General features: G+C 42.3%; 92 protein-coding genes, 2 tRNA genes and 6 pseudogenes (1 of these 100 running past the window's edge). 45 read left to right on the forward strand and 55 right to left on the reverse strand.

The window, feature by feature from the left end; genetic code table 11:
* Nucleotides 1-49: 49 nt before the first annotated feature.
* From V7K49_RS17385 to V7K49_RS17420, 8 genes and pseudogenes are all read right to left on the reverse strand, one after another.
* Nucleotides 50-1,519, reverse strand: coding sequence for a VWA domain-containing protein (locus V7K49_RS17385; RefSeq protein WP_335206582.1), 1,470 nt, complete (start codon nucleotides 1,517-1,519; stop codon nucleotides 50-52).
* Nucleotides 1,520-1,808: 289 nt separating this feature from the next.
* Nucleotides 1,809-1,997 (reverse strand): hypothetical protein, encoded by a 189-nt coding sequence (locus V7K49_RS17390; protein ID WP_334871510.1) that lies wholly within the window; start codon nucleotides 1,995-1,997, stop codon nucleotides 1,809-1,811.
* A gap of 104 nt (nucleotides 1,998-2,101) precedes the next feature.
* A tRNA-Ser gene (locus tag V7K49_RS17395) sits at nucleotides 2,102-2,172 on the reverse strand.
* Between the two features lie 32 nt (nucleotides 2,173-2,204).
* On the reverse strand, nucleotides 2,205-2,930 hold the full coding sequence (locus V7K49_RS17400) for a hypothetical protein (RefSeq protein ID WP_335206583.1): 726 nt from the start codon (nucleotides 2,928-2,930) through the stop codon (nucleotides 2,205-2,207).
* Nucleotides 2,931-3,257: 327 nt separating this feature from the next.
* Nucleotides 3,258-3,458: pseudogene (locus V7K49_RS17405) on the reverse strand (hypothetical protein).
* A gap of 545 nt (nucleotides 3,459-4,003) precedes the next feature.
* On the reverse strand, nucleotides 4,004-5,500 hold the full coding sequence (locus tag V7K49_RS17410; RefSeq protein ID WP_335206585.1) for an aldehyde dehydrogenase family protein: 1,497 nt from the start codon (nucleotides 5,498-5,500) through the stop codon (nucleotides 4,004-4,006).
* Between the two features lie 113 nt (nucleotides 5,501-5,613).
* The gene (locus V7K49_RS17415) at nucleotides 5,614-6,336 is read right to left on the reverse strand and encodes a cyclase family protein (RefSeq protein WP_335206587.1); all 723 of its coding nucleotides are present in this window, start codon (nucleotides 6,334-6,336) and stop codon (nucleotides 5,614-5,616) included.
* Nucleotides 6,337-6,646: 310 nt separating this feature from the next.
* Nucleotides 6,647-9,970 carry a PAS domain S-box protein gene (locus V7K49_RS17420; RefSeq protein WP_335206665.1) on the reverse strand — a complete coding sequence of 1,108 codons (3,324 nt, stop codon included), beginning with the start codon at nucleotides 9,968-9,970 and terminating at the stop codon, nucleotides 6,647-6,649.
* 1,641 nt (nucleotides 9,971-11,611) lie between these two features.
* Between V7K49_RS17420 and V7K49_RS17425 the strand changes: the two genes are divergently transcribed.
* From V7K49_RS17425 to V7K49_RS17440, 4 genes are all read left to right on the forward strand, one after another.
* Nucleotides 11,612-14,164: a proteasome protein gene (locus tag V7K49_RS17425; RefSeq protein ID WP_335206589.1), complete on the forward strand. Its 2,553-nt coding sequence runs from the start codon at nucleotides 11,612-11,614 to the stop codon at nucleotides 14,162-14,164.
* A gap of 77 nt (nucleotides 14,165-14,241) precedes the next feature.
* Nucleotides 14,242-14,454 (forward strand): aspartate aminotransferase, encoded by a 213-nt coding sequence (locus V7K49_RS17430; RefSeq protein ID WP_335206590.1) that lies wholly within the window; start codon nucleotides 14,242-14,244, stop codon nucleotides 14,452-14,454.
* A gap of 229 nt (nucleotides 14,455-14,683) precedes the next feature.
* Nucleotides 14,684-17,659: a molecular chaperone gene (locus V7K49_RS17435; RefSeq protein WP_335206591.1), complete on the forward strand. Its 2,976-nt coding sequence runs from the start codon at nucleotides 14,684-14,686 to the stop codon at nucleotides 17,657-17,659.
* 288 nt (nucleotides 17,660-17,947) lie between these two features.
* Nucleotides 17,948-19,015 carry a hypothetical protein gene (locus V7K49_RS17440; protein WP_335206593.1) on the forward strand — a complete coding sequence of 356 codons (1,068 nt, stop codon included), beginning with the start codon at nucleotides 17,948-17,950 and terminating at the stop codon, nucleotides 19,013-19,015.
* Between the two features lie 85 nt (nucleotides 19,016-19,100).
* On the opposite strand, the gene V7K49_RS17445 is transcribed toward V7K49_RS17440, so the two are convergent.
* Nucleotides 19,101-19,280, reverse strand: a complete 180-nt coding sequence (locus V7K49_RS17445; protein WP_273763134.1) for a high light inducible protein — start codon at nucleotides 19,278-19,280, stop codon at nucleotides 19,101-19,103.
* A 397-nt stretch (nucleotides 19,281-19,677) separates the two neighbouring features.
* On the opposite strand from V7K49_RS17445, the gene V7K49_RS17450 reads away from it, so the two are divergent.
* The 3 genes from V7K49_RS17450 (at nucleotide 19,678) to trpD (ending at nucleotide 22,887) form a co-directional block, all read left to right on the forward strand.
* A complete protein-coding gene (locus V7K49_RS17450; protein ID WP_335206594.1) occupies nucleotides 19,678-20,814 on the forward strand; it encodes a hypothetical protein in 1,137 nt (378 codons plus the stop codon).
* Nucleotides 20,815-20,832: 18 nt separating this feature from the next.
* A complete protein-coding gene (locus V7K49_RS17455; RefSeq protein ID WP_335206595.1) occupies nucleotides 20,833-21,720 on the forward strand; it encodes a DNA adenine methylase in 888 nt (295 codons plus the stop codon).
* Nucleotides 21,721-21,807: 87 nt separating this feature from the next.
* Entirely contained in the window at nucleotides 21,808-22,887 is a 1,080-nt protein-coding gene (gene trpD, locus V7K49_RS17460) for an anthranilate phosphoribosyltransferase (RefSeq protein WP_335206596.1), read from the forward strand.
* Here trpD and V7K49_RS17465 read toward each other — a convergent pair.
* Complete coding sequence (locus V7K49_RS17465; RefSeq protein WP_335206598.1) at nucleotides 22,817-23,866, reverse strand: retropepsin-like aspartic protease family protein; 1,050 nt, start codon at nucleotides 23,864-23,866, stop codon at nucleotides 22,817-22,819. The two genes, trpD and V7K49_RS17465, sit on opposite strands and share 71 nt — an antisense overlap.
* A 274-nt stretch (nucleotides 23,867-24,140) precedes the next feature.
* On the opposite strand from V7K49_RS17465, the gene carA reads away from it, so the two are divergent.
* The 5 genes from carA (at nucleotide 24,141) to V7K49_RS17490 (ending at nucleotide 28,512) form a co-directional block, all read left to right on the forward strand.
* Nucleotides 24,141-25,307 carry a glutamine-hydrolyzing carbamoyl-phosphate synthase small subunit gene (gene carA / locus V7K49_RS17470; RefSeq protein ID WP_335206600.1) on the forward strand — a complete coding sequence of 389 codons (1,167 nt, stop codon included), beginning with the start codon at nucleotides 24,141-24,143 and terminating at the stop codon, nucleotides 25,305-25,307.
* A gap of 159 nt (nucleotides 25,308-25,466) precedes the next feature.
* On the forward strand, nucleotides 25,467-25,838 hold the full coding sequence (locus V7K49_RS17475; protein WP_273769590.1) for an STAS domain-containing protein: 372 nt from the start codon (nucleotides 25,467-25,469) through the stop codon (nucleotides 25,836-25,838).
* A 575-nt stretch (nucleotides 25,839-26,413) separates the two neighbouring features.
* Nucleotides 26,414-26,893, forward strand: coding sequence for a Mini-ribonuclease 3 (locus tag V7K49_RS17480; protein ID WP_334871497.1), 480 nt, complete (start codon nucleotides 26,414-26,416; stop codon nucleotides 26,891-26,893).
* A gap of 92 nt (nucleotides 26,894-26,985) precedes the next feature.
* On the forward strand, nucleotides 26,986-28,116 hold the full coding sequence (gene rlmB, locus V7K49_RS17485; RefSeq protein ID WP_335206602.1) for a 23S rRNA (guanosine(2251)-2'-O)-methyltransferase RlmB: 1,131 nt from the start codon (nucleotides 26,986-26,988) through the stop codon (nucleotides 28,114-28,116).
* Nucleotides 28,117-28,203: 87 nt separating this feature from the next.
* Nucleotides 28,204-28,512, forward strand: coding sequence for a DUF1816 domain-containing protein (locus V7K49_RS17490; RefSeq protein WP_335206604.1), 309 nt, complete (start codon nucleotides 28,204-28,206; stop codon nucleotides 28,510-28,512).
* 163 nt (nucleotides 28,513-28,675) lie between these two features.
* On the opposite strand, the gene V7K49_RS17495 is transcribed toward V7K49_RS17490, so the two are convergent.
* The 3 genes from V7K49_RS17495 to truB all read right to left on the reverse strand — a co-directional run bounded on the left by V7K49_RS17495 (nucleotide 28,676) and on the right by truB (nucleotide 31,204).
* Complete coding sequence (locus tag V7K49_RS17495; protein ID WP_335206606.1) at nucleotides 28,676-29,536, reverse strand: alpha/beta fold hydrolase; 861 nt, start codon at nucleotides 29,534-29,536, stop codon at nucleotides 28,676-28,678.
* The gene (locus V7K49_RS17500; RefSeq protein WP_335206607.1) at nucleotides 29,536-29,925 is read right to left on the reverse strand and encodes a hypothetical protein; all 390 of its coding nucleotides are present in this window, start codon (nucleotides 29,923-29,925) and stop codon (nucleotides 29,536-29,538) included. The genes V7K49_RS17495 and V7K49_RS17500 overlap by 1 nt, the downstream gene beginning before the upstream one ends.
* Before the next feature lie 400 nt (nucleotides 29,926-30,325).
* Nucleotides 30,326-31,204 (reverse strand): tRNA pseudouridine(55) synthase TruB, encoded by an 879-nt coding sequence (truB, locus tag V7K49_RS17505; protein ID WP_334871492.1) that lies wholly within the window; start codon nucleotides 31,202-31,204, stop codon nucleotides 30,326-30,328.
* Nucleotides 31,205-31,877: 673 nt separating this feature from the next.
* Between truB and V7K49_RS17510 the strand changes: the two genes are divergently transcribed.
* Entirely contained in the window at nucleotides 31,878-32,132 is a 255-nt protein-coding gene (locus V7K49_RS17510) for a DUF7219 family protein (RefSeq protein WP_334969291.1), read from the forward strand.
* A 249-nt stretch (nucleotides 32,133-32,381) separates the two neighbouring features.
* On the opposite strand, the gene V7K49_RS17515 is transcribed toward V7K49_RS17510, so the two are convergent.
* Together V7K49_RS17515 and V7K49_RS17520 are read right to left on the reverse strand one after the other, a co-directional pair.
* The gene (locus tag V7K49_RS17515; protein ID WP_335206608.1) at nucleotides 32,382-34,097 is read right to left on the reverse strand and encodes an alpha/beta hydrolase; all 1,716 of its coding nucleotides are present in this window, start codon (nucleotides 34,095-34,097) and stop codon (nucleotides 32,382-32,384) included.
* Nucleotides 34,098-34,527: 430 nt separating this feature from the next.
* The gene (locus V7K49_RS17520; protein WP_335206609.1) at nucleotides 34,528-35,451 is read right to left on the reverse strand and encodes a DMT family transporter; all 924 of its coding nucleotides are present in this window, start codon (nucleotides 35,449-35,451) and stop codon (nucleotides 34,528-34,530) included.
* A 281-nt stretch (nucleotides 35,452-35,732) separates the two neighbouring features.
* On the opposite strand from V7K49_RS17520, the gene V7K49_RS17525 reads away from it, so the two are divergent.
* Entirely contained in the window at nucleotides 35,733-38,003 is a 2,271-nt protein-coding gene (locus V7K49_RS17525; protein ID WP_335206610.1) for a cytochrome-c peroxidase, read from the forward strand.
* A gap of 192 nt (nucleotides 38,004-38,195) precedes the next feature.
* Here V7K49_RS17525 and V7K49_RS17530 read toward each other — a convergent pair whose 3' ends face one another.
* Nucleotides 38,196-39,374, reverse strand: coding sequence for a GNAT family N-acetyltransferase (locus tag V7K49_RS17530; protein WP_335206611.1), 1,179 nt, complete (start codon nucleotides 39,372-39,374; stop codon nucleotides 38,196-38,198).
* 298 nt (nucleotides 39,375-39,672) lie between these two features.
* Nucleotides 39,673-40,083: a hypothetical protein gene (locus V7K49_RS17535; RefSeq protein ID WP_335206612.1), complete on the reverse strand. Its 411-nt coding sequence runs from the start codon at nucleotides 40,081-40,083 to the stop codon at nucleotides 39,673-39,675.
* Nucleotides 40,084-40,589: 506 nt separating this feature from the next.
* Here V7K49_RS17535 and V7K49_RS17540 point away from each other — a divergent pair.
* Both V7K49_RS17540 and ptsP read left to right on the forward strand, forming a co-directional pair.
* Complete coding sequence (locus V7K49_RS17540; RefSeq protein WP_335206613.1) at nucleotides 40,590-41,786, forward strand: hypothetical protein; 1,197 nt, start codon at nucleotides 40,590-40,592, stop codon at nucleotides 41,784-41,786.
* Nucleotides 41,787-41,880: 94 nt separating this feature from the next.
* Nucleotides 41,881-44,397 (forward strand): phosphoenolpyruvate--protein phosphotransferase, encoded by a 2,517-nt coding sequence (gene ptsP, locus V7K49_RS17545; RefSeq protein ID WP_335206666.1) that lies wholly within the window; start codon nucleotides 41,881-41,883, stop codon nucleotides 44,395-44,397.
* 20 nt (nucleotides 44,398-44,417) lie between these two features.
* Here ptsP and V7K49_RS17550 read toward each other — a convergent pair whose 3' ends face one another.
* The 5 genes and pseudogenes from V7K49_RS17550 to V7K49_RS17570 form a co-directional block, all read right to left on the reverse strand.
* The gene (locus V7K49_RS17550) at nucleotides 44,418-44,807 is read right to left on the reverse strand and encodes a hypothetical protein (RefSeq protein ID WP_334871575.1); all 390 of its coding nucleotides are present in this window, start codon (nucleotides 44,805-44,807) and stop codon (nucleotides 44,418-44,420) included.
* 293 nt (nucleotides 44,808-45,100) lie between these two features.
* Nucleotides 45,101-45,397: a hypothetical protein gene (locus tag V7K49_RS17555; protein WP_292771956.1), complete on the reverse strand. Its 297-nt coding sequence runs from the start codon at nucleotides 45,395-45,397 to the stop codon at nucleotides 45,101-45,103.
* A gap of 372 nt (nucleotides 45,398-45,769) precedes the next feature.
* Nucleotides 45,770-46,387 (reverse strand): annotated as a pseudogene (locus tag V7K49_RS17560) (TonB-dependent receptor domain-containing protein); the annotation flags it as partial.
* A complete protein-coding gene (locus V7K49_RS17565) occupies nucleotides 46,371-46,919 on the reverse strand; it encodes a hypothetical protein (RefSeq protein WP_335206614.1) in 549 nt (182 codons plus the stop codon). The pseudogene V7K49_RS17560 and the gene V7K49_RS17565, both read right to left, overlap by 17 nt.
* A 12-nt stretch (nucleotides 46,920-46,931) precedes the next feature.
* On the reverse strand, nucleotides 46,932-47,810 hold the full coding sequence (locus tag V7K49_RS17570) for a hypothetical protein (protein ID WP_335206615.1): 879 nt from the start codon (nucleotides 47,808-47,810) through the stop codon (nucleotides 46,932-46,934).
* A 314-nt stretch (nucleotides 47,811-48,124) separates the two neighbouring features.
* On the opposite strand from V7K49_RS17570, the gene V7K49_RS17575 reads away from it, so the two are divergent.
* Nucleotides 48,125-48,757, forward strand: coding sequence for a Uma2 family endonuclease (locus V7K49_RS17575; RefSeq protein ID WP_335206616.1), 633 nt, complete (start codon nucleotides 48,125-48,127; stop codon nucleotides 48,755-48,757).
* Between the two features lie 446 nt (nucleotides 48,758-49,203).
* On the opposite strand, the gene petJ is transcribed toward V7K49_RS17575, so the two are convergent.
* From petJ to V7K49_RS17590, 3 genes are all read right to left on the reverse strand, one after another.
* Nucleotides 49,204-49,539, reverse strand: coding sequence for a cytochrome c6 PetJ (gene petJ, locus V7K49_RS17580; RefSeq protein WP_334871480.1), 336 nt, complete (start codon nucleotides 49,537-49,539; stop codon nucleotides 49,204-49,206).
* Nucleotides 49,540-50,147: 608 nt separating this feature from the next.
* Entirely contained in the window at nucleotides 50,148-50,639 is a 492-nt protein-coding gene (locus tag V7K49_RS17585; RefSeq protein ID WP_335206617.1) for a GNAT family N-acetyltransferase, read from the reverse strand.
* Nucleotides 50,640-51,053: 414 nt separating this feature from the next.
* Entirely contained in the window at nucleotides 51,054-52,226 is a 1,173-nt protein-coding gene (locus V7K49_RS17590) for an RpoD/SigA family RNA polymerase sigma factor (RefSeq protein ID WP_334871478.1), read from the reverse strand.
* A gap of 801 nt (nucleotides 52,227-53,027) precedes the next feature.
* Between V7K49_RS17590 and priA the strand changes: the two genes are divergently transcribed.
* Nucleotides 53,028-55,673: a primosomal protein N' gene (gene priA, locus V7K49_RS17595; protein WP_335206619.1), complete on the forward strand. Its 2,646-nt coding sequence runs from the start codon at nucleotides 53,028-53,030 to the stop codon at nucleotides 55,671-55,673.
* An 89-nt stretch (nucleotides 55,674-55,762) separates the two neighbouring features.
* Here the strand turns inward: priA and V7K49_RS17600 are convergent, their stop codons facing one another.
* Complete coding sequence (locus tag V7K49_RS17600; protein ID WP_335206620.1) at nucleotides 55,763-56,437, reverse strand: response regulator transcription factor; 675 nt, start codon at nucleotides 56,435-56,437, stop codon at nucleotides 55,763-55,765.
* Between the two features lie 50 nt (nucleotides 56,438-56,487).
* Complete coding sequence (locus tag V7K49_RS17605) at nucleotides 56,488-57,591, reverse strand: sensor histidine kinase (RefSeq protein WP_442948674.1); 1,104 nt, start codon at nucleotides 57,589-57,591, stop codon at nucleotides 56,488-56,490.
* A gap of 477 nt (nucleotides 57,592-58,068) precedes the next feature.
* On the opposite strand from V7K49_RS17605, the gene kdpA reads away from it, so the two are divergent.
* From kdpA to V7K49_RS17625, 4 genes are all read left to right on the forward strand, one after another.
* Nucleotides 58,069-59,754 (forward strand): potassium-transporting ATPase subunit KdpA, encoded by a 1,686-nt coding sequence (gene kdpA / locus V7K49_RS17610; RefSeq protein WP_334871475.1) that lies wholly within the window; start codon nucleotides 58,069-58,071, stop codon nucleotides 59,752-59,754.
* Nucleotides 59,755-60,106: 352 nt separating this feature from the next.
* The gene (gene kdpB / locus V7K49_RS17615) at nucleotides 60,107-62,212 is read left to right on the forward strand and encodes a potassium-transporting ATPase subunit KdpB (RefSeq protein ID WP_335206667.1); all 2,106 of its coding nucleotides are present in this window, start codon (nucleotides 60,107-60,109) and stop codon (nucleotides 62,210-62,212) included.
* Nucleotides 62,213-62,657: 445 nt separating this feature from the next.
* Entirely contained in the window at nucleotides 62,658-63,260 is a 603-nt protein-coding gene (kdpC, locus tag V7K49_RS17620) for a K(+)-transporting ATPase subunit C (protein WP_334871573.1), read from the forward strand.
* Between the two features lie 72 nt (nucleotides 63,261-63,332).
* Entirely contained in the window at nucleotides 63,333-64,490 is a 1,158-nt protein-coding gene (locus V7K49_RS17625) for a universal stress protein (protein WP_334871474.1), read from the forward strand.
* 4 nt (nucleotides 64,491-64,494) lie between these two features.
* Here V7K49_RS17625 and V7K49_RS17630 read toward each other — a convergent pair whose 3' ends face one another.
* Together V7K49_RS17630 and V7K49_RS17635 are read right to left on the reverse strand one after the other, a co-directional pair.
* On the reverse strand, nucleotides 64,495-65,994 hold the full coding sequence (locus V7K49_RS17630; protein WP_335206622.1) for a carotenoid oxygenase family protein: 1,500 nt from the start codon (nucleotides 65,992-65,994) through the stop codon (nucleotides 64,495-64,497).
* 96 nt (nucleotides 65,995-66,090) lie between these two features.
* Nucleotides 66,091-67,506: a folate/biopterin family MFS transporter gene (locus V7K49_RS17635; protein ID WP_335206624.1), complete on the reverse strand. Its 1,416-nt coding sequence runs from the start codon at nucleotides 67,504-67,506 to the stop codon at nucleotides 66,091-66,093.
* A gap of 633 nt (nucleotides 67,507-68,139) precedes the next feature.
* Between V7K49_RS17635 and V7K49_RS17640 the strand changes: the two genes are divergently transcribed.
* Both V7K49_RS17640 and V7K49_RS17645 read left to right on the forward strand, forming a co-directional pair.
* Nucleotides 68,140-68,325, forward strand: coding sequence for a hypothetical protein (locus V7K49_RS17640; RefSeq protein ID WP_335206625.1), 186 nt, complete (start codon nucleotides 68,140-68,142; stop codon nucleotides 68,323-68,325).
* Nucleotides 68,326-68,600: 275 nt separating this feature from the next.
* Nucleotides 68,601-70,145: a group II intron reverse transcriptase/maturase gene (locus V7K49_RS17645; protein ID WP_335206627.1), complete on the forward strand. Its 1,545-nt coding sequence runs from the start codon at nucleotides 68,601-68,603 to the stop codon at nucleotides 70,143-70,145.
* A 208-nt stretch (nucleotides 70,146-70,353) separates the two neighbouring features.
* Here the strand turns inward: V7K49_RS17645 and V7K49_RS17650 are convergent, their stop codons facing one another.
* A complete protein-coding gene (locus V7K49_RS17650) occupies nucleotides 70,354-71,157 on the reverse strand; it encodes an Npun_F0296 family exosortase-dependent surface protein (RefSeq protein WP_334871471.1) in 804 nt (267 codons plus the stop codon).
* A gap of 719 nt (nucleotides 71,158-71,876) precedes the next feature.
* Between V7K49_RS17650 and V7K49_RS17655 the strand changes: the two genes are divergently transcribed.
* From V7K49_RS17655 to V7K49_RS17670, 4 genes are all read left to right on the forward strand, one after another.
* The gene (locus V7K49_RS17655) at nucleotides 71,877-73,121 is read left to right on the forward strand and encodes an anhydro-N-acetylmuramic acid kinase (protein WP_334871572.1); all 1,245 of its coding nucleotides are present in this window, start codon (nucleotides 71,877-71,879) and stop codon (nucleotides 73,119-73,121) included.
* A gap of 120 nt (nucleotides 73,122-73,241) precedes the next feature.
* A complete protein-coding gene (locus tag V7K49_RS17660; RefSeq protein ID WP_273762642.1) occupies nucleotides 73,242-73,688 on the forward strand; it encodes a hypothetical protein in 447 nt (148 codons plus the stop codon).
* A 190-nt stretch (nucleotides 73,689-73,878) separates the two neighbouring features.
* On the forward strand, nucleotides 73,879-74,892 hold the full coding sequence (locus V7K49_RS17665) for a glycosyltransferase family 2 protein (RefSeq protein WP_335068275.1): 1,014 nt from the start codon (nucleotides 73,879-73,881) through the stop codon (nucleotides 74,890-74,892).
* A gap of 1,095 nt (nucleotides 74,893-75,987) precedes the next feature.
* The gene (locus V7K49_RS17670; protein WP_335206629.1) at nucleotides 75,988-77,538 is read left to right on the forward strand and encodes a serine/threonine-protein kinase; all 1,551 of its coding nucleotides are present in this window, start codon (nucleotides 75,988-75,990) and stop codon (nucleotides 77,536-77,538) included.
* 465 nt (nucleotides 77,539-78,003) lie between these two features.
* On the opposite strand, the gene V7K49_RS17675 is transcribed toward V7K49_RS17670, so the two are convergent.
* From V7K49_RS17675 to V7K49_RS17690, 4 genes are all read right to left on the reverse strand, one after another.
* On the reverse strand, nucleotides 78,004-78,201 hold the full coding sequence (locus V7K49_RS17675; protein ID WP_104908243.1) for an NblA/ycf18 family protein: 198 nt from the start codon (nucleotides 78,199-78,201) through the stop codon (nucleotides 78,004-78,006).
* 1,047 nt (nucleotides 78,202-79,248) lie between these two features.
* Nucleotides 79,249-79,974: a Stp1/IreP family PP2C-type Ser/Thr phosphatase gene (locus V7K49_RS17680; RefSeq protein WP_335068277.1), complete on the reverse strand. Its 726-nt coding sequence runs from the start codon at nucleotides 79,972-79,974 to the stop codon at nucleotides 79,249-79,251.
* A gap of 15 nt (nucleotides 79,975-79,989) precedes the next feature.
* Entirely contained in the window at nucleotides 79,990-81,675 is a 1,686-nt protein-coding gene (locus V7K49_RS17685; protein WP_335206668.1) for an ABC1 kinase family protein, read from the reverse strand.
* A gap of 151 nt (nucleotides 81,676-81,826) precedes the next feature.
* Nucleotides 81,827-82,153, reverse strand: coding sequence for a DUF6825 family protein (locus tag V7K49_RS17690; protein ID WP_334871466.1), 327 nt, complete (start codon nucleotides 82,151-82,153; stop codon nucleotides 81,827-81,829).
* Nucleotides 82,154-82,245: 92 nt separating this feature from the next.
* Here V7K49_RS17690 and V7K49_RS17695 point away from each other — a divergent pair, with 92 nt between their 5' ends.
* Entirely contained in the window at nucleotides 82,246-82,455 is a 210-nt protein-coding gene (locus V7K49_RS17695) for a hypothetical protein (protein ID WP_335206630.1), read from the forward strand.
* On the forward strand, nucleotides 82,439-82,687 hold the full coding sequence (locus tag V7K49_RS17700; RefSeq protein WP_335206631.1) for a hypothetical protein: 249 nt from the start codon (nucleotides 82,439-82,441) through the stop codon (nucleotides 82,685-82,687). The genes V7K49_RS17695 and V7K49_RS17700 overlap by 17 nt, the downstream gene beginning before the upstream one ends.
* A gap of 288 nt (nucleotides 82,688-82,975) precedes the next feature.
* Here V7K49_RS17700 and V7K49_RS17705 read toward each other — a convergent pair whose 3' ends face one another.
* On the reverse strand, nucleotides 82,976-85,672 hold the full coding sequence (locus tag V7K49_RS17705; RefSeq protein ID WP_335206632.1) for a CBS domain-containing protein: 2,697 nt from the start codon (nucleotides 85,670-85,672) through the stop codon (nucleotides 82,976-82,978).
* Nucleotides 85,673-86,235: 563 nt separating this feature from the next.
* Here V7K49_RS17705 and psbZ point away from each other — a divergent pair.
* The 7 genes and pseudogenes from psbZ to V7K49_RS17740 all read left to right on the forward strand — a co-directional run bounded on the left by psbZ (nucleotide 86,236) and on the right by V7K49_RS17740 (nucleotide 92,082).
* Nucleotides 86,236-86,424, forward strand: a complete 189-nt coding sequence (gene psbZ / locus V7K49_RS17710) for a photosystem II reaction center protein PsbZ (RefSeq protein ID WP_298905268.1) — start codon at nucleotides 86,236-86,238, stop codon at nucleotides 86,422-86,424.
* Between the two features lie 199 nt (nucleotides 86,425-86,623).
* Entirely contained in the window at nucleotides 86,624-87,202 is a 579-nt protein-coding gene (gene ribH, locus V7K49_RS17715; RefSeq protein ID WP_334871462.1) for a 6,7-dimethyl-8-ribityllumazine synthase, read from the forward strand.
* 404 nt (nucleotides 87,203-87,606) lie between these two features.
* Nucleotides 87,607-87,678: transfer RNA gene (locus V7K49_RS17720), tRNA-Gly, on the forward strand.
* Nucleotides 87,679-88,659: 981 nt separating this feature from the next.
* Nucleotides 88,660-89,067 carry a hypothetical protein gene (locus V7K49_RS17725; protein ID WP_094348002.1) on the forward strand — a complete coding sequence of 136 codons (408 nt, stop codon included), beginning with the start codon at nucleotides 88,660-88,662 and terminating at the stop codon, nucleotides 89,065-89,067.
* A 4-nt stretch (nucleotides 89,068-89,071) separates the two neighbouring features.
* Nucleotides 89,072-90,337: a glutamate-5-semialdehyde dehydrogenase gene (locus V7K49_RS17730; RefSeq protein ID WP_335206633.1), complete on the forward strand. Its 1,266-nt coding sequence runs from the start codon at nucleotides 89,072-89,074 to the stop codon at nucleotides 90,335-90,337.
* Nucleotides 90,338-90,396: 59 nt separating this feature from the next.
* A pseudogene (locus tag V7K49_RS17735) lies at nucleotides 90,397-90,587 on the forward strand (alkaline phosphatase); the annotation flags it as partial.
* Nucleotides 90,588-91,230: 643 nt separating this feature from the next.
* Complete coding sequence (locus tag V7K49_RS17740; protein WP_335206634.1) at nucleotides 91,231-92,082, forward strand: universal stress protein; 852 nt, start codon at nucleotides 91,231-91,233, stop codon at nucleotides 92,080-92,082.
* A 107-nt stretch (nucleotides 92,083-92,189) separates the two neighbouring features.
* Here the strand turns inward: V7K49_RS17740 and psbM are convergent, their stop codons facing one another.
* From psbM to V7K49_RS17765, 5 genes are all read right to left on the reverse strand, one after another.
* Nucleotides 92,190-92,306 carry a photosystem II reaction center protein PsbM gene (psbM, locus tag V7K49_RS17745; protein ID WP_273762658.1) on the reverse strand — a complete coding sequence of 39 codons (117 nt, stop codon included), beginning with the start codon at nucleotides 92,304-92,306 and terminating at the stop codon, nucleotides 92,190-92,192.
* A gap of 174 nt (nucleotides 92,307-92,480) precedes the next feature.
* Nucleotides 92,481-92,777, reverse strand: coding sequence for a 2Fe-2S iron-sulfur cluster-binding protein (locus V7K49_RS17750; protein WP_334723811.1), 297 nt, complete (start codon nucleotides 92,775-92,777; stop codon nucleotides 92,481-92,483).
* Nucleotides 92,778-92,962: 185 nt separating this feature from the next.
* Complete coding sequence (locus V7K49_RS17755; RefSeq protein ID WP_006195022.1) at nucleotides 92,963-93,100, reverse strand: photosystem II reaction center protein K; 138 nt, start codon at nucleotides 93,098-93,100, stop codon at nucleotides 92,963-92,965.
* A 78-nt stretch (nucleotides 93,101-93,178) separates the two neighbouring features.
* Complete coding sequence (tgt, locus tag V7K49_RS17760) at nucleotides 93,179-94,327, reverse strand: tRNA guanosine(34) transglycosylase Tgt (protein WP_335206635.1); 1,149 nt, start codon at nucleotides 94,325-94,327, stop codon at nucleotides 93,179-93,181.
* Nucleotides 94,328-94,456: 129 nt separating this feature from the next.
* Nucleotides 94,457-94,909: a hypothetical protein gene (locus tag V7K49_RS17765; protein WP_334869061.1), complete on the reverse strand. Its 453-nt coding sequence runs from the start codon at nucleotides 94,907-94,909 to the stop codon at nucleotides 94,457-94,459.
* Nucleotides 94,910-95,288: 379 nt separating this feature from the next.
* Between V7K49_RS17765 and cobS the strand changes: the two genes are divergently transcribed.
* The gene (cobS, locus tag V7K49_RS17770) at nucleotides 95,289-96,068 is read left to right on the forward strand and encodes an adenosylcobinamide-GDP ribazoletransferase (RefSeq protein ID WP_335206637.1); all 780 of its coding nucleotides are present in this window, start codon (nucleotides 95,289-95,291) and stop codon (nucleotides 96,066-96,068) included.
* Nucleotides 96,069-96,277: 209 nt separating this feature from the next.
* Here the strand turns inward: cobS and V7K49_RS17775 are convergent, their stop codons facing one another.
* The 5 genes from V7K49_RS17775 to V7K49_RS17795 all read right to left on the reverse strand — a co-directional run bounded on the left by V7K49_RS17775 (nucleotide 96,278) and on the right by V7K49_RS17795 (nucleotide 98,825).
* Nucleotides 96,278-96,733: a PPC domain-containing protein gene (locus tag V7K49_RS17775; RefSeq protein WP_335206639.1), complete on the reverse strand. Its 456-nt coding sequence runs from the start codon at nucleotides 96,731-96,733 to the stop codon at nucleotides 96,278-96,280.
* Nucleotides 96,734-96,820: 87 nt separating this feature from the next.
* Nucleotides 96,821-97,498: a ComF family protein gene (locus V7K49_RS17780; RefSeq protein ID WP_335149342.1), complete on the reverse strand. Its 678-nt coding sequence runs from the start codon at nucleotides 97,496-97,498 to the stop codon at nucleotides 96,821-96,823.
* Between the two features lie 24 nt (nucleotides 97,499-97,522).
* Entirely contained in the window at nucleotides 97,523-98,032 is a 510-nt protein-coding gene (locus V7K49_RS17785) for a GNAT family N-acetyltransferase (RefSeq protein ID WP_334869053.1), read from the reverse strand.
* Between the two features lie 234 nt (nucleotides 98,033-98,266).
* On the reverse strand, nucleotides 98,267-98,548 hold the full coding sequence (locus tag V7K49_RS17790) for a hypothetical protein (protein WP_335206641.1): 282 nt from the start codon (nucleotides 98,546-98,548) through the stop codon (nucleotides 98,267-98,269).
* Between the two features lie 61 nt (nucleotides 98,549-98,609).
* Nucleotides 98,610-98,825, reverse strand: a complete 216-nt coding sequence (locus V7K49_RS17795; RefSeq protein WP_334869051.1) for a hypothetical protein — start codon at nucleotides 98,823-98,825, stop codon at nucleotides 98,610-98,612.
* A 363-nt stretch (nucleotides 98,826-99,188) separates the two neighbouring features.
* On the opposite strand from V7K49_RS17795, the gene V7K49_RS17800 reads away from it, so the two are divergent.
* Both V7K49_RS17800 and V7K49_RS17805 read left to right on the forward strand, forming a co-directional pair.
* Nucleotides 99,189-100,208, forward strand: a complete 1,020-nt coding sequence (locus tag V7K49_RS17800) for a helix-turn-helix transcriptional regulator (protein ID WP_335206642.1) — start codon at nucleotides 99,189-99,191, stop codon at nucleotides 100,206-100,208.
* A gap of 210 nt (nucleotides 100,209-100,418) precedes the next feature.
* Nucleotides 100,419-100,646, forward strand: a pseudogene (locus V7K49_RS17805) (hypothetical protein); the annotation flags it as partial.
* A 127-nt stretch (nucleotides 100,647-100,773) separates the two neighbouring features.
* On the opposite strand, the pseudogene V7K49_RS17810 reads toward V7K49_RS17805, so the two are convergent.
* Nucleotides 100,774-100,887, reverse strand: a pseudogene (locus V7K49_RS17810) (DUF2887 domain-containing protein); the annotation flags it as partial.
* A 141-nt stretch (nucleotides 100,888-101,028) separates the two neighbouring features.
* On the opposite strand from V7K49_RS17810, the gene V7K49_RS17815 reads away from it, so the two are divergent.
* The 3 genes from V7K49_RS17815 to V7K49_RS17825 all read left to right on the forward strand — a co-directional run bounded on the left by V7K49_RS17815 (nucleotide 101,029) and on the right by V7K49_RS17825 (nucleotide 105,026).
* Entirely contained in the window at nucleotides 101,029-101,211 is a 183-nt protein-coding gene (locus V7K49_RS17815; protein ID WP_335206644.1) for a hypothetical protein, read from the forward strand.
* A 494-nt stretch (nucleotides 101,212-101,705) separates the two neighbouring features.
* Nucleotides 101,706-104,333 (forward strand): TonB-dependent siderophore receptor, encoded by a 2,628-nt coding sequence (locus V7K49_RS17820; RefSeq protein WP_335206645.1) that lies wholly within the window; start codon nucleotides 101,706-101,708, stop codon nucleotides 104,331-104,333.
* Nucleotides 104,334-104,672: 339 nt separating this feature from the next.
* Nucleotides 104,673-105,026: a hypothetical protein gene (locus tag V7K49_RS17825; RefSeq protein WP_334820504.1), complete on the forward strand. Its 354-nt coding sequence runs from the start codon at nucleotides 104,673-104,675 to the stop codon at nucleotides 105,024-105,026.
* Between the two features lie 657 nt (nucleotides 105,027-105,683).
* Here the strand turns inward: V7K49_RS17825 and V7K49_RS17830 are convergent.
* The 3 genes from V7K49_RS17830 to V7K49_RS17840 form a co-directional block, all read right to left on the reverse strand.
* On the reverse strand, nucleotides 105,684-105,920 hold the full coding sequence (locus V7K49_RS17830) for a DUF4327 family protein (protein ID WP_273762671.1): 237 nt from the start codon (nucleotides 105,918-105,920) through the stop codon (nucleotides 105,684-105,686).
* Between the two features lie 978 nt (nucleotides 105,921-106,898).
* Entirely contained in the window at nucleotides 106,899-107,318 is a 420-nt protein-coding gene (rbfA, locus tag V7K49_RS17835; RefSeq protein WP_335206646.1) for a 30S ribosome-binding factor RbfA, read from the reverse strand.
* A 123-nt stretch (nucleotides 107,319-107,441) separates the two neighbouring features.
* Nucleotides 107,442-107,648, reverse strand: a complete 207-nt coding sequence (locus V7K49_RS17840) for a DUF751 family protein (protein ID WP_273762674.1) — start codon at nucleotides 107,646-107,648, stop codon at nucleotides 107,442-107,444.
* Between the two features lie 165 nt (nucleotides 107,649-107,813).
* On the opposite strand from V7K49_RS17840, the gene V7K49_RS17845 reads away from it, so the two are divergent.
* A complete protein-coding gene (locus V7K49_RS17845) occupies nucleotides 107,814-108,671 on the forward strand; it encodes a DNA adenine methylase (protein ID WP_335206647.1) in 858 nt (285 codons plus the stop codon).
* Here V7K49_RS17845 and V7K49_RS17850 read toward each other — a convergent pair.
* The 3 genes from V7K49_RS17850 to V7K49_RS17860 all read right to left on the reverse strand — a co-directional run bounded on the left by V7K49_RS17850 (nucleotide 108,643) and on the right by V7K49_RS17860 (nucleotide 111,711).
* Nucleotides 108,643-109,119, reverse strand: coding sequence for a PD-(D/E)XK nuclease superfamily protein (locus V7K49_RS17850; RefSeq protein ID WP_335206669.1), 477 nt, complete (start codon nucleotides 109,117-109,119; stop codon nucleotides 108,643-108,645). The two genes, V7K49_RS17845 and V7K49_RS17850, sit on opposite strands and share 29 nt — an antisense overlap.
* Before the next feature lie 315 nt (nucleotides 109,120-109,434).
* Nucleotides 109,435-110,655, reverse strand: coding sequence for a HetZ-related protein (locus V7K49_RS17855; protein WP_335206649.1), 1,221 nt, complete (start codon nucleotides 110,653-110,655; stop codon nucleotides 109,435-109,437).
* 396 nt (nucleotides 110,656-111,051) lie between these two features.
* A complete protein-coding gene (locus V7K49_RS17860; protein WP_334869034.1) occupies nucleotides 111,052-111,711 on the reverse strand; it encodes an L-threonylcarbamoyladenylate synthase in 660 nt (219 codons plus the stop codon).
* A gap of 58 nt (nucleotides 111,712-111,769) precedes the next feature.
* Between V7K49_RS17860 and larC the strand changes: the two genes are divergently transcribed.
* Nucleotides 111,770-113,041 (forward strand): nickel pincer cofactor biosynthesis protein LarC, encoded by a 1,272-nt coding sequence (gene larC, locus V7K49_RS17865; RefSeq protein ID WP_335206651.1) that lies wholly within the window; start codon nucleotides 111,770-111,772, stop codon nucleotides 113,039-113,041.
* Between the two features lie 55 nt (nucleotides 113,042-113,096).
* Here larC and V7K49_RS17870 read toward each other — a convergent pair whose 3' ends face one another.
* From V7K49_RS17870 to V7K49_RS34700, 3 genes and pseudogenes are all read right to left on the reverse strand, one after another.
* The gene (locus V7K49_RS17870) at nucleotides 113,097-113,630 is read right to left on the reverse strand and encodes an REP-associated tyrosine transposase (RefSeq protein ID WP_335206652.1); all 534 of its coding nucleotides are present in this window, start codon (nucleotides 113,628-113,630) and stop codon (nucleotides 113,097-113,099) included.
* A gap of 74 nt (nucleotides 113,631-113,704) precedes the next feature.
* Complete coding sequence (locus tag V7K49_RS17875; RefSeq protein ID WP_335206653.1) at nucleotides 113,705-115,267, reverse strand: NAD(P)H-hydrate dehydratase; 1,563 nt, start codon at nucleotides 115,265-115,267, stop codon at nucleotides 113,705-113,707.
* A pseudogene (locus V7K49_RS34700) lies at nucleotides 115,203-115,343 on the reverse strand (hypothetical protein) (its annotated part continues 48 nt past the right edge of the window); the annotation flags it as partial. The gene V7K49_RS17875 and the pseudogene V7K49_RS34700, both read right to left, overlap by 65 nt.

The following is a 115,343-nucleotide window of genomic DNA, read 5'->3' on the forward strand; positions in this document are numbered from 1 at the left end:
TCAGTTGCACTCGACTTAATAAATCCTCAACATTTAAGAAACTGGTTTGCTAATTGCTGTTACTGTACCTCATAACAGCCGGAAGTGCTGTATCCTCTCGCACAGGCAACGGCATATCCAAAATCTCCATCAGCAAATCCAGACGAGAGGGGCGCGTCAGGAGTGGAACGAGGTTCGGCAAGCTGTAGTAGTCACCCGCGAAGGTAAACGTATCTACAGGTGCTTGCTGCTGCTTCAGTTGGCTCTCCACCCAGTCGTAATGAGTACCCACACGGACAATCACCACATTGGGCATTATCGCCAACTCCCGGCAGTAAGTCTTGTAGACTTCACCGAAGTAAGGAGCTGCATTTTCGCCTTCATCCGTCACTATGATAATCTGGTCAACCACCTGCTTTTTCCGCCGCATTGCTTCCAATGCACAGCCGATGCTAGTGCTACCGCCTGCCTTGATGTGCTGGAAGGCACGCTCCCAGTCGGTCAACTCCTTGCCCTTTGCCGTAACAGCATAAGGAATGGTGTCGAAGGCGTAGACAAACAGTTCTGCCTGAGTGATACCAGAGATGAGGGCAGCGAGTTGCTTACCGATCGCGATCGCATTTTCCATTGAACCAGACTTGTCCACCAATAAAGCAGTTGGACGAGCGATCGCACCACGCCGCTTTACCTGTTCGTTTGTCACCTTTTCCAGTCGGGTAACGGTGTCTGCGTCAAAATCTGCTGCGTCTGCCGCAATCTGGGCTTTGAATGCTGAGACACGCGTACTCTTAGATGCTTCTTCCAGCTTAGAATCAATCAGCTTCTTGACTTCTGGGTGATCCATTGCACCTCTAGCCTGGAGAGACTTGAGGTTGTTGATCGCTTCTTGAGGAGTCATGCTGTTGATTAACGCCACCAGCACAACTGGTGTAAGTTGCTTGATCGCACCAATTGCGATCGTGTAGGGAATGTTGAACTCCACAATTAGCCGTGCCTGTTCGGCGGCATTTTCTACTTTAGCAAGCTGTTTCAGCATATCTGCTAACGAACCCTCTGGAGGAGTATCGCCAAACAGAATCGCATTTGCCCGCTCATTTGGCTTGATGTGCAGTGAAGCATATAAGTGCTTCATTGCCTTACGACCTCGCAGAGCAGCGCGATCGAACAGAGCCGGATTGCTCTCCCGTATCTTCAAGTAACGCCGTACCGCAGTCCGAGCGGAACGAGGCAGTTTATTCTGCTGCTGCTTCATGAAGTCCACCACACGAGCCACCTGATAGGGCGGAAACTCTTGCAGCATCACAAATCCAGCGTCTCGGTGTTCAGTCAAATTGCTGGTTAGTAAATGAGCTAGGAATACTTCTTTATGGTCGCGGACATCGCCATAACGCTGATACCAGACTGCCAGATGTCCATAGAAAATTGGATCGAGTTCAACAATTAACTGATGAATTTCTGCGACTTGCTCAAGTTTACGGTGAGGAGTTCTGAGCAAACTGTTGAGCATTTCCAGGCGCAGGTCACGTTCTGCGGTTTTCATAAGAACCTCCTCTAAGAATTTTAGATTTTAGACTTCGGCTACGCTCAGTCGAACGATTTTAGATTTGGGATTGCAATCTAAAATCCAAAATGGAAGGAGGCAGATGTTGAACGCGGGGCGATCAAGTCACCGCGCAAGTTGTAGAAGCATTGTCTATAATTTGTGCAAAATTATGTAAGCTTCTGCGATCGGGGCGCGGCAACAACTGCCAGTTTTGATGTAACGTATCGAAATCGTTAGTACTACTCCCTAAAAGTAGTAGCTGCGTAAGCTGCCATCATATCTGCCGCTATTGCGACAGCACTTTTTGAAAGCAGCAACCAGAACCACAAAGACAAAGGTCATTGTTACCAAGCTTTTCTTGTAGTTCCTTGTCGCCATGAACAAGGCGGTCGCCACGTTTAACAGCTTTTTCAGATGGGTAGCCACGACGACGTTTACTCGATGATTCAAAAGCAGAAATCGTCAAATTCGTCAAAGTCTTCAGGCTCGATGTTGAAAGAATTAATCTTTTTCATCGTTCTCACCTTCATATTGAAATGAAATAAGATCACCTCATGCAAGTCGAAAAAGCTGTTGATTCACACACGGGATTTGAACCCGTAGTTGCTTGATCTCAAGTCAAGTGCCTGTTCCAATTCGGCTAGTATGTAAGCTTCTCCAGTTAGGGCACGAAGTGAAAATTTTAGTTTTTAGAAAGTTGATTTAAAATAAATCGAATTTCCTTCTTGTTACATTGCTGTTTCATAACAGCGTAAATTATTCGACCTCTATACATTGCGGCAGAACGAGGAATTATACCTTTGACAACATCTATCACATAATGAGTTGGTGGTGGTGGAAAATCTTCAAAGGTAATTAAATACCAAATCTCGTTTAACTTGTGGTATTGATGATAATTGTCAATGATCACAATATCAGTTTGTTCCTGCTTTTGCTTCTGCTTTCGAGGTATTTTCTTGGCTGCACAAAGAATTCCAGTTTCAGGATGGATATAGAAGCGATCGCGATGGTTTACATCTAGCTGAATTCGATATCCTTGGTAAGGCTTGCTATAAAAACCACCATCAATTATTTCCACGTGCCGTTCAACGTAGTCCCACACATGATCGATAACATGCTGTCCTGCCATTGTGTTTGAATCTAATCTTTGACACAGTTTGCTGTAAACCTCATTCCAAGGCTGTCCAACTTTGGAGCGCAAAAACCGACGCAGGGGACCGAGATGGTCTGAAAGATACTTAGATTTATTTATTGGTTTAATCAGGTAGGAATTCAACAATCCATCCTGACTTGCTTCCTCAGTGATTTTGTGTAATTGCTTCTTAAAGCCTGTGAGCTTTTTGAGACTGATTCTCCTCCCACCGCGAGGACGCTCAATCACAATCTCGCTCAAACGATGTTCGCTCATATCTCACGTTGTTTAAATGCAGTTGTACTAATTGAGTTGTTATTAAACATGAGTTAGCTAACATCATTGAACTCACCTCTGTATTGAGTAAAGGTTATATAAAAATCAGATTTAAATAATTTAAATTCCGCACAAGTTAGCAAAGCAGTTTTCACAGTTGCCTATACCAATTTGGCTACGCTCCAATCAAAGGGAGCGACAGGACTTGAACCTGCATTCCGTTGCCGGAGTGTGTGTAGGCTTCACAAGTTAGGGCGCGGAATAAAATTATGCGGTTAGAAATGAAGCAAAGGTTTATGTTTTAAACTTTCTTCCCTCCTACCTCCTTTAACCATAGACAGCTTCAGGACGGATAATCAAATCACCACTGGGACGGCGATCAATTACGTAAACAGAAAGGCGATCGCTATTCACATCTAAATGCCGAGCAACGCGCTCTTTCACTGCCACATCATTCATCCCTGCTGCAATTCCCAATTGTGTTTTTGGGACATCAACGGAACGTCCTTAAAATCGAATATGAACCATTGCAATCACCTCTGATTTTAATTACGAATTGATATTAGTGGATCTGATCGGGATTGAACCGATACCCTCCCTGTGAGAGTTACACTCACACCTCGTGCAAGTTGAAAAAGCTGTGGTAACACCGCAGGAATTGAACCTGCACTTATCGTTTTAAATGCGATCGCTCTACCTTTGAGCAAGTATGTAAGCTTTTTCTGTCAGGCCACAAGTGACATCTGGGAACTCTACCGTTAGAGCTACAGACCCAAGGCAGGCATAATTGTGATGCTCTGCTAATCCCCGGCATCTATGCAATTGTCAAGCTTCCAACAGGTTTTAGTTTTGCCTTTTGAGGAGGCTTTTATCTTTATACTACAAATGTAGTATTTTCTCTCCATAATGTCAAGGCGATACTACAAATTTCGCATTCCAATGGGAAATTTAGATTCTGTCTTCTTTTAAAAGAGAGGCTTCGAGGCTTACTCCCCTTCCCTTGTAGGGAAGGGGCTGGGGGGTTAGGTCTTTTTTTATAGTCTACTCAGCTGAAAATCGCGCTTATTGCGAAATTAACTGCGGTTATCTATCTGAGCGCGTTGCAAACTTCCAGAAAAGTCAACATAAACACTTTTCCATTCTGTGAAAACATCTAAAGCAGTAGTTCCAGCCTCGCGGTGTCCGTTACCGGTTTGTTTCACACCACCAAAGGGCAAGTGTACCTCTGCACCAATCGTGGGGCCGTTAATATAGGTGATACCTGCTTCGATGTCGCGCATGGCAGTAAAAGCCCGGTTGATATCGCGGGTGTAAACTGAAGAAGAAAGACCATAATTGCTATCGTTGAGAATTGCGATCGCTTCCTCAAAGGAGCTAACCTCAATTAATACCACCACTGGCCCAAAAATCTCTTCACGAGCGACGCGCATCTCAGGAGTTACATCATCCAAAATAGTTGGTTGAAAGAAATAACCGTTTTTCAATTCGCCTTCACTGGCAATTTCTCCACCAATTAAAACCTTTGCTCCTTCCTCACGGGCGATATCCAAATACTTGCTCACCTGTTGGAGTTGCTTTTCATTGACAATTGGCCCAATATCTGTATTGGGGTCAGTGCCAGCACCCAAGCGTAACTTACTGGTACGCTCATAAAGCATAGCGGTAAATTTTTCTTTAATATCACGATGCAAAATCAGGCGACTAGTAGCCGTACACCGTTGACCAGTTGTCCCAAAAGCACCCCACACTGCACCATCTAAGGCAAGTTCTAAATCTGCATCTTCCATCACCACTTGGGCATTTTTACCACCCATTTCCAGACAGACACGCTTGTGAGTGCGTCCGCAAGTAGCGCCAACAAAGGCACCCGTTTCTGAAGAACCAGTAAACGATACTAAATCTACATTGGGATGCTCAACTAAAGCTTTCCCCGCCTCTTCTCCTACACCATGCACCAAGTTAATCACTCCTGGTGGTAAACCTGCTTGTTGGAAAATTTCAATCAATTTAGTTGCACAGGCGGAGGTATCCTCGGCAGGTTTTAGGATGACTGTATTGCCACATACCAAAGCTGGCATAGCTTTCCAGCAAGGAATTGCCACTGGGAAATTCCAGGGAGTAATTAAGGCACAAACTCCTATGGGCATTCGCACAGTCATGGCAAATTTATCGGACATTTCCGAGGGTGTGGTTTGCCCGAATAGTCGCCGTCCTTCGCCAGCAGTGTAAAAGGCACAGTCAATACCTTCTTGCACATCTCCTCTGGCTTCTGTCAGAGGTTTACCCATTTCCCGACTGATTAACTGGGCAAGTTCTTCTTTATGCTGGAGTAATATTTCCCCGACGCGAAAGATGTATTCTGCCCTAGCTGGGGCCGGGACTTTACGCCAACTGTGGTAGGCTTTCCGGGCGGCGGCTACCGCTGTATCTACATGATTAACTTGGGAACGGGGGAATGTGGCAACGACTTCAGTTTTGTCAGCAGGGTTGCGACTTTCTAAAGTTGCTTCCCCTACAGCACTCAACCATTGACCGTCTATGTAATTGCGGCAAGATAGCGGAGTTGTCATCTTGAAAATCTCCGGCTGATGATCCACTGGAACTTGTGTATTAAGTTTGCTTGCTTTCTAGGTTATCCCCTAGTCTGAAAAATTGGTGTGAGATAGAAATATCGATATAAAAATTAAGGCACTAACGCCAACACACCCACAGGAGAACCAGAACCACCACGCAACCTCAGAATCCCGATCGCTAGAGTAGTACCTTTCGGTGGCAACTGATCCAAATTGGTGAGATTCTCCAACACAATCCGCGGTTGTTCTAAAACCAGGCGATTAGTAGCAAAACTATTCTCTTGTCCAGGATCTACACCATGAGTATCAATTCCTACTCCAGCAATTTGGCGTTCATTCAGTAAGAATTGAGTCGCATCACTGCCAAAGCCTGGAAAGTGGGCAATTCCTTGAGCATCCTGATTTAGGAATGCACTTTTATCCGACCACTTTTTTTGCCAACCAGTATTCAGTATAACTACGCAACCAGGAGGAATTTCACCGTATTGTTCTTCCCAAGCCACAACATCAGCAATAGTCAAGGCATAATCAGAATTAACCGCTGTGGCTTGGCGAATATCTATGACTACCGCAGGTACAACCAAAGATTGGGCGGGGTATTGGTCAATTCCCATACTATAGCTATGAAAGCTGTTAGGGGCGTTGATATGGGTAGCGCTATGTTCTCCCAAGGCGAAACGCCGCAGGTAATAGCCATCATTATTCAGTTCAGCTACAGTTTCAAATTCTACTGTGGGGTCGCCAGACCATTGGGGTATATCTATGTCAATTACATGACTTAGGTGGATAACGCGTGTGTAGGTGATACTATTTTGACTTTGGGGTTGTATCATCCCAGCCTTCTATTTTATTTATACTCAGGGATTTTTTTAAAGGTGAGAGGCCGCACAGCCCGTCGTAGACATCGCCTGGGTTGGGCTATTCGGCGTCGCAAAGATAGCACTACCATTACAACGTTTTTGAATCAATTGAACTGCAATATTTTTACTCTTAATTCCCTATACTATGATAAATAATCCCCCCAATTCCTGTAAATTTTAGGTTACTGGGGGGGTTCAAATGTTGCAGCAAAAAGTGAATTAATCCTAGTTAACAACCATTAGGTTAATTTCTGATTAAGCTTAGGTTAAAGTTGCGTAATATCTACGTTGAGGGTTGCTCCTCTAGTGGAATTGCAATGACAAACTCGGCACCTTCTCCTGGTGCTGAAATACACTGGATTTGCCCACCGTGTTTTTTAACAACAATTTGATAGCCAATTGATAACCCCATGCCCGTACCTTTACCGACGGGTTTCGTAGTGAAGAACGGGTCAAATAGGCGTTTGCGTACTTCCTCAGTCATGCCTGGGCCATTGTCAGCAATGCTAATGATTACACGGTCTTCTTGGATGAGGGTGTGAATGCGAATTGTGGGCATTGGGCACTTGTACAGAGCATCTCGGCTTCGCTCGATGGAGTCGGCGTCGTTGGCGCAGCCTCTCCAAGAGTTGTATTGGGTATTCTCCTCCTGCCTCCCCTGTGCCCCTAGTCTCCACTCCCCACTCCCCACTCCCTCTTCTAAAGCATCGATTGCATTTGTCAACAGATTCATAAACACCTGATTCATCTGTCCAGCGTGACACACTATCAGTGGTAGGTTGCCGTAGTCTCGGATTACTTGGATTTCGGAATGTCCTGGTTTGGGCTTCAGGCGATTTTGCAACAGCAGTAACGTGCTATCAATACCTTCATGAATATCTACTGGTTTTGTGCCGTCTTCATCAAGGCGAGAGAAATTGCGTAAAGATAGGACAATCTGCCGAATGCGTTCGGCTCCCATCTTCATAGAATCCAGGATTTTGGGCAAATCTTGCTTGAGAAAGTCTAAATCAATGGCGTAGATTTCCTGTTTGATCTCTGGTGTTGGTGGGCAGTAGCTTTGTTGATAAAGTTCTACCAAATGCAACAAATCCTTGGTATATTCACGAACGTAGCTAATATTGCCGTAGATGAAATTGACGGGATTATTGATTTCGTGGGCAATACCTGCAACCAACTGTCCCAAACTGGACATTTTTTCAGTTTGAATCAGCTGCGCTTGGGTTTGTTGAAGTTCTAGCAGCGCCGCTTCTAGTTGCTGGGCTTTGTCTTGGGCAGTTTGGGCAGCGATGCGACTTTGGGTGTAAAGTTTGGCTTGGTCAATGGCGATCGCTAGTTGAACTGTAACTGCTTGTAGTAATTCTACTTCATTGTCCAGCCAAGGTCGAAAGCCACTACAAGAACCACAGCTAAATGCACCTATTTCGCCAGATTGGGTGTGTACGGGGAGCGACATAAAGGCAGTGAAACCGAAATCCTGAAAAAACAACTGTGCAGTGCAATCGCCCACAGTCTTAACATCATCAATGCGGATGATTTCTCTATTTAAGGTTTTAGCTGCGATTAGTTCGATTTCTGCATTAGTTGCTTGGTCGTCAATCAGACAGGGTAAAGAGGAACTTTTCGCCTCATATACACTCTCCCAGTAGGGAACCTCAGCGTTTTGCCGATACCAAAAGAAGGCGCAGCGATCAATCTGGAATAAGTTGCGAATCTCCTGCACTGCGGTTTCCACAATGTAATTGAGATCCAGGGAGGCTCGAATCTGGTTAGAAAGACGATTGAGTAGGGCTTCCCGTTGGGCGCTTTCTCTAAGTGCAACTTCTGCTTGTTTGCGTTTGATGCCAATGGCAATTTCCTGGGCAGCAAATTCTAGTGCTTTAAAAGTTGATTCTGTCACCGTTTGGCGGGTAAACATGGCTATCACCCCTACAGTTTCATCTTCAACAATCAGGGGATAGCCAGCGAAGGCAACCATCCCCTCTCGCTGCGCCCACTCTTTGTTACCCACGCGGGGATCTGTCTGCACAGAGTTAGTGAGGTGGGGTTTACCCTCTTCGGCAATTAAACCAATTTTGAATTGACCAACTGGCACACATTTATGGGGCCCATTAATGTGGGTATACATCCCAGAACTAACTTGCAACTCCAATACGTTGTCTTTTTTGTTCAGCGTCCAGATGCGAGCAAAGGCTGCATCAAGATGTTCAACCAAAGCGTCAGTGCAGCGGCGCATCATGTTCTGTAAGCTGTCACTCTGGGTAAGGGCCGCGTCTACATCGGCACGAAAATTTGCTAAACGCGCTCGCTCTGCTAGAGCTTCTTCTGCTTGTTTACGCTCAGTGGTGTCATAGCAAATACCAACGAAGTTTAAAACATTACCATTGGCATCTCTAATAGCAGATGAGTTGCTTGTATGCCATCGCCAACTGCCATTTTTGTGTTTTATTCGATATTCAATTGCATCTTGTTTTTGCGTTGTTGTCGCAATTGTTTGGAAATAATCTGCACAAATATGCACATCCTCAGGATGTATGAAGGGAATAAAGGATTTGCCTTCAACTTCTGCAACCTCATGCCCAAAAATTTCAGTCCAGTTAGGAGAAACGTAGGAAAATATTCCCTCAAGGGTCAGCGCAAAAATAATGTTATTGGCGTTTTCGACAATGCTGCGAAACTTGGCATCGCTTTCTCTGAATGCTGCTGGTACTTTGTCGCTGATGTCGCGGACAAGAACTATGATTTGCTGGTCTGGTAATAGTAATAACCTAGCTTCAAAATTATTATTTTCTTGTGGTAGCGGTAAGGTATATTCAAAAGTGACTGAAGATTGAGTTTCAAGTACTTGAGTTATTGCTTGCTGGAAGCGATCGCCTACAGCAGTTGGTACGTATTCTCGCAAACTCTTGCCCTGACAATCTCCTGTTGGAATATACGGATTATCCATCAATCCTTGCTTATAATCCAGAATACTTCCATCAGCATCGAGACGAAAGTACAAATCAGGAAGCACTTGCAAAATCGCTGCAAATTCTGATGTTTTTTGACGTAACTGTACTTCAGCTGCTTGGCGTTTTGCAGTTTCGGCTTGTAGTTGCTCTAGTGCTTTTGTTAATTCTGCCGCCTGTTTTTGTTCTGTAATTTTATGCAGACAATAAGAGGAATTTGTAGATGTCGAGCAGCTTTCTCTCATGGTAGATCGCACTTCTGTTATATCCACACAATAACCGATGTAACCGACAAAGCTAGCATCTGCTGAGAATCGTGGCGTGGCTGTATCTAAAATCCAGCGATATTCGCCATCAGCCCGACGCAGACGATATTGTCTCTGGAAGGAATCATGCGTTGTCAATGCTGTTAAGTATATATTTTTACATTGCTGACTATCTTCTGGATGAACGCTACAAGCCCAGATATTGTCTATCTCATCTTCTCGCGCCGATGCAGACGCGCTTGTTGTTAAATGTGTTCCAGTAAATTCCAGCCAATTTGAATTGAAGTAACAATAAAGTGCATTGCATCCAGCCATCCAAATCATCAGAGGAGCAGTACCTACCTGCTGGTAAAATACTTTTTCATCCTGTTGTATTTCTGATGGGGCGACCATGATTTGGTTAATGTAGCTTTGCACCTTTTTAGAAAACACTTTTGCCTGCCTGCTCTGCCTAAATTATTAAGGTAATAGTCTGAAAATAGGATTTGTTATATAGATGGATCTAATCTTCTTCATGCCAACCTGCTATTTATTTTAATACTTTATTTATTTTTATATCTATAAAATTTACTCTTTTACTGTGAATAAATTGAAAAAATGCTGAAGTTATCATTAAGATTAACTTCAGCATTTTTGGTGAAAATTAAACTATCCATGTGGCAGGGAAGTTGTTTAACTTTGTTTATTATTAAAATTACTTATAAATTCATATTAGCTATGTAATTGGATTACTCAAAAACCTGATTTAGCTTTACGAAAACTAGATGATTCTCTGTGAAGCACTTAGCTCGACTTTATCCATTTTTTGGCAAAGCTCAAGCTGACGCTGAAAGCTTTGTGGGACGCTAGTTTTACTTTTTCGTTTTCACCGAGAATCAGTGATATGGAAAAAGTTTTTGCCAAAAAGCTAGGGTTTTGCCGATACAAGAGAACCAAGTTCTTAATTTTGGATAAAGTCGAGCTTAAAGGATGTTTGAAAAGTATCGTTATTAACATCAAAATCCTCGAAACCTAACCCCCCTTCCCTATGTTAGCGTTGGCGAACGCAAAAGCGTCTCTAAGAGTTGCGGCACGAAGTGTGATCCCATTTCACTTTAATAATGATACAAATACGTTGGTAGGGGCATAGCATTGCCCATTGGTGTCAACTTAAGCTATAAACCTCGTAAAATCTCGTTTCCAGTCTCTGGCTGGAAATGCATACCCTGGCGGCTCTGCCGCCAAGAGAGGGAGGCGGAGCCTCCGAACCGGTATTCCCAGTCTGAGACTGGGAACGAGGCAACGAGGTAATGTCTCAAAACATTCTTGCTTACATAGCTTTCACGTTAAGTTGACACGTATGGGCATTGCCATGCCCCTACAAGAAATCTATCTGTATCAGGGTTTTCGTGAATTGGTATGAGAATGGGGGTTTCAAAGCCTCTCAAGAGCAGGAGAGAGGAATGGAAGTGAGGTTTCGAGTATACTTGTTGACTTTCCAAACATCCGCTTACGTCTTTATAATAAATTCACAATAATCAAGAATTTCATATCAAATAAATATTGATTTTTTATCAAGAAGAATTCAGCATGAATTAGAGTCCGTTAATCGATGTAGCTTGCCTAAAAGAAGGGGTATATAGCGATTCTCATTTGAATGAGGTATACAGGTAGGGACACAGCAATGCCGTGTGCTACCTTGTATCTGTGTTCATCTGTGGTTAATTGTTTTTTCTCTACCTTACCCATGCAAGAAGCGCTAAAAAAGGGTTTAATACCCACATATATACTAAGCAGTATTCAGTAAATCTGTAGTATAAAAACCGACTTTTTTATTTAAAATCCTGCATTCTGACAAATGTATTGTTTTTTATTTTTTCCAGTGAAACTCGATTTTTCAAAATTGTCTTTACCGTTCAAAACGCCTCATCCCAAAATCGCAAATTAAATGAGAGAAATGCTAAATGTGATATCAAGACATTGCAACAATGGCTGGCGATCGCGTTTTATATGTTATAAAGCTCACAGAAATTAATGTTAGGCGGAAACTACTCTATGGAACCAGACAAACTGGGCCGTTTTAAGGAGTACGGCGAATTCATCGTCCGAAAGATAGATTCTGTGCCCCAACACCCTTCAAAACAAGAAGATTGGGTTCCAGCTAGTCTTGATGACTGTCTCCTGCGTCTGCGGTCAGCTGCCCAGAAAACTGTAGACCTTGCAACTTCACCTGTCAAAATTGGGGTGATGGGGGAATTCAGTAGTGGGAAAACCTTACTTTTAGGCAGTCTAATTGGATATGCAGATGCTTTGCCAGTCAGTGAAAATCCTACTACAGGTAATGTTACTGCCATACATATCATCCCGCAAGACGAGTTTGCAACTACTCAAGTAAGTAATTTTACCGTAGAGTATCTTTCTCATGAAGGAGTACACGAGTGTCTACGCTTCATGTTAGGGGAAGCCAATAAACGGACAACAGCAGCAGGGCTTCCTCCTATACCAGTATCGAAACTCAACTCTGGCAAAGATATTATTAGCTGGTGTGAAGAAGGATGGAATAGTAGTAACAATTTGGAGCTACGTTATTTACTCCGGGAGTTGGTGTTATTCCTGCGGGCTTATCAAGCCTATGGGGAAGTTATGTGTGGTGGCCGCTACCAAATTGATGCTATCACCGCCCGTGAGGGGCTACAGCTGGTCGAACAGCCAATGGCAATCCAAACTCTGAACTTTGAGGATCTACCTCCAGCGCATATCCGATTACCGAGTCCACCTCAAAGGCTACCAACAAAGTTATTGCAAAACAGTTTCCCACTTATCCGCCGCGTAAATATCGATGTAAAAATCTCACGGGAAATTTGGGATTTTGCAGACGCAGCCAAATTTATTCTCATCGACTTTCCGGGATTGGGGGCTGCTAATTCGGGGGCTAGGGATACCTTTTTGTCACTGCGGGAATTGGCAGAAGTACAGACAATTTTAGTACTGCTAAATGGTAAATCTCCCGGTAGCGATCGCGCCAATAAAATCTTTACGATGATGCAGCAGCAGCGACCGGGACAAGACCTGAAAGATTTAATTCTCGTAGGTGTGGGTCGCTTCGATCAACTGCCTTTAGACAGTGAGGGTGGCGAAAGAGAACTTGACCAACTGATTGAAGATAGCGCAGCCAATAGCCATTTACAAGAAGAAACCGTTTTCCAAAAACTCAAAGTTCTGCAAACTACCATTGACGGTGCAGAAGCGTTTACAACCCAAAAAGACCGGATCGTTTTACTATCGCCACTGTTGGGACTAGCTGAATTAGCAAAACGTTCTAGTACAGTCAAAGCAGGCTCAACAGACTTTTTGGCTAACTTGGACTATCCTGATTACCTAGATCGGTCTAAACGGCTACAAGACAAATGGGAAGACTTAAGTGAACGGCTGTTAGACTCTGATCCCCGCAGTTATTTAGGCAGACAGCTAGGTTACTTTAGTCAAGATGGGGGTCTTGGTAAGCTGCGGGAATTGATTCAAACCCACGTAGCAACTCATGGTCTGAAGCAACTGTATGAAGATACTAAAAGAGCTGTTGATGTGGTGAGTCAGCAACAAGATCACTTGAAGGACATCATAGATGAAATTCACGAGCAAGGTATTCCTACAGGAGACAGTCCCGCATTTATCGAGTTGCGCTTTGTGGTCGAAAGCTTGGATAAAATCTACAGGAATTTTCAAAAAGATTTAGGGAAAGAACCACTCAAAGACCGACGTGGTGTTGTTGTCAGCGATGTAGTGAAAGACGAACTCACCTTTAGAATCCTCAATTGGAACCAGTGGACTTTACTCTTCAACAAAGCCAACAATGGAGCGATCGCTCTGGCAGAATCTAAAGGTGCAGCCGGGAAATTATTTGACCGAGGAAACCGTGTAAATAGTTCCCTTCCAACCAAGAGCGATGATTTTTATCCAGTATTTGAAAAAACCGTTAAGGAAGTAGAAGATTTTGCCCGCGATCGCATTCATCAAGCAGTGGTAGATTTGTTGAACCAATTGTCAAATTATGTAGCCCCAGAACGCGAACAATTGCAGGCAATTTTCCATCCAAAAATGGAGCAAGAAATCGAAGAACAATTTGGTTTTGAAGATGCTGATCTCTTTTACAAATTATTACTAGGATGCGATCCTAACGAATGGAAAGAAGCAATCATCTCCGAAATCAGTAGCAAAGACAAAACCGTTGCACCCGAAATCATTTTTCCTCTAGCGCGTCAAGACGACAAACACAACGTTGGTCAAATCTTTGACTGGGCACCAGAGAAAAGTCAAGGTTTACCCAGATCGAGCAATCACCAACTTTTAGTACTGCGGCTGCGAGATGAAATCACTGCTAGCGCTAGCCTTCATCTTGTGCAGTATGTTAGCGAAGTTAATCAGCAAATTAATTCCGAACTAGAAGGCATTTTGGATCAAATTATTCCTAGTCTGCAAAACCTTTCCAAAAAAGAAACTTTGCTGAGATATTTGGCAGCTGGAGAATTGCCATCTGAGATAAAAATTCCTATTTGGTTGGAGATTATTTCAGAACTCGCCGCTGTTTCTCATTCAGATGATTTGAGATGAGCTAACTCAGAAAATGACTGATTGCGATCGCATACGGATCTGAGGATGTATTTGTCAGACGTGATCCTATCGGTTTGATGCAGTTGACTATTGCCTCCGAGAGTCAAATGGTGCAAAAAGCGAAACGTTTAATTGAGCGGGTGCAACAAGAACAGATAACTGTCTTAGCGAAGAAGGAGATAATAGATGGATTCTTAGCTTATGGTATTTCAATAGAAGAGGTTGCTCAGTTACTTGATTTAACCATCCAACAAGTAAGACTTGCAAGCGGTCAAAAATCTTCAACATGAACTTAGTAACTGCCGCAATTTTCATAGCGATGCTTAGATTGGGCTACGCCCTTTTATATAAAAGCGTAGGCATCGCGCCAAATAAAAAAGCCAGTGTTAAAGAGAATCAGTGGCACAAGATCAACGATTAAAAGTCTTTACGACAAAGATTCTCTGAATTTGCCATTTGATGATACAACCTCACTGTTTTTAGCTAGCTATAAAACAAACAACAGAAAGTTATACTCTAATGAACCCTTTCCAATTGAACAACTATACTGATCAACAACCAAGCCAGAAACAACAAAAAAGATTTCCAGGATGGTTTGCCTTAGATTTTGGCACGTCGAATTCTACAGTTACACTTTTCGATCCCATTGAAGTGCCGATCGCAGAAATTCTACCAAAAGAACAAGAAGTGCGGTTGCGCGATCGCTTATCACAATGGCTAAGTTCTCCCGCCTCAGTGGCTTTACCAGATGTCAGCGATGATGATTGGGCAAAGTTTATCACAGAAATTAGCAAAAACCTGGAGATAGATCCAACAAAGTTGAGTGAAGTATTTGAAAGTGATAATAAAGAGCGATTTTTGGAAGCAATTCGCCAAATTGAACTTTCTTTAGGAAACAGCGAGAGATTCCGTCGGGCTGTCAGCAAAAAACTTTACCAAATCTATCATGAGGTGTTCCGCGTTCCTACCCTAGAGTCGCAAAATCTGATCCCAGTTGTGCTGGATATTGATCGCCGCGATACAGAAATTCCCAGTGAGTCGGAAATTTCGCAGTTAGGGGACTTAAAATTGCAGATGGGTAGGGAAGCTAGAGATAACCGCAAAAAAGCGATCGCCCAAGGTACAAGCAGTTCTTTAAAGGAAATTATCAGCAGGTTTCACCATTCACCCAAACGCTACTTTGGTCAGGAGCGATCGTTTTCAGTTATTTTGGATGGTGAAGAAGAAATAATTACTGCTAATCAACTAATCCAATCTGCTTGGGCGCATTTAATCGAGTTAACTGAAGATTACCGCCAACGCGCACAACGCAGATTTTCAGAAGGGACTTTTTTGACAGCAGTTGTCACTTACCCCACTGTCGCCCCACCAGTTGTTCGCAAGGAAGTTAAGGAATTAGTTGAGCAATTGGGGATCGATGATGTCCAAACTGCTTATGATGAAGCCGTTTCTGTGGCAATATTCTTTTTGTGGCGAGAATTTGGCGGTAATCTCAACATTGGGATTGAATCATTTAAAACTCGTTGTCATCAAGTAGGAAACAAATGGTCACAAAATGTTCTCGTCTTGGATATCGGCGGGGGAACCACAGACTTAGCTTTAATTGAACTGACTTTAGAAGATAAAACTCCGACTTTTGCTAATTATGAAGACCGAGGTTTAGGAGGACGTTACTATAAACTCACTCCCAAACTATTAGGTTCATCCGGTCATTTACAGTTAGGTGGTGAATTAATTACACTGCGAATTTTTAGATTATTAAAAGTTGCGATCGCAGACTTTTTATTGGCAGCAGTAACAACAGGTGATCTTGAAAGCGAAAAGCTAGAAGATTTAATTAACTCTGAGTTAAACGAGCGCTTCTTAGAACAAGGCAAATTCAAAACTGGCAGTATTTTAAAATGTCTAGATAGAGAGAATCCAGAAGGTGATCTTGCTTACAAAGATGCCCTAGATACTGCCGAGAAAGTATTACCCACCCGTTGGCAACAAGCACCCCAACGTCTACAATCCTTTTATCTTCTCTGGGATCATGCAGAAACAGCTAAACTTAAACTTGGGCAAAAACCACTAACAGATAATTCTCTATTAACCTTCACACTTTCTGAACAACAAATTTCTGAACTGCTTACCCAAAGCGCCGTTAAATTGCAAGTAAATGATCCAAATAACATCTGCATCACCCTAGATAACCAACAATTTGAACGAGCCGCCACTTCCGGAATTAAAGAAGCGATCGGTATTGCCAAAGGATTAATGGAAAGTCGCTTACGTCCCGATGATATCACCAAAGATTCTTGGAATTTCCAAAAAGTTGATTGGTTAATTCTGTCTGGAAAAACTTGTAATTTAGACATAGTGCAGCGCCAAATCTACCAAGAATTTAGTAAGTCTCCATATTTTGTGTGGAATCCAGAGCGAATTACCTTTGTGCTGGAATTTACCAAATTAGCCACCTCCGCTGGTGCTTGCTATGCCGAGAAGTTGCGAAGATTAAGGTTCGATCCAGAAGAGTCCAAAAGCTTGCTGTGTAAGGGAGCCAACCAACTAGAAATCGATGTCAAAAACCTGTTTTATTATTTGCCCTGCAACTTCAAACGCAAAACCCAAAGTAACGATTTGCTCACCATATTTAAGGCTGGACAAGAACTCTATCAACTTGCACCTTGGGAAACTGTCGCCAAGGTTCGTACTGCATGGCAGGGAATCCAATTAACTAACATCATCTACCGTCAAGACTACGAGGATGGAGATTTACGACTATGGGGTAGCTTCGACGGCAAAAACCTCATGAATAAACTGGGAATACAAGAAGCAGAGTTTCTAAAAAAAATTAAAATCCAGTTTGAAATTGACCAAACCCTTGAATTTAGGGTATTGCTTTGTCAGGGAAATCCCCATTATTTAATTGATATTCCTGGCATTAATTTGGAATCGGTAATTTCAGAAACTTCGCCGCTATTTGCTGATGGAAAATTGAACTGGAATCTGGCTGTCCAACGTTTCAATAAAGATTTAAATGATGGTGATATTGCCGTCAATGTTATTGAGTCAGCAACTGTTGATCAACCAGATGCCTATCATCTTGTATTTGAAGTAGGAAATGATGGTAGTAAATTGTTCCAAAAATTTCACTATCTGCGCGATGGTGTGACGCAACCAGGAATTGGGTTAATTAGTAATCCCTTACCTCCCTTCCCACAAACTGGCCAGCACACTTTCTATGTTTATCAAACAGACGCCCAAACCAACAGCAAAAAATGGATACGAATTGGCGCACTCAGCAAACCAGATGTGACAACAGATTATCCTTGCCAATATCGTGTAACTCTCGATGATCAAGGCATTCTGCGGATGCACGCCGGTGAAGTGCCTTACTGGACATCAAAAAGTCAGGAATGCCTAAAGGAAGAAGGATGTGTTTATCTTGCTGAATTAGAATTGCAGCCCAATGAAGTTGATAAAGAACGCGATCCATTTTGCGGTATACATTAGGGACTTCAAAATAATACAAATATCCCAAAACTGGGACAAAAATCCTCTCTGTGTTATCTGCGGAATTTGTAGTTAAATAAATTACTTTTTAACCACAGAGGCACAGAGAGCGCAGAGAGAAAAAAGAGATTTTTGGAGTCACCTTGAAAGGGCTAGTAATGATAGCCTCATGCAAATGCATTAAACTTCTATGCTCCTCTGCGTTGAAAAATTAATGTTTTTCAAGGCAAAGGAATGCAGAGGTTTGCCAAATTTAATTCAATATAAAAATATTTGGAGGTGATATTCATGCAGCACTTGCGTCAATTCTTAGAGATAGAAAACTCAGAATTAGCCCAGTTACTGCGGTTTAGTTTGTATGGACTAGAGGCTAGTTTAAATCAGGCCCGCACAGAATTTCCGCTAGATCCAGGATCTAAAATATGCGATGAAGTGCTGCAAGAACTTCATCGCCTCTTGCAACCTACACCCCCAAAATCAGATGATTTGAAACTAAGTCACCTCCGCGAAGCTTTCGATTCTGACTCAGAACTTAGTTATTATCTGGGTAATTCCCAACTGCAAAGCACAACGGACTCTGATTTGTGGAATGAAATTCAACGCAAGCTGCTGCGAGTCCCAGAGGATTTGGCTGCAACTTGGCGACAACGAACCTTAGATTTAGCTCAAAAAGTTGGTGCGATCGCAGATAATTCTAATCTCTATCAACTTCCCTTTATCCGCGATGAAATTATCTACCCTGGACTTAGTGGTACTGTTCAGACTCAGGGATTAGGCTTATCTCAACAAATATTTTTAAACTCTAAAATTACCCAAGGGAATGCATCTGATTTACCAGCGGCATTCCTATTTTTATATATGAATTTTATCGAAATCGACCCCGATTTACACCATGCTTTAAAGAGCGTTTTTAGCTTCGATGTCATTTCCTTACACTCCAAACCAGAACAGTGCCATCAATATATTGATGCTTTAAGCGATCGCTTCCAACGCACCCAAAAAGCAGAGGAAAACACTGATCCCCTGTCAATTCTCCGTACTTGGATTGACATGGACGAGGCGATACATTCCCTAGTATTTGTACCTCCGGCTGAACGCTATTCTTGGTGGGGAAAGCTACAACATGAATCACGACGCATCTTAAAGAAAGTCGCTGATAAAACAATTAAAGCAGGTTATGAAGTGCGGATTCGCCAATTATCGGGACTTTATGCGGATATCTGTGCTTCATCCAAGGATGACTTACAACTAGACTGTGGCGGTATTCCTGGGGAAGTATTAACTTGTCTTCGAGTATATGCGCGAATTAATCAGGAAGAATCCCCAGGTCGTGTAATATTTCGCTCATCACGGTAACAGAATTCTCTCATAAAGCAAAGGCAGACGATTTTACGAATCCCTGCCTTGCCTCATTATTTAATGAAGGTAAAAACGTTTAAATCTATAGAATGCCCCAGAAGTGTAAAATCCCTTGACCAGAAAACACTTCAAGTAAAACGGCAGATAAAAAACCAATCATTGCAAAACGGCCGTTCCAGTTTTCGCTTTGAGGAGTGAAGCCCCAGCGCAAAGCATTAGGATCTTCTGAAACCGAAGGCGTAGTCTTCTTAACGTTTGCCATAAATAACACCCTGAGCGTTTATGTTGTAACAGTTATAACTGCATGTAAAGTAATGTAACATAATTTTACGTAATTGCAACATAAACTCAATAAAAACTTCAGTAAGCAAGTCTATATTACGGGTACGTAGTTTTATCATAACAGGTTTGCGATCGCGCAACAGGGAATTACCTGTGACTTACTACCAGACAAAAATACGGGGAAGACAAACGCTGCCAGAATTCTACATAGCAGAATCATCTCAATAATTAGTAGGGAAAAATTGTTGTGAATAAGATTATTTATCCGTGATAACTAAAATTCCACTCACGCCATGAATAATTCGGATTTCTATGCTTTAATAACCAAAGTTAAGTTAAACTCTGGCAAAGACAAATATTAATAAAAGTTTGAAGACATGACAGGTGTTCTACATTTTACAGGATTTATCAAGGGAGTGACCTATAAAACTTACTTGGATGATAATTTAAAGAGGATTAGTTTAGATGTATTTGATGTCAATCAAGAAAGGGGTTATGGATTAATCAAGTCACCTACAACTGAAATTGCTTATTCAAAATGGGTATCACCTAAGAGAACGAGAAGTTATCCATTTGCCAGAATTTATAATATATATAATTCATCGAAAGTTATAACTATTATCCCAGTGATTAAAGATGAGGGCAAAGATGGCGATATAGATAAAATTCAATACTCTACAATTTCTTGGATGAATTTGCTTAATATCTATATAGTACTTGCTTATTACGAAACAGCAAAAAAAAGCACAAAAAAAGCGCAAATTAACAAGAATAAGTTAAGTCATCAGAAATTTGCTAATGATTTTGTAAAAATTCAAATCAATGAAATATTCGCATATCACCAAAGCGCACTCCATTGGAACAAAAATCTCTTTGAAGAAAGATTTACACAAACTTTTGAAAAAGCTCTAGATTCTTATGATTATATTTTTAATCAAACTGGAGTGATAATTCACTCACGAGATGGACAAGATAAATATTTATCTAAAATTATAGAAGAGTTTGAGGAATTTAAGAATATTTCTCTTAAAGGTTCTCAAAGTGCTAGTAAAAGAGAAGCGCTGACTTCTCATAAGCTAGAATATTTAGTGGATGGATTAAAAGCAACTTTTAGTATTGAAAACTATCTTGGCGGAATTTACTATTTGACTCCTGATGAGATATTATTCGAGAATAATATGTATACTATACAAGAGTCAAAAAATACTTCAACAGCATCTTTGCCAAAGCTTCCTGATATTCAAGATGGTTTATTCAAGCTAATTTTATTTTCTAATTTAGATTCTTTAATGTTGAATGGTCAAAAAGTATTATTTGTTACAAAGTTAAAGCTTACAGGTAACAATGTTGTTGGTTCTATTGTCTTTCCAGATGCATCATTAGAAGAACTAGAATATTTTTTAGAAGTTAATATTAAAATTTTTAATACAAATCAAAGAGCAATTATCAAAAAATTGGCTTTAGAAGCTCAAAATAATCAGAGACTTAAAATAGAAGTATCCAGTAATTTTTAGACATTATAATTTTTAATTATGCTCAAAAGCCCACTCCGTTATCCTGGCGGTAAGTCAAAAGCAATAAATCAAATAGTTGAATACTTGCCAGAGAGCTTTTCGGAATTTCGAGAACCTTTTGTGGGTGGTGGTTCTGTATTCATTTATTTAAGACAAAAGTTTCCTCATATCAAGATTTGGATTAACGATTTAAACCGCGAACTCTTCTTATTCTGGAAGTTTGCTCAATCTGATTTAGCTCAATTAGTTAAAGAAATTAGACATATTAAAGTCAAATATACAGATGGCAAATTACTATTTTCAGAATTTACTAAGGTAGATGTCAATAATTTATCTGATTTAGAAAGAGCCGTTCGCTTTTTCATCCTTAATAGAATTACTTTTTCAGGAACTGTAGAATCAGGTGGCTTTTCCCAGGAAGCTTTTCATAAAAGATTTACTGATTCTTCAATAGAACGATTAGAAAAATTAGAATATATTTTATCAGAAAATGTCCAAATTACTAATTTTGATTACAGCCACCTATTAAAACCAGAGGGAGAAGATGTATTTTTATTTTTAGATCCACCATATTTTAGTGCTACTAAGTCAAAGCTATATGGTAAAGATGGTGACTTGCACACCTCTTTTGAGCATCAGAGATTTGCTGAAATTTTGCAACAATGCCATCATCGCTGGCTAATTACCTACGACGACTCACTACAAATTCGAGAGAATTTTCAATGGGCTAATATCTCAGCATGGGAATTGCAGTATGGAATGAATAACTATAAGCAGAGTGGTGCAGCTAAAGGAAAAGAGTTATTTATTACTAATTACGAAGTAAAACTTGATTTGGATAAAAAAGCAAAAAATCAGAAGCTTGTTAATCCAGCTTTGCAGTTGAGCCTTGATATTTCAACCTAACTTTGATAGATAGCGGCCAATTTTCCGGTAGGATAGCTCCCATGCCCTTCAACGTAGCTACACCCTACAACACCACAAACCTTAGCGATGACAACCTCCGCAATCCCTGCTCAAGAATCCTCTGTTAGCTGGTATATCCTGCTGCAACAATTAATAGATGGCCAATCCTTGTCCCGTACTCAAGCTGCTGAATTGATGCAAGGTTGGCTCAATGAAGCGGTTCCCCCAGAGTTATCAGGGGCTATTTTAACAGCGCTGAACTTTAGAGGCATTTCTGCCGACGAGTTGACCGGCATGGCTGAAGTATTACAATCTCAGTGTTCCCCACTCAACACTCAGCACTTACCACAGGCTAAACACCCCGCTACTGTAATAGATACCTGTGGCACTGGTGGAGATGGTTCATCAACCTTTAATATTTCCACAGCGGTTGCTTTTGTTGCTGCTGCCTATGGCGTACCAGTCGCTAAACACGGCAATCGTTCAGCTTCAAGTCTCACGGGGAGTGCCGATGTCTTGGAAGCTTTGGGTGTAAACTTGAGTGCCTCTAGTGAAAAAGTGCAAGCAGCACTACAAGAGGTGGGGATCACTTTCTTGTTTGCCCCTGGTTGGCATCCAGCCCTCAAGGCGGTTGCCTCATTACGGCGGACTTTGAAAGTGCGAACAGTTTTTAATTTGCTTGGGCCCTTAGTAAATCCCTTGCGTCCAACTGGGCAAGTGGTAGGGTTATTTACTCCCAAACTTTTGGCAACCGTTGCTGAAGCTTTACAGAATTTGGGCAAGGAAAAGGCGATTGTGCTGCATGGGCGAGAAAAACTCGATGAGGCTGGATTAGGAGATGAAACTGACTTGGCGGTGTTATCAGATGGAGAAGTGCAGGTAACTACAATTAATCCCCTGAATTTGGATCTAACGCCTGCTACCATAGGTATGCTTCGGGGTGGGGATGTCCAAGAGAATGCGGTGATTCTCAAGGCGGTACTTCAAGGTAAGGGAACTCAGGCGCAACAAGATGTAGTTGCCTTAAATGCGTCGTTGGCCCTGCAAGTAGCGGGTGCGATCGCATTGCTGGATCACGCCCAAGGGATTAAAGTAGCTAAGGATATCCTACAAAGTGGGGCGGCTTGGACAAAGTTGGAGCAGTTAGTTGAGTTTCTGGGGAATTGATTTGCGATCGCAATTGCGGGCGAAATTCTACCACATTACGTTTAATGGTGACATCGTAGTTGCCAAAAAAGTCATGTCCTAGAAGTCCAGTTTCTAGTTCTGCCCCTGCGATCGCTACTGCTACTTTATTCACTATTACCCCGCCAACTGCCATCGAATTAACGTAGCCCACAGGAAATTCTACAGCTCTAGAACTAGCGGTGTTTGCCTTCGCTCTCCCTACTGGCACTATACCTAAAGCATTGGCCATCTCTTGGGTGATCACAGTGCCACTGGCTCCTGTATCCACAATCATCTCAAATTGTCGCTGGCCATTGAAGGTGACTTCGACAATTGGCGTTCCACCAATTCGCCTTTTAATCGGGGCTGTAAATACTGCTTGATCTGGAATCAGCACTACTGATGAGGGTAAACGTGGCTCTGGTGGTAACGGTTTAGTTTCTTGTAGAGGTGATAGAGGTGAGGTATACTTTGGTGTGGTTGCTGTGTGGGGAACAAGAACTACTATCCTCTTCGGTTCGGCAACGCGCACAGGGCGAGGATTAGCTTGCTGTTTGGCATATTTTATTTGGCGTCGATATTCAGTAATCTTGGTTTGAGCGATCGTAAATTCTGGGCTTTGTCGCCGCACTCTTTGCATCAGCGCGATCGCATCCTGGTACTGATTCGCCACCAAAGTCCAATCACCTGGAGATTGAGCAGATTGGCTGATACTCCAAGCGCCAACGGCTTTGTCTAGCCCCATCTCAAAAAGACTTGGTTCACTTTCAGACGGCTCTAGCGGCTGTGCTTCTGGGGTAGCTGTTGGTGTTGCTGGTTCGACGGCAGGCTGTATTGATGGCAGATCCCCAATTGGCGCGGGTTGCTCATTGCCACCAGTCGCAATGTTCCGTTTGTCTTCACTACAGGCAACACACAAAACCGCTAGAGCGCTTGATAGAAAAATTAGGGTTGCACGGGATAAAAAGGACTGAAGCATAATTAATTTTAACTGCCCAAGCTTTGCCAAAGCCACTCCCGCTACTTTAATTCCCTTTTAATTTTAATTAACTATTCTAAAAAATCCCAATTGCCCAACTCATGGGATAATTAACAATCGCAGTATTGGGGAATGAGGGATGAGAGAGATGAAAGAGCAGGGGGAACAATTGATTAATGCCCCATGCCCCATGCCCAATGACGCCACTTGCTCCACTTGGGGAAACCCCAAGAGCGCAGTGGCTCCCCCATGCCCAATCCATAATCTATAGCCTATGCCCCTGACTGACACAATACCTGCTTTACTTGTCCTGGCAGATGGAACCACTTATCGCGGTTGGTCTTTCGGTGCGACGGGAACCGCGATCGGAGAAGTGGTGTTCAACACTGGCATGACTGGCTACCAAGAAGTACTGACCGACCCTAGTTACTGCGGTCAGATTGTCATTTTTACCTATCCTGAATTAGGGAATACTGGCGTCAATCCTGAAGATGAGGAATCAGATGGCCCCCAAGTGCGGGGTGCGATCGCGCGCAATATTTGTCACAAACCAAGTAACTGGCGATCGACACAATCCTTACCTGACTACCTTAAACAAAACCAAGTACCAGGGATATACGGCATCGATACCCGCGCCCTCACCCGCAAAATTCGGATGTTTGGAGCGATGAACGGTGGCATTTCCACAGCTATTCTTGATGAGGGGGAATTACTAGAGCAGGTACAGGCGGTTCCCAACATGGCGGGATTGAATCTGGTTAGTGAAGTCACCACCCCAACGGCTTATGAATGGTCAGATCCCACAATTCCAGCTTGGGAATTCAACTCTGAGGCTGCGGAAAATCTTGGGGAACCCTTTACTGTTGTTGCCCTTGACTTTGGCGTAAAACGCAATATTTTGCGTCGCTTAGTAAGTTACGGTTGTCGGGTGATTGTTGTGCCTGCTGATACGCCACCAGAGGAAATCCTCAACTACAATCCAGATGGTGTGTTTCTTTCTAATGGGCCTGGTGACCCTGCTGCTGTCACTGAAGGGATTGCAACTGCCAAAGCGCTCCTGTTAAGTCAAAAACCCATCTTTGGGATTTGTATGGGACACCAAATTTTAGGTCATGCACTAGGGGCAGAAACCTATAAACTCAAATTTGGTCACCGTGGTTTAAATCAGCCTGCTGGCTCACAACAACGGGTAGAAATTACCAGCCAAAACCACAGTTTTGCTATTGACCCAGATTCTTTACCTACGGCAGTCGTGGAAATCAGCCACCTGAACTTAAATGATCGCACCATTGCCGGGGTACGTCACAAATCTCTGCCTGTATTCTCCGTACAGTATCACCCAGAAGCCAGTCCTGGCCCTCACGATGCTGATTACTTGTTTGAGCAATTTGTTCAAGTAATGCGAACAGCACGTCAAGCCGTTGCAGCCGAGGTGAGGTAAAAATAGGGAATGGGGCATGGAGCATGGGGCATAGGGCATAGGGACTAGAAAAGAATTTTCCAATGCCCAATCCCCAATGCCCAATGCCCCAGAAGATTGTAGACAACTTGCTCAAAAACCATCTATACTTGAGCGTTCACTTTAACTCATGAGGAGGGAATTATTGCTGAACCACTGAATCTAACCGTTAGCCTGAGGGGCACTCGTGAAGTCCGGGATAACTGCCAGCTATTCCGCCTCACAGGTTTGTTAGATGCCTTTTCTGAACCAACATTTCGCAAAGTACTTGGCAGCAAGATTGACGAGGGCCCTAAGCACATTATTTTGGATCTCTCACAAATCGACTTTATTGATAGCTCTGGCTTGGGTGCTCTGGTGCAGCTAGCCAAGCAGGCTCAAACTGCTGAAGGCACTTTGCAAATTGTCACGAATGCCCGCGTAACTCAAACGGTCAAGCTTGTTCGCCTAGAGAAGTTTCTCTCCCTGCAAAAATCAGTTGAAGACGCTCTAGAAAACGTTAAGCAATCTTGATTGCTTGAACCGAGAGATCAATTCAGCTATCCAGATTCAACATTGGATAGCTTAATTTTTAAAACTTCTGGCAAAAAACCTCTCTCCTTGTGGGGGAGGCACAAAGCCAGTTAAGTTATTATGTTTAAAGTTGAGTAATAACTAAAGATATAGACACACAGATATTGGATATGTAATCGTTGGCTAGAATATTCGGATAAACAATCAAGTCTGAAAAAGTTCTAGCAAAATACAAAGCCAGCAGATTTGTCTATATATAAACTTGACTTGATACTGTATAGTTAGAAATTGTCGCTTACTAAGTAAGCCTGGCAATGTGATCAAGTAAAAGGGTGAATTTGATGTCCAAATTTTACTCTATCTTAGGCATAGACCACAAGAAGTAGGCGAAATTTGGTTTATAGGCGTTGACATTAGGGTGATTTAAAATGCCAACTCTCAAGCAAAAAGATGAAATTAGGAAGTAATTTTGATAGTATTGATTATGCTAAGTATACTATCATGGCATACTTCAGAAAAATCAGTCTTTGCGAAGAATGCCTGCCAAATCTAGCCCGTCAAGGAATGATTTATTTGTGAAGTCACAGGAGGAAGAGCTATTAGATGGACAAGATGAAACTCCCAAACAGAGTTTATCTTGGACTCAAGCACTCTTGGCAACCACAGGGCCATTCCAACAGATTTCCCTTTCACAAGTGCAACAAATTTCTCCTACTGCTTTAGCATATTTGGGGGATGCAATTTATGAGTTGTATGTTAGAATGTTCTATCTGCTGCCATTGCAGCGGTCAGGAATTTACCATAGTCTGGTAGTGGAGCAGGTAAGAGCGGAAACACAAGCCCTACATTTGCGATCGCTGATTCCTCATCTAAGAGACACTGAATTAGAAATTGTCCGACGGGGTAGAAACGCCGCTACAGGACGCCCAAAGCGACTTAATCCCGAAATTTATCAACAGGCAACTAGTCTAGAAACCTTAATTGGCTACTTATATCTCACCGATTACCAGCGTCTAACCGAACTGTTGCAAATACTTCATGTAGAAAAAGAGTGAAAACTCAATTTCACAGTAGCTACAGCAGTAGATTAGGCTCAAAAAATTGAGGGAATCGGGATGACCAACTATACGCTATATCCATAACTCAAATGCAGAATAAACCAAGAAAAGTCAAGACTTCTAGCGAACCAAATCGTGGACAACCCGTAAAAATTCAGGGTAAGCGTGTTGTTACTAATCCGACTCGTAATCCCAGAAAAATAGATAGCAATCCCATCTCTGTTACTAATCCGACTCGCAATCCCAGGAAAATAGATAGCAATCCCATTTCTGTCGCTAATCCGACTCGCAATCCCAGGAAAATAGATAGCAACCCCATTTCTGTTGCTGAGCCGACTCGCAATCCCAGGAAAATAGATAGCAACCCCGTTTCTAGCAACTCCCGACAACGAAATAGTAACTTCTCCCAGATGTCTGTATCTTCTACACCGACAGAAGAAGATAGCGATCTCATCTACGGTCGTCATCCAGTATTGAGTGCGTTGCAAAATCAGCGCAATCTCAATCGCCTCTGGATTACTACCCGTCTGCGCTACGATCCCAGCTTTCACCATTTTCTCTTGCAAGCGAAGGAAAATGGCACAGTTATTGATGAGGTTGAACCCAAGCGCTTAGACCATCTCACCAACGGGGCTAATCATCAAGGTGTGGCGGCACAAATTGCTCCCTACGCCTACATCGAATTGCCGGATCTAATTGAACAGACAAAAGCTGTAACCGATCCTGTAATTGTCGTGGCTGATGGGATTACTGATCCCCACAACTTGGGAGCAATTATTCGCACCGCCGAAGCAATAGGCGCTCAAGGATTGGTGATTCCCCAGAGAAGGGCATCTGGGATCACTTCCACTGTCATGAAAGTGGCAGCAGGTGCTTTAGAAAATTTTGCTGTAGCTAGAGTTGTCAACCTCAGCCGCGCCTTAGAAGAATTAAAAGAAGCTGGCTTTTGGATTTACGGCACTGCTGCAAGTGGGAGCGAACCCGTGCATACAGTCAATTTCACTGGCCCAATAGTTTTAGTAATTGGCTCAGAAGGCGAAGGTCTGAGTATGTTAACTCAACGCTCCTGTGATTTTTTAGTATCGATTCCTCTACAGGGTAAGACTCCCAGCCTCAATGCTTCTGTAGCAGCGGGTATGGCGCTTTATGAAATTTATCGGCAGCGATCGCTAAGTACACTGCACTTAGATAAATTACAAAAATTTTCTTTGAAAAAATAATAGTAAGAGAGTATAAAGAAATGTAAAAGATAATCAAGTAGTATATCGTTTAATACCCTGTAGCACGTTTATAAATCCGCGAAAATTATGAAAACCATTTGGCATAACCTCAAGGAAGTGTTGATTAACACATTCGACTACCTCGGCTTGGCTTGGTGGGTAGAGATTGTGACGCAGAATCCCCGCTGCACGTACTACTTCGGACCATTTCTGAATTCTTCTGATGCAAAATTGTCAAGTACCGGATATATAGAAGATTTGAAAGTCGAAGGAGCGCAGGGAATTGCTGTGCATGTCAAGCGCTGCAAACCTAATACTTTAACAATCGCTGACGACTTGGGGGAAAAGATTGACCGCAAAGTACAGCCTGCCTTTGGCGGTCAAATTTTAAGTTAGGCCAGAGAATGAACACAATTCGTAATTCGTAATTTGTAATTTCGGGTTCTAATTACGAATTATTTTTTCAATAGTCAAAAACCCTTGGACTTTTGACTATTGACGGGGTGGTTGGTACACACGTTTGAAAGTCTATATTGACTTTTCAAGAATTTCCCCTACCTTAGACGTGAGCAGTATCAATACCAATTACCTGCGGATGTTCTTCCAGCCAATGGTCAATGTCATTCAGCACCTGCTGGGGAATTTCCCACGGGAAAAGATGGGCGGTGTTGGGATAGCACTGCCACTGAGAATTTTGCAGGTGTTGAGCAGTTTCTAAGCTGGAATCAGATGTGATGTGGCGGTCTTGGTCACCAGCAAGTACTAAACCAGGACATTGTATTTGTTGCAGATCTAGAAGTCGGTTGTATCCCGATTGAATTGCACTATAGAGGGCGCGAGTAGCAGCAGGAGAGGTTTGCAAATAAGCTGGTACTGCTTCGGTGGCGATATAGTTGTAAGTGGTAGGTGTATGTTGTTGGATTAAGTAGCGGAAAAGCGATCGCTTGCCAAAAGTTTCAATATTCCATGGCCAACTCGGTTTTATATAGTTTAGTAGTCCAGCAACACCAGTATATAAATTATCTTGCCAAGTGATGGTCGGATGACTGCCACGCGGTTTTGCGGCTGTCGCCACCAAAATCAGCCCTGTAACGCGCTCTGGCAAACGTAATGCCAATTCCATTGCCAGAATGCCCCCAAGTGACCATCCCAATACTAGGCACTTTTCAATCTCAAAACGGTCTAGCAGCGCTTCTAAATCGGTCAAATGGTCATTCATATCAAAATTGCCGTTGCAGCGACTTTTGCCGTATCCACGTAAATCAGGGGCAAAAGTTTTGTAGCGTTTTGATAAATGATTGGTAAAGACAGAAAGACTACGACCAGAACCAGGATGACCGTGTAAGCCCAAAATGGGGAATCCTTGACCTTGGATGTAGACATTAAGACGTGCAGCAGTGGTGGTATGGCGATCGCTCATTACTCGCCCTTCTCCTGTCTACCGAATAAATGTTCTAAAATGGGTTGACTTTCAGTTCTCAACCCTCTAATATCCGAGCTGATTTCTCTAAGTTCGGTGACAATTCCTTCAAAATGGTTGAGCTGATGGATTTCAACTACCTGCACCAAGGAATTTACGGTTGAGCGTAGTTGGGCACAGACGCGTTGGCGCACTTGTGCTGAGCGTAGCCGAAGTAGCCTCTCGTAGAGAAGCGGCTTGTCGCCAGACATCGCAACTCTATTCGCTTCTATGGGTACTCTATTACCATCTATAGCTACTGCGTTTGCTTCTATAGCTGTCGTATTCGCTTCAGCGCTTTGTGCTGTCCGTTCTAGGATTGCCTCAATCCGATCTAGCCTTTGTGTCATAGCAGTTCCTTATATTATTCTTCTAATTGTGTCACACGGCTAGTGGTGAAGCATTCCAGTGTTTAGGTGATTTCTGACAAAGAATATACCCAGGTTGACGAGTTTCGACACAACGACCGACTCAGTGCATCGCTTCGCTCAACTCTCGATTTCCTAGTTGGTTGAGCGAAGTCGAAACCAACGGCGGCGGTAAATTTATTAACGGAAATTGCCTTAGTTAGGTCATATTTGCTCGCTTGCAAACGAAACTAGCAAATCACTCGTTGTTTGATATGTGATATCAGATTGAATATCTGCCCAATTATTGGGTAAAGCTCCCATTTAGTTTACTATTGGTGATAATTTTACAGATTGTGCCCAAACTCTGTGTTCAAATTAAAACCTTCAATTTACCAGACTTTCAAGAAATAGGTTCAAAAACCATTTGGGGAATTAACACTTCGTCTTCTAATTGCCCAATACCTAAAAAGCGAGTCTCTTGATCATAAACTCTCACTATTCCAGAAACATCGAAAGTTAGAGAAATTCGCTGACCTTGACACCATTTTTGAGCAGATGTTGCTGGTAAAGTTACAGATGACAAATGTTTCAAGGCAGCATCAGGTACAAAAGGTTGAAATGTCTGGGTTTGCAGTTTAGTTTCTAAGTCTGTGAAAGTGAGACTATCTGTTAAATCGAAACCACTGCTTTGGGTGCGGATCAAAGCCGCAAGAGTGCCACCAGTTTCTAAAATTGCACCTAAGTCACGAGCGATCGCTCTAATATATGTACCAGAACCACAGGCGATCGCAACATCCAATTCAGGAAAATCTCCTTCTCTCCAGTCCAAAATATCTATCTGAAAAACTTCCACTGTTCGCACTGGAACTTCCACCGTTTTACCTTGGCGTGCTAAGTCGTAGAGACGTTTACCATCCACTTGGATTGCACTGTAAATAGGTGGTATTTGCTCAATCTTGCCTTCAAATTGTGCCAGTGCAGTTTTCACCTCTGCTAAACTCAATCCAGCACAAGGTTGAGAAGTGATGATTTCACCTTGTAAATCATCGGTTGTAGTCCGCACACCCAGCCGAATGGTGGCTTTGTAAGCTTTGTTGTCTGGCAGATATTGTAATAATCTTGTGGCTTTACCAAGGGCGATTGGTAATACCCCGGTAGCTGCTGGGTCTAAGGTTCCCGCATGTCCCACACGTTTGAGGCGCAATAATTTTCGCACCCGCGCTACGCAGTCGTGGGAAGTCCAGTCAAATGGTTTGTTTAAGTTGAGAAAACCTTGCACGGTGAAATTTTATAGTTTTTCGTTATTTGGCGACTACTTCTGTTTAGGGAAAACGCCTACCCTTTCAAAAGGCAGCAAACAAAGATTATTCCCCTACTCGTAATAGTAGGCTCACTTGCGCCTGTAGTCCACGATAAAGTCATGTTCTTTGCTACAATCGCCCGCTTTTAAGCGTGTGTTACCTTCTGCTTTGATGAATACAACCAAGCGACATGAAGATATGTGAGAGCCAATGCTGTTAAGCTTTCTTGCGTAAACGGGGTTATTCCAAAACCAAGTATCATCAGTCACAGCTAAATGAATGCTTTTGGATAAAAGGTATAGTTTTGCTATACCTACTAAAAATGGTTTTAAATCTATCTTAAGAAAGATTTCGGAGTTTATTAAAAGCAAACATGATGTTGTTATACTGTCGATAACAGATTATTAAGTGAAAGAAAAAGCTGTCTCAGCAGCCCCTCTCAGTTCTAATGTTGATATAAGCGATAGTCTCTATTCAATAGATTTGGGATGTGGAAATGCTACTTTAATCGAAAACACAAGAGTGTTTCTCGAAGTTTTCGCTACTGAATCAGATTAGAAAGTTAAAGGAAAATATGTTGTAACGACTGTCACACCACTTTTTGAGTTGGTTGGCTATCATGAATAAAAATTATACATAGGAGCCTAGCTAATGGTACAATCCAACCAACCAGACAAAAACGGTTTTTTTTACCCGCGCAGTCGTTACTACGGTCAAATTCGGCCAGAGTGTCTGGTATTTAATGCCAATCTCCAAGAATTTGCTCAAAAAGTTAGCTTCATCTCCATTTTAGAAACATCGGGAAAGCTTGACCCTCAAGAAGCTTACAAGCAGATTAAGCAACTTTGGAAAGAGTTAAAGCACAGCAAAAAGGAACTGGGAATTGGTAATGAACCTGACCAATGAGCTTTTCTTTCTACCTTTGCGTTTAAGAAAGTGGGAACGCCTGACGCCGAATGTATGAGCTTTTTATGTGATGATTTAGCAACGCTGAAAATAGATTTTTCTCAGTCTAATTGCTTTTATATTTATTTGCATTTTCATGCAAATAAACTGCACATACATACATAATTAATTAAATTTATACAAGTCAAATAAAAATCATTACATGCAGCAATGCAACACCAATATCCAACATCCAAAATCCGAAGCTGACTATGGTGTTGGGAACTTTTTTTTTAAAGGTTTTGCTCCTTCAAAATCTAGCAATTGTGCCAATTCTGTTGTATTCAATGACTTGACAAGATTCAAACCAAGAGACTGACTAGAAATGCTTTGAGTGTAGGCGGCGTTAAGGTAGGGAGTGTATTGTGACCTTCCTGAAACATAGGTTTGGAAGAAAGGTAAACTTAAAACATTCATGTAACGACGCGCTTGGGAAGCATCACCAATCATATCAGCAGGTAATGCTACTTGTTGATTTGCAGGGTTACCGTTGCCAATGGTGGAAAAGTGGGTGCCACCTACAAGCATGACGAGATACTTTTGTGAATTAGTGAACCAGGAGAAAGGTAGAATTTGTTCGGATAAAGCTGGTGCAACTGTATCATCACTACTGCTGACAATCATCACTGGAGTTCTAATTTGACTTAAGCCAGCTTTCCCGAAAATAGAACTAGTAATGGGATTAACTGCGATCGCAGCTTTTACTCTCTGATCCCGCAGGTTATAATCCTTGGCAGATTTACTGATGTTCAATTCTAAAGCACGACACTGGAGCAGTAAAGACATGTTCCAGGTATTTTGCAGCGCTGCTGGTTGACAGTCTTGTTTTAGCTGCTCAAAGTTGATTTTAGCGCCTGCCAGGGCCAAGGCTGTATAGCCTCCCAAAGATTGACCAAATACTCCAACTTGTTGCAGATTTAACCGACCTTTAAATCGTGAATCAGATTGGTTACCTTTTTCCAATTGATTCAATATATATGTTACATCCAAAGGTCGGTCTTTAAATTCACTTGGTTCTGCTACATCATTGGCGCGTCCATTCAACAGAGAATGTAATTGTTTAGCATCACTACCAGGATGATTGGGAACGGCGACGGCAAATCCGTAGGAAGCTAGGTGAGTGGCTAAATATTGAAAGTTGCTGCTGTCTAAACCCAAGCCGTGAGAAATCACAATTACAGGTGCAGCATTCTGGACATTGGGAATATAAACATCAGTTAATAAAGGCCGATTGCGGGTTGAGTCGAAAAACTTCAGGGTATATTTTTGCGACTTAAACTTTCCCGGAACCTGTAAATCAGCCAATTGCGAGAAAATTGGTTGTTTTATAGTAGCAGCTTCAATCTTAGACTCTTGGGAAACTGCTGCGATCGCTCGATGGGTTTTATTAACAAGTTTCTCCAATTCTGTAGCTATTTCCAAAGTCTGCACTACATCAAGGTTAATCCTGTTGGTGGGATATTTACGCAACACATTCAAAAGTGTCAAGCCTCCTGATTCAGCAGAGGCTAAAATTACCGCCGAACGCAAAGTATGAAATTCTGGTTCTGGTTGAGGAGATTTGGTTTTAATCACTTGCGCCAACCGATGCAGCAAAAATTCTCCTTGCGGTGTGTACAGAAATTGCGAAAGTACTACCGGACTAACTTTCACCCGATTAAGTAAAATCTGCCGCAATTCTTGAAGCTGTTGAAGAGGCAGATATTGCTGATAGGCTGCCAACTCGTCGTCAATTACACCTGTTTTGGCGTAGTTTTCTAAAGTAGTGACTGAAATCGAAAGCTCTAAAGCTGAATAAGATGCATAAATCCGCTCTGCTGCCAAGACAGAATTACTAATTCCAAATGTTGGCAGCATCATTGAAAGAACCAGCAACAGGAAATTTTTTCTCAGGGTGCTGGCCCAATTACCAAACAAACTATTCATCGCTCAACTGTTTCGGTGGTCTGGTTTTATTCGGTGTTGGCTTTGGTAGTTATTCGGACACCCTGCTTGGTCTACTTAAATTATTAGCCTCAATTTTATCAAAACAGAATTTAGGAGTCAGTCGTTATAATTCAGGATGAATTGTGTATGACTGGCGAATAGAAAAAGCTTTACCTGACTCCTGAATTCTGATTTTTGAATTCTTATTCAAGAATTTTTCTCTTGGCTATCAAGTCAAAAATCAGATACTACGGAGTCATACAGATGAGTAAAATATCCATCTTACAAGAGGCTGACTCCAGTAGTTTGCCTTCACCATCAAATCATAACAAATAAAAAATATTCTGCCTCAGTATTTATGTTGTAGCTTTGAATATGGCACGAATTCACTAAATGAAAAACCCAGTAAAAATCCAGAAAATCCTTTTTATTAATCAGTTTTTACCAAAGCGATCGCTACTGAGCCTATGACTACTAAAGCTGCTCCTAATATTGCGATGATAGTGAAGTGTTCTGCTGGTATCCAATAAGGTGCAATAACTGATACAACTCCGACTGATATTAATGTCACAATGGGAGCTAAAGCTAATACTGCGCTCACTCGTGATGCTTCCCAATGTTCTAATGATTCGGCAAAAGCACTGTAAGCGATTAAAGTATTCAAAGCACAAAAAATCAATATTCCTAAGTGTAAAGTATCAAGTATAAAAAGCGATTTTACTCTGGCTAGAGGAGTGAATAATAAAGCACAGCCCCCGTAAATAATCAGCATGATACTAGAAGAAGATAAAGATTGTAATAACTGCTTTTGTGCTAATGCATAAATAGCCCATGCTGCGGCTCCTAGCACAATCAAAACACTACCTAGTATATATGTGCCATGCGCTGTAATTAAATTCCTTAGTTGTTCACCAAAAAATAAAAGGTAACCGCAAGTTAGTACACTCATACCAATCCATTGATATAGCCGATAACGTTCTTTAAAAATTACTAACCCTCCTAAACCTAATAAAAGGGTAGATAATTGAATGAGAACTTCAGCGTTAGCAGGCGATGTTAGTGCTAAACCTTGCATGAAGAAAAAGTAATTAATCCCTAAAAAGATTGTAGCGATCGCTAATAATTTCCCAGAAGCACAAAACAATTGTTCTAACTTTGGTAATTTACCGCGTATTCCTAAATACATAGCAAGTAGGAAAAAAGATACCAAAAAACGAAACCAAATGACGGTATATACATCAAGTACTTGCAAAGTTACCGTCAGAGCAATAGGTAAAATTCCCCACAATAAGACCGTCAATAGCGATAGCGCTAGCCCTAAGCGCCACCGACCAGAACTTTGATGTAGTAACATTCAAATATCCTACTCAAAGTAGGGCTAATAACAAGCTAAAAGGCATCTATTTTGCATATCTATATTTTATCAAACTCCTGTGGAGAAAGGATGTCAGCAGTCTAGTTAATGTAAATTAAAGTAGAACAGCTTACCTCTCCTACTCAATTTCTTGGTAGTCATATGGCGTTTTTTGTTCACATAAAATTCGTAAATTTATGTAGTTACTTTACATGAATATTAAATTTAGAACTTTCGCGTAAGTATATAATTTATCCGTTGTTATTTTATTACAAAAAACTATGGGGTTTATACCCTTCATAGGCTTAGTAGTCTTTATTACAGGCTTATCAATTTACTTGCTACTGACTTCAAAAGGTCGATTTTTGCTCAAATCTTTGGTGACAAAAATAAAGCCCCAAGAGTGGAGATTCAGATATGGCAAGATTAACTACCTGAGATCAAGATTTTTAAGGACTATAACAATTGCTGCGATTATTCTGGCAGCAGTAATAGCTGGAAATACTGTATCAGCGCAGGTTACGCCGCCTCTCGCTTCACTCAAGAGCGTATCGGTTCCAGAACCTGACAATCTTGGAGACTTTGTAAAAGACAAAGTAGCCGCGATCAAATTAGGAAAGACTCTTTTTTGGGATATACAGGTTGGGAGCGACGGACTGAGTTCCTGTGCTAGTTGTCACTTTCATGCTGGAGCCGACAATAGATCCAAAAATCAGATTTCTCCTGGGCTTTTGCGGATTAACGCTGATCATACACCGAATCCGGATACAGTTTTTGATGTAGGTGGTGCGCCAAACTACCAGCTAAGAAAAGAAGATTTTCCCTTCCACAAGCTGTCAAACCCGAATGATCCCAAGACCGTTGTGTCTGACCGTAACGATGTCAGTTCCTCTCAGGGGGTCTTCGATACGAAATTTGTTAATGTTAAACCTGGTAGCGCGGAAGACGAAGTAAAAACCGAGCCAGATCCTGTGTTTAACGTGGGAGGTACGAATGTGCGCCGCGTCCAGGCGCGTAACACGCCAAGCGTAATTAATGCAGCATTCAACTTCCGCAACTTCTGGGATGGAAGGGCGCAGCGGATCTTTAATGGGGTGAATCCCTTCGGTTTAAGAGACCCTAACGCTTCTGTAGTGAAAGCAGAAAACCCAAATCAACTCAAATTTGTCAAAGTCAGCCTGAATAATTCGTCTTTGGCTTCCCAGGCACTAGGTCCACCACTCAATTCCTTCGAGACGTCTGCTGATGGTCGCACTTTTCGAGAAATTGGTGATAAGTTTGGGCGAATTGACAACAGAACATCTTTCAACGGACCGCTGCAAGATGATATTCAGGTCGGCTCGCTACTCAGTTCTATTGAAGGAATTGGTGATAACCTCAAGCAAATTGACAACAGAAAATCTCTCAGCGGACTGCTGCAAAATATTCTGTCAATTAGGGGTACAAAGCTCCCTCGAGTCCTGGCGCAAAAGTTAACTCGCCTCAGACCGCTAGGCAAACAGGTTGTGCATCCACAAGACAGCGTTTTAGGTGCAGACAGTAGATGGCCTAAACCCGGACTGAAGGATAGAACCTACGAGCAGTTGGTTAAAGATGCCTTTAGGCCGGAGTGGTGGAAGTCTAATCGACTCATCCAAGTTGATGCTCAAGGTACACGGACTTTTGTCAACAGGGCTGATAACTCTTCCCAAACCAATGAGTACACACTGTTGGAGTATAACTTCTCGCTATTCTTTGGGCTTGCAGTTCAGTTGTACGAGTCTACACTCATTGCCAATGATACGCCTTTTGATCGCTTCTTGGAAGGAAAGACCACAGCCCTAACCAAGCAGCAGCAACTAGGTAAACAACTGTTTGAAGGCAAAGGTCTGTGCATTGGTTGTCATGTTGGATCAGAATTAACAGCTGCTTCAGTGAGCAACGTGGCTAAAAACGGCCGAATCAAACGTGCGCCCTTCCCTCCAAACAGCCCTGAAGACAATGGCTTCTTCAATATCGGCGTCAGACCTGTTACGGACGACCCCGGTTTGGGTGGTAATGACGGTTTGTCTGGTAACGGCCAAGGTAATCCGCTTTCAGAGGCACGATTGGCTCAGTTAGGGAAATTTCAGGCTCTCCTCGGCGAAAACCCCCCCATTCTCAGTCCACCGTTGAGTCCTAATGAAACTGTGTTTGCAGACGGAGCCTTCAAAGCACCTGGACTTCGCAATGTGGAACTCACTGCTCCCTACTTTCACAATGGAGGTCAGGCGACTTTAGAGCAAGTGGTTGATTTTTACAATCGGGGTGGTGACTTTGGAGTTCTTCCGCCGCTGAATTTCTCACCAGAAGAAAAACAGCAATTGGTCGCCTTTTTAAAGGGACTGACTGATGAGCGAGTTCGGTATGAGAAAGCGCCCTTTGACCACCCGCAATTGTTCGTTCCGAATGGACATCCGGGTAACTCTACCTCTGTTACCAATGACGGTACTGGCAAAGCCACGGATAGCCTACTAGAAATTCCTGCTGTTGGTAGGTATGGTGGAACTGGCACTGGAAATTTCCTGAACTAACTAGCAATTTCAGTTAGTAACTCAGGTGTGGGAGTAGGGGAGCAGGGGAAGCAGCGGGAAAACTTTTAACTCCTAACTCCCCACTCCCCTTAAGGGACTGACAAAAAATAAATTATCCAAAATTATTTGTACATTTCTAGAGGATCTTGGCCTTGTGCCCCTACGATGGGATGTTTTTTTAACTGGAAGTCCCTAAAAGTGATCAGCCATCCAAGGCGACGCACCTGCAAATATTTGCGTAGCTGCTAAGATAGCGGTTTCTGTCCCATTCAGTTTTCTGGCTTGTTGCAAATAGTAGGGGGTGAACAAACTTGTATACAATGGTGCCAATTCTCGGATATCTAGCTGCAACTCACCTCTTCCACCTCTGGTAACTTCACCACGTCCGTTGGCGACAGAAAGAATGAATTTACCATTATTTCCAGTTAGCAAATTATCTTGAATTTCTAAGTGCAGTTCAGCCTGGATTCCTGATGGATAACCCCGTGCCTCCAACGCATTGACTACATGTACTACCCGCAACATCCAACGGATCGTATGCCTGATCTTGGCAGTCTGCTCTGGTAGCAGCAATGTTAGGGAATCAATCACAGAACTCCTCCATCGCACCCGCTCAATTTGAGAGCGATGATTGGCAAGAAAAGACCAAAAACTTTGTGCAGCAGTATCTGTGAGTATTACCCAATCTTTGATCCGCAGAATTGCGCCATCCTCTGCTTGATGTTGGCTGAAGAGGATGTAGCCTTGGGGTTTCTCTTTGGGACCGATAAAATATGCGTAAAATGTTTCCTTCTCATCTGGTTGGATTAAGCGCTCCCAGATTGCTGGATATCGGTCTAAATATCCATGCGTTTGTCTCGCCTGCTGCTGATATAGCTGATGAAAGATTTCATGATTGATGGTCACTATTGGTTCCAAAGGTAGGGGTTGCTCCCGCACCTGGATACTGTTAGCAGCAACTTCCCAATCACACAAGTGACCCCCCTGCTCATACCCGACTTTTCGGTACAAGCCTTGAATAGACGGATAAAGAGCGGAGAGCGGTATACCCCTAGCATAAAGTTCTTTGAGGGTGTGCTGCATTAGAGCGATCGCAGCTCCCGAACCGCGATCCTCTGGAGCAATGCCCACTGCCGCAATTCCTGTCATGGGTACACGTTGACCACCCCACCACTGACCCATATCCAAAGTTGCCAATCCACCAATTACTTGCTGCAATTTACGGATAATCCGGAAATTTTCTACGCCAATGAGATTGATGTAAACTTCCTCGCCACCAAATGCGCTGATATAACACTGCTCAAAGATATACCCCAGTTGCTGAATATCCTGTGGATGGGCGAGAGTGCTGTATTCAAATTGAGCCGTCATCTCTTATACCATTAGTAGGATAAAACCACAATCATACTACAGCAGGCGTTGCCTCAATGCTTCACCAACTGACTGGAAAATAGGGACTGGGGAAGAAAGATTTTCATGTGTTCTGTGTAGGCGGTTCATAATGGCTATATATAGCAGTTTGCAGTTGAGTGCAATATAGAACCCATTTGACTACTTACAGCAGTTTTCTATCTATTTGAACCACATCTGTCGTAGGGGCGCAAGGCCTTGCGCCCCTACCGGGTGGTCTATTTACCTGAAAATAGCTGTAAGAAGAAGGTAGTAGCAACTACTCTACGCTAGCTCTTCCGCAATGGTCGGAAGAACTCTCGCAAGTCGGCCGCCAGCAGCCCCGGCTCCTCCAGCGCCGCGAAGTGCCCGCCACGCGGCATCTCGGCCCAGTGCCGCACGTTGAAAAACCGCTCGGCAAACTGGCAGGGCGCATCGGCTTGGGGCTTCCTCCTTCTTGGTCAGCTTTTTGTACAGGGTCAATCTCATTAGAGGTAAATCTTTGGATTGAGGTGATGGAGGAATAACCATTTCGGCGCAAAATATTAAGTGCGATGACATTGGATGGCAGTGGATATCGCAATGTCATGTCCGCCAGAATACTGGACAAAATCGCTTTATCTTGAGTTTCATTCAACCCATGATCACCAACTATTAACCAAAGAGCGCAGGCGTAGCCTGTCGTAGACATCGCTCTCATTCAAACACAAGTTGTCAAAATTTAAACGTTTGCAGCTAATGTTAGATCATTCATAAGGTATGTTTAAGCATTTGTAGGTTAGCTATAAGCAATTGCTCAAAATACTTCATCTTTTGCAACAAATACTATTACATGTATAAGCAATGCTTAAGTCATTGCCAGAAATGTATAAATGAGTCCTGCAAACGCTTTAACATTTGCAGCTAATGCTGGTTGATTTATAAGCAACGCTTAAATCATTGCAATTAACTTATAGCGGTTATCGATTGGATAAGAACACCAAAGTCCTTGCTGTCAAATCATTTCAGCAAAATTTTTGTATTTCACTCAACTGCACACCGCTATATAAATTTATTTACTACCTGAAATTCAAAACTTCCCTAAGTTAAATTAACTAAAGTTTTGTGGATGCGATGTCTACGACGGGTTACGCCTACGCGACTTATTAGCCTTAAAGTGGTAACGACAACTTCTTGTGCAATTGCGGTTAAGAGACGATGAATGCTGTAATCAATTTATTGCTTTTTTTGCTGCCGATTCTAAGTAGCCTTTTGATTGCCCAAACTTTCAACCCTCTGTCTTCTTATCAGCCTCTCCAGGCTATAGACAGGGCAGCTTTATATAAAAAACAATTAACAAATGGTAACGAAGCATATTTACAAGTTATTAATCTGGGCCAAATGCACATAGACCAAATTACTGGAGAGGTAGATAATATGGGTCTAAATGAAGGTAAATATTATAAAGGAGAAGGTAAATATTACAGCCCTTTTTTCAAAACCAAGTTGTTTTCTGAAGTTGCAGACGAATATAAGAAACTTTACGCAAATAATGTTTTTTCTCTGATTAACTGTTCTTTTTTTGAGCAATACCAATCTAGTTCTCAATTATCCTTTCCAATTAAACTGAATGGTGTAGTCATCAGTGGTGGCACTAGCCCTTATGGCCCAATCAAGCAACCAAAAGAGAAATACTATACTAATATTCACCTCAAAGCCCTAGTCTGGAATAGTAAGCAGGCATACATTACCGATTACGACCAAGTTAGTGGTGCGCCTCTGAACCAAAAAGCAGTGAACAATGCCATTGTCACTTACCTATACAGGGATCATCCGGCAAAAGTATTAGCCCAAAACCAAGCGAATAAGTATCAAATCATCGGTACTCTGGACAAAGATGGTGTTAAGGGTGACGAGCTTTTGTTGATTATGACGGTGAACCAAGCAACTCTGGACGAAGCAGCCGATTTATTACGTAAATTAGGAGTCAAAGGCGATATCATTACCGTTGACGGCGGCAGATCAACTTATTTGTTCAATTCCCAGAACGGAAATATTATTGTTCCACAACTGTCTAATCCGCAAGAAAATCCGGCTTTCCGACACCTACCTCATTATCTGGGATTCCGTAAGAAAATCAAAAATCAGGTTGCGCCAAAAATCTTGATCACTCAGCCAGTGAAGAAAGTACTTTCAAAGAAGGATCAGCCTTATTTAATATTGTGGCGGGATAATTTTGACGGTGATGTCTCGATTAAGTTGTACGATGGAAACAAACTTATCCAAAACATTTCTTCCCGTACTGCTAGCGATGGAGTTTATGAGTGGACACCACGTATTTCTGTAAAAGAAGGCTATTTTGTTCGCATTTATAGCTGGAAAGACCGGAATATTTTCGGGCAGTTGCAATTGTAATAAAGATCAGCGCTGTTTTTAGCGGTGCGGAATGGGAAAATGAAATGGATAACTAGCTAAACACAAACCTCTCAACAAGGTTGGCGGTGTGGCAGTGATCGGAATTGTCATCGTTTCTCACAGTAAACAACTAGCTCTGGGTGTGCGGGAACTCGCCGCGCAAATGGCTCACGGCCAAGTCCCTATAGCTGTTGCAGCAGGGATTGAAGATCCGGAAAACCCATTGGGTACAGATCCCATCCAGGTTTATGAAGCGATCGCTTCTGTTTTCTCTGATGATGGTGTTTTGGTGTTAATGGATTTGGGTAGTGCTTTGCTGAGTGCAGAAATGGCAATAGAGTTTCTCCCAGAAGCACAGCAGCAAAAAGTGTATCTGTGTGAAGCACCTCTAGTAGAAGGTGCGATCGCTGCTGTTGTTGCTGCTGCTGCTGGTAGGGACATTCACCAAGTGATGGCGGAAGCCCGCGGCGCCCTCCTAGCAAAAGCAACTCAATTAGGTGTAGTGAGTAGTCCGTTGTCAGTTGTCAGTAGCAACACCCCAACAACAAATGGAGAATCACCAACGCAAGAAATCCGGTTGATTGTGAGCAATCGCTTAGGATTACACGCCCGTCCCGCAGCACAGTTTGTAGCAACCGCAGCCCGGTTTCAATCCCAAATTCTGGTGCAGAATTTAACCAGAAATACTGAGCTAGTCAGGGGTGACAGTATTAACCAAGTCACAACTTTAGGGGTACGTCAAGGACACGAACTAGTGATTACTGCTACTGGTTCTGATGCAGATGAGGCGCTGGCGGCATTACAGGCATTATTCGCAAATAACTTTGGTGAAGATAATGTTGCCTTGAATTCTCCACCAGCATTTCACCATAAAGTTACTCCAGCAACTCACGGCGAACTTTCCGGAATTGCAGCTTCTGCTGGAATAGCGATCGCACCTATTGTTCATTATCAACCCACCCACATTTCGATTAGGGAATACCACGTAGATGATCCTGAGGCAGAGTGGCAACGAGTACAAGCAGCAATTCACACTGCCCGACAGGAAATCCAAGCAGTTTTTTCACAAGCATCTATTCAAATTGGTGATGCTGAAGCTGCCATCTTTGACGCCCAACTACTATTTTTAGAAGATCCAGTATTGTTGGAAGCAGCTAAAGAACGCATCTTAGAACACCATCTAAATGCTGAAGCCGCTTGGCAAGCTGTAGTAGATGAAGTAGCGACTTCCTACCACACACTTGAAGATTCTTACCTGCAAGAGCGAGTTGACGATGTTGTGGATGTTGGGCAAAGAGTGCTGCGATTACTAGCTGGGAATGCCCCTGCAAAAGTGCATCTTGATGAACCGGCGATTTTGGTAGCGACTGATTTAACTCCCTCAGATACCGCTAGACTAGATCCGACAAAGGTATTGGGTATTTGTACTACTTCAGGTAGCGCCACCTCCCACAGCGCCATTATCGCCCGGACACTGGGTATTCCCGCAGTTCTGGGAGTGGATGCCCAGGTGTTGCACTTGGCGGATGGTACAGTTATGGCACTTGATGGTGAAAGTGGCAGAGCTTGGGTAGAACCAGAATCACATATCCTAGATTTACTGGCAGCAAAGCAGTCAGCTTGGCAAACTGCCCAACAGCAAGCACGAGCTACGGCACACCAGCCAGCAATTACTCGTGATCGTCGACAAGTTAGCGTCTTCGCAAATATTGGTAGTATAAGTGATGTCCAAGTTGCTGTGGCTAGCGGTGCAGAAGGCGTAGGGCTACTCCGCACTGAGTTTTTTTATCTCGAACGGACAAACGCCCCCACTGAAGAAGAACAACTAGAAGTGTATCAGGCGATCGCCCAAGTTTTAGATAATCGTCCGTTGATTATTCGTACCTTAGATGTAGGTGGTGATAAGCCACTCCCCTATCTGAGAGTAGGGTTAAGAGAAGCTAACCCTTTCTTAGGTTCGCGGGGAATTCGTTTCTGTTTGGATAATTTAGATTTGTTTAAAACTCAGTTACGGGCAATTTTGAGAGCCAGTGTGGGACACCAAATTAAGATCATGTTGCCGATGATTGCTACTGTAACGGAGGTACGTGCAGCTAAAACAATCTTGGGTGAAGTGCAGGCGGAACTAAATCAAGCTGGTATACCCTTCGATGCAGCGATGAAAGTAGGAATTATGGTGGAGGTACCCTCAGCAGTGGCGATCGCAGATCAGTTAGCCGCTGAAGTAGACTTCTTTAGTATAGGCACTAATGATCTGAGTCAGTACGTCATGGCTAGCGATCGCACTAATCCCCGCGTGGCAAATTTGGTTGATGCGCTACACCCAGCAGTGTTAAGAATGGTGCAGCAAGCTATCCAAGCTGCCAATGCGGCAGGGATTTCGGTGGGATTATGTGGAGAATTAGCAGCTGATACTTTAGCAACACCAATTTTACTAGGTTTAGGGCTGGATGAATTGAGCGTGAATCCTCAAAGTATAGCTGGAGTCAAGCAAGCGATCGCTCGGTTAAGTATAGTTGAATGTGAAGCGATCGTGGCATCAGCATTACAACAAGATTCCGCAGTTCATGTCAGAGAACTAATCTCAACTTCAGTTACTCCGCCTGCATAATACTAATTCATAATTAATCGTTAAAATCTTATTCCCAGTTGCCCGTTAAAGCCACGAATAGAATTGTAACCAGCACCTACAAAAACGTTATTAGTAGCACCTACCTGAACACCACCTGAAACTGCAACACCTTTATCCTCTGAATAAAGTCCAACTCCTACATAGGGTGAAATCACAGGCAAACTGATAAATTTCAAAACATCTACTCCCGTAGCACCATCAGGGCCAGTTCCTAGCTCAACCCCAAAATTCAAAGCTCTAGCTCCTACAGCATAGGTTATATCACCATCTTTTCCACCGACTGAAACCCAAGGTTGTGGTATAAGTTGAGCCGATGCTTGACTTGGGGCAAATAAAGCTAACAAAGCTATGGATGTAATTAATGTTTTAGCAATAATCGCTATTTTCACGTTGTTCTTTTCCACAAACTGTTGCATCTTAATTGTTTTCTCACAACTACCCTTGCTTCAGGACTACTGTTAACTAGGTTTATCATGATGGCTAATCGTGACGGATTGAACCTCATCTGAGTGCCCAATGAGTGCAAGCATTATTTTGGTCATGTAATATTAATTACAGCATTATTCATGTATTTGAACCACATCATTAAAGGTTTGTAGTAAGCAAGAAAGCTTTGAGAGATTACCTCGTTCCCAGTCGGAGACTGGGAATGCCTACTTTGAGGCTCCGCCTCCCTTACTCACTACTCAAAAGTGGACACATCTCGCAGCACATTAGGAATTTCCCCTTGAGAAAAAGGAAACTCCAGCAAGGTTTCTCTAAGACCCAAATACCCAGATTCAGCAAACGACAAAAGCATTCGTGAAAGCGCTAACCAAACCTCCGGTTCGTATTCCCAATCACGATAACGGGAAGCTTGACCAGCAATTGAACGTAGCGCCCAAAAATAAGAGTTCCGCACCACCGAACCACCCTTCTTAAACTCTGGCAAATCTTCATGGTGGATAAAAAGTATTTTATTTTCGATTCTGGCTCTCATAGCAATTTTGAATTTTAGATTTTAGATTTTGGATTAACAGTCCATCTTAAGTAGGGTGCGTTACGGCTTCAGCCTAACGCACCATATTGTATTGCGGTGCGTCAGGCACTCGTGTCATATTTTGCTTACAAATTATATCGAAATATACGCCTAACAAACAGCAGCTATGAGCTAGGGAAGCCTCATTTACTCCTGCCTTCCCTACAGAAACTTTATTTTTACTTTATAAATTGTTTCTTATATTTTGGATTAAAAGTTTTTACCAAAAGACTGTTTCAATAATCTCAAACAATACTATTTATTCCAACAATAATGTATAGATTTTGCACTGACAAAATCTATACATTTAACCAAGAGCCTCTTTTTCAATACCTAAAAATTGGCGCTTAAACCCACACGTAAAGTAAATCCAGGGCTATATATGCGATTAACTCGCTCATATTGCTCACCGAGTAAATTCTCTAAGTAAACTGTTAGTCCTAAATTGCTAGTTAAAGGTATACGACTACTCAAATCTAAATTTACAAAAAATGGTGCAAAGTCTGTAGTCTTGTCACCAGGGTTAGTAAAGAAGGCTCTACGAGCGCCACTATTGTAAGTAACATACAAGTTAGCCTGCCAACCTGAATTTTGATAACCCACACCAGTTTGAAGTACAGAGTAGGGAATCAAACCTAATTGCAAACCTCTCTCTGATCCTGTTTTTATTTGGGAATCTGTATAAGTATAGTTGAAAAAAGTTGACTAGCCAGCCGCAATTGTTAATTGCAAAGCAGCCTCTAAACCATTGGTATCTACCAATCCAATGTTTGCCCATTTTCCATCTATTACTCCCAAGCGATCGCCTATACTACTACCAAAGTAAGTAAACTGTCCAATCAGATTTTCCGAAAAATTGACATCTACTCCTGCACTCCAACTAGAGCCAGTTTCTGGGTTTAAATCAGGATTAGGTTCCCAACCATGAACCGTATCATAAACATACAACTCTAATTAAAAAACGCAGACCTTCATTTACTGCTTCCGAATTGGGAAACATTTCTGCAACATCAGGTTCTAAAAAAACTTTTAATTTTTCAATCCTCTTGTGATTAACTTCACCTTTTATCACATGATTGTCTGTCAAAGTATGATTGGATTGAGGTTTATTCTGTATTATGGTTGTTTGGGAAGATGCAGCATTTAATTTATTAACTAATGATTCCCAACTACTAACTTTCAGGTTAAAGTGAGCTTTTGCATCCCGTAATGTTTTAAACTGTTGCTTGAGAATATCAATAGTATAAATATACTTTTGAGATACCTGTTTTTCTAGATTAAGGTCTGACTCAACCATATCAACTACTTCACTAATAAGTTGATCATGATTTTCGGCAATTTGAGCAGCAGCCCCTAAAATCCGAGAAGTTGTTTTTATTTGTACATCAGTCTCTTGTTTAAGGCGATCAGCAATACTGCGAATTTGATCTCCCAGCCTTGCTTTACCTTGTTTTCGCGTCGTTGGGAGTGATTTTTTGCTCATGAGTATGCTTATTTATTCAGAAAGTATATCTTTAATAGCCAGCCAGATACGTTTAAACTTTTGTACCAAACCCATAGGATTGTTAGTTGTTTCTTCTTCTACCGAATCAACTAGAGATTGAATCCGATCCATACGCTCTGCTACAACGTAAAGACTATTTACTGCTTCATCTTTACTTTCTAAGGATTCACGCAGTAGCACAACCATCTGGGCAATTTCGTGTTTTAGTCGTTCATTCTCAGCTTTACGGCGAGTTTCCCATCCCTTAATACCAGCTTTAGAACGTCGCTCATGCTTGAGTTCTGCTTTAGCCTCATTGTATAAAGTTAAATACATTTCTCGTTCAGAGTTTACTGCATCATATTTAGTAAGCAATTCAGTCGCTCTCACTTTTTCTGCGTTGTAGAGGCAGAGGGTTTGTTTATGACTTTGTTGTTCATCAATATAGAACTGGTAATTTTGAGTGACTCGCTCTTTTAACTCATTAGCTTCGAGTTGGCAAGTTTGGATCTCTCGCTGATAAATATGAACTAGCTGAGATATTTTCGTTTTTTCTTCGTTGTAAAGGTAGAGCGTCTTTTGATGATTTTCTTGCTCATCAATATAAAAGCGATAATTTTGAGAAACACGCTCTTTTAGCTCATTAGCCTCGATTTGGTAAGTTTGAATCTCTTGCTGAACATGAACTAGTTGGGATGCAGCTTCCTGGTATTCTTTTGCACGTTCTTGCCACTCATCACGTTGAGATACAGTTTCCTGAAGATTGGCACGGACAGTCATCAATGAAAGTCTTAACTCATAAGGAGGAGTTGGTTCTTTCTGCCGTGAGTGAGGATTATTAACAGCGTTGTCATGATTAGAATCTTTGCGATCCGCTCTTTTCATTGCCATAATTTCAGTTCCTACGTGAGCATTTGTTATAGTAAAATGTTTAGTTTAGCCAAGATGAACTTATTGAAGTGTGATCTCGGTTCTACTGGTAATATGATCTGACTCTGAGTTGAGATATCTTTTATTCTTTCTCAGGCGCTCAAATTCCCAGAGTGCGATCTCCAAGGGCTAGAAATATTGCGCTTCATAAGCAATCAAGGCTCTAAAAGGCTAAGGGCAATAAGCCTCAAAACTTCTTTCCCTGTAGCAATTACGAATTACGTTAGCATTGAGAAAACTGGAAGCTTTGCAAACACTATAGAAGGCAATAATTTATGATTCAAGTCTTACGCAAACTAGTTACATTTGATGAATTCGTTGCTAGATATCCCGATAACACAGGAAAACGTTATGAATTGCATGATGGAGTAATAGTCGAAATGTCCCAACCAACAGGCGACCATGAAGAGATTATCGTATTTTTAGTCCAGAAATTCATTCTGGAATATAGTCGCATCAGCCTACCCTATGGCATCCCAAAAACAGTACTAGTAAAACCGCTTGAAAGTGAATCGGCTTACTCACCAGATGTACTGATATTAAATCTCCCTAATTTGGTAAATGAACCTCTGTGGAAAAAAGAATCTACTGTAAGCCAAGCGGAATCAATACCCTTAGCAGTTGAGGTAGTGAGTAGCAATTGGCGTGATGATTATTTAAAAAAAGCTGCTGACTATGAAGCTGTAGGCATCCCAGAATACTGGATTGTAGACTATGCGGCTTTAGGCGGTAGGCGATTTATTGGCAACCCTAAACAACCAACTGTCTCGCTTTACACCTTAATTGAGGGAGAATACCAAGTCAGCCAGTTTCGAGGTAGCGATCGCATCGTCTCACCTACTTTAAGAGAGTTAAATTTAACCCCCGAACAAATTTTTCAAGCTGGTGGATACCCTGTACAACCCTGATAGTGCTAGAAAAGAGCGATTTCCGTTACAGACGAAATTTGTTGTCGCAAACTCTTCAGTAAATCAAAAGTTTTTTTTAGGCTTCTCTCTTTCCTTGGTTTTAAAAGTACTTAGATGCTTTTTGTAAATCAGCGATCGCTATCAGCCACAGCAAAATATTTCTGAATTTCAATCGCCTGATTGAAATTCTCTATTGCTACCTGGTAATTACCACGCCCCATCTTATCTCCACCAAATTCTCAGAAATCACCCGCTGTAATTTGTGTGATAGATATGGGTGATGAATGTGCGGATGGAGTCAAACAAATCAAAGATAAAGCAATAATTACACTGATAAATAATCACCATAAATCAGTCATAAACATCCTATCTGACAACTTCGGATATCCTAAAATTAGCGGGACAAAAAGCCCCACTAATTGTTAATCCTTGAAGTTAGATTTTATCTACTTCCAGTCTTTATCTGCTTGTGAAAGCACATAAGCAGTTACATCTTCAATCTGGTTAGGTTTCAAACGTTTGCCGAAAGCAGGCATAGCATTTTTCCCTTTTGTAACTTGGGCGATAATCGCCTCCGCTGAGTACATACCATACTTTTCCAAAGCATCTTTCTTCAGGTTTTTTTGCGCTTGAACCAGATTCTTACCTCCCGCGTGACAAGAGGCACAATTGGCACTAAATACTTTAGCTCCACTAACAGCATCTGCTGCCAATGCTGGACTACTGAAGGTAAAGGTAAAGATTGCTATGCCTAAAAGCATTACTGTAATAACTTTTTTCATTTGGTGTTCTCTCTGTCTGGAATAATGGCTTATTCAGTGCAATATCCTCCATAATTGTCAGTTGAGCCGCTGCTATAGTCAAATGACAATCTGTCAAACTTCCTTTGAAAGTTTTTGGATTTTGAATATTCCTGGTTTTAGATTCAGAGGTGTTAGTGCAGAGCGATGTCTGATGATGAAAATGCAAGTTTATATAAATTTAAATACTTTATAACCAACAAATGATACTTGTTTAAGGATGAAATATTCAAGATAAAAATTGTCCGGCTTCATCCTTTGTTCTTTAGTTTACAGCCCCTAACTGATACCAATTACCTGTCAATCAATTTTGGATTTTGGATAATAGAATTTAACTTGACCCCAGCAATCAAGTCAGGTGATGCACTGAGCGTAGCCGAAGTGGGCAAGGCATAAAATGTTTGGATAATGGAAAAATAGAATTATTCTCGTGTTTAAATTCGCAAGTCTCAAAAGTTTTAAATAATGGAACGCAAGAATATTCAATTCCAAAATCCAAAATTTAAAATTTAAAATCTAAAATTCGGTGAGGTTGCTCCAGAACTTGGAGATTTTGCCCCAAGTCTGACCAAGCTTTATTTTGTGCAGTTTCACAAAGAATTAATATGAGGAAGCATATCTTCTGTCACACGGCAAATTTGCCAATCATTTAATATAGATGCTCCCATATTACGGTAGAATGCTTTAGCTGATTCGTTCCAATCCAATACACTCCACTCTAACCGGCCACAATCACGTTCTACAGCTATCTGGGCTACTTTAGTAATCAGAGCCTTACCAATACCTTGCCTGCGATATTCTGGTAAAACAAATAAGTCTTCCAGATAAATTCCTGGCTTGGTCAAAAATGTTGAATAATTATGAAAAAATAGGGTAAAACCAACAGCTTGACCCCCAGATTCTGCTAAAATCGCTTCTATATACTTGTGTGAACCAAATAAATGCTCCTTAAGTGCCAGAGCATTGCCAGTGACAGCGTGAGATAATTTTTCATACTCAGCAAGCCCCTGAATTAATTTAAACAGTACGCTGTAATCAGCTGGTTCAGCAAAACGCACAATCAAATTGCTACACGAAGTCATTAGTCTATAGTCCATAGTTCATAGTCCATAGTCTATAGGCAAGTGTGCAAATTTTTTTAGTCATCACTAAAAAAAAGCCTAAAAAACCTACAAAACGCCTGGTTTTTGCGAATTGGAGTAGGCGAAGCTGAAGAATATAATATACAGATACAAGCTCTCTAAATTTCTTAGGAACGTGGATTTAATCAAGAGCAAGTTTTGTCCGATGTGTTATCGCCGAGAGGACAGCAGCATCAGGAATTTTAGGTGCATTAAGACAAATTTCCATAACACAACGCCAGTTGCTACAACGGAGAGAACCTCCGCAACGCACTGGGTCCCCGACGAAATTTCAAGTTTTGCACTTTATTTTATCCATGTTCGTTAGTGGAGTTAATTAGGTCAGATATTGCATCTCTATCTTCATGAATGTAATTAAATCAACCAACCTTTTAAGCGTTTGGCTATATGGGGACGTCGCAATTTTCGCATAGCTTTGCTTTGAATTTGTCGGACTCGCTCACGAGAAAGATTAAACATATTGCCAACTTCTTCTAAGGTACAGGGTTCGCTGGTCGTTAAACCATAGCGTAGAGAAATCACATCTTTCTCTCGTGGAGTTAACACGTCACCCAAGACTTCCCAAATCTCCTGACGCATCATGTTTTCATTCATTTTTGCTTCTGGAGACAGATTATCTTCATCTTCTAGCAAATCCATCAATTCCGTGTCTTCTTCTTTACCGACGCGGTGGTTGAGAGAAAGTGCTTGACGCCGTAGTTGTTGTAGTTGGCGTAGTTGTTGCACACTAATTTCCAAAGCTTCTGCCATTTCGCCTTCAGTAGGATTGCGACAGAATTTTTGTTTGAGTTCCCGTTGGGCTTTTTTCAGCTTGTTAAGCTTTTCAACAATATGAATAGGTAGCCGGATTGTCCGCGCATCGTTAGCTATAGCCCTGGTAATTGCTTGTCTAATCCACCAGTAGGCGTAAGTAGAAAATTTATATCCTTTATCAGGATCAAACTTTTCTGTAGCGCGATTTAAACCCATTGCTCCTTCCTGAATTAAATCCAGAAAAGGCACTCCCCGATTCAGATATCGCTTGGCAATAGAAACTACTAATCTCAAGTTCGAGCGAATCATTTTACGTTTCGCTACTCTACCTTGATACAAGCGACTTTCTAATTGCTTTTCCGTCATTTCTAGCTCGGAAGCTACTTCTAGCTTGGTAGGTTCCTGTCCCAGTTTTAAGTGTAAGGCAGCTTGTAATTCCCTAATTTCTTCTAGAAACCTAACTCGCCGCGCTAACTCCACCTCTTCATCAGCTTTTAGGAGCGGATAACGCGCCATCTCTTTAAAAAACGCGCCTACGGCATCATCATGCTCGGTTTTATTGTATCCCGAAGGACGAGCCGCCGCCATCTCATCCCCGTCGCGTTCGTCTGATTCCAGATTTTCTATTACAATTGGAGGTTCTTCATCTGCCACTGCATCTAAACTATCGAGTGATGGTTCTTCAATATCAGCAGTGTTCTCCAGTATTTCCATTTTTCCTAATTCAACAATATTCATAGTTTTCTTTAGGGATTGTTGCTTTATTTGGTACATAATTTAGTTACAGCTACTCGTTTGAGGCTTGGTAGTTTTCCCTAAGGGACGAATGCACCCGTTTATATAGCGAAATACAGGCTTATGCTAATTTATCTTCAGGAATAAAAATCGGCATCTACCTACCACTTATGGGTTACGGTTAGATACAACCTATAACGAAACTGGCCTTCGCACTCAGCAAAACTTTATTCTCAGGCTCTTACAGATTATATTCTTCATTTTTTTCTTAATTACCAAATATGTCAAACCCCCTCAAACTTTCTCAACCTTAACAAACATAAAATTCTCAGCTAACTATCCAAATTCCTTAAACTTTCATATATTTTTCTAAATATTTATTTTTAATTTTGAGGTGTTGGAAGTCACTGGATAAATCAAAAACCTGGTGCTGGGGTTATGTATTCCCGATTAAAGTTACCCAGATGATATAAATTACAATAATGGCAGCTTATTTTCGGGATGTTCTTACTTGTATAAAAGCATCTCATATACAGAAAGGCTTGAATATCTATCGATAGGCGGAAAAACGCTACTCCCCATTTAGTAGTTGGAGTAACTTTTGTAGACTTAGCCGAGATGCTTTTATTTGTAGAGTAGGCACCAAATATTTATTGCACGTATAGAAGAGACAAAATTGTCTAGTAGATTACATAAGAGGAAACTTATCAAGTATTATGAAGAATAACAGTATTGAGAAATACAATTAATGTCTAATAAAGCAAAAAAATAAAGTTGAATGAGCTAGGTTAATTGTGAACAGCTATGTGAGTAAAATATCTAACTATAAAGTCAGAAACTATGTATATTAATGACATAAATTTATCTCCTGTGATGGTGGCTGAACCTGGGGAATCGTATCAGTTAAGTGCAACTGTTAATAGGTGGGTTGAAGTACTGGTAGACTGTCCAGGAAGTACAGGACTATTGACTTATCGATTACCAGCCCAGTTAGAAATAAAACCAGGGGATATTTTGAGCGTGCCATTGAACGGGCAACAAATGGGAGGGGTAGCCATTCGGTTACTGGGAAAACTCCCAGCAAATTTACAACTCAAAAAAATCCTGGATGTGGAAGATATTATCCAAAGAGATTTCTTGTGCGATCGCTACTGGACTCTAATGGAACGGGTATCAGAGTATTACTACACACAACTAATTCAGGTAATCCGTATGGCGTTGCCACCTGGGTTATTGGGGCGATCGCAGCGTCGCATCCGCTTAACTGTAGCTGGTGCAGCAGTATCTATAAATACTAATCCTAATGCTTGGTTAAATACACCTTTGATGCGTGCCGTTCACCAGCCTTATTCTCACTTAATTAAGTTTTATTTACTCAACACAATTGAAAATAATTATTTAATTAAAACCCTGGTTTTGTTAAGCTTCCAAAGTTTAGTGGCGAAAATTAACAATACAGATGCTAATAAAATTCTGCAACTCCTGCAACAACAATCAGACGGCGATTATAGCTTTTGGCACTTACAGGGTCAAGTTCAACGAGCCTACCAGGCAGTCCGCGAACTGTTACGACAAGGTTTAGTAGAAAGCTACTTCGAACCGCCAAGACTGACTAAACCGAAGTTTCAAAAAGCAGTGACGCTAGTGGGGAGTACATTTGACTACGATTTAACTACTCGCCAACGAGAGATTTTGGAAGTGCTGCGGCGGCGTGGTGGGGAGTTGTGGCTAAATGAGTTCCTCCAGATTTGTAAAACAACTACCTCTACCCTAAAAGGGCTGGAGCAAAAAGGCTGTATCGTCATCGAAGAACGGGAAGTATTGCGAAGCGAACAGGGCCCAGCATTAGTAGGCGATGAGGCTAAATCCTTAACTTCTGCCCAAGCTAGCGCCTTAGCAACAATCCAGACGCTAGATGGGTTTGCTCAAGTTTTGTTGCATGGAGTGACAGGTTCAGGAAAAACGGAAGTATATTTGCAAGCGATCGCACCCCTCCTCAACCAAGGCAAATCCGCGCTTGTCTTAGTCCCAGAAATTGGACTTACACCCCAGCTAACTGACCGTTTTCGCGCCCGCTTTGGCAATAAAGTCAGCGTTTATCACAGCGCCCTTTCCGACGGTGAACGTTACGACACTTGGCGACAAATGCTCACTGGAGAACCCCAAGTTGTGATTGGTACTCGCAGCGCCGTTTTTGCCCCTTTGCCCAACTTGGGTTTAATTATTTTAGACGAAGAACACGACAGCAGCTTTAAGCAAGACTCTCCCATACCCACCTACCACGCTCGCACCGTCGCCCAGTGGCGAGCAGAGTTAGAAAATTGTCCCTTGGTGTTAGGTTCTGCTACCCCTTCGTTAGAAAGTTGGGTAAGTATGAGGAGCCAGGAAGAAGGAGCTAAGAGTTATTACTTAAGTTTGCCCGAACGCATAAACTCCCGCCCTCTACCGCCAGTGGAAATAGTCGATATGCGGCAAGAGTTGCAGCAGGGAAATCGTTCTATATTTAGTAGATCATTGCAAGAAGCTTTGCAACAGTTACAAGAAAGAAAACAACAGGGGATTTTATTTATCCATCGCCGGGGACACAGCACTTTTGTATCGTGCCGCAGTTGTGGATATGTGTTGGAATGTCCCTACTGTGATGTGTCGCTGGCGTATCACCACACCGAAGAAAAAGCGCCGGAATTATTGCGCTGTCATTACTGTAACTATGCGCGATCGCATCCCAAATACTGCCCCGATTGCAGCTCCCCTTACCTAAAATTCTTCGGTAGCGGTACTCAACGAGTAACGCAGGAATTAGCGCGACAGTTCCCAGAGTTGCGCTTGATTCGTTTTGATAGCGATACCACTCGCAACAAAGGTTCACACCGAACCCTACTTACCCAGTTTGCCAACGGCGAAGCAGATTTATTAGTAGGAACGCAAATGCTCACCAAAGGTTTGGATTTACCCCAGGTGACACTTGTGGGCGTTGTCGCCGCCGATGGATTACTAAATTTATCAGACTATCGCGCCAGTGAACGGGCATTTCAAACCCTAACTCAGGTAGCTGGACGTGCTGGTAGAGGTGATGATCCAGGTAGGGTAATTGTGCAAACTTATACTACAGAGCATCAGGTAATTGCAGCAGTGCGATCGCACGATTATCACTCTTTCTCTGAAGCTGAATTAGAACAACGGCAAGCACTCAATTATCCGCCATACGGGCGGTTAATTTTGTTGCGCTTAAGTAGTCTCGATCCGATTCAAGTGCAAAATACCGCGCAAATTATCGCCACAGCCTTGAGTACAGAAGAAGAATTCGAGATATTGGGTCCAGCACCAGCAAGTATTTTACGGGTAGCTAATCGTTATCGCTGGCAGATATTGATTAAATTTGCCCCCGATGCATTGCCACAATTGCCAGATTGGGAAGAAGTGCGAGATATCTGTCCCCAATCTGTTAGCTTAACGATAGATGTAGACCCATTAAATATTATGTAATTTTATTGGGTTAAAAATTTGATAAATCAGGTTTATCTAGATCAGCACTGACGCAAAAAGGTAGTGAAAGCAAAGTTTGAATGTTTAATCTAATTAATCAAAAATTCTGCTGCTACCAATCCTTTCTGGATAGCTAAAACTGCGGCTTGAGTGCGATCGCGTACTTCTAGTTTCTGCAAAATAGCATGGACATGCACCCGCACTGTACCAGGGGCAATGTAGAGAATCTCGGCAATTTCTTGATTGCTTTTACCAGCTGCCACCAGTGCCAAAATTTCTTGTTCCCGCTTCGTTAAGGGATTTTCTATGGATTCCTCAGTTTTTGCGGGCTGCACCGCCATAAAATTGCCCTCAAAAGCAGCTCTAATTTCTGTTGTTGCCGTTTGATCCCACCAAGACGCTCCTGCTGCGACCGATCGCACTGCCAATATCAGAGACTCAGCAGGAATACCTTTAAGGCAGTAACCTTGCGCTCCAGCCGCAATTAAGCGCGAAATCAAAGGTTTTTCAGAACGAGAAGTTAAAACGAGAATTGGTAAAGTTGGGTGCTTCTGCTTGATTTGGCGACAAGCCTCAATCCCGCCAATTCCCGGTAAACCTATATCCAACAAGACCAAATCCAGGGGATAGCGATTTGCAAATTCTACAGCTTGTTCTCCATCTTCTGCTTCTGCGACAATCTCCAAACTGGTTTCTTGTTGCAACCGCATCCGCAGACCAAGCCGAAATAATTCATCATCTTCAACGAGTAGGATTTTTGTCATTTGTTATTTGTCATTGGTTATTTCTCTCCTACTTCCCCTGCCCCCACTCCTCATCTCCCCGGTGGTGGACAAGCTGGGAGTCGGAAACCAAACAGTGCGCCTCGTGGTGAGCGATTCTCTGCCCAAATTGTACCCCCATGAGCGGTAATAATTTGCCTGGTCAAATAAAGCCCTAGTCCAGATCCAAAGACGTGGCGATCGCTATGTCCTTGATAAAATCTCTCAAATAAGTGGGGTAACTCTTCTTCGGTAATGCCGGAACCAGTATCGAGTATTTTTACCACTTGATCGCTAGAATAACCTTCAAATACTACTTCTACTTTACCGCCACGAGGAGTATGGTTAATGCCATTACTCAGGAGATTTGTAAAGACTCGCCCTAGTTGTAAAGGATCACCATTTACCCAAAGAAAACTCCGAAAATCTGATTCCCCATAGTGCAGAGAAATATAAACCTGACGTGTTCTCGCTAGTTCAGTCAAGTTAGCGATGATCTCCTCCGCCACTGTTACCAAGTTAACAGGTGATATTTGTAGTTTCAGACCTTCGGCATCATTGCGATACACATCTAAAAGCGTTTGGACTAATTGCAGTGTACTTTGATGACTACGAGCCATTGTTTGTAGGACTTTTGCTTGCATTGGTGTAACTTCACCAAATTGCTCATTTTGAAAATATTTCAGCGTTTCAATTGCTCCTAATAGGGGTGTTTTCAAATCATGCGTTAGGGTAGAAATAAAATCTTCACGCATGGTAGCTAATTGTTCTTGAGAGCGTAATTGTGCTTGCGTATAAGCGATCGCTTCTTCATTGCGGTGGTTGCGATCGCTTAACCAACCCGTTACCAGCAATGCCAATACTGCAATCAACCTATTTGCCAACGTTGGGGGATTAATCATTTCTCCTCCTGGGACAAATAAATTCAATAATGTTAATCCTGTCGCTGCAAGAGTGATCCCCAATACTGCTGCCCGATTCAATCGAGAATCTGCTAACAAAATTGTCCCTGTGTAGAGGTAGCCAAATACGTACTCAGGTGGTGTCAAATATTCTAAGCCTATTACTATAGCAAAGGCGATCGCTATTAGCCCATATGTCTCCCTCCGCTTATTTATAGCTTCTTTCATAGTCAATAATCGCCTTAATATTGTCATTTATGATTTACTAAAAAATCGTGATTATACAATCTGCATAACTATTGAATTTACCAATTATGATTTATCTGCAATCTATATCTGCAAATGCCAAGTTGAGAATTAATCCTAAAATTAGGATTATCCAGATGCAAGAAAGGGGATTGGTGACTGGGGACTAGGTAGTTAGCCACAAGGAGCCGGGTATGTACCCCAATCTTGCCAATCCCTAATCCCATTAATAAAAGCCAAGATAATTTTATATTCTTTGAAAGTAGCAAACTTGGAAAATGTATTGTATAAACAAATAGTCCTAATGAGTGAGATAGATGAATTAACCGGAAAATTTAAATAATCTTAACAAAAAGTTTAACAAGTATCTGGAAAAGAGTAAGAACCGAAAATAGTAAATCCCTCAAAATGAAATACCCCAACAGTTAATCTTTTATTTCTAAGAATTGGCTTGCTAGCACTTAAATTTAATTTAGCGCGAAATATATGGGACAAGGTTTTTTGCAAATTGGCTTGACGCTGTGTATCGTCATCGCAATCACTCCGCTATTCGGTAGATACATAGCGCGTGTCTTTTTGGGAGAAAGAACACTGCTTGATTTTTTAATGAACCCGATAGAGCGAAGTATGTTTGTACTAGCGGGTGTCCGCAGGAAAGATGACATGACAGGTTGGCAGTATATCCGGGCTGTACTGTGCAGCAACCTGATTATGGGTATTTCAGTGTATTTGCTGATATATTTTCAGAGACTCTTGCCCTGGAATCCTAATGGCTTCGGTGCGCCCAATTGGGATATATTATTGCACACAACAATTTCCTTTGTGACGAATACCGACCAGCAACACTATGCTGGTGAGACAACCTTAAGTTATTTTAGCCAGGTAGCGGCTTTAGGCTTTTTGATGTTCACCTCCGCAGCCACTGGTTTATCTGTGGGAATTGCCTTTATTCGCGGGTTGACGGGTAGAAGACTGGGGAACTTTTACGTCGATCTCGTCCGTGGAATTACGCGAATATTGCTGCCGATTTCGATTATTGGAGCGATCGCCTTGCTTGTAGTAGGTGTACCACAAACATTAGCTGGGACTCTGGATGTGAGAACCTTAGAAGGCGGGACGCAATATCTTGCCAGAGGCCCGGTGGCATCCTTTGAAATGATCAAACTTTTGGGCGACAACGGCGGTGGCTTTTTTGGCGTCAACTCAGCCCATCCCTTTGAAAATCCCAATGGCGCTTCTAACTTGATAGAAATGATCGCGATGATTTCTATACCAGCAGCCTTGATTTACACCTACGGTATATTTGCCAACAACATCAAACAAGCTTGGCTACTTTTTTGGATGGTGTTTGTGATTTTTGTCGTTATGGTGGGAGTGACAGCCGTCGGAGAACTACAAGGTAATCCCCTTGTTAATAATGCTTTTGGATTAGAACAGCCCAATTTAGAGGGGAAAGAAGTTCGGTTTGGCTGGGCACAAACGGCATTCTGGGCAGTTATGACTACAGCTACTATGTCTGGTGCTGTGAACGGGATGCACGATTCTTTAATGCCGCAAGGAATATTTTCGATTCTCTTCAACTTGTTTATTCAGGTTATCTGGGGTGGTCAGGGAACTGGAACGGCTTACCTATTCATTTACTTAATTCTCACAGTGTTTCTAACTGGACTAATGGCAGGACGCACCCCAGAGTTTTTAGGACGCAAAATTGAAAAGCCAGAAATCGTCCTCGCCAGCGTGGTGCTGTTGATTCACCCAATTATAGTTTTGATTCCCAGTGCGATCGCCTTGGCTTATCCCATCTCCCTGTCTGGAATTAGCAATACTGGTTATCACGGCATTTCTCAAGTAGTTTATGAATACGCCTCAGCAGCAGCAAATAATGGCTCCGGCTTAGAGGGGTTGAGAGATAACACCCTGTGGTGGAATTTGAGTACTTTAGTTAGCTTAATAGGAGGACGCTATATTCCGATGATTGCCATCTTGCTGTTAGCTGACGGGATGTCTCGCAAACAACAAGTACAAGAAACCCCTGCTACCCTAAGAACTGATTCTCTAGTATTTACTGGGATCACTGCTGGAGTGACATTGGTTTTGGGAGTGTTGACTTTCTTTCCCGTTCTGGCTTTAGGCCCCATAGCTGAGGGTTTGAAACTAGCATCTGGCAGTTAGAAGATTTATGAGTTATAAGTTTGGAATTAAGAGAATACCAAAAAATAAATAAATTATCTGATTTCGTAGGGGAGCCAGTGCGTTGCGGTGAGTCCAGCACTGTAGGCGACTGAGGAACCCGAAGGAGGTTCCCGACGCTCGATAGCATAGCATTAGCGACTGGGCGTAGCGTCTGATTCGGTTTAGCTCCGCTATGCGTTGCAGGAACTGGCGTTGTGTTAGCGATCGCCTAACGCACCTTACAGGTTGGATCTGTTTTTTATTGAATAATTCTTAATAACTTTTAACTCCTGTACAGACGCAATTAATCGCGTCTCTCCTAACTCTTAACTCTTAACTCCTAACTTTATTTATAAATCAAGTGGCAACTAACTTCAAAGCTAGACGCCCAAATTCCCGTGCTGGCGATCGCCGCCAAGCACGTAAAAAGGCGAAGACAAGTACTAAGTGGCTGTACTTAAGGGCAATTAAAGATGCTTTTGTCAAGCTCAACCCTAAGTATGCAATCAAAAACCCAGTGATGTTTGTGGTTTGGGTGGGGACAATCATCACCCTATTGCTAACAATTGATCCCAACCTATTTGGCCCAGCCCTCCAAAAAAACCCGCAACTTTTCAACGGCTTGTTGTCGGGGATTTTATTCTTTACAGTTTGGTTTGCCAATTTTGCCGAAGCCGTGGCCCAAGGACGGGGTAAAGCCCAAGCCGATGCTTTGCGATCGACGAAATCAGAGACGATCGCGAAAAAACTCGCTCCCGACGGCACACTTAGTGAATTTCCATCCACCAGCCTGAAACAGGGCGATACCATCTACGTCGTTGCTGGCGATATCATTCCCGCTGATGGCGAAGTAATCATGGGTGTTGCCTCTGTGGATGAATCAGCAATTACTGGGGAATCGGCACCAGTATTGAAAGAATCAGGCTCCGACGTAACTAGTTCCGTTACTGGTGGGACGCGGATTATCTCAGATGAACTAATTATCCGCATCACATCTGACCCAGGCAAAGGCTTTATTGACCGGATGATTGCCTTGGTGGAAGGGGCAGAACGCAGCAAAACACCCAATGAAATTGCCCTGACAGTATTGCTGGCAGTTCTGAGCCTAGTATTTTTGTTAGTCGTGGTAACCTTGCCCGCACTTGCTTACTATGTCAACAGTCCAGTCAGCGTGCCAATTTTGATTGCCCTGTTAGTAGCATTAATTCCGACAACGATTGGCGGCTTACTAACTACCATCGGCATTGCTGGTATGGATCGAGTTGCCCAATTTAACGTCATTGCCACTTCCGGACGAGCAGTCGAAGCCTGTGGAGATGTCACCACTTTAGTGCTGGATAAGACAGGTACAATTACCCTCGGCAACCGTTTGGCGGAAGAGTTTATCCCAATTAACGGTTATTCAATGTCGGAAATTGCTAATGTTGCGTGGGCGGCTAGTGTCTTTGACAATACACCAGAAGGTAAATCGATTGTTCGATTGGCAGAAAAGTTAGGGGCACGGTTTGATTTTGATTCCAGTCAAGCAGAAGGAGTTGATTTTTCTGCCAAAACCCGCATGAGTGGCACCAACTTGCCTGGAGGGCATGAGGCCAGGAAGGGAGCAGTAGAAGCCATTAAAGGATTTGTCCGTTTCCACAACGAACGCGATAGCGCAGAACTGGATGCTACCTACGAACGAGTTTCTCGCCTGGGAGGTACACCCCTAGCAGTCAGCCTAGATAACGAAATCTATGGGGTTATTTATCTCAAAGATATAGTTAAACCTGGTATCCGCGATCGCTTTGAACAACTGCGACGGATGGGAGTGCGTACCATCATGCTAACTGGAGACAACCGAATTACAGCTTCTGTGATTGCCAAAGAAGCTGGGGTAGATGACTTCATCGCCGAAGCCACACCAGAAGACAAAATCAGCGTCATTAAAAAGGAGCAAGCAGCAGGCAAACTGGTTGCCATGACGGGAGATGGCACTAACGATGCTCCAGCATTAGCCCAAGCTAACGTTGGTGTTGCGATGAATACAGGAACACAAGCTGCAAAAGAAGCCGCCAACATGGTCGATTTGGACTCCGATCCCACAAAGCTGCTCGATGTCATTAGCATTGGTAAACAATTGCTGATTACTCGCGGGGCATTGACTACATTTTCTATCGCTAATGATATTGCTAAATACTTTGCGATTATCCCAATGATATTTGTCGCTGCTAACCTGCAAAGCCTGAATATTATGAATTTGACTAGCCCTAAGTCTGCTGTACTATCAGCGCTGATTTACAACGCTTTGATTATTCCAGCTTTGATTCCCTTGGCATTGCAGGGTGTGCGGTTTAGACCTCTAACAGCTAATCAACTAGTGCAACGTAATATCTTAATTTATGGCTTAGGTGGGGTGATTGCGCCGTTTATCGCCATTAAGTTGATAGATATACTGATTACAATTGTGGGCTTGGCTTAAGGACAACAGAAGTAGAGATGCTGACAAACAAGCGCATCTTACTAAGATAAGATAATAAACATTTGACCTTTTTTATTTTTACTTTTACCTATTGAGAAGGGGAACAAAAAGAATATGAATAAACAGGTCGATGTTTGGGAGAAGTTTCTGCCCATGAATCTGATACAGGCGATGTCCTTTGTTTGGTCGCAATGGCATAAACAACACTTACCAAAGAAGACGCAAAGAGTGGGGGATGCACTGATGCGGTGCTATAGGCTGGTTAACCATGTCTGTTTGTCTGCGTGTCTTTTCAACACTCGCTATTTTTATCCTGCTGTGCTTGAATGTGGTAATTGCCCCAGTTGTTTACGCTGTTGCTGACAGCACCTTGGAACGTCCTTCTGCTTGGGTAAAAGAATTAAAAATTAAAAATAAAATATTAGCAGCAATTGGAAAACTTTTTATGGCTATTATTCGAGAAACTATCAGAGCAATTTTCATCACTCTAATGCTTTGGTTGTTGACTGCAATCATCTATCCTTTGGTAATCCTTGTAGTGGGTCAAGTTTTTTTGCCATATCAAGCGAATGGCAGCATCATGCGGAATCTAAATAATCAACCAATTGGTTCGGCTTTGATTGGTCAAGTCTTCACATCTGAGCGATATTTCCATCCTCGTCCCAGTACTGTTAGATATAGCCAAGGTAAAAAAGCCAAGCCAACTGGCATATCTGGAGCCAGCAATCTCGCTGCAAGCAATCCAGAGCTACTGAAGCGGATTCTAGAACAGGCAAATCAATTGCGAGACGAAAATCTTCAACCAATTGCTGATATAATTTATACGTCTGCTTCTGGTTTAGATCCGCATATTTCCTTAAAAGCAGCCCGGCAACAATTAACGCGGGTTGCTGGTGCGCGGGGAGTAAAAGAAGATGAGATCCTCCGTTTAATTAATAAGTATAGTGATGACAGATTTTTATGGATTTTTGGGGAACCGGGAGTCAATGTTCTCCGATTGAATTATGCTCTTGACTTGCAAGATATTAATCGTCAGCAAAATCAATAAACGGGTCATTGGGCATTGGAAAAGCGCCGTTTTCTGATCAAATAGGATTGCCATACAGATACTAAGAATGAAATGTCAGATAATAGTAATACTGCTTCGGCTGGCACAGCACCTTTAAATTCTGCAAGTAACTCTCTTTATCCGGCACGACGGCGGGGTAAGCATAAAATTTTTATTGGCATGGCTCCTGGGGTAGGCAAAACCTACCGGATGTTGGAAGAGGGACACGCACTCAAACAGGAAGGAATTGATGTTGTCGTTGGGCTTTTGGAAACCCACGGACGCAAGGAGACAGCTGAGAAGGCAGAGGGACTGGAAATTATAGCCCGCAAGCAATATCCTCGGGGTGAGTTGACACTAACGGACATGGATACAGATGCTATTTTAAAGCGATCGCCCCAATTAGTCTTAATCGATGAATTTGCCCATACCAATGTCCCTGATTCTCCACGCGAAAAACGCTACGAAGATGTAGAAGTAGTTTTAGCAGTAGGTATTGATGTCTACTCCACAATGAATGTGCAACATTTAGAAAGTCTCAATGACTTAGTAGCCCGAATTACAGGGGTGGTAGTCCGTGAGCGGGTTCCTGACAGAATTTTAGATGAAGCAGATGAAGTTGTGTTAGTAGATGTCACACCGGAAACCCTGCAAGAACGGTTATTAGAAGGGAAGATTTACGCACCGCAAAAAATCCAACAATCCCTCGATAACTTTTTCCAACGTCGTAACCTGATTGCTTTGCGGGAGTTGGCTTTGCGGGAAGTAGCAGACAACGTGGAAGAAAATGCGATCGCTACTACCCCCAACGGGCAATTTTGTAATATTCACGAGCGGGTTTTGGTGTGTGTATCCACGTATCCCAACTCAGTACAACTGTTACGCCGGGGTGCGAGGCTAGCTAACTATATGAACGCGCCGCTTTATACCTTGTTTGTGGCTGATTCTGAGCGCTTCCTTACTAAAGAGGAAAGCTTACACATCCACACTTGTGAGAAACTTTGTAAAGAATTTGAAGGTACTTTTCTTCGTGTTACCAACAGTAATGTAGCTAATGCGATCGCCCAAGTTGCCGAGAAATATCGGATCACCCAAATTGTAATTGGAGAGAGTCAGCGATCGCGCTGGCAAATGCTCCTCAAAGGATCTTTGACGCAAAAATTGGTGCGCTTGCTCAAAAATATAGATTTGCATATCATTGCCAGCGAAAAAATGGTTTCACCCAAATAAAGGATCAAATTTCCCCAAAAATCTCAGAAGTAAAGCTTCCATGTAAACCATAGGGGATATGATGCTTGAGATGTAGCCGAGCAATTACTCCTTTATCGAAATCACTGGCATCTAAAATCACTACATCTGAGCGGTGATGAGTAGCATCATAAACTAAAGCTAATATCCAACCATCATCTTCCTTTTCAGAATCTGGGCGTGGGACAAAAATCGGTTCACCTACAAAACCACGGGGTGCAGCACTCCAAAATTGTCTTTCTCCTGACTCTAAATCAATTTTCAGCAATGCTTGTAAGGGAGCATTACCAGTCTCTGCATGAGCCACACCTATATATAGATATCGATAAGGACGTCCCACATTCGCCGGATGTATGCTGGGAAATTCACAACAGCGGCCATCAATCAATTCCCGCCGGACTGTCCCATTCTTTAGATTCAGATAAAATCGCCAAAGTTGCCCAGGTGAAAGTGCCTCAATATCAACTTGTCGAAAATCGCTTTCGGGTTCTACTTCTGGGAAAGATTGGTAGCAAATGGAGTCAATCAAAACTTCGTCTCCTACTTCAAAAGCATTAATGTGGTGGAAGACGAAACCCGACTGAGTTTCCAGAATTTTTATCTTTTCTTGCCCTTCTTGGGGGAAGCGGGGAATAATTAAAATTTGAGTTGGCTGATTTGGCTGAAATTTGATACATTCTCCCGCCGCACGTATTCCCAAGGCGAAAGGTATGGGATTGAAGGTGACAGGATTTTGAAAGAAGATGCAGTAATTGGGAGTAATGACAAAATCGTGGATGAAACAAAAACCTGGAACACTATGAGCGTGCTGTCTGACAATTTTACCCGCTAAGTTTAGCTCGAAAATAGTAATTGTGGTAGATAATCCCGGCTTAATCGAGAAATTTACCAGGCAAGGTGCGCCCCCATCTTGGTCGCAATTATTTTCCAAGCGGGGATGTGCAGCGAAAGCTTCACCTGCTGACAAAACACCATTAAAATATTCATTGCCCAAGGTTTCAAGAGTATAAGGATCGAGGCGATGTGCTTCACCCCCTTCCCACAGCGCTAGTAGTTTACCACCCCAATAAATAACATTTGTATTAGCGATATTTTTGAGTTTGAAGTCAAAGATATTAGCTAGCCAACCGCCGGGTTTTTGAGTACCAAAAATACCGCGATAGAGAATTTTTCCCGCCTTTTGCTCTGCCAAATAGCCAGTTGTGCGGACAAAGCGGTTGCGAAAATGAGCGCGACCGTTGGTAAAGGTAATTTTGCTAATCATCCCATCCCCATCAAATGGGTGATGAAGAGGTTGCCCATTCACATCCAGCAAACCAGAGCCATTTCTAAACAGCGTCCCTTGTAACTCTCTGGGAATTTGTCCTTCTATATCATCAATCCAATAATCAAACTCTTGGGTGAGAGATTGATATCCTCCTTGCCAGTCTGCACGAGTATAGGATTTTTCTGTAACTGGGCTTTCTTGACTTTTAAAAGTTTGCATGGACTTTATTTTTATTGTTACTTTGCACGAAAATATGTAGCCGCTAAAAATAATTTTTTTGCGACTTTACTACGCCAGTGCGTGAGATTTATTACACTATTCCACTATTTCCGACTCTGGTTCTGTCAGTATCAACTCAGACATCAAATCTGGCAAAAACGGTTTTTCCCCATCTTTGGGTGTCTCAGTTTGATCTTCAGCAGCAGGTAGCCAGTTGATAAATGGTAGGGGTAATAGCGTGCTGAGGTTAGTAATTAACACCAACAGCCAAAGTGACTCAAAGTTCGTTGCGGTGATCCCCAGCCAATACGTGATTAATGCCCCAAATGCCCGAGAAACCGTTCCAGCAGAATTAAACACCGACATTAACAAGGCAAATAACGTCGCTTCCACACCTGAGGGACAAAGCCTTGCTGCTAGAACCATCACTTGCATAAAGGCAATTTGACCCATCACAGAAAGAACAACACTATCACCCAAACTAAACCAGTGGTCATCTATACCCAACCGCCTGTTTGTGTGAGTCACTAACAATAGCATCGTCATCCCTAAAATTGACGAAAGGACGGTACTCCAAGCAAAAATCACGCGAAAAGGGATGCTTTTGAGGAAACGTTGAAAAATCCAAACACCAGCTAGAGAAGCGAAACTTGTTACCAAGTGTACCCGCCCCAAAAATTCTGGTTCAAAGTGTAATTCGTTGGTAGAGAAGTAGAAAAAGGCTGAGTCAGCACTTGGCGTAGCTTGCCAGACGAAGATAAACGCCGTTGGTAGCCAAATTGTTTTTTGGCTAATGGCTTGGCGTAGCTGCTTCAGTTGATGTTTGATTGGTAAAGAGTTGGTGTGATTATTATCTTGAGAATCTTTGCTAACGGGGGACTCAGCAATTAACCAAGCTACCCCTGAAACGATGAGAGGAAACAAGGCGGTAATTCCAAAGACAGTACGGGTAGTAAAGTATTGGAGCAGCAGACCGCTAAAGTATGCTGTTATCAAACCCCCGATCGCAGAAGCACCCCAGCACACAGATTGTAGTGAACCGGCTTTCGCTTGCGATTCGCCTCTAGCTCTTTCAACAACCAGTGAGTCAACTATGACATCACTCATGGCGACAGAGAGAGAACTAAGAGCGATCGCTAACGTAGCTGCCCAGGTAGTATGAACTATTGTGGCCAGACTTACCCAGGAAGCAGTTCCCAGTATCCCGGATAAAATCAAGTAAGGACGCCTACGATAGCCAAATATAGGCAAGCCATCAGAGATAAAACCAAACACTGGCTTGATCATCCAAGGTAGCAAGACAATTCCGAATAGCGCCGAAACCTGGACTGGACTCAGCAGCAGTTCATCTTTGAGGAAAAAGCTAACGGCTAGACGCGATAGCCCTAAAATTCCTTGGACAAAGTAAACGGTGAGAATTGCAATTAACTCCGCATTGGGTTCATTACCCAAGAAGATTTTTTGTGTTAATGAGTCTTTGACTTTGGACAAGCCAGATGATTGAAGCACCATTCGATAAATATTTTTTAATTTTTATCTACTTTTCTATCATATCGATATCTTAAGACCTGGGCTTTAGGATCAGTTCTTAAGCCTCTGGACTGGGTAATGCCGACATCTTCAAGCTAAAGCAGTAAGCAATCCAGGCATTGTCCAACTTTCTCCAAGTGTTATAGAGCGGCTGATGATAAAATAAATGACAAAAGAATTAGGGCGAAGTTACCTAAGTAAGCTTGCCCTAACTTGTATTTAATGTTGACTTTTCACTGAAACTTTTGAAATCCTGCCTACGGCACACTACGCGAACATGGAGTCTGGAAGTAGACTATAGAGAAAATCAGGCAAATCTTACTGAGTTAGAATTAGTATCTTTTAAGAAATTGCTTTTCACTTTGCAACTTCTCGTTATTACGCTTGCAGAGAAACTTGATGATCCAATGCCGGAAGGGCCAAGACTTAGACCAGCACCGCATAAGTCCAGAATCTCTGTAACACTTTCCCCAAAAACGACTGCGGTTAGTACACTAATTGCAAAGACAAACGGCGGTGCGATTCGTTGATTAGTGAATCACGGTATTCAGTCCGTAAATAACTAATCCAGCCCGACAGCAGATTACTGTCACGAAAGGCTGAACTCTCGGTCAGATGCAAGTGCAAGTCTTGCCATTCAGACTCAGAATTGACTCCTTACCTGCCCACACCGAGCAAGCTCGATTCTTGCAGAGTGAAGCTGGGAACAGGGTGCAATCAGACAGCCGTTACGGGCTGACACTGGCGCTAATAGGGAGTTCCTACGGTGAAACAGGGTCTAAAAAAGCAACTCAGTCTTAAGCAGGGCGTAACATAAAAACCCTGACTTCACTGGAGAATTAATTCCCGCCGTCATTCGTCGTTAAAACGGTAAGAGTCCTGGGAATCCAGTAGTTGAAATGACCACACCTAAAGGAACAATCAATCTTTCCGAGGGAACGAATAAAAACTAATTGTGGGTCTTGGGACAGTCGAACCCCAGGTAGACCAGACGAGCGGAGGAATCCCCACAGTTAGGGTAGGACGCAACGTAATTGTTGCGAGGTGTTCAGAGTACACTAACCAGAGAAGAGAAAATGATTAGACACAGTTACAAAACTAGTGAATCTTGGAAAGCTCTACCGTGGAAGAAATTCCGCCGAAATCTTTTCCGCCTTCAAAAGCGCGTGTATAAAGCTGTTCAAGTTGGAAACAAGCGGAAAGCTAGGTCACTCCAAAAGCTTATTCTAAAATCAACCTCGGCTCGATTTCTTGCAATAAGACAAGTATCTCAGCTAAATGCTGGCAAAAAGACGGCTGGCATCGATGGTAAGAAATCCCTCTCATTCGAGGAACGCTTCAATTTAGAAGAACTACTCAAAGTGAATAGTGGAAATTGGAAGCATCAAGGACTACGGGAAATCCCCATTCCTAAGAAGGACGGGACTACCAGAATACTTAAGATACCGACCATCGCAGATAGAGCTTGGCAATGCCTAGCGAAATATGCACTAGAAGCAGCACACGAAGCCACTTTCCACGCTAGGAGCTATGGGTTTAGAACTGGGCGCTCTGCCCATGATGCACAAAAGTATATCTTTCAAAATTTACGCTCCCAAAGTAAAGGAATAGAAAAACGAGTAATCGAACTCGATATCGAAAAGTGCTTCGACAAGATTAATCACTCAGCAATTATGGACGAACTCATTGCCCCCAAAGGCTTAAAACTCGGTATCTTCCGATGCCTCAAGGCAGGAGTTAACCCAGAATTTCCTGAGCAAGGGACTCCACAAGGGGGAGTGGTCAGCCCACTATTAGCGAACATCGCACTCAACGGAATCGAGAGTATCCACAGATACAGAGATGCAGCGAACGCATGTAAAGAGCCATCAATCCGGTACGCGGATGACATGGTTATTATACTTCGACCCGAAGATAACGCGATAGAGATACTTGAAAGAATCAGCGAGTTCCTCCGCAATCGCGGAATGCAAGTAAGCCAAAAGAAAACCAAAATTACCGCTGCGACAGATGGGTTTGATTTCCTCGGCTGGCATCTCAAAGTCCAGAAAAACGGAAAGTTCAAAAGCACTCCCTCAGTGGAGAACTTCAAAGCGTTCCGTAAGAAAGTAAAACGCATCGTCAACAACTCGAATTATGGTGCTACCACAAAGGCTGAGAAATTAGCCCCGGTAGTTAGAGGCTGGAGAAATTACCATAAGTTCTGTAAGATGGACGGGTCTAGAAACTCGTTATACCACATCGAAACAAGAGCTTATGCGGTATTCAACAAGGAAACCAAGAAAAACCGCCACTCTAGCAAGAAATTACTAGACAAGGCATTCCCAGCAGTTCCCTTCTCCGAAAATAAACACGTCATGGTTAAAGGAATAAAATCCCCCTATGACGGAGATATTCGTTACTGGAGTGAACGCAACAGTAAGCTCTATGACGGCGAAACCTCTAAAGCCCTTAAGAAGCAAAACCATAGATGTGCTTCCTGTGGTCTGAAATTCATTGATATGGAAGTTATTAATTTACACCACATCGACGGAAATCATGCCAACTGGAAAAAGAATAATTTAGAGGCAATTCATGAGAGTTGTCACGATTATATCCACATGGGCAAAAGCGCAAGCTAAGAACATCGGGAGCCAGATGCACGGAAACGGGCATGTCTGGATCTAATCGAGAGGTGCGGGAGATAATACCCCCCATCGACTCAACCTAAAGACTGGAACAAAAAAACTGTGCTATTAACGTTGTGAGTGACATTCCCTTAATTATGATCAGAAGTGCAGAAGACCCTTAATGTGAGCCAGAAATTGTCTTATTTGCAAATTGCAACAGTTATGACAATTGCAAAACTGACTTTTTATTGACTCGACGAGTCAGAACTGAAGTAGCACCCACAAAACCAATTACAAGAACTCCTAATACAGAAGAAGACTCAGGAACTGCTGCTGTAACGACGCTACCAGTGATACTCTTGTAGCTAGTGGCGACTGTATGATTATCTGATTCAAAACCAGTTCCGCCAACATTGGTGAATTGAACCTGATCAAAAGTTCCGCCAACATCGTAGAAGTTGATAAACGCAAAAGGTTCTCCAGAATCCTGATTTTGGAATGTCGAATTAGGATTACCGTAGTAGCTGGCTTTATTTGGTAGCTTTGCGATATAACTAACCACATCAGCGGTAGTCATACTTTGTACAACCTGACCTTGTGAAAGAAATGTAATTACGTTGTTACTATCTCCCGCAGACCACCAAAGTCCAAAGTAACTTTGTGCGGTTGTCAAATTTAGGGTAGAAACCGTTTGACCATTACCTGATCTACCGTTATCTACATCAAAATATTTGCCTGTTCCACCAGCACCACCATATTGATCTGCATTCACGATCAGAGTCTTCTGATAGCTACCAATATTTGTTGTTCCATCATTCCATTGAAAGCCTGTTGCACTGTAACCTTGTGTTTGTGCATCAAAATTTTGTATATGAGCATTAACAAGATTTGATAATTGTGCATTTTGTACGCCTGGGTTTTCTATTGATACCGCAAAAGACGCAGCCATTACAGGACGGGTAACAGTGGCTAAGGACAAAACAACACCAGAAGCGATCGCGGACTTAATTAAAAGACTTTTCATAATTCAATCCTTTTCATTTTTTTATCTTTCGTGTTCATAGCCTCATTGTGCGATGTGCCTTTAGATTCCAACATCAGAAGGATTACTACTTTTTCGATTTGATTATACTTAGATAAAAATGTAAAATATTGGACTTTATTTAGAGGAGGAACACTGATATTCTGTTATGTGATGTCTATCACTTTATGTAAAAAGCGCGAAGTTCTCAGTGCAAAATTGTAAAGAAGCTTTATTTATAAAACGTACTATTTTGTGATTTACAGGCAGTTTATATTTTTTAGGTTCTAGATCAAGAAGGCATGAGGCATTGGACTATACCAATCCCTTGAAAACCTGTGTTTCTCCCTTGGCTGAATAGTTTTTCAATTTCATGATCAAGATTACCTTGGTTATTCTTTAAGGTAATTACATAATCTGCATAATGCTAGAGTGATTAACTTCCCAATCTCTTTGTGACAACTGATTGCATAAATTTTCACAATATATCTAGATAGTTGTAATACCTTTAATAACTCTGGAATTGTTGTAATTTTAAACGTAATTATTTTTTCTGCTTCAAGGGAATACCACGTTCTTTGACAGGTAGCCGTCGGCTGCCTCTAACTCCTTGTCTCACAATTCGTCTTTCTCCAGTCAACTATGCCACCTTAGTTTTTTTTTGACATGGGTAATAACATGAATTAAACTATTTCTTGCAATTAACAAAAGAATCTTTATCAATGCATCCGACTGAAGAAGCTGCTGTCCCTACTCGCGTTATAGGTTTAATTAGTGGCACATCCGTAGATGGCATAGACACTGCGTTGGTAGAGATTTCCGGTACAGAATTAGATATCAAAATTGAGTTGCTAGCTGGGGCAACATATCCTTATCCAGCCGAACTCAGAGAAAGAATATTGGCAGTTGGTGCAGGCGTTGCCATCTCAATGGCAGAATTGGCAGAAATAGATGATGCGATCGCTCAAGTCTTTGCCCAAGCCGCCCAAAATATTCAAATTGGTCATCAGCCAGCCACTCTCATTGGCTCCCACGGTCAGACGGTTTATCATCGACCACCTGGGGGAGCAGGGGAGCAGGGGAGGAGAGAAATCTTAATTTCTGACTTAGCAGTGGCTAAACAACAGCTATCCGCTAACAGCACTCCCTTGGGTTACAGTCTGCAACTAGGGCGCGGTGCATTAATTGCCAATCTTACGGGCATTACAACTGTGAGCAACTTCCGCGTTGCTGATATCGCTATTGGTGGTCATGGTGCGCCTCTCGTGCCCAGAGTAGATGCCTATTTGCTCAGTCATCCTGAAGAAGGGCGTTGTATTCAAAACATTGGTGGTATTGGTAATGTTGCTTATATTCCGCCTCAGCATGGCGACTGGCTCTCAAAAATTCGCGCTTGGGATACTGGGCCAGGAAATAGTCTGTTGGATCTGGGGGTGGAGCATTTAAGCGCTGGTGCTAAAACTTACGATGAAGATGGCAATTGGGCAGCGAGTGGTACTCCTTGTGATCCGTTGGTAGAACAATGGCTCAATCAAGACTATTTTCATCTGCCGCCACCCAAATCTACTGGTCGAGAGTTATTTGGTGTGACTTACCTACATCAGTGTTTAAAAGATGCCCAAGCATACCAACTCAATGCTGCCGACGTACTGGCAACTCTCACGGAACTTACAGTTGCTTCAATTGTTCAGAGTTACCGCACTTTTTTACCGGAAATGCCACAACGGGTACTATTATGTGGGGGTGGTAGTCGCAACCTCTATTTGAAACAAAGATTACAGTTATTGTTGACATCAATACCAGTCTGGACTACAGATGAAGTCGGTTTGAGTGCAGATTTTAAAGAAGCGATCGCCTTTGCGATTTTAGCCTACTGGCGAAATTTGGGTATTCCTGGCAACCTACCTACTGCCACTGGGGCACCTCAAGAAGTGCTTTTGGGAGAAATTCACAAAGGTCAGTCCTGAGTTCTGAGATAGGAACAATAAATAAGATAAAAAAATTTCTTCATTCATTCAGCACTCGCAACTCAGCACTGCTATAACTGTAGTCTTGGCGGCACTCGATCAAGGCAGGGAATATAGAATGTGGCTCATACTTTTTTATTGGAACCAGGACGCTGGGCAATGCAAGGAAATTGGCTGGAACGTAATGGTATGCCAATCAGCGTCAAGGGTATGACCTTGGTAGCTTGGAATCGAGATAACTGGTTCACTATGGCTACAAAGCTGATATTCCCAGGTAGTGATCGCTCCGAAATCTCTCTGCAATACAAGGGGCGGCTGCATGATGGAGAGCGTCAGTATACTTTTTTACTACAACATAATATTTTGGGGCAGGTTGAAGGTGAAGGCTGGATTGGTCTAGATACTATTGTGCAGCGTTACTGGGTACTAGGCGATCGTCAGCGTCGTAGTGGCTTTGAAACCCTCCACCGGATTTCGGAAGATACATATTACCTCAGTAGTGGCATCTTGGCTGGTCATTTTTTGACTAACACAATGGAAGCTAGCCTAGAGCGTCAGTCAACTTAAGCGCTGTATGTTTAGGCTGGAAGCCGACTGCTCAAACAACTCTAGCAACGTTCAATGTCTCATATCTGACCTTAAGGAGTCATCGTTTATTTTCACCAACCTACTGAGTTGTATACTAAAAAAGTAGTTATCAAATTATCGTCAGGATTTTAGCATTTTTACCGAACCGTGTAGTCTGGAGTTGAGTTTCGTGAATCCTAAAGTATCTGTAATTATCCCTGCTTACAATACTGAAGCTTATATTGCCAAGGCAATAGAGTCAGCCTTAGAGCAAACGCTCACTGATATTGAAGTTATCGTGGTCGATGATGGTTCAAGTGATAAAACTGTAGAAGTCGTTAAAAGTTTTACTGACCAACGTCTCAAAGTAATAGTTAATCAACAAAACCTTGGGGTTTCTGCTGCGCGTAATCGTGCTCTCAGAGCAGCCCAAGGAGAATGGATTGCTGTTCTTGATTCAGATGACTGGTATGCTCCCGAAAGATTAGAAAAACTTGTGTTACTGGCAGAGCAAACAAATGCAGACATGATTGCTGACGATCCTTATTTAATCAAAGATGGTGCAACATCTCCTTGGAGTACATTGATTCAAGAAAGTGGAGAACATATAGATAAAATTATTCAAATTGATCTCATTTATTTTGTGGAAACTGATATATATGGAAAAGCAGGGTTGCGTCTTGGTTTAAGCAAGCCTATATTCAAACGAGAATTTCTGGTTAAGCACGGCATTGAGTACGATGAAACCGTCAGCATAGCTGAGGACTTTTGGCTTGATCTGAAATGTTTAATCAATGGCGCTCGCTTTTTTATTGTGCCAGAACCCTATTATTTCTATCGCTCACGCTCTATTTCTCTTGTACGTCAAAGCATATTGTTACGTCTAAATCAATACATAAGTGCTACTAATTCTTTCATGCAACAAGAAGTTGTGAAAAAAAATCCAGCTTTAATGCGTGCTCTGTCTTATAATCTTGCAGTTTATCAGAAAAATCTAGCTTACTTTCAAGTTGTAGTGCCTATAAAGCAAGGAAAATGGTTAATAGCATTAAGAAAAATGGGAGAAAACCCCTACTTTTTCCCTGATTTTCTTTCCCGATTTAACACTATTATCGAACGTCGAATTCAATACTATGTGAAGGGTAATAAATCAGTTTATGACATGTCTTATAACCTAAAGAAAAAACGAAAAGCTACCAATTAGTATTGTTACAGTTTTATCAAGAAATAATACATCCTTAGAGGATGCTTTCAAAGGGTCTTTTGCTCTCCTAGTCAGGACAGCAAACTATCTCAGTATATGGTTAAAACTTTGATTTATCGTCGAAGTGAACCCAAGTGAGAACAGCAAAATTATACCTATTGGGACTTTTAAAACATTCTCTTACATAATCAGAATCACCCTTAAGGTTAAAAACCTGGTCAGGCAATAAGTATTTGTCATTATCCCTACTTACAAAACAAAGGCAGATGACAGTCTTGCTGAAGGTAGAAGGAAAGTACTAATCAAGCAAAACTTTAGTTGTGGATCATTGCTTACTAAAATAACAGTTATAAATCCTAATAGACTAGAGCATTGTTTACAAGACATCAGGGCTTGGATCTGATAAAATCTGCCCAGCAGGGCTGCATGTCATCCCCTCAGGCTTTATTTATATTCAAAACTCCGCACTCATTACTCAGTTATCAGAACTCTGTGGTGAGTGTGGTGCTCCCTAATTAAGCTTTTTGGCAGATACTATAGTTATCTATTGAGTCAATATTGGGCAAACTAAAATTACACCACAATGAAAGTGCAAAATGGTACAAAGCGTCATTATAAGTAAGTAGGCACGAATCAACCTAACTATGTAACAAAATGTAAAACCGTCACAGTCCTTGTGATTGCAACTCTTGGAGACGCTACGCGTAGCTTGCTTTTCCGTAGGAGTACGTTGCACTCCGTTTCACTAGAAATGACATACTTATAAATTTTTCCCCCCACCTACTTAAATCTACCCTTTCTACTTGTTTGATCTGGCATGTTGCACTAGTTGTAATAACCGTCTCGATTGCAAACTGCCAGTTCATGGTTTCAATGTTCTAAAAAAGGACTGAAAAAAGCTAGTACAGCACCGCGTAAATAGACCAACGATTGAAAATAGCCCAAAAGTCTAGCCTATATTTTGACTTTTGACTTCCATTTCTGCTTTGTGGTACGAGCCTAGAAAGTCATTTCTGGGCGCAATAATTCAAATCTCAGTTTGAATGCACTTTTCCTCCCAAACACTTACAACCTGCTTTTGGATTCAAATTCTCTATGTCAGACCCCAACATTGGTCGCTTACTCAGCAAACGCTACCAACTCCAGGAGTTAATCGGTACTGGAGCAATGGGTCGAGTTTATCGTGCTAAAGATACTTTGTTGGGAGGTGTACCTGTTGCAGTTAAGTTTCTGGCGCTATCAATCCAAAATGAAAAGATGCGATTGCAAGACCGCTTTGAGCGAGAAGCAAAAACCTGTGCTTTACTAGGGCAAAAAAGCATCCACATTGTCCGAGTTATGGACTATGGCGTAGACGACAATAACACCCCGTTCTACGTCATGGAATACCTACAAGGACAAAGCCTGAACAATATTATTCGCAAGCAACGACTGCCTTTACCAAGATTCCTGAGTATGGCGCGTCAACTCAGCCTGGGGTTGCAGTGCGCTCATGATGGCATCCTAGTTGAGGGTACTATTTGCCCAATTATCCATCGGGATGTCAAGCCAAGCAATATGCTGGTGATTCAAGATGCCAGTTTCGGAGAATTGGTCAAAATTCTAGATTTTGGGATTGCAAAGTTATTACAGTCAGATGGCGACCATACAAAATTCTATTTGGGGACATTGGCTTATTCTTCTCCCGAACAGATGGAGGGTAAAGAATTAGACAACCGTGCTGATATTTATAGTTTGGGAATTATGATGTTTGAGATGCTCACAGGCAAAATGCCACTGGTGGTCCCATCTCATTCTTTTGGAGCATGGTATAAAACACATCACTATCAAAAACCACGTTCTTTTGCTGAGGTTGCGCCTGGATTAGAACTACCAAAAGAAATCGAAAATTTGGTGATGATCTGTCTAGCTAAAGTAGCACGCGATCGCCCCCAAAGTATCACTGAAATCCTAAAAGTTTTAGCGTCTCTAGAAAAGCCTGAGCATACACGCGAAATTAAGCAAGATCAGGCGCTAGTTCCTGCTACTACAGTCAGCACTGAACTTGAACAAAATACAAAAGCCGATTTACAGGTATCCTGGTCAAACGATGAAATCGCTCGTGCCATTTCCTGGCCTCAAAATAAACCAATTGCCGATATTGTCTTTCCCCAGGCCATTCATACCAATGGAGAGATTTTACCAGCCCTGTGGGTAATGCTACCGCAAGAAGAAATTCAAAAGCGCTTAGTGTGTACCCGCTATAACCAATTTCTGTTCATCTCTATTCCCCATCCGATGCTGCTATGGATTACTGTCATCTACAACCACAAACATAGTGCTAAATGGTTACCTTATTACCTTGATCTCAAAACCACCCTTGGTCAAGAAATTGCTCGATTACTACAGCACACTGGTTATTACCGCCTGTTATTCTTTGCACGAGAAACACCAAATAGCTGTACCCATATCTTACTTTCTAGCGTCGCTTCTGCCCAGCGCCAACGACTGCAAGAGTGGGTCGCAATGAGCAATACAATGATGTCCTCTGCCGACCCGCAAATTAGTAAAAGCTTACTCAAAAGCGAGTACGAAAAGATTAAGCCTCAAATTCTAGCAAAACTGGAAAGTATTGATACAGATTCTGCATACGAGTTTTCCAGCTAAAAATAATTTCTTAATGTTACATCTTTTAGATGGAACTAAGGGGTGCTCACTCAGCGAATGTAAACTTTTATAAACAAAATATATATAAAGATGTAAGTTCTAGTTATATGTATAAAGAGTGAAAACACTAGCTGCCAAATCACGGCTATCTAAATTCTCTGTCAATCTTCCTATATACATCATTCCGGGGGATTGTAAATTTACGCAGGTTAATCAGCACACTAGACGAACCAAAAGGAAGTCTGGCTCAAGCAAACAGTAGATTTGTCCGACAAAATTAAAGTAAGTCTAGACTTTAGCAGATGTGTCGTCGAAAAATTTACTCATTGTTAGTTTTTTGAATTTAATTTTTGTCGAACCTTTGCGGAATTAGTTATCGAAGTTGACGCCCCGACATCCCCAGCTCTTTTCCTCCTTGGAACCAAGCAAGAGAAGGAGGTCGCCCACTGCGACAGTAGAACGACTCTATGCCATAGTGGAACCGGAATCTAAGCCCCACTGGTGCTTAAGAAGTTCTTGATAAGTTGCCTCGCGCACGACCATTTGCTCATATAGCTTGACTAAAAAATCTTTAGCTTGATCGTGGCTCATATTTTGCACCTGAGTAGAAAATGAGCAAATGCTGAATTGCTGTTCCAAGGATAGTTTCATTGGTTGATTCATAAGTTAACTCCGAAAAAACAACGCGTAAAAGATGATATCGCTCACAGAAGTCCAAATGGGATAATATTTGGACTTATAACTGTCCAACATTTGTTCCTCCGTATTAAGAAAGATAACAATTGTTTGACACATTGCCCACATCCTAAATGTGGACTTTTTCTGCTTTGATATCTTGCACCTAATCCTACTGATATACCACCCAAGTCAGCCGAGACATATTCCGGAAAATAGGCTCCGTTTGAACTCAGATAAGTATAACTACCTCCCTAACTCCTAACTGCTTTGCATAACTCTCGTTTGCAAAGAAGTTCAGATGTTATCCTTAACCCTCGATAGTTTTTCTGTTTAAGAAAAACTAAGATGCTGTCTCTCCCACTATGGAGGAAGTTTTGAAGGGTAGGGATTTTAAGGAGGTTGGGGAATGAATGGTAATAAGCGTGAATTATAGTCGCTTTACCTTATTACGTGCAAGATGTCAATTTACCAATTTATACAAATTCAGCCTCCTTAAATCACTTTGGAGGCTAAAAATATTTGTATCAAATTGTAAAAAGGAAAAATGCTCACGCTGAACAAATTGCTGAGTATATCTACCAAATAGGAGTCAGGAGTCAGGAGTCAGGAGTAAAAACTCATAACTTTGCTAATTCGGAATTTTAGATTTTAGATTTTTCCTTCAATCCCTGACGCTAGGGTAGCGCAGCGTAAAGCCTGCGGCATGGCAACTCTTAGAGAGGCTGCGCCAACCACTCGTTAGCGAGTCCGTGAGCATCTGACTCGCTAACGAGCGAACGCGAAAAGCGTCTCCCCTTATCACATTGCCAGAGGCTAACGCCTGCCGTAGGATGCCCAAACGCAAGAGCGTCTCCTGTCTTGAGAAGGGCTGTAAGCAGAATACTCGCTAACGGCAGTCGCTTCTCCTAGGGAGACGCTGCGCGTAGCTTGCTTCCCCGTAAGGGTACAAGTCGGGAAACCCGCTGTTAGCACCTGACTCATCACCCTGCTTCACCAAAATTCAAAATCTAAAATTGAATGACTCATAACTTTTTAGTCAAGTGAGACGATGACAACTGTGATGTTATCGTGCCCTCCATGCTCCTTAGCAGCCTCAACTAGAGAAATGGCGACCTTATCAAGCCAAGGACTGTCTTGGAGGCAGCTAGCAATCTTCTGTTCGACAAGTTCTTCGGTGAGACCATCACTACATAACAGCAAGCGATCGCCAACTTTTACATCTAGTGGTTGCACATCAATCTGATGCAAGTCTTCACGCCCTAAACAGCGCGATAATACATGACGAAAAGGATGTAATCGTGCTTCATCTAAGGTGATGTCACCTATTTTGATTGCCCGTGCTACCCAAGTGTGGTCTTCTGTTATCTGTTCTAATTGCGACTCTCGGAAGCGATACAGCCGCGAATCGCCAACATGAGCGCACCAAGGCGACTCTGGGGAGCGAAAAATTACCGCTACAACCGTTGTACCCATGTCGCCGCGTTCAGGATGATTTTGCTGATCCTGCAAAATCGCTTCATTGGCACGCCACAAAGCTTGCTCTAGCAATTCTTGAGAAGATTTAGAAGATTGCCAATTTGCCAGCAAATACGCTTGAATTTCTCCAGTGGCGATCCGACTTGCTTCCTCACCTCCGGCATGACCACCCATACCATCGGCAACAACGAAAAACCGTCCCTCTGGGTCGATATGGTAATTATCCTGATTATTAGAACGAATAAGTCCCGGATCGGTAAAACCCGTGAAATTAAGTTTCATAAATTTTTGCAACAATTAATACATCCGATCGTAACGGTCTAGGCGTAAAAGTAGTCGGATCAGGATCACTGAAAGCCCTGCTGCAATTAAACCAGGCACTAGTGCCCACCATAGATAATTGTTAACCACCAAGATCGTAGCTGAAAGTGTGAAACCACTGATTAACAGAGCATAGCTTATTGAGAGCTGAATACTGCTCTGCCGCCGCAACAGCCGTTCAGTTTCTATAGACCGAACGCGCAGGCGCATGTCTCCCCGTTCTAGCTTCTCTAAGGTCTCCTCTAACCTACGGGGTAGACCGAACGCAGTACTACTTACCTGAGCTGCTTGACGACTTAATTCGTTAAGAAAGCTATTCCCCTCAGAACCATTCATATCGGTCATAAGCTGCATTGCATATGGTTTGGCAACTTCCATAAAGTTAAACTCTGGATCTAAACCTTTGCCTACCCCTTCTAAGGTAGAAAAGGCTCGCATCACAAAAGTGAAGGTTGCTGGAAATCTAAATGGCTGATTATAAGCTATTTCGTAAAGGTCGTCACTGATTGCCGCGACCGATTGATTTTCAAAGGGCTTATCCATGAAATGATCCAGCATATACTGGACGGAACGCCGCACTGGGCCCATGTCATCCGTTGGGGCGATCGCGCCTAAATCGATTAGAGACTGAACAACGCGATCGCCATCTTTTTGGGCAATACCAAAAAGTGTTTGCATCAGTCCTTCGCGCACGTTGGATTTAATCCGCCCCATCATGCCGAAATCGTAGAATATCAAAGCACCACTTGCACTAATGGCAATATTGCCTGGGTGAGGGTCGGCGTGGAAAAAGCCACTATTGAGTAACTGTAGTAAGTAGGCTTGAGCACCTTGACGAGCGATCGCCTTTCGATCCAAACCCGCTGCTTCTAAAGCTTCATACTGGCTAATTTTAATTCCAGGGAGATATTCTAAAGTTAGCACTCTGGAAGTAGCATAACGCCAATATATTCTTGGGACATTCACCCAATCGTAGCCGCGAAAATTCCGGCGAAAAGTATCGGCGTTACGACCTTCGTTAAGATAATCAATTTCTTCCCAAAGAATGCGACAACATTCTTCATAAATACCCAACCAATCTCGCCCCCGTCCCCATTTGGGATGGTTTTGAAAGTAGCGGGTAATTCCCTTGAGAATTTGTAAATCTATTTCAAATAACTTCTTCAATCCAGGACGTTGCACTTTAACTACAACCGATTCCCCAGTATGCAGCACAGCTTTGTGTACTTGCCCCAAGCTAGCAGCAGCTAAGGGAATAGGTTCAAAATTATGGAAGAGTTCAGGAATTTTCTTGCCTAGTTCTTTCTCAATGGTCGCTTCTACTTGCTCATAGCTAAATGCCGGTACTTTGTCTTGTAATTTGGCTAGTTCTTCTACATATTCACCAGGGAATATATCAGCACGGGTAGAAAACAGTTGCCCAACTTTGATAAAGGTTGGCCCTAAATCCAGCAGGGTATTGCGAATCCAGACTGCTTGGGTTTTGCGTCTTGCAGCTTGCTTTGTGTCAGTCACACCACCTGGATAACTCCAAGATTTGTTGTATAGCCAAAGTTTGAACAATAAGGTCAAGACAAAAGACCAAATGTCCACAAAACGCCGTCTGCTAGAGTATTTTTCCCGATTCCAACGGTATGCCTTATCTGAATAACCTTGTTCCATATGCTGTGTGTACCGTTGGTTTGCAACCGAATCACTTAGAAGAAAAGACACTCTGATTCCTAAACTGTTTTTGATAAAGTGCCATTTGTGTTTTGTCCTTTGTCATTTGTGCATAATTTTTGGACTAATGACTAATGACCAATGCCCAAATTTATGCAGAAGTTCGGCGATAATGTTGCAATTCTGTTCGTAACAGGGCAATTTCTGCTCGTAATTCATCAATATCTGCTTGCAAGTCACCTGAATCAGAACTGGGTTGCCCACTACCTGTGGTAGGTTGACCAGCATTAGCAACTTCTGCTGACCGATTTGCCCGCTCTAGGACTTCTTCTGTAAACTGGCGCAACTGCTCTCTAGCTTCGGCATCAAATTTGCCCAGATCACTCAAAGCATCGGTCAAGGCGACCTCTAAACGCTCATTAACTACTTCAGCTACCGCTCTGCCTACGAAAAAGGCTTGTACAAGGGGGTTACTCATAAATTTTTGTTACGTTGATCCGCAAGAGAATTATAACTTGCCTGTATGCTTTACGGCTTCTGCTAGGGAGTTAGAGATTTACGTGACGCGATATGCGACTTCAGCCTTTGCGAATTCTATTCGCAAAGTTTAGGGGCACACAAACGATAGCTTACCTGGAAATACAGGAAGTTAAGCAAATTACTGTCAAAGCCTTAGAAATTCTTGGGTACCTGCAATTTCTCAATCCTCCGGTAATTCATCAGGATATTAAGCCGGAAAACATCTTGGTAGATGAAGAACTCAATGTCTATATTAATTGACTTTGGTTTTGCTCGTATTGGTAGCCAAGAAGTGGCGGGGAGTAGCGTATTTAAAGGTACTCCGGGTTTTATTCCGCCAGAGCAAATGTTTGAGCCGACGAAAGCCACTGACTTATATGCTGTGGGTGTGGCTGTGGGGCGTATTGTGGAGGTTGTGGATTGGGCTGTGAGTTGGGCTGTGAGTGTGTGGTTGTGTTTGGGGCTATGGGTGGGGCTATGGATTGGGTTATAGATTTGGCTAAAGACTCATTTACAATTGTACTAATACTACTAATATTAGGGTTTGGGGCTAGTGTAGGAACTGGGATAATAGCAGGCTTTCTCAATCCATTAGTTTTGTTAGCACTAACGGTAAGCAGTTTACCCGCACTTTCCATGCTGCTTTATTCTTCCCTAAAAAAGTGCGATTTATCTTTCAATAAGAATGTTAATCGCATCCTCTAGTTGTAAATATTCCTCTGGAGTGGAGTATTTTTTTGGTGTTTGTGTTTGCATAAAAACCAGATATGGTAAATATAAATTACTGAGGATAATGGTTGGCTAAAAACTCTTCAGCCTCAGTCTTATCTTTAATCACTCCATCCAAAGTAGCAGCAACTACATCATCTAATATTTGCCGATACTGGGGCCCTGGTTTGTAACCAAGTTTCTTTAAATCATTGCCATTCAATAGTGGCTGCATATTTGCCCAAACAGTGAAATATTCCCAAATCTGATGTCTAATCTCTCGTGGACTTTGCACGGCGATTAAAATCAGCATTGGTAAATCGTACTGTCGCAGCAACTGCACTACTTGACTGGGGGGTTGAAAAGTGGGTAATAATGTCATCACCTCAGTTTGAAATTGAGCTAAGTTCTTCAGCCTAGCAATGCTATCCTCTGGCAATTGCAGATTTTTTGCTACTTTCGCCCGATATTGTGATGTTAGGTGGGCGATTAACGTTTCTAAGCGCATTTCCCAATGGATAAGGGTTGGTTGCGGGTCAAATCGCCGCAAGCAGCGTTCTAGCAAGCGTAATTGTCGCAGAAGTTCTGCGTCTAGCTTCAGGGTAGGATGGATACATTGCAATGCCCCTAAGTTATCGAGTAACTGCAAAGCCGATTTCCAGTAGGGGGCTTCGAGAATGTATTTTAATTCTGTTTTCAGTCTAGTTTGCAGGGCTGGAGTTCTGCTATTCTCTTGAGCAGTGCGATCGTAAACGCCACTGTTGATGGCATAGCGGATAAACTCTTCAGTTTGCGGTTCTATCTGAAATCCAAAGCGCACGGCAAAGCGTACACCACGATAAATGCGGGTGGGGTCTTCGATAAAGCTGTTGGCATGTAAAACCCGAATTTGCTTGGCTTCTAAATCCAGTAAACCGCCAAAGAAGTCAAGTAATTCACCTGAACGAGGGGTAGTAAGCCGCAAGGCGATCGCATTGATGGTAAAATCTCGACGATACAAGTCTTGACGAATAGAACTCGCCTCAACTTCTGGATTCGCCGCTGGGTAAGGATAAAATTCTGTCCTAGCCGTAGCAATATCTACCCATAGAGAATCTAATTCCGGGTCTTTGTGCCACAACAAAGCAGCAGTTTGAAAAGCCCCGTGGATTTCTAAGCGAGCCGCAGGGTAAAGTTGTTGGAGTGCTTTTGCTAGTTCCACACCAGCACCAACATCTGCTGATTTATGAAAGCCATCAACTACGAGGTCAATATCTTTAATCATCAAGCTACCTGCTGCGTCAGCTAACAGCAAATCCCGCACTGCACCCCCGACAAGATAAAGATGCCAACCCCGTTTTTCTGCTTCTTGCGATGCTGTGGTGAGTAATTGCCATAACTGAGGAGCAAGTTTATTTTGCAATTGAGGGAGATTAATATTACTTTTCCCCCTCTTTGCCTTTCCCCTTCCTCGGTCTTCATCCCTTTGCTGATGTAATTCCCGCAAAACATCAGTACGAGTGACGATACCAACTAACTGCCCATTTTCCAATACTGGTAAGCGTCCGATATCGTAGGTTACCATCACTGACTCAATTTGTGGCAATGTCGTATCTGGTGTAATCGTTTTCAGATTCGTAGTCATGTAACCCTTGACTGGTGCATGACTAAATCCGTGATGCAAGGCGATATCGATATCCCGCCGCGAAATAATACCTACCAGTTGCCCTTGAGCATCGACTACAGATAAACCAGACTGTCCATAGCGTAATAAAATGCGCTGTGCTTCGGCAATTGTAGTTTCAGGCAGAATAGTGCGGACAGGAGAGGACATCAAATCCCTAGCGGTGGGGGGATGGGGAATTTGCGCTTTTACCCCGTCCAAGAGTTGTTTTAATATTGCCTGCGAATCAACCCCCCTTAGGTTTAGCGATGCAGCTTGTGAATGACCGCCGCCACCTAGAGGTTGGAATAATTGGTTAAGATTCGTTTTGGGAATTTGCGATCGCCCAATTACTGTTAAGCGGGAATCACTTTCACTCAAAGGATATTCATTGGCTAATAGTATGCCATCAATTTCGGTTAATTCCACGAGTTCTGAAGCCAAACTCGATAGCCCCGGCACAAAACCATCTGTTTTCAGAGTTACCCAAGCAACCGTATATCCATGTAGACAAAGATATTCTAAATTTTCCAGTGATTCAGTTAATAGCTGCTGCAATTGCAAAGACAAGCCAGGGTCACGGTAAGTAGAAATTACTGATAAACTGGCATCTTGTTGCATCAACCAAGCCAAAGCCAAGGCATCTCGTGGTGTGGATTGGTCAAAGGTCAAGGAGCCAGTGTCAACATGGATACCCAAAGCCATCACAGTTGCTTCGGGAGGAGTTAGAGAAATTTGCTGTTGTTGCAATAGCTCCACAATTAAAGTTGTAGTGGCTCCTACTGAGGAAATATGCGATCGCCTGGCGGGAATATCTGATTCTTGTCCTAAGTGATGGTCATAAACTATAATCTCTGTTACATGCGGTAAATCTAACCACTCAGCAGCTTTACCCAAGCAATCGCGCTGTTGCGTATCCACCACAGTCAGAGAACGAATTTTTTCTGGATTCACCGAACGGCGTTCAATCAGCGGATATTCATCCCGATGCAATGCTAAAAAATCCCGTACAGTAGGGTCAGAACCGCCAGTCAAGACAATCTTACTTCCCGGTATTAGCCGCGTTAACCCTACTGCTGCTCCTAGTGCGTCAAAATCTGCTGTTGTGTGGCAAAGAATTAAATCCATAGTTAAGAGTCATTAGTCATTGGTCATAGGTACTTATACAAAGAACAAACGACTAAAATGTTGCAATTTTTGGTAACTTAACAACAAGAAAAAAGTGTCAGTGTCGCCCTTTAGCTAAAATGAGCAGAAGCCTCACTCTTTACCCCTCAGAGTCAGCACCCTAATTGTCAAATATTCTGAAATAGATGATCAGGGCGTTGTATGATTTAATTGGTTACTCGCCGCCACGGTCGTTGATACACCTCGCTTATTGCCCTCTGGGAAACCTATGTCAAAGGTTGGACAACGGGAAACGAGTAGACTTCCTTTCAAACAATGCAAATTTACCATTGGTTGACACATCAGTGCAAAAGTCATAAGCAATTCATCCTGTGTCGTAAAATTTGTGGGTTACGAAAGGAAGAAAAAATCAAACTGTTGGCCGTGGGGCATCAGGAGGACATAAAACCAGAGCTTCTGGAAATGTCCTATGCAATAGCAGGAGTCATACTCGTTGCCTACACTGTACAGCTTACTGTTAGTGTAGGACATATCACTATTTCGCTGTATTGGGAGAAGCAAAAATGACCATAATATTCCAGTTTGCCTTGATAGGTCTAGTCGTGTTGTCTTTTGTCCTGGTTGTGGGCGTCCCCGTTGCTTACGCCACTCCCCAAAATTGGGTTGAATCTAAAAAACTGCTTTGGCTTGGTTCTGGCGTCTGGATTGGTTTGGTATTTTTAGTTGGTTTGTTAAACTTTTTTGTCGTGTAGGCGACGGCTTCACTCTGGCGCAGGCACATAATATAAGAACTAGAGGGGCAGAAAAGCCAAGGTCAAAGATTAAAGGAAAAAAGGAGAGATTTTTCGATTTTTCCTGTTTCCTTTCTCCTGACCGTGCTTTCCTGCTCCTCTACATTTAAATAAGAAATGTATATTGACCCGAAGAAGTATAGTTGATTAAGAGGCAGTCATGGCAGTTTTCGAGGGAACTTTTACTCAAACGGAGCCTTTGCGGTTTGCAGTGGTGATTGGTCGATTCAATGACCTTGTTACCGGAAAGCTGCTAGAGGGATGTCAAGATTGCTTGAAACGCCACGGTGTAGACCCTAACCCCCACGGTAGTCAGGTGGACTATGTTTGGGTGCCAGGAAGTTTTGAGGTACCTTTAGTAGCTCGCCAACTAGCACTTTCCCATCGTTATGATGCTGTAATTTGTTTAGGTGCAGTCATTCGAGGGCAAACACCCCATTTTGATTACGTATCCTCAGAAGTTTCTAAAGGTATTGCTGCCGCTAGCTTTCAAACTGGGGTGCCAGTAATTTTTGGCATTTTGACAGTAGACACTATGCAGCAAGCTTTAGAACGGGCAGGGATAAAAGGTAATCATGGCTGGGATTATGCCCTGAATGCCCTAGAAATGGCAAGCCTGATGCGGCAATTGCGTTCTAATCTGGCAGAGCCATATTCTCGTAATAGCCAGTCTTTGCCGGCCTCTTTTCAAAGTGCCAGTGTCGGCAATTTAACTGTGGAGTCAGAAGAACTGAGCTAATTGACACTCTCAGGTATAAACACAGGCTCGATTCTCCAAGCCAAGCAGGAAAGGGATAGTCAAATATCCCTCTAGACGCTCAAAACAACTATTAGGACGAGAAATAATGTAATTACTTGCTCTTTTTGTGTTACGCCTCAATGTGCGTACTAAGTAGCCGAGATTTCTCCGGACTAGGATGCTTCCAAACGTAGATAGTTATTCTTAAACTGACTGCGACTAGAAGAGCAGGTGGCGTTCGCACGAGTCATTTCCCTCTCAGCACTATTAAGTGAGTGAGTTTCTCAATTACTGCCTAATCGGATGAGTGCTGAGTTATGAGTTAAAAAACTCGGCGCTCAAAACTAAATTAAGGGGTTGACAATTAGGGATAAATCTGAGAGACTAATATTTGGTTATTGATTGCGGGTATAGCTCAGTGGTAGAGCGTCACCTTGCCAAGGTGAATGTCGCGCGTTCGAATCGCGTTACCCGCTTCCAAGTAAAACCTCTTGGAGCTAAAAATTTCAAGAGGTTTTGTATTTTTAGGGTGCGTTGAAGTGTTCGTCGATTCGCGCTGCATCTGTGTGAAATGATCCGAATGTGGACAGATAGAACAAAGAAATCATCTACTATCCGAATTTGAATATCGTCCACTAAAATCATTCCTAAGAAATATAAAACCCAGCTTTAGACTAATCTAGATATGGATTAGCTTGGATACAATCTTTATAGGTGTAATCAATTCAGTTTCTGTAAGTAAGTCAGTGAGAATAACTCAAACTATATTAACTACTGTAAAAAATAGTGAAATTAGTTTGTAGTCAGGGCTTTAGCCCTCAAAGTAGGGCTAAAGCCCTGACTACAAATCTTTGATTATTTACGCCGACTTACTTAGGGTGTATTACACTGGACTAAAGGTGGCTGGTTAAATAATAGTGTTGTCAAGTGCAAAGGGTCTTTTAGCAGTGAAGTTAGCCACAATGTATTTGGGCAAAGAGTTACACAGACGCTCTGGATGTTTTGGCAATTCCCGCTCTTGAAATGCTTGTGAACTAATCCCGATGTAACCTTGATAACTGGATAGTAATATATAGTGACCCAAAGGAAAATCTAGGGTTTATTAGTGTCTTTTGTTTATGAACGTAGCCTTCCCAAACGATTTATTTTAGGAGTGCTCACCACGTAGGCTTAAAATTGTACCAGGTGTGTCAGCACAATAAATCCAAAAATGCAACCATATTACCTTGAAAGCGATAAATGAAGAGAAGGAAATTTTTAAATAAGATTGCCAGTTCGGGAAAAGACTACAAACAGAAAACCCCGTATTCATATGGCAATTAGAATATTTAGAGTCTGCTGCATCTACTGTTTGCATCGCCTGTCCATCTTCATAAAGAGAAAAGCCTCTAAGGCATTTATTAAGGGATCATATTCTCGCAGTTTGTATAAAACACGCTCAAGTTATTAGAACGCTTGTGCAATCTCAAAAACCCGAAAAAATAGACTTCAATACCGAATACCCCTGTCCCTGTCGTCGCCGGGGTCAGTTAATTCCGATTACGCTGACAGAAGCATTTGGTTGCGATCGCTGTCAGCAAATCTTTGTAGTAGAAGATAATGGTCATGTGCTAGAACAGCTTTCTACCACCTATCCCTACAAGCGGGCTTGGCGTTGGATGGGAAATAGTTGGCATGTTGTTCATCCCCGCTTGGGAGAAAGCTATTTGCCTATAGCACTTGGCATTATTTTCGTGCTAGTGATTATATGGCTACCATTAGCACTGCGATTGGCAAATGGTTCCAGCATTATTGCTTGGGCAATGGTGGCGGTGCTATTGGCTATTCTGCCAGCATTAATGGTCTGGCTTACCTACAGACGTTAACTCAATGACTGTTGAAGTTTTGGATGATCACCCCGAACCGATTACTAGTGCCCAACGAGCCTATCAAGCCTCCCTAAAGTTGGGGATCACAAAGGGAGCAGACCGGAGTCGTGCAGTACTGGCGATGGCACAAGCCCTTGAGCGCTCATTTGACGACATTCTAGAAGCCAACACCTTGGATTTAGAAGCCAGTCGGGAAATGGCAGTGTCAGAGTTGATATTGGACTGGCTGAAGCTGACTCCCACAAGGCTAGAGATGACAGTAGACATTTTACAACGGTTGGGGGAATTATCAGATCCGCTGCGGCGCGTCAGAACTGCTGATTATCAACTGGAAGATTCCCAGAGTTACACCCAGTTAATGCCCTTGGGAGTGATTGGATTTATTTATGAGGCGTTCCCGGATTTAGGGGCGATCGCAGCGGGTTTTTGTATCAAAACTGGCAATTGTCTAATTCTCAAAGGCAGTACTGAAGCTAGCCATTCTAACGCGGTGATCGCTGAGGTACTGCAAAATGCGATCGCCGAAGTTGGTCTACCTCCAGGGTGTCTAGAACTGATCACAGCAGAACATGGTGCTTCAATTCGGGATTTAGTTACCCAAGATCAGTACCTGAATTTAGCGATTCCCTACGGACGTTCCGGCTTGATACAGCAGGTAGTAAGACAGTCAACTTGCCCAGTCTTAAAATCAGCGATGGGTAATTGTTACCTCTACTGGTCACTCAATAGCAACTTAGAAATGGTGCGCTGGATGATTCTTGATAGCCATCAAAGCGAACCAGACCAAGTTAATGCCATTGAAAAGGTACTAATTCATCGCCAAGCTTTGCGGTCTTCAATAGCCGTTCTGTGGAACAGTTTGAAGGAAAAAGGCTTTGAAATTAAAGGAGATGCAGAACTAGTAGAAGCCTTTCCCCAATTGCAGCTGGTGAAAGAAGGCGAATGGGGAAATCCTTATTTAACTAGGACAGTAGCTTTTAAACTGGTGGATAGCTTAGAGCCTGCGATCGCCTGGATTAATGAATACAGCAGTGGTCATGCCGACTGCATCGTTACTGAATCCTACCAGGAAAGTCGGCAGTTTGCTTTAGGAGTTAACAGTGCCTCTACCTACATCAACACTTCGCCGCGTTTTTCCCGCAACCCCTCGCGAGGAGATTCAGTATTTCTCGGCATGTCTAACCAAAAAGGTCATCGTCGGGGATTTATCAGCCTGGAAACCTTGACCACTGTCAAGCACATTGTTCAGGGGAATGGCAGGTTTTAAATAATTCGTAATTTATCCAGTAAGTATAATTCCGAATTCAGAAGTAAAACAGAGATTAAGCTGCTCTACGTAATAATCCTCGTACTAAGTTTTTTGACGGTGCTGGGGAGACGTCCGCTGCAAACTTACCCCAGAACGCTGGCAAAGTGACTACCGCGTTGTATCAAGCATTGTTGACTTGAATGCCTCTGTCAAAACCCTAGCTTCGTTTGTAGTCCAAAACGGACAACCAGGAGCACATCTAAGTTAAACAAATCTCACAAGTAATCAACCAAACCCCCCAAATATAATCTGGGGGGTTTCAATATAGGATGAAATATGACTTCAACTATTAGAACATCAGAATTCGGACGCTATTATCTCACATTCTTCTGGTGTTCGGATATAGCAATCCTATCTGATTTACCAAAACTGCAATAAAGTTCAAAAAAGGCGGAGAATAGGGAAAATTCAGGAATAGTGTAGACTATTCAAGCCGGAAGCGTAGGCATAGCCCGTCGTAGACATCGCCTGCTAAAGGCTACAGTAAATAAATTTTCCTGAAGAGTTATTTTGGCATTTCTTTGCAATACTTAACTAACTTTTAATTAAAAAAAGTGAACATAGATTAAAAATGATAACTAGCATCATAATTTATTAAGTTCTTCAGGCTAAGTTGAGAGTATGCTTAATAATTGAAGTCTAGTTGAGAATTTTAAGTAACTACGTGCAAAGAAACTTAAACATTTGTTGAGTTTTTTCTACTTTGACATTTGTTTGAGGATTAAATATTAAAAAACAAAGTTTATTTGTGCCAATTTACTAACTAGGTTGTCAAGCAAGGTAGGAAAAATCTGACCATAGCCAAGTACTAACAGCGAAAACAAAAGTAAACTTCACAAAAATTACGTAAGATGATCAGAAGAATTTTGCTGGCTGTATCGGGATTGGGACACGCAGAAGAAATGCTCAAAACCCTGAAAGAAATCCCTTCAATTCAATCTGCAAAAGTTACAATTTTGCATGTTGTTCCTGCACAAAGTACTGCTACTACCATGACAGCTAAATGGGAAAATGGTGGTAAAATTCTGGCGAATGCAATTCAAACTTTGAACTTAGATCCTAGTCAGGTTTCTTCAATTTTGCGTGAAGGCGAACCCAAAGATGTAGTTTGCCAAGTAGCTGATGAAATCGACGCTGACTTGATTATTATGGGTTCACGCGGACTTAAACGCCTGCAATCGATTTTATCGAACTCAGTCAGTCAGTATGTTTTCCAACTATCTTCTCGCCCCATGTTGCTGGTAAAAGATGACATTTATGTCAAAAGAATTAAGCGCATTATGGTGGCAATAAACAACTCTGATTCCGCAAAAAACTGCTTGAAATTAGCACTGTTTTTACTGCGAGATATTCAGGGCGGCCAGTTAATCTTGGCAAATATTGCTACAGATTTAGGCGGAAAAAGATCGGAAATAACCGAGGTTAACTCAGATAAAAATCCAGTTTTAGCAGCCGCAGTTGCAGAAGCTCAAAAACAGGGCATTCAATCTCGTTCTTATATCAGCAGTGGCAAACCTGGTGAAGAAATTTGTCGGTTGGCAGAGGAGTTGAATGTAGACTTATTATTACTCGGTTCCCCAGATCGTCGTCCATCCATTGCTAAGAGTTTTGTTGATATAGACCGACTCATCGGTTCTTCCTTGTCTGACTATGTTCGAGTCAATGCCAGTTGTCCAGTACTGTTGGCGCGAACAATTGCTTAAGCTCAAGGGTGCTGAGTACTTTTTATTTAACTCAGCACTCAGTTAGCATGATAAATAAAAACCCCTACATTACTAGTGCAGGGGTTATTTATTTTATACACAAACTCTTAACTATCTTTTCCACCTTGTCGGCTAGCAGTTTGGATGTACAGAATTAATAAAAACACAGCGGGAACCAGTACGAACAAAATGCTCGCTATGAACCCCAGGTCATTAACTTGCATGGCAAGAAAGCCTCTCTTAATTTTCCAGTCAACAAGATTAGGATAGCATCATAGATGACAGAGTTATACCAATTCAAAATTCAAAATTCAAAATTCAAAATCAGGAAACTCAATTTTGGTAAGTATTTTGACTAGTGACCGGATAAAAATTGAAGCAATGGCAGATTTGAGAATTTAAGGTTTGGTGACTACACTGACTGAGCCATTCACTAAAGTTTGACAGGCAAGACGGTAATTTTCTGGCTTTTTTTTGAATTTTCGGTTCTCTACATCTGTGCGGGGGGAAAGATTTTCTAGTCCTTCGACTATCTCGACAACGCAAGTGCCACACTGTCCATTACCACCGCAATTCGTCATCTTGCCAATCAATTTATATATATCAATACCATTTTGCATCGCTTTTAGCCGGAGATTAGCTCCATCCGCCACCACTACTTCCTTATTTTCTTTAACGAATTTGATATTACCCATAACTGAATTCCTCCTTGACTCTAAGCTTGGCTTTCAAGGCTTCATATTGACATGGCTTGATTCAAATCTTATTTATTATATTAATTCATTACAAAATATTAATAAATATTAACTTTAGAAAACATGATGCCACAAAAAAATAGGACAGGTGTACCATCTGTCCTATAAATTGAAAATAGATTAACTTACCTAAATCCCACGGCTGCTTGCCAAACGAAAGCAAGCAACAAAAAGAATACGGGAATAACTGGGAGAACGTCCACCAAGGGATCGAAGATTTGGTAAGCTTCAGGCAGTTTTGCTAATAAAAGTGCTGCTTCCATGTTTGTTTAAATCCACCTATCCAACACAGCTTTCATAATTGAGAAGTATCTTAACATGGTTTGGGTCTTGGTCATTGGTCAATAGTTATTTGTCATTTCTTCCTCATCTGGTACTGATTCAGATGAGTTGAGCCAGTGACCAAATTCTGTGGTGAAGCGATCGCTCAATATTGCTTCTCTGATATGTTGGGTAAAGCGAATTAGTTCGGTAATGTTGTGAATGCTCAATAAGGTGTAAGCTAAAATCTCCTGCGATCGCACTAAATGAGACACGTAAGCACGGCTAAAATTTTGACAAGTGTAGCAGGGGCAAGTTTCATCTAATGGCGTAAAATCTTCACGAAACTTAGCATTTTTTAAATTCCAGCGTCCGCCCTGGACTATTGCTGTACCATGTCTAGCCCAACGGGTGGGAATTACGCAATCAAATAAATCTACACCAGATGCGATCGCGATCGCCATTTCCCGATAAGTACCCACACCCATCAAATAACGCGGCTTTTCCGGGGGTAGAAGCGGTGCTGTGACTTTTACAATCTCAGCCATCAATTTTGGTGGTTCTCCTACACTGACGCCACCAATGGCATATCCAGGCAAATCCAACTTAGCCAAAGCCTCAGCCGCACGGCAACGCAAATCCAAATATACGCCCCCTTGCACAATCCCAAACAAAGCCTGCTCACTGCTTTGATGAGCCGTTATGCAGCGTTCTAACCAGCGGTAAGTGCGCTCCGTTGCAGTTTCTACCTCTTGGCGAGTAGCTGGGTAGGGCGGACACTCATCAAAGGCCATAATCACATCTGCCCCCAAAGTATTTTGAATTTCAATGGAGCGCTCTGGTGTTAAGTTAATAATTTGTCCATCATGGGGCGAGCGAAAGGTGACCCCTTCTTCAGTAATTTTTCGCATCTCGCTTAAGCTGAATACCTGAAACCCACCCGAATCTGTGAGCATTGGGCCGTTCCAACCCATAAATTTGTGCAACCCACCACCTCCAGCCACGATCGCTTCCCCTGGTTGTAGGTGAAGATGATAAGTATTGGATAAAATCATTTGCGCCCCAGTATCTCGTAGCTGAGATGGGGTGAGAGTTTTGACATTCGCCAGCGTTCCCACTGGCATAAATCTGGGGGTTTCTACAATACCGTGAGGAGTGAAAAACACTCCTGCTCTAGCTTTTGTCTGACTACAGCAAGCAAGACATTCAAAGGAAAAATTCGCACTCATGCCATTTTAGATTTTTGAAAATGCGCCTATAGGACTTAGGCAAAACATCCGAATGTAGGGGCAATTCATAAATTGCCTCTACATAAATAAAGCGCAGCCTCAGATAAAATTGCTATAGTAGTCGCTATTTTAGAAAGAATCAGAACAGTCATCGTCAATTTCTGCATCCCATCTGGCTGAGAGGACTTGCTCCATCATCGCTTCTATGGCGCTGACATTGAAGTTTCGCTCTCGTCGCTCTTGTAAAGGGGTTGAGCGGGGAATCAACCGCAGACACACTCCTTCTTGGATCAAATCGAAGTGGGTTTCTTGTTGGGGTGACTGTTTGAGTTCCAAGTAATCAAAACTACAAACATTCAAATATAGCGCATGGTTAGCCACTAAGGTAGACCTTTGTGGATTAGCAAAAACTTCCATCACATCCCCTTCACCCTCGCTCAGTACCTTATCTTCTTGGGTGTAGATGTAGTGGACTCGACCTAAATCTGCCAGCAATCGCCGGATGTCGAGTTTATTTACAATGATGCCCGTGTTAATAATGCACGGAGCTGGTATCCTGGTGTCGGGTAGATGGTGACTCATAGGAAAATAACGATTGAGCTAAGGAGAGCGACAACATAGCTAAACTGTCATAATTGAATAGCTTGTTTACTCCCTACATTTAAAAAAATATCAATTTTGTGGGGCAATCGTCTAAATAATTTGGAGTAAGTTTTTAGTTAACGAATACAAAATACAAATTTTGATTGCTGATGGAATTTTAATTTCCGGAATCTTTATGTTTTTTGTATAAACAATACTCAATATTATTTAATTACTACTTAGACCAGGATAACAAAATTTTCAGTAATAATCTTCAATAGAAGTAAATCTTATTTAAAGCTTTAAAGTCTACTGATGTCGAATTGTACTAAAATTATCACTCTTATCTAGCAATTAACCAAATATTAATGTAACTAAGATGACAAAACAGCAACAGTGGTGGAAAAAGCTGCTGTTAAAGCTGGCAGCTAGTATAATATTTTACAGTGCTATTCCTCTACCGGATTTGAACGGATTGGACTTTCGGGGAGTGGCACGGCTTGCTTCGCTTGTAGGGTTGATAATTGGGGGAATTTTAGGGTTACTGGATACGGGGATGGATTATATTGGTATGCCCGTGCTAACTCGTAGTACTTTGGTAGTAAGTGTTTGGATTGCGATTACTGGAGGACTACACTTAGATGGGGCAATGGATACTGCTGATGGTTTGGCAGTAGGCGACCCAGATCGGCGACTGGAGGTAATGGCAGATAGTGCCACAGGTGCTTTTGGAGGAATGGCAGCGATCGCCTTGGTGATCCTGAAAATAACAGCCTTAACAGATATGCCAGAAAACCGTTGGTTACTGTTGATGGCTGCTTGTGGGTGGGGACGTTGGGGACAACAGGTGGCGATCGCGCGATATCCTTACCTGAAACCAACTGGCAAAGGTGCCTTTCACAAACAAGCCATTCGTTCTTACAAAGATTTGTTACCCGGATTATTTTTGTTGTTTTGTTTAAGTGGTTTACTTGTGCTGATAAATAAACAGCAGCTATTTCTCGCACTGACAATGATCATTGCTGGAAGTGCGATCGCCACTTTAACTGGTGCGTGGTTCAACCACAAATTAGGCGGACACACTGGAGATACCTACGGCGCAGTTGTCGAGTGGACTGAAGCCTTATTTCTCTGCGTGCTGACCACTGTAGGAAGTTAGGAGTGAGGAATGAAAAGTTAGGAGTTAAATAATCCAAACTCCAAACTCTGTCAATTTTAGATTTTGAATTTTGGAAAATGGAATTGAAGAAAAAATCTAAAATCTAAAATCGTTCGACTGAGCGACTTGCCTTGAGCGTTCGCGCAGCGTCTCGTAGAGAAGCCGAAAGGAGCCGAAGTCTAAAATCCAAAATTGAATGACTCCTAACTTTATTTAATCGGTTGCAGCTTTGTCACCTTGAGTTTAAAAACCCCAACCCCAGTTTCCCCAAAAGACCGGACACGAATAACATAATTCCCTGTCTCTACGATGCGGGAAAATAGTAGGGAATTGCTACTACCATCAGGGCCATCATCATTTTCTGCCAGAGTCGATCCATCAGGTGCCAGCAGTGTGATGATGCTGTCAAAGTTTTCAGATGACAGGTCAACTGCTAAATTATCGCCCTTCTGTAACTTGACTGTGTAATCACGAGCAAATCCACCTTGACCTGTGGGAATGTCTTTATCTGAGAGGCTATCAGTAATTTCAGTACTGTTAGGTAAAGGAATTGGACTATACAACTTATTTTGAGCAAAAGCTGCACTTGTACTTATGCCTATTGCCAGCAATGTGGCAGGAATGATGATCAGTTGTTTTAAATCCGCTGCAAAAACTTTATTCATACATTTCAAGCAATTTTTTCCACAAAAATAGGGTAATTCAGTCAATTTATGCACTTATATGTCAAAGCTTGCCCATTAATTCTGGATTTATCCGTCTTTGACGGTAGTGGCTACTGCTACTAATCCTAAGACCACAATTCCATACTGACGAAGTGTTTGCACAGCAGACCTGGCAGTAGCACCAGTAGTATAAATGTCGTCCACTAACAGCACTGGGACATTTGGGGGACGATGGCGAAATTCTTGGCTAACAGCAAAAGCTTGAGCTAAGTTTTTTTCCCGTTTAGATACCGATAAACCAAATTGCGCTTCAGTTTCTCGCACTCTTGCTAAACCGTTTAGTTTCAATTTTAATCCAGTTATTTCGCAGAAGCTTTGTGCGATCAGTGCGGCTTGATTGTATTTACGTTGCTTTTGCTTGCTAGGGTGCAGTGGAATGGGAACTACCACAGGTTGGCTATCTCGCCTCGGGGAATTTAACAACCATGCTTCTCCTAACCATTGACCAAAGGGACGAGCTATTTGGGGTTGATTTTCGTATTTCATCGCCGCGATCGCTCGTTTTACCGGGCCACCATATTCCCCCCAGCCAAATACTGGTATTGGTTCTTGCCACAGAGAAATCGGGTCTTTTCGTTGACATTTTTGCAGTTGTCTGGTGCAGTTTTGACAGAATTCTTCCGAGGTTGCACGTTGGCACAGAGGGCAATGAGATTGGAGAAAAAGATTGAGTAAGCCTGTGAGATTTTTAGTCCAAGTGTGCATTTTAAGAATTAGGAGTTAACTCCTTTAACTGTTGTGCAGTAACTTAACATACACGCGATGCCTGCGGCTGGCAATGCCAACATAGCCTATTGTTTCCACACCTGTTGCTGGAGTGTAGCCGTTGCTTTCATACAGCTTGACTGCTTCCACCAAAATGCTGGTGGTTTCAATCCAAATTTGCCCAAAACCACGATCTGCGATCGCTGCTTCTAGCTGTTGTAACAAATATTTCCCCAATCCCAAACCCCTGATGCTGGGCAAAAGATACATTTTGCGGATTTCTACAGCTTTTTCGCCACGATCTATTGGGTAGTATGCCCCAGTACCCACTAACTGGCTTTGGTGTTCAATTACCCAAAACTCTCCCCCAGTGGCTAAATAATATTCCTCTACTCGCAGCACATCTCGGTCAGCACCGTTTGGTTCCCAACCCAGACCGTATTCTGATAATACATAACTGATGACTTCGGCGGCTCTAGTGCGATCGCTTTCCACCCAATCACGAATTAAAAAATCTTGATAATAGTTTTTCATTACCATTTGCTGGTCAAGTTTACACAGAAAATTTTTCCGCATCTATATCCCAATTTACCCAGCAAATAGCAATTCTTGCAGAGTCCATTTCAGGCGCTACTATCAAGGCGTGAATTGTGCCAGTGTTGATAAAAGTCATCTTTAACAAATAAATTGGCTCTACATCTATATCATCAACGTAGAATTTATTGTGATCGCCATGTCACAAGATCCCCCTACCTGGGCAGGGCTGTTTCATTTCACAAGGATAAGAAGTTTGTCAATATCATTAGAGAGAAATCTCTGAGCAATTGTGATGGAAGTATGACCATTTCGGCGGAGTATATTGAGAGCGATCGCTCTCAATATCGAGAGATTTGCTGGAGCGTTGCCCAGACGGATTGTCGAATCATCTTCCTTGAGAACTACATCTTTAACCCAATGGAGGCAATTTTTAATACTCCAATGACCGCGAATACCACAGGTAAATTCTTTTGCTATGCGGATCAGGCTACTAGATATAATAGACAATCTCATGATATTGTTTACCCCCTCGTGTTCCGACTCTTTCCACTCGAATCAAAGACTTAATTCCAGTTCATTGCGGGTCAATTCCATCCAAATCATCAAAAACTTCAACGCTACGTGTTGTGAGTCTATCCCTAGTTTTTTCGGTTTGTATATAACGACTCGTTGGTTTTGTAAATGCTGCAAGGCGTTGAATATAACGATGTAGTTTTGGTTGATTGTTTTTCACGGCAATTACGTAATCGTTGCCACTGTCTATAAAAAACTTGCAAGTTTTTTTTGGCAATGTAGGGAATCAAAGCTGAATACAGCACCTTTGATCTCGAAAGCGGCAATTAGTGGATGTCTTCTACCATCAGTCGTTCTAAAGTCTTCTATTTACCGCAGTTGTTCAATCAGATTTGCACCCATAATTTTTTATCCCCTCAACACTTGCAATTTTAACCGTTTTAGGGAATGAAACAGCCCTGCCTCACCCCTGAGCGTCTACGCTCAATAGAAATGTCACAGCCACGCCGTAATTAACTGACAAAGGACTAGGATTTAGAACTACGACAAGCGACTTGATATACACTCATTTTTTTCATAGTCAACTTCATGCAACAATTAAGAATATTTATTATTTGATGATAAATATTATCATTAAACCATGACAAAAATTTTTACAACTACAGATTGGGATGAACTTTGGCAAGAAAGTGAGGAAAATAGCAAAGTTTCCAGTCAATCAAAGGGTTTTGAAACTATCGAGTCTGCGAAGATTCCAGATGTGTGTAATTTATATGACTACTGGGCAGTTTTACGCAATAGCTTATCTCTTTATATACACCAAGAAGAGTTGATTGATGATCTTGTATTGATTAGAGATAACTTGGATGATTCTCGATTTGGGTTGAGCTTTTTTATCTCAGGAAAAGTTAAAATGGAACGCCACGGTTTAACTGACGAGACTGACGAATCAGTAGGAAAATACTATTCAGAATGTAACTGCGATCTCAAAGAAACTGAGTGGTGGAAAGCTGGAGAGAAGTATTTACGAATTTATCTTGAAATCGAACCGCAGGAATTTTTTCAAAGTTTTGGCGAAGAAGAGTTAGAACAGATACCAATTTACCTGCGCCAAGCTGTGATTGATGGTAAGGTACAGCCTTACTACCAGCAAGGGGAAATCACACAGCAAATGTGGACGGTGTTATCTAAAATTCTACAATGTCCCTATCAAGGCTTGATGAAGCGAATGTATCTGGAAAGTCAGGCAATGGAATTGATTACGCTTCATTTCCAGCAATTTCAGGAGCAGGATATACATTATCATAGCTTTCCAGGCAAGAATTTGAGCGATGTTGACAGAATTTACCAAGCTAAGGAAATTTTGCTGTGTAATCTAGAAAATCCACCCAGTCTGATAGAGTTAGCACGAGAAGTAGGGCTAAATGAATTTAAATTGAAGCGTGGGTTTCGTCAAGTTTTTGGGACACCTGCATTTAAATATTTGCACGACTATCGACTGGAAAAAGCAAGACAACTTCTAGCATTAGGAGAAATGAAGGTTGAAGAAGTGGCATCGAGCGTAGGTTTTGATAGTCGCAGTTACTTTGCCTTAGCTTTTCGCAAAAAATTCGGCTTGAATCCCAAACAGTACTTTCAGAATTGCCAAAAATCCCTCTAGCGTTCAAAAAAAATCCCTCTAGCGTTCAAATTAAAAATAGAAATCCCCTATTATGCATACACTACCAGTTTAGTTAAGAAATTTTCTTAATACTGTCAAGCGGTGTGAGGGAGTGTAGGTGGATAAATGAATTTAGATAAATTTTTTCAAAGTTTGGTGCTGACAAGTACAGTTGTTATTTTGATCAGCACTCCTGCAAAAGGTGGGGAAGTGGTAAAGGATGTTCGAGAAGCCAACAAAAATATTCCCCAACTGAGCGAAATTGAACTTCCCGCAACTAGCGCAATTATGTTGGTACAGTCACCAACACCAAACTCAACACCTGCAACCCAAGTTGTACCAATCACGGGAGTTAAAGCAAATCCCACCTCTAAAGGTGTGGAGGTGATTTTAGAAACGCCTCTTGGAACTCAATTGCAAGTCACAAATCGCAGTACAGCGCCAGCCAGGATAATTCAAGACTATATGTTCAAAGAGGTGCGCCCTTGGCAATAATTGGTTCTATCAGTTGGGAATTTTGACTCGCAGCATGATGTTGGTTATTGGTTCAGCATCATGCCAAAAACGCGACTGAATCAAAACGATAACTATCTGCATTTATTGGAGGATTTGTCAACAGTCCAAATAGCAAAGTGGAAGACTGTTGAAAAAGTTTGTGAAATATCGAATCTCGTTGCATGAAAAAATTCTACTGATTTTTGTGTTTATGGTTAATAGTCTCTAGTAATTTAAACGCTTTTTGAGGCAAATTCATAGACTTATTTTAGTCTTACCAAAAATTATTCAACTTATTGGCTGCTAATTCAGTTTAGCGTATAGGTTGCTGAATGTTATTGTGCGTGAGATTTTGCCAGGGCTGAAGGCGATCGCGTCCTATGCTTATACTAATGCAGAAGTAACTGAAGATAACGTTCTTCTTATAGAACCCATTTGGGATCTATTTTTCCGTCTGCAAGTCTTGTGCAAAGCCGGATTTCATACTTTTGCAGCAATTGCTCTATGATTTCCCACCCCCTGGTTACTAGGTTGTTTAAAACAGCCTTCTTGTAACCCTTATATGTTTAGAAAAGATCCCAAATGGGTTCTATAGGCGATAGATTGAGTAATGTGCCTTATAATCAAGCGAGTCTCTGGACAACTTATTCCTTTCAATCTGAAATTTTGAAAGGACTAGAGCTTGGCTTGGGACTATTTTATATCAGCTAGATCAGCGATGCCTACGGCAACCCTTGATCGGGAACGCCTAATCATCAAACGCTTTGAGTAGTGCGATCGCTCCATTCTGTTTGCATAATCTGCGAGCATTCTTCTGTCTAAGGCTAGCTATCGCTCCTGGCGGCTCCCCAAACCCTTGCATTGCTCAAACGTTATCCAATTCTCATCAGAGCTTGCGCTAGTTACTGTAAAATTATTGCTAATTATTAACATTAAAATTACTATCAATCGCCAGCAATGCTATTACCATGAAAGCGCAGCAACAAGGGCTTAGAAGCTGAAATGAACAACCTGCAAAACCCAGAACCTGATGAGTTTATTCATCAAGTGCATAGCTGGGAGGCTAAAGGATATGAGCGAGAGATTGAAGTACATCCCAATCTTTGGCTTTCAATTTATGATACAGAAAATTACTATGACTCTTTAGAAAAAACTTCTGAATGGGATCATCCCGTGCAATTCCAAGTTCTCCTAGCAGGCAAAGGGTTTGAAGAGTTAGGAGGGCAGATTGGGGAAGGATACACCCTTATCTCTGGTAGCGGCGTGCAACGAGCCATGTTGATGGGGAGTCCGAAAGGTCGCTACATGGGTGTGGACATCCATATGCCTCCTGAATTGTTGAAAACCTTTTTCCCCGCAGAGGATGGAGACATTTCTCCCCAGTTGAAGTTTCTCACAAAAAGCAATGATTGGCAGACATTAATTTACCCCCAAATTACGACAGCTATCCAAGGAGTGGCGCAGCAAATCGTCAACTGTCCTTACCGAGGGATGATAAAGCGGATGTATTTGCAAGGAAAGATCCAAGAATTAATGGCACTGCAACTCGCTCCCATCTTGGCAGAGCAGGATGGACTGCAACCATCCCCACGATTAAAGGCTCAAACCATTACCCGTATTCATTATGCCAAGGATATTTTGCTTTCCCGTCTAGAGGATGAGCCGATTGAGTTGGTAGTGACAGGGGAGCAGGATGGCTATAATGCGCCAAATGCGACAACAGCGACAAGAACGGACACCCCCTTGCGAGACATTCCCCAATCAATTCAAGTCATTCCCAATCAGGTGATTAGAGATCAAGGCGTGAATCGACTGCAAGATGCAGTGCGAAATAATGCTCCCGGTGTCTCACAGTATTTTGGTCAAAATCAAGCTTTTGTTATTCGCGGATTTAGACAAGATTTCAACCTCCGAAATGGGTTTCGTACTAGCAGTGCCATCGCACCCTTCGATGTGGATCTTGCGAATATAGAACGCATTGAGGTGTTACGCGGACCGGCATCGGTTTTGTTTGGGCAATTGCAGCCCGGAGGCGTTATTAACACTGTGACGAAACAGCCTCTGACTGAACCTTATTATAGTGTCAACTTCACAGGGGGGCAGTTCAGCTTTTACCGTTCAGAGCTTGATTTTTCAGGACCCTTAACTGATGACGGCAATTTGCGGTATCGGCTTAATACAGCCTATCAAAATAATGGCAGTTTTCGAGACTTTGTAAGTGAGCAGCGATTTTTTGTGGCTCCTGTCCTGCAATGGAACATCAGCAAAAATACAACCTTAACGGTTGACTTCTCTTATACCTACAACGATCCAGTGGTTGATTTTGGTGTAGTAGCCCTCAGTGATGCTTCTCTGGTACTGCCGATTAATCGAGCCTTGTTCTATCCATCCCTAGACAGGTTTACTGAGGAACAATATCAGGCGAGTTACCGATTTGAGCATAAGTTCAGTGATAACTGGCAGCTTCGCAATGGCTTTTCTTTCTATAATACATATCAGTCCGGCGGCTATACATACGTAGATGCTGACTTCCGTGATGATCGCTTTCTTGACAAACTCTATAGTGATGATGTATTTCTGCTCCAAGACTATGAAATGCAGACTGATCTGATTGGGAAATTTGCCACAGGTTCCATTAAACATCAGTTATTAGTCGGGTTTGATCTTAGTCGTGCAACCTCCTATTTTACATCTGGTAGTGCTCGATTACCGACAATCGATATCTTTAACCCAAATTACACTGTTACTCGACCAGATGTCCAAATCAATAGCTATGGCACAACTTTCACAGACAGCTTGGGCATTTATATTCAGGATCAGATTGACATTACCGACAATTTGCACTTGCTAGTCGGTGGACGATTTGACTTCACCGAACAGTACGATAGTCTTGATATCTTTTTTCAGGGGGATCAAGCGTTCAGCCCTCGTGTGGGCATTGTCTATCAGCCTATTAAACCGATTTCTCTCTATGCCAGCTACAGTCAATCCTTTACGCCGGTGATTGGGCGATCGCGAACTCAAGAACTCTTTGAGCCTGAGCGGGGCAACCAATACGAAGTTGGCATCAAAGCAGACATCACCAATAAGCTGTCTGCCACGTTAGCTGCTTTTCAGATTACTAAGAGCAATGTGCTAACTAGTGACCCTGTTGATCCGATCAATTTCTCGCTCCAAATCGGTGAGCAGCGTAGTCGAGGGGTTGAGTTCACCATTGGGGGCGAAATCCTACCAGGATGGAATATCATTGCAGGCTATGCTTATACCGATGCGCGAGTCACCGAAGACAATGATATTCCAGTGGGTGAACTTTTGCAGAACGTTCCCAAAAATGCGGCGAACCTGTGGACAACCTACGAAATTCAAAGCGGTGACTACAAAGGATTAGGCTTTGGATTTGGGCTAGTCTTTGTGGGCGAACAGCAAGGCGAGTTTCCTAACAGCAACTTTCAGATTCCCAGTTATGTCCGTACTGATGCTGCCTTGTTTTACCACCGAGACAACTGGAGAGTTGGTATCAACGTGAATAATCTTTTTGATACAGAATACTACGAGACTGCTACAAGGCGAACCTTAGTCTATCCAGGCGCACCAATGAATGTGCAGGCAACAATTTCCTACGAGTTCTGAATCAAGTGCTTCATTCAAAATGCGGGGAAGTGATTGATAATCTCATAAAGATGGAAGTTTTAACTCGCTTGCTTTGTTGCTCATCGGTTAAACAACCTGCCGGAATACAGCACTCATTTTGTGGACAACGCTTTAAATAGGAACTGCATTTTTCCTGTTAATCTGTTGAGAATTGATGTTTGAAGTCTATAAACCCAAACAAAAGGTATTTATGAAAATACCTTTGCCTCGCTTTACTTAATCTATTGTTATTGAGCGTTTTGACATTCACACTTGCTTCAGCTTGTGCAATAATATTGACCACAGTGTTACTTATCAAAAAGTTTTAAGAAAAAATATATGTCTTCAACTCCTCTAACCTTGAACTTAATTGAAGGTTCTGTCTCCTTCAGTTTTTCACCCCAAGCAGCACGAGAATTAAAGACAGCGACGGATAAACTGATGGAGCGCCTGAAAGCTGTCGCCGCTAAACCTACTCCTGGCGGCGGTAAAGTCACTCCCCAGCCTCCCCTGGAATATCGTTATACGGGTGAAGTATTTTTAGAAATTTTCTGTAATCCTAATATCTGGCCAACACCCTTCGCAGCCAAAGTTTTGCTGACTGTCCGCAACGTCAACATCCGCTTGACTACTGAAGCTGAACTTACCCGCATCATTGAAGACATTAATCAGTATTTAGAGCAAGTAGGATAATAGTTCACATGATTTTGTTATGCTTTTCGAGATTTTTTAAGAAAGAATCCTATACAAACTTTGGCTTTTGCGAAAGTTGAGCCATTTGCTTGCAAAGGTTCCCGAAGCTCCGATAGCGCAGCGTCTGGTAGAGAGCGTCTGACTTGCTAACGAGCAAACGCAAACAACGTCTCCCCTTCTTCACATTGGGAGAGGCTAGCGCTAACGGAGAAGAGAAGGCTTTACGCTGCACTATCTGTTGTAGCAACTGGTGTCGGTTAGCCCAACTTAGCAAACTTTTCAGGACGGATTTTTATTTTGAACAGCAAGCAAACTATCGCTCACTTGAGGGAAGCGATGTAATGAATTACGAGTCAAAAGTGAAGTTCCTCCACTTTTATCAGATCAATGTAGGAACTTCACAGAATTTACACAATAGACTAAAGCTGTAGCACCAGATATACAGAACAAATGGTTCTGATACCTACTTCAACTTAAACAATTGTATAAATTCAGACTCAAATGCTTCTGTGTTAATCAAAAACGCAAGATTCTGTATGGGGCAATGCTCATCAAAAACCAGAGATTATTCCCCAGATTGGGCGTCGAATCGTTGATGGTGACATCTACACATCAAAAATCAGGTCCCAATCCCAAATCCGAAATTACAAACATTGATTAGTCGTTGTCCCACTGTTCACGACCAATTAGGTCGCCAATGCGATCGCGTAACAAAAAGTCACATTTCTCTAATTCACATTCAACGCAAACCCACTCTCTCGCTGGAATATATTGGCAGAGGGTATATATTGGCTGTTGTCTGCTAACCATTCCCTTTTGCACCAGTCGGCGTGCTTCGTCTTGAATCACATCTAGAGAGTAGTAATTGATAAAAGGCACCGTATTCACACTCATGGTTTTTACTCACAAATTAACACTTACGATAGTGTTCCCGTTAATAATTAGGAACAAACATTACAGAAATTAGACTTGTGGCTAGGATTTTGTAGTTTGCTATACGGAACTATTTTTATTTTGACGCTACATATCCGGAAAATATTTCAAGAAATGTTAAGAAAGTCAACAAATCCTGACATTTATCGAAAATCCGCTTTACAAAAAAAATTCCTTGTAGTTAACTTAACCTGCTAGGGTGACTGGATGATTTTATTCAACAAGTCTAAAAGTCTTGCCATCACTGAATTTAGGCAAGATTTGGCAGGTAGGAAGAATTCATATCGCGTAGCCGAATAGCTCGCCGCAGGCATCGCTTACATATCAAATAATCACCTTAAAGCTGGATCTAGAACTGCTGGTATTTATCTAAGGGTAAACAACACAAGAATATTTGTCAGATACTAGGGTATAAACTGTTGCAAAACATAACGGTTAAAGTCCACTACGAAGGCTTTTATCCCAGCATTTATTAACAATTTATTAAGTAAAACCGTAATATATTGGTTATTTTCAGCACTAATATCACACAGTTTTCTTTTGATAAACATCTGTAAAAGGGTGGAGTAATATTAATTCGTAATTAGGACACACTTAACAATTCAAAATTCAAAATTCAAAATTCAAAATTGTTCGTCCAACCTCTGGTAGAGAAGAGAGTTTCAGACTCTTATTTAACCCCTGACTGAAACTGAATGCAGTCAGAGCGTAACCGTTGAGGACGAGCTACGTGTAGACGTTGGCGTTAGCCTCTCTCAAAAGGAGATGGGGTCTTAAACCCTTTGATTTACGATAAACAGAAAGCGTATACATGCAACTACCGATAGCTGAAGTAGATTATGGTTACATTAAAACAGACGCGATCTAGTCACGTCTGTAAACTGTTTGGCGGATTTGCTGAGATTAATTGTTCTGAAGTTACATTGTTATTTAAGTCACTTATTCACTAGATGATTCATCATCTTCATCTGTGCTGTCTTCTACTGATACGAGATTTTCTGGCGGACGCTCATGGTTAAGTTGGTTTAGTAGTGCCAGTACTTTATTACCGCGTTCTATGGAGCAATCTTCGAGAAAGATGACCTCTGGTGTCCGACGTAGCCGTACCCGCGCCCCAAGTTCGCTGCGGACGTAACCCGTGGCCGACTTTAAGCCTGCCATTGTTTCTGCCTTAGCTTCATCTGTACCATAGATACTGACGTAGATTTTGGCGTGTTGGAGATCGCCGGAAACATCAACATCAGTAACACTTACCATTCCTGTACCCACACGGTCATCCTTAATGCCGTTGAGCAGCATTTGGCTAACTTCCCGTTTGATCAGTTCAGCAACGCGGGAAACCCGGCGATTTGTAGCCATAGAAATTTCGCCTCCTCACAGAGGTTGTACAACAAAAATAGATGTAAGTTGGGTAGACAGTACTTAGCGTCAGCAACGCCAAGAGCAACCGTCTGTGGGGCACAACCCCGATATAGCGCTAGTCTAGATTGTACTCAAGCCCAGCATTGCTCGTAGGGTGAAAGTAAGGAAGACTAGGCTGCCCACAAATAAACCCAAGATCGCGATCAAGGTGACTGGGCGCTTCAACAGTGGCACTAATGGCGCAAAGGTGTTCAGAAACAGGCCTAAGACGATAGTAATTAAGTACCGGGGGTAGCGAAAGACGTTATCCCAAAATCCGTCAAACATCTGAATGTAAACTGCCTTGTTATATACTTACGTTTCTTTTGATATGCTTTATCTACTCAATTGTAATCTATGCGGCTAGAAAATTAGCCGGTTAATCTAAAATATGGCTCGTCGGTTATATTGGCTTTATTTAGTGACGATTATTTTCAGTTAAATCGTAGGTAAATGGTAATTCAAATCCCCAAGGAAACTAGCCCACGTCCATTTTTAAAGTGGGCAGGGGGTAAAAGTAGGTTGATACAGCAATATATTCCTTATTTTCCCAAGAGTTATAAAAATTACTATGAACCATTCTTAGGTGGGGGTGCTGTTTTTTTCTATCTTCGACCAACCGCAGCAATTTTAACTGATATTAATGCGGAATTAATTAACACTTATTGTTGTGTTAGAGATCATGTTGAGGAATTAATTTCTATATTGAAAGAGCATAAAATCCGACATAATAAAGATTACTACTATAGTGTCCGAAACAACTCTAGTGGTACTGAGATAGAAAAAGCTGCTCGTCTTATTTATCTTAATAAGACTTGTTTTAATGGTCTTTATCGAGTTAACTCACAGGGCAAATTCAATGTACCTTTAGGCAGATATGAAAATCCCAATATTTGTCATGAAAATTTATTGAGACTAGCCTCAATAGCACTTTCTCATGGAGAAATCCGACAAGCAGATTTTACAGAAGTCTTAAATCATGCGACTAGCAGTGATGACTTTGTATTTTTTGACCCGCCCTATCATCCTATCAGTGACACTAGCTATTTTACTGCTTATAATCAAAATTGTTTTAGTAAAAAAGACCAAGAACTTTTAAGAGATACTTGTGCAGAGTTGGCAAGTCGTGGTGTCAAAGTTATGGTATGTAATTCTGATAGTGAATTTATTAGTAAAATTTATACTGATATCAATTTTGAAACATACAGAATCAAAGCAGCCCGATCAATTAACTCAAACATAAAAAATAGAGGCATGATTTACGAACTATTAATTACATCTTTTAAAGATTTTTATTTGCCCAAGCAATGAATCTGTCTAAGCTATAAACTGCTAATAAATTATGATTATCATTAACTCGTGCTTTTAGCCATTTGCTTGCGCCTTCTCGCATACCTTCACCGCCTAAAATCACGATAGTTGGTGCAGGGTAATAATTCTGAATATTCATGTTCAAGTAAGGAAATTTTTCATCAACCGAACCGGGGCTTTCTTGCCATTTGCACTCGAAAATTAAACCAGATGGCATTGCAGGTGAGCCAATAACATAAAAATCAACCTTCAGAACGGTATGATAAATTCCAGTTCCAATATAAACTTCTTTTCCATAACGTTTTGGTAATAAAGCAGCATTCAATATAAATTCTTTTGGGACATAGTTCCCTACTTGGAAATAATTATGCCCATTTAAGATTGCTTCTACATTTCCTTCTAAAATATTCCCAGACTTATTTGCCCGTCCGCCTTGAGTCAGAGCCATCATCAATCCCTCTGCCAAAAGTCCTGCTTATTATAGGATTTCACAGAAGCAGTAACAAATAATCAGTTGCTTAATATGAATTTTTGATTTTGACTAAACAAGGTTGGATTAATAGGCAAAAAATCCGAAAGTTTTGGTATTTTTGTACTAGATAAATACAAATGTATTAATAATTGGGATCAAGAACGAGTTACTAATTCAGGGAAGTATGAAAGAAATGGAATTTTCCTTTTCTCTTTGCCCCTTAACCTTTTTCCTAACCTCTCTAATAACTGGAATTGAGCTTGGATAGATTTTAGTGATTTCGCCTTAGCTTTAGCCTGTCTGGGCTTCAGTATGACCGTTGCGGATAGCCCATGCTAGTTCTAAGAGTTGAGTCCAGCGCTTTTGTAGTTGTTTGGGAGTGCATTTGATGGCTTTGGCGATCGCTTGATCGTTTTGTCGGGCAGTTTTTAACTCTAATATTTGCTGTTGCTGTTCTGTGAGTTGATTTACAAAGATTTCCCACTGCTGGGAAGATAAACCCAATTTTTGCTCTAAACCTGCACCTAACCATTGATGTACCAATTGCCAGTGATGTTGCTTGGCAAACTTTTCCACATGGTATTTAAAGCGTTGTTGGAGATAATCGCGCTGACGGCTAGTTAAACCGAGAATTTGGTCAATTTCTGGGGCTGAGAGGTCTTGGAGTTTCAGGCTGAGGTAGTTCATACAGTCAGATTGGCCTTGAGACTCCAGGTATTTCATCAATTCAGTGATGACGCGATCGCGTTCTGACTCTTCTGATGGATCGAAATTAGTTTGGGCAATCATCTGCGATCGTAGCTGTTGCACCGCCGAGTTGCGCTGGTAAGATTCTGCTTCTTCACCCTTGGCAGACTCTACCGCCATTTCAATATCCACGGTAGTTTCTTGCGGCTGACGACGAGCAAAACCTTGGGCGCGCAAGATAATCAATTGCTGATTTGCACCACCAGGTAAATTGATCCGGCGTTTGGCATACTGTTCTGTAAACGCCATATATTCAGCTAATTGCAGCTGAGTACGCGGCGTATGATCATTAGGTAGTTCGTTTTCTCTGCGGAAAGCTTTGATAGCTTCGATATAAAATGCTTGTAAAAAATCTTCAATCAGGCTGTAACGAGCCTCAAAGCCCAACTCAGAGCCAGATATAGTTACATGGCGGTAAACCATAGCACCCAAATTGCTATGTAATTCCACCCGCCCTTGTTTGGAACCTAGTTGGTAGTAACGTAAGCACTTTTGCATCCGATGCCTTCCCAACGTCATCTGCCAGGATTTGATTTGCCCAGATGTTTGGATACGAGAGCTTTTGTCGCAAATGCGTTCTACTTCTACGGCTATGCGCTTTGCTAAAGCTTCTACGCACTTGGGTGCTGCTTTCACTTGTGCTTGCATTTCCTCACACAGCAATTCAATCAAGTTACCGCTGCTGCTGTCTGAAAATTCTTCGGTCGAAAGGTGATTATCAAAAATAGGTGTAGAGTTTGGTAGATTAATGACGTTAGCTTTCATGACTTTTCCAGGGAGTAGTATTGCACCGTAATTACAACGCAGACACAGCAATCAAGGCTAGCCTTGGCTGGAGAATCTTTGGGCATTCATCCATTAAGACTTGCCGCATGTAATGCTCACATCTAAAGCTCATATATAAAACTATAGGAAATACGAGAGAGTTACAGTTATGGCAATGTGTCGGTTTTTTCACAAGCCGCCACATTTACGCGGGAACATGAGTACCCGTCATTTTGTCAAAGTTGTCAAATCCCTTGCTGTACCGACTGTTACCACCATCCTGTTATTGCATCTGTGCCCATCGTAGACATCGCCTTTAAATATGACAATTTCAAAACTGGAGTCGTTTTTATCACAATTTCCGAAACGGAGAGCTGTGCCTGTGAAGTTTTATTTTTATACCCATGCTGCTGCTGCTTCCCAACCTAAACCCCTCCGTATAATTACTGCTTCCTCTGCCGTCATATCCAAAATGGTTGACACTTCGTATGTAGGTTCCTCGCCAGTGTCTACAATTATGTCTACCAAGTTGTCCAAACGGTCAAATAGCTCTACCCGCGACTGAACAGTTTCTGGATCTATCCGAATCATGCCATTATCTGCTTCATCTGGTGGCAGATGTGCTGAAGTTGAAATAATCGGATTGCCCAAGGCTGCCAGCAACTCCAAACACACAGTATGGTTTGGTACTCTAATTCCAGTACTTTTCCGCTTGGGGCTTTGCACCAATCGCGGTACTAATTTAGTTGCTGGGAGCAAAAACGTGTATGGACCTGGAATCAGGCGTTTCATAATCCGATAGGCTGTGTCACTTACGAAGGCATAAGTTGCCACATTTGAAAGCGAGGGAGATAAAAATGTCAGTGGTTTATCATTTGCTAGCTGTTTAATTTGCCGCACTCGTTCTACCGCCGACTTGGCATTCAAATCACAACCGATCGCATAGACTGTATCAGTAGGGTAAAGCATGACTGCGCCACTAGAAAGCGCCGACTTTATTTCCTCTATTCGGCGAATTTGAGGATTATCCGGATGAACTGGGAAAATTTTTGCCATAGAGGGATTGGGAATTGGGGATAAGAGAGAATAAGTAATGACTAATGACTAATTTATTATGAATAAAATTGCTTATCTTCAATGTCCGACAGGGATTTCTGGTGATATGTGCCTGGGTGCTTTGGTAAGTTTGGGTGTTCCTGTGGAGTATTTAATTGAAAAACTCAATGAGTTGGGTATTGAACAGGAATATCAGTTAAGGGCGGAATTTGTCCAACGGAATGGTCAGCAGGCAACTAAAGTCCATGTGGATTTAGTAGACGATCATCACGACCACGAGCACAGTCACCATCACACACGCCACCTGCCAGAAATAGAGGAGATGATTATCAAAGCGGGGTTGCCACCACGGGCAGAAGCTTGGAGTTTGGCGGTATTCCAACAGTTAGCAGTAGCAGAAGGGGCGGTGCATGGCATTTCGCCTGAAAAAGTTCATTTCCATGAGGTGGGTGCTGTAGATGCGATCGTCGATATTGTAGGTACTTGCCTGGGGTTCGATTGGTTGGGGATTGAGAGCAATAAGGAAGGATGGCCCTTACTTTACTGCTCGGCGTTCCCGACTGGTGGTGGTACTGTTCGGGCTGCACATGGTCAGATGGCAGTACCAGTACCAGCGGTATTAAAGCTGTGGGAAATGCGAGGTTGTCCAGTTTATAGCAATGGAATTGACAGAGAACTGGTGACACCCACAGGGGCCGCGATCGCTACTACTTTGGCAAAAGACTTTGGTTCACCACCTGCGATCGCTATCAAGCAGATAGGACTAGGAGCAGGAACCATAAATTTACCCATTCCCAATATTCTACGCCTCTGGTTGGGTGAAAGCACAAGTTTACAGTCTAATTTCAGTGAATCTGAAGATACTAGCTCAAATTTAGAAACTATCTCGGTACTAGAAACCCAAATTGATGATTTAAACCCGCAAGCGATCAGCTATGTGTTTGAGGCGTTGTTTGCGGCTGGTGCAGTGGATGTTTTTACCCAAGCGATCGGCATGAAAAAGTCTCGTCCAGGGATTTTGCTGACTGTGATTTGTCATCCAGAAAATTTACTCAGTTGTGAAGCGGTTTTATTTCGCGAAACCACTACTTTGGGCATTCGGCGAACAACTCAGCAACGCGCCATTTTACAACGGGAAATTCAACAAGTGGAAATTGAATATGGCAAAGTGCGTGTCAAGATAGCATGGAAGGGAGAATTACCAGAAAAAGTTATTGTTAATGTGCAGCCAGAATATGAAGATTGTGCAGAGTTAGCTCGAAAACATAATATTCCCTGGCGCGAAATTCAACGCCTGGCGCTACAGGGTTGGTATTTAGTCAATGGCTGATCTCCTCGTTCCCAGTCTCCGACTGGGAATGCCATCCTAAAGGCTCCGCCTTGCCTCACACATCAATTAACTCTACCTGCAATAAACCTAGTTGCCCGATGTAATTGCGGCAACTAGAATACCGCCAATGTGCCGGATCATCTACATAACCACGTCTGACTGGATTGTTGTGAATATAATCTAACTTTTGTCTCAACATTTCCTCATCCAGAATTACCTGTGGATGGAAACCTTCTTGCCAAAGTTGATATTCTTGTCTTGTCTTATGTTTTAATTTATAAAACTCAAGCTGGTTAAGTATGTAGTTGGAATTATTTTTCTCAAGTAAGTCAATAATACAGCGAGCCGTGAATGATTTAAAGTTTCCTATTTCTTTAGATAAACTAGTGGCTGAGGCGATTATATGGAGATGATTTTCCATAATTACGTAAGCGTATAAGGTTAAACGCTGCTGACGTTGCAGAAAATTGAGGGAATCTAAAATAATTTGTGTAAATTCAACTTTGCCGAATAGTGGTATCCAATTTATAACTGTGCAGGTGAGGAAGTGGGGCTGGGTTCCTAGTACGTGGTAGCGGTTGCGTCCCATGATTTTCTATTTAAATTAGAGGCAGAGCCTCTAGGATGGCATTCCCAGTCGGAGACTGGGAACGAGGGAATTGACTAGCTTAGAGCTTTCACTAAGTATTGTGTCAATGTAAATGCATCTACACCCAATTCGGTACGCTCTTGGGCTGCTAAAATACCGGCTTGTGAATGCCACCAAGCGGCAGTTGCCACAATATCTTCTACGGGAATGTGTTTAGTTGCTGCTTGGGCCAACAATCCACCCAGTAGCCCAGTTAACACGTCGCCGCTACCGCCACGTGCTAAGGCGGGTGTGCTTTCAGGAACAATCCAAACGGCACCTTGAGGGTTTGCGATCGCAGTTCTCGCCCCTTTCAACAACACTACAGCCCCACTTTGCGCCGCTGCTTCTTGTACTGCTTTCACCCTGTCATGTTTGGCATCGGCGACATCAGGAAACAATCGTTCAAATTCGCCAGTGTGGGGTGTGAGTACGGTTATGGCAAGACGTTCTTTTAAGGTGGCGATCGCTCCCATTTGTGCCAGGATATTTAAACCATCGGCATCGAGAAGCAAAGGGCGTTCGCTTTCTATAACCTGTTCCACAATTGGAGTAGCATCTCGTGTTAAACCGGGGCCACAAGCGATCGCATTAAAGAAACTCAGATCAGTTTTTTCTGGTAGTTGTAGGTGGGCGATCGCTCCGGTTTCCGTCTCTGGACAACCGACAATTAACGCTTCTGGCAAGTGTAACACCAAAAGAGATTTCAGCGATTCGGGTACGGCAATCGAAAGCATCCCCACACCACTAGCCCTAGCACCCAAACCAGTTAAAATTGCTCCACCTGCATAGCGCCGCGAACCGCAAATCAACAGTAAATGTCCTTCTTTATATTTATGGGTGACTGCTGGACGGGGTAGGGGTAAAGTAGCAAGTGCCGTTGCTGATGTAATACGTTTAATCCTGGGTGCATCTTTGACAACAGCTTCTACATCAGCTAAAGGAATATCGAAATCGATTAACTCAGCTTTGCCGAGATATTCCAGCGCCTGATCTTGGAAGAAAGCTAGTTTCCATAAACCCAAGCAAAAAGTGTGAGTGGCGCGAATCGCAGTTCCTAATACAACGCCAGTGTCGGTGTGTAAACCTGAAGGTAAATCGATGCTATAAATCGGCACAGGCAATTCATTTAGCTGATTAATTGCAGAGGCAATGGGATCGGTGAGGTTTTTTTCTAAACCATACCCAAACAAGCCATCAATCAACAAATCAGAATCTGGTAGTTGCTCAATTGTTTGATAAATTGGAATGCTCAAACTCTGAGCATACTGCAAGTGCTGCGAAGTTAATTCCTTAAGCTTAGAGAAAGGAGAATAAATCCAAATTTTATACCCGCGAAAGTGTAATTCCCGGGCTACTACTAAAGCATCCCCGCCATTATGACCGGGGCCGACAAGAATTCCGACACGAGAAGGAACAGAGTCTCCCTTTTTAAGGGGATTTAGGGCGATATCTTGAATGCGACGGGCAATTAATCCCGCCACCTTTTCCATCAAAGCTACTACAGGCATTCCTGCTGCAAAGATCCGCTCTTCAATATCGCGCATCTGCCCAGCAGTCACTACCACTTGCGAAATTTTTTCTTGCTTGTTCTGCATCAGTCCTGAGTGCTGAGTTATGAGTTTCAGTGAACAAGAGGTTTACTACTTTACTCATCAGCTTACCTTGGATGTG

The organism is Nostoc sp. (assembly GCF_036919675.1).
GTDB lineage: Bacteria > Cyanobacteriota > Cyanobacteriia > Cyanobacteriales > Nostocaceae > Nostoc.

Excerpts from the sequence above, each read along its gene's own strand:
- V7K49_RS17730 (WP_335206633.1), top strand. The coding sequence starts at position 89,072 with ATGACTGTTGAAGTTTTGGATGATCACCCCGAACCGATTACTAGTGCC.
- V7K49_RS17830 (WP_273762671.1), bottom strand. The coding sequence starts at position 105,920 with ATGAGTGTGAATACGGTGCCTTTTATCAATTACTACTCTCTAGATGTG.
- carA (WP_335206600.1), top strand. The coding sequence starts at position 24,141 with ATGCCCCTGACTGACACAATACCTGCTTTACTTGTCCTGGCAGATGGA.
- V7K49_RS17870 (WP_335206652.1), bottom strand. The coding sequence starts at position 113,630 with ATGGGACGCAACCGCTACCACGTACTAGGAACCCAGCCCCACTTCCTC.
- V7K49_RS17765 (WP_334869061.1), bottom strand. The coding sequence starts at position 94,909 with ATGAGTCACCATCTACCCGACACCAGGATACCAGCTCCGTGCATTATT.
- rlmB (WP_335206602.1), top strand. The coding sequence starts at position 26,986 with ATGCAGAATAAACCAAGAAAAGTCAAGACTTCTAGCGAACCAAATCGT.
- cobS (WP_335206637.1), top strand. The coding sequence starts at position 95,289 with ATGACAAAACAGCAACAGTGGTGGAAAAAGCTGCTGTTAAAGCTGGCA.
- V7K49_RS17435 (WP_335206591.1), top strand. The coding sequence starts at position 14,684 with ATGAACCCTTTCCAATTGAACAACTATACTGATCAACAACCAAGCCAG.
- V7K49_RS17800 (WP_335206642.1), top strand. The coding sequence starts at position 99,189 with ATGACAAAAATTTTTACAACTACAGATTGGGATGAACTTTGGCAAGAA.
- V7K49_RS17425 (WP_335206589.1), top strand. The coding sequence starts at position 11,612 with ATGGAACCAGACAAACTGGGCCGTTTTAAGGAGTACGGCGAATTCATC.
- V7K49_RS17600 (WP_335206620.1), bottom strand. The coding sequence starts at position 56,437 with ATGACAAAAATCCTACTCGTTGAAGATGATGAATTATTTCGGCTTGGT.
- V7K49_RS17650 (WP_334871471.1), bottom strand. The coding sequence starts at position 71,157 with ATGAAAAGTCTTTTAATTAAGTCCGCGATCGCTTCTGGTGTTGTTTTG.
- V7K49_RS17690 (WP_334871466.1), bottom strand. The coding sequence starts at position 82,153 with ATGAGTAACCCCCTTGTACAAGCCTTTTTCGTAGGCAGAGCGGTAGCT.
- V7K49_RS17535 (WP_335206612.1), bottom strand. The coding sequence starts at position 40,083 with ATGTCTACGACAGGCTACGCCTGCGCTCTTTGGTTAATAGTTGGTGAT.
- V7K49_RS17510 (WP_334969291.1), top strand. The coding sequence starts at position 31,878 with ATGGTACAATCCAACCAACCAGACAAAAACGGTTTTTTTTACCCGCGC.
- V7K49_RS17385 (WP_335206582.1), bottom strand. The coding sequence starts at position 1,519 with ATGAAAACCGCAGAACGTGACCTGCGCCTGGAAATGCTCAACAGTTTG.
- V7K49_RS17850 (WP_335206669.1), bottom strand. The coding sequence starts at position 109,119 with ATGGCTCTGACTCAAGGCGGACGGGCAAATAAGTCTGGGAATATTTTA.
- V7K49_RS17700 (WP_335206631.1), top strand. The coding sequence starts at position 82,439 with ATGTCTATATTAATTGACTTTGGTTTTGCTCGTATTGGTAGCCAAGAA.
- V7K49_RS17695 (WP_335206630.1), top strand. The coding sequence starts at position 82,246 with ATGCGACTTCAGCCTTTGCGAATTCTATTCGCAAAGTTTAGGGGCACA.
- V7K49_RS17625 (WP_334871474.1), top strand. The coding sequence starts at position 63,333 with ATGTCAGATAATAGTAATACTGCTTCGGCTGGCACAGCACCTTTAAAT.
- V7K49_RS17590 (WP_334871478.1), bottom strand. The coding sequence starts at position 52,226 with ATGTACCAAATAAAGCAACAATCCCTAAAGAAAACTATGAATATTGTT.
- V7K49_RS17585 (WP_335206617.1), bottom strand. The coding sequence starts at position 50,639 with ATGACTTCGTGTAGCAATTTGATTGTGCGTTTTGCTGAACCAGCTGAT.
- V7K49_RS17605 (WP_442948674.1), bottom strand. The coding sequence starts at position 57,591 with ATGACAATATTAAGGCGATTATTGACTATGAAAGAAGCTATAAATAAG.
- V7K49_RS17875 (WP_335206653.1), bottom strand. The coding sequence starts at position 115,267 with ATGCAGAACAAGCAAGAAAAAATTTCGCAAGTGGTAGTGACTGCTGGG.
- V7K49_RS17825 (WP_334820504.1), top strand. The coding sequence starts at position 104,673 with ATGTCTTCAACTCCTCTAACCTTGAACTTAATTGAAGGTTCTGTCTCC.
- V7K49_RS17410 (WP_335206585.1), bottom strand. The coding sequence starts at position 5,500 with ATGACAACTCCGCTATCTTGCCGCAATTACATAGACGGTCAATGGTTG.
- trpD (WP_335206596.1), top strand. The coding sequence starts at position 21,808 with ATGACAACCTCCGCAATCCCTGCTCAAGAATCCTCTGTTAGCTGGTAT.
- V7K49_RS17855 (WP_335206649.1), bottom strand. The coding sequence starts at position 110,655 with ATGAAAGCTAACGTCATTAATCTACCAAACTCTACACCTATTTTTGAT.
- V7K49_RS17785 (WP_334869053.1), bottom strand. The coding sequence starts at position 98,032 with ATGAAAAACTATTATCAAGATTTTTTAATTCGTGATTGGGTGGAAAGC.
- kdpA (WP_334871475.1), top strand. The coding sequence starts at position 58,069 with ATGGGACAAGGTTTTTTGCAAATTGGCTTGACGCTGTGTATCGTCATC.
- V7K49_RS17520 (WP_335206609.1), bottom strand. The coding sequence starts at position 35,451 with ATGTTACTACATCAAAGTTCTGGTCGGTGGCGCTTAGGGCTAGCGCTA.
- V7K49_RS17680 (WP_335068277.1), bottom strand. The coding sequence starts at position 79,974 with ATGAAACTTAATTTCACGGGTTTTACCGATCCGGGACTTATTCGTTCT.
- V7K49_RS17530 (WP_335206611.1), bottom strand. The coding sequence starts at position 39,374 with ATGACGGCTCAATTTGAATACAGCACTCTCGCCCATCCACAGGATATT.
- V7K49_RS17490 (WP_335206604.1), top strand. The coding sequence starts at position 28,204 with ATGAAAACCATTTGGCATAACCTCAAGGAAGTGTTGATTAACACATTC.
- V7K49_RS17775 (WP_335206639.1), bottom strand. The coding sequence starts at position 96,733 with ATGAATAAAGTTTTTGCAGCGGATTTAAAACAACTGATCATCATTCCT.
- V7K49_RS17840 (WP_273762674.1), bottom strand. The coding sequence starts at position 107,648 with ATGTTTGACGGATTTTGGGATAACGTCTTTCGCTACCCCCGGTACTTA.
- V7K49_RS17640 (WP_335206625.1), top strand. The coding sequence starts at position 68,140 with ATGCAAGTGCAAGTCTTGCCATTCAGACTCAGAATTGACTCCTTACCT.
- V7K49_RS17525 (WP_335206610.1), top strand. The coding sequence starts at position 35,733 with ATGGGGTTTATACCCTTCATAGGCTTAGTAGTCTTTATTACAGGCTTA.
- priA (WP_335206619.1), top strand. The coding sequence starts at position 53,028 with ATGTATATTAATGACATAAATTTATCTCCTGTGATGGTGGCTGAACCT.
- V7K49_RS17780 (WP_335149342.1), bottom strand. The coding sequence starts at position 97,498 with ATGCACACTTGGACTAAAAATCTCACAGGCTTACTCAATCTTTTTCTC.
- tgt (WP_335206635.1), bottom strand. The coding sequence starts at position 94,327 with ATGAGTGCGAATTTTTCCTTTGAATGTCTTGCTTGCTGTAGTCAGACA.
- V7K49_RS17540 (WP_335206613.1), top strand. The coding sequence starts at position 40,590 with ATGAATGCTGTAATCAATTTATTGCTTTTTTTGCTGCCGATTCTAAGT.
- V7K49_RS17555 (WP_292771956.1), bottom strand. The coding sequence starts at position 45,397 with ATGAGAGCCAGAATCGAAAATAAAATACTTTTTATCCACCATGAAGAT.
- V7K49_RS17845 (WP_335206647.1), top strand. The coding sequence starts at position 107,814 with ATGGTAATTCAAATCCCCAAGGAAACTAGCCCACGTCCATTTTTAAAG.
- V7K49_RS17755 (WP_006195022.1), bottom strand. The coding sequence starts at position 93,100 with ATGGAAGCAGCACTTTTATTAGCAAAACTGCCTGAAGCTTACCAAATC.
- V7K49_RS17705 (WP_335206632.1), bottom strand. The coding sequence starts at position 85,672 with ATGGATTTAATTCTTTGCCACACAACAGCAGATTTTGACGCACTAGGA.
- V7K49_RS17820 (WP_335206645.1), top strand. The coding sequence starts at position 101,706 with ATGAACAACCTGCAAAACCCAGAACCTGATGAGTTTATTCATCAAGTG.
- petJ (WP_334871480.1), bottom strand. The coding sequence starts at position 49,539 with ATGAAAAAAGTTATTACAGTAATGCTTTTAGGCATAGCAATCTTTACC.
- V7K49_RS17400 (WP_335206583.1), bottom strand. The coding sequence starts at position 2,930 with ATGAGCGAACATCGTTTGAGCGAGATTGTGATTGAGCGTCCTCGCGGT.
- V7K49_RS17465 (WP_335206598.1), bottom strand. The coding sequence starts at position 23,866 with ATGCTTCAGTCCTTTTTATCCCGTGCAACCCTAATTTTTCTATCAAGC.
- V7K49_RS17645 (WP_335206627.1), top strand. The coding sequence starts at position 68,601 with ATGATTAGACACAGTTACAAAACTAGTGAATCTTGGAAAGCTCTACCG.
- V7K49_RS17445 (WP_273763134.1), bottom strand. The coding sequence starts at position 19,280 with ATGGCAAACGTTAAGAAGACTACGCCTTCGGTTTCAGAAGATCCTAAT.
- V7K49_RS17495 (WP_335206606.1), bottom strand. The coding sequence starts at position 29,536 with ATGAGCGATCGCCATACCACCACTGCTGCACGTCTTAATGTCTACATC.
- V7K49_RS17570 (WP_335206615.1), bottom strand. The coding sequence starts at position 47,810 with ATGGCAATGAAAAGAGCGGATCGCAAAGATTCTAATCATGACAACGCT.
- V7K49_RS17790 (WP_335206641.1), bottom strand. The coding sequence starts at position 98,548 with ATGAGATTGTCTATTATATCTAGTAGCCTGATCCGCATAGCAAAAGAA.
- V7K49_RS17500 (WP_335206607.1), bottom strand. The coding sequence starts at position 29,925 with ATGACACAAAGGCTAGATCGGATTGAGGCAATCCTAGAACGGACAGCA.
- larC (WP_335206651.1), top strand. The coding sequence starts at position 111,770 with ATGAATAAAATTGCTTATCTTCAATGTCCGACAGGGATTTCTGGTGAT.
- V7K49_RS17685 (WP_335206668.1), bottom strand. The coding sequence starts at position 81,675 with ATGGAACAAGGTTATTCAGATAAGGCATACCGTTGGAATCGGGAAAAA.
- V7K49_RS17630 (WP_335206622.1), bottom strand. The coding sequence starts at position 65,994 with ATGCAAACTTTTAAAAGTCAAGAAAGCCCAGTTACAGAAAAATCCTAT.
- V7K49_RS17670 (WP_335206629.1), top strand. The coding sequence starts at position 75,988 with ATGTCAGACCCCAACATTGGTCGCTTACTCAGCAAACGCTACCAACTC.
- V7K49_RS17655 (WP_334871572.1), top strand. The coding sequence starts at position 71,877 with ATGCATCCGACTGAAGAAGCTGCTGTCCCTACTCGCGTTATAGGTTTA.
- V7K49_RS17440 (WP_335206593.1), top strand. The coding sequence starts at position 17,948 with ATGCAGCACTTGCGTCAATTCTTAGAGATAGAAAACTCAGAATTAGCC.
- V7K49_RS17635 (WP_335206624.1), bottom strand. The coding sequence starts at position 67,506 with ATGGTGCTTCAATCATCTGGCTTGTCCAAAGTCAAAGACTCATTAACA.
- V7K49_RS17860 (WP_334869034.1), bottom strand. The coding sequence starts at position 111,711 with ATGGCAAAAATTTTCCCAGTTCATCCGGATAATCCTCAAATTCGCCGA.
- V7K49_RS17420 (WP_335206665.1), bottom strand. The coding sequence starts at position 9,970 with ATGGTCGCCCCATCAGAAATACAACAGGATGAAAAAGTATTTTACCAG.
- psbZ (WP_298905268.1), top strand. The coding sequence starts at position 86,236 with ATGACCATAATATTCCAGTTTGCCTTGATAGGTCTAGTCGTGTTGTCT.
- V7K49_RS17450 (WP_335206594.1), top strand. The coding sequence starts at position 19,678 with ATGACAGGTGTTCTACATTTTACAGGATTTATCAAGGGAGTGACCTAT.
- V7K49_RS17515 (WP_335206608.1), bottom strand. The coding sequence starts at position 34,097 with ATGAATAGTTTGTTTGGTAATTGGGCCAGCACCCTGAGAAAAAATTTC.
- V7K49_RS17415 (WP_335206587.1), bottom strand. The coding sequence starts at position 6,336 with ATGATACAACCCCAAAGTCAAAATAGTATCACCTACACACGCGTTATC.
- V7K49_RS17565 (WP_335206614.1), bottom strand. The coding sequence starts at position 46,919 with ATGAGCAAAAAATCACTCCCAACGACGCGAAAACAAGGTAAAGCAAGG.
- V7K49_RS17740 (WP_335206634.1), top strand. The coding sequence starts at position 91,231 with ATGATCAGAAGAATTTTGCTGGCTGTATCGGGATTGGGACACGCAGAA.
- ribH (WP_334871462.1), top strand. The coding sequence starts at position 86,624 with ATGGCAGTTTTCGAGGGAACTTTTACTCAAACGGAGCCTTTGCGGTTT.
- V7K49_RS17575 (WP_335206616.1), top strand. The coding sequence starts at position 48,125 with ATGATTCAAGTCTTACGCAAACTAGTTACATTTGATGAATTCGTTGCT.
- V7K49_RS17430 (WP_335206590.1), top strand. The coding sequence starts at position 14,242 with ATGCAGTTGACTATTGCCTCCGAGAGTCAAATGGTGCAAAAAGCGAAA.
- rbfA (WP_335206646.1), bottom strand. The coding sequence starts at position 107,318 with ATGGCTACAAATCGCCGGGTTTCCCGCGTTGCTGAACTGATCAAACGG.
- psbM (WP_273762658.1), bottom strand. The coding sequence starts at position 92,306 with ATGCAAGTTAATGACCTGGGGTTCATAGCGAGCATTTTGTTCGTACTG.
- V7K49_RS17455 (WP_335206595.1), top strand. The coding sequence starts at position 20,833 with ATGCTCAAAAGCCCACTCCGTTATCCTGGCGGTAAGTCAAAAGCAATA.
- V7K49_RS17750 (WP_334723811.1), bottom strand. The coding sequence starts at position 92,777 with ATGGGTAATATCAAATTCGTTAAAGAAAATAAGGAAGTAGTGGTGGCG.
- kdpC (WP_334871573.1), top strand. The coding sequence starts at position 62,658 with ATGGCTATTATTCGAGAAACTATCAGAGCAATTTTCATCACTCTAATG.
- V7K49_RS17675 (WP_104908243.1), bottom strand. The coding sequence starts at position 78,201 with ATGAATCAACCAATGAAACTATCCTTGGAACAGCAATTCAGCATTTGC.